The 111748-nt window shown below is 64.6% G+C and carries 115 protein-coding genes and 2 tRNA genes (1 of these 117 running past the window's edge); 89 read left to right on the top strand and 28 right to left on the bottom strand.

What is annotated here, in order from left to right; all coding sequences use genetic code 11:
• Positions 1–22: 22 nt before the first annotated feature.
• A tRNA-Phe gene (locus F9929_RS13830) sits at positions 23–98 on the bottom strand.
• Between the two features lie 207 nt (positions 99–305).
• On the opposite strand from F9929_RS13830, the gene F9929_RS13835 reads away from it, so the two are divergent.
• The 26 genes from F9929_RS13835 (at position 306) to F9929_RS13955 (ending at position 18997) form a co-directional block, all read left to right on the top strand.
• Positions 306–380 (top strand) — tRNA-Thr (locus F9929_RS13835).
• 94 nt (positions 381–474) lie between these two features.
• Positions 475–2100: a site-specific integrase gene (locus tag F9929_RS13840; RefSeq protein WP_152047172.1), complete on the top strand. Its 1626-nt coding sequence runs from the start codon at positions 475–477 to the stop codon at positions 2098–2100.
• A 188-nt stretch (positions 2101–2288) separates the two neighbouring features.
• Positions 2289–3437 carry a phage portal protein gene (locus tag F9929_RS13845; RefSeq protein WP_268915657.1) on the top strand — a complete coding sequence of 383 codons (1149 nt, stop codon included), beginning with the start codon at positions 2289–2291 and terminating at the stop codon, positions 3435–3437.
• Positions 3434–3763 carry a gene transfer agent family protein gene (locus tag F9929_RS13850; protein WP_152047174.1) on the top strand — a complete coding sequence of 110 codons (330 nt, stop codon included), beginning with the start codon at positions 3434–3436 and terminating at the stop codon, positions 3761–3763. The genes F9929_RS13845 and F9929_RS13850 overlap by 4 nt, the downstream gene beginning before the upstream one ends.
• A 125-nt stretch (positions 3764–3888) precedes the next feature.
• Positions 3889–4431: a hypothetical protein gene (locus tag F9929_RS13855; protein WP_152047175.1), complete on the top strand. Its 543-nt coding sequence runs from the start codon at positions 3889–3891 to the stop codon at positions 4429–4431.
• A complete protein-coding gene (locus F9929_RS13860) occupies positions 4431–4943 on the top strand; it encodes an HK97 family phage prohead protease (RefSeq protein WP_152047176.1) in 513 nt (170 codons plus the stop codon). The genes F9929_RS13855 and F9929_RS13860 overlap by 1 nt, the downstream gene beginning before the upstream one ends.
• Before the next feature lie 17 nt (positions 4944–4960).
• A complete protein-coding gene (locus tag F9929_RS13865; protein ID WP_152047177.1) occupies positions 4961–6115 on the top strand; it encodes a phage major capsid protein in 1155 nt (384 codons plus the stop codon).
• 14 nt (positions 6116–6129) lie between these two features.
• Entirely contained in the window at positions 6130–6609 is a 480-nt protein-coding gene (locus F9929_RS13870; protein ID WP_152047178.1) for a phage tail tube protein, read from the top strand.
• Between the two features lie 81 nt (positions 6610–6690).
• Complete coding sequence (locus F9929_RS13875) at positions 6691–7191, top strand: hypothetical protein (protein ID WP_152047179.1); 501 nt, start codon at positions 6691–6693, stop codon at positions 7189–7191.
• Between the two features lie 187 nt (positions 7192–7378).
• Positions 7379–7525, top strand: coding sequence for an HNH endonuclease signature motif containing protein (locus F9929_RS24805; protein WP_328595995.1), 147 nt, complete (start codon positions 7379–7381; stop codon positions 7523–7525).
• Complete coding sequence (locus tag F9929_RS24040) at positions 7522–7686, top strand: hypothetical protein (RefSeq protein ID WP_193227761.1); 165 nt, start codon at positions 7522–7524, stop codon at positions 7684–7686. Before F9929_RS24805 ends, F9929_RS24040 begins: the two co-directional genes overlap by 4 nt.
• On the top strand, positions 7683–8039 hold the full coding sequence (locus F9929_RS13885) for a phage tail protein (RefSeq protein WP_152047181.1): 357 nt from the start codon (positions 7683–7685) through the stop codon (positions 8037–8039). Before F9929_RS24040 ends, F9929_RS13885 begins: the two co-directional genes overlap by 4 nt.
• A gap of 2 nt (positions 8040–8041) precedes the next feature.
• Positions 8042–8584: a hypothetical protein gene (locus F9929_RS13890; protein WP_152047182.1), complete on the top strand. Its 543-nt coding sequence runs from the start codon at positions 8042–8044 to the stop codon at positions 8582–8584.
• A gap of 53 nt (positions 8585–8637) precedes the next feature.
• Complete coding sequence (locus tag F9929_RS13895; protein WP_152047183.1) at positions 8638–8913, top strand: head-tail connector protein; 276 nt, start codon at positions 8638–8640, stop codon at positions 8911–8913.
• A gap of 1 nt (position 8914) precedes the next feature.
• The gene (locus F9929_RS13900) at positions 8915–9292 is read left to right on the top strand and encodes an HK97-gp10 family putative phage morphogenesis protein (protein WP_268915667.1); all 378 of its coding nucleotides are present in this window, start codon (positions 8915–8917) and stop codon (positions 9290–9292) included.
• Complete coding sequence (locus F9929_RS13905; protein WP_152047185.1) at positions 9289–9699, top strand: DUF3168 domain-containing protein; 411 nt, start codon at positions 9289–9291, stop codon at positions 9697–9699. Before F9929_RS13900 ends, F9929_RS13905 begins: the two co-directional genes overlap by 4 nt.
• Positions 9696–10013: a phage head closure protein gene (locus tag F9929_RS13910; RefSeq protein WP_152047186.1), complete on the top strand. Its 318-nt coding sequence runs from the start codon at positions 9696–9698 to the stop codon at positions 10011–10013. Before F9929_RS13905 ends, F9929_RS13910 begins: the two co-directional genes overlap by 4 nt.
• Positions 10010–10411 (top strand): phage terminase small subunit P27 family, encoded by a 402-nt coding sequence (locus F9929_RS13915; RefSeq protein WP_152047187.1) that lies wholly within the window; start codon positions 10010–10012, stop codon positions 10409–10411. Before F9929_RS13910 ends, F9929_RS13915 begins: the two co-directional genes overlap by 4 nt.
• Positions 10383–12032 (top strand): terminase large subunit, encoded by a 1650-nt coding sequence (locus F9929_RS13920; protein WP_152047188.1) that lies wholly within the window; start codon positions 10383–10385, stop codon positions 12030–12032. Before F9929_RS13915 ends, F9929_RS13920 begins: the two co-directional genes overlap by 29 nt.
• Positions 12033–12041: 9 nt before the next feature.
• Complete coding sequence (locus F9929_RS13925; protein ID WP_152047189.1) at positions 12042–14633, top strand: phage tail tape measure protein; 2592 nt, start codon at positions 12042–12044, stop codon at positions 14631–14633.
• A 39-nt stretch (positions 14634–14672) separates the two neighbouring features.
• Positions 14673–14921, top strand: coding sequence for a hypothetical protein (locus F9929_RS13930; protein ID WP_152047190.1), 249 nt, complete (start codon positions 14673–14675; stop codon positions 14919–14921).
• A gap of 796 nt (positions 14922–15717) precedes the next feature.
• Positions 15718–16062: a hypothetical protein gene (locus F9929_RS13935; RefSeq protein ID WP_152047191.1), complete on the top strand. Its 345-nt coding sequence runs from the start codon at positions 15718–15720 to the stop codon at positions 16060–16062.
• A gap of 201 nt (positions 16063–16263) precedes the next feature.
• The gene (locus tag F9929_RS13940) at positions 16264–16443 is read left to right on the top strand and encodes a hypothetical protein (RefSeq protein WP_152047192.1); all 180 of its coding nucleotides are present in this window, start codon (positions 16264–16266) and stop codon (positions 16441–16443) included.
• Entirely contained in the window at positions 16440–16913 is a 474-nt protein-coding gene (locus tag F9929_RS13945; protein ID WP_152047193.1) for a hypothetical protein, read from the top strand. Before F9929_RS13940 ends, F9929_RS13945 begins: the two co-directional genes overlap by 4 nt.
• A 111-nt stretch (positions 16914–17024) precedes the next feature.
• The gene (locus F9929_RS13950) at positions 17025–18125 is read left to right on the top strand and encodes a M48 family metalloprotease (RefSeq protein ID WP_152047194.1); all 1101 of its coding nucleotides are present in this window, start codon (positions 17025–17027) and stop codon (positions 18123–18125) included.
• 572 nt (positions 18126–18697) lie between these two features.
• A complete protein-coding gene (locus F9929_RS13955; RefSeq protein WP_152047195.1) occupies positions 18698–18997 on the top strand; it encodes a hypothetical protein in 300 nt (99 codons plus the stop codon).
• Between the two features lie 444 nt (positions 18998–19441).
• On the opposite strand, the gene F9929_RS13960 is transcribed toward F9929_RS13955, so the two are convergent.
• Positions 19442–20317: an alpha/beta hydrolase family protein gene (locus tag F9929_RS13960; protein ID WP_152047196.1), complete on the bottom strand. Its 876-nt coding sequence runs from the start codon at positions 20315–20317 to the stop codon at positions 19442–19444.
• 221 nt (positions 20318–20538) lie between these two features.
• Between F9929_RS13960 and F9929_RS13965 the strand changes: the two genes are divergently transcribed.
• The 3 genes from F9929_RS13965 to F9929_RS13975 are packed head-to-tail and all read left to right on the top strand — an operon-like array spanning position 20539 to position 23376.
• On the top strand, positions 20539–21669 hold the full coding sequence (locus tag F9929_RS13965; RefSeq protein WP_152047197.1) for a GGDEF domain-containing protein: 1131 nt from the start codon (positions 20539–20541) through the stop codon (positions 21667–21669).
• Positions 21670–21720: 51 nt separating this feature from the next.
• Positions 21721–21942 (top strand): BrnA antitoxin family protein, encoded by a 222-nt coding sequence (locus tag F9929_RS13970; protein ID WP_152047198.1) that lies wholly within the window; start codon positions 21721–21723, stop codon positions 21940–21942.
• 51 nt (positions 21943–21993) lie between these two features.
• Positions 21994–23376, top strand: a complete 1383-nt coding sequence (locus F9929_RS13975) for an ABC1 kinase family protein (protein ID WP_152047199.1) — start codon at positions 21994–21996, stop codon at positions 23374–23376.
• A gap of 18 nt (positions 23377–23394) precedes the next feature.
• Here the strand turns inward: F9929_RS13975 and F9929_RS13980 are convergent, their stop codons facing one another.
• Complete coding sequence (locus tag F9929_RS13980; protein WP_152047200.1) at positions 23395–23583, bottom strand: hypothetical protein; 189 nt, start codon at positions 23581–23583, stop codon at positions 23395–23397.
• Positions 23584–23690: 107 nt separating this feature from the next.
• Positions 23691–24326: a hypothetical protein gene (locus tag F9929_RS13985; RefSeq protein ID WP_152047201.1), complete on the bottom strand. Its 636-nt coding sequence runs from the start codon at positions 24324–24326 to the stop codon at positions 23691–23693.
• Between the two features lie 346 nt (positions 24327–24672).
• Here F9929_RS13985 and F9929_RS13990 point away from each other — a divergent pair, with 346 nt between their 5' ends.
• The 3 genes from F9929_RS13990 (at position 24673) to F9929_RS14000 (ending at position 27574) form a co-directional block, all read left to right on the top strand.
• The gene (locus tag F9929_RS13990; RefSeq protein ID WP_152047202.1) at positions 24673–25335 is read left to right on the top strand and encodes an HAD-IA family hydrolase; all 663 of its coding nucleotides are present in this window, start codon (positions 24673–24675) and stop codon (positions 25333–25335) included.
• Positions 25336–25446: 111 nt separating this feature from the next.
• Positions 25447–25851: an FxLYD domain-containing protein gene (locus F9929_RS13995; RefSeq protein WP_152047203.1), complete on the top strand. Its 405-nt coding sequence runs from the start codon at positions 25447–25449 to the stop codon at positions 25849–25851.
• Positions 25852–25969: 118 nt separating this feature from the next.
• Complete coding sequence (locus F9929_RS14000) at positions 25970–27574, top strand: adenylate/guanylate cyclase domain-containing protein (protein WP_152047204.1); 1605 nt, start codon at positions 25970–25972, stop codon at positions 27572–27574.
• A gap of 28 nt (positions 27575–27602) precedes the next feature.
• On the opposite strand, the gene F9929_RS24045 is transcribed toward F9929_RS14000, so the two are convergent.
• The gene (locus F9929_RS24045) at positions 27603–27761 is read right to left on the bottom strand and encodes a hypothetical protein (RefSeq protein ID WP_193227763.1); all 159 of its coding nucleotides are present in this window, start codon (positions 27759–27761) and stop codon (positions 27603–27605) included.
• Between the two features lie 184 nt (positions 27762–27945).
• On the opposite strand from F9929_RS24045, the gene F9929_RS14005 reads away from it, so the two are divergent.
• From F9929_RS14005 to F9929_RS14015, 3 genes are all read left to right on the top strand, one after another.
• On the top strand, positions 27946–28503 hold the full coding sequence (locus F9929_RS14005; protein ID WP_152047205.1) for a sigma-70 family RNA polymerase sigma factor: 558 nt from the start codon (positions 27946–27948) through the stop codon (positions 28501–28503).
• The gene (locus tag F9929_RS14010; RefSeq protein ID WP_152047206.1) at positions 28500–29231 is read left to right on the top strand and encodes an anti-sigma factor; all 732 of its coding nucleotides are present in this window, start codon (positions 28500–28502) and stop codon (positions 29229–29231) included. Before F9929_RS14005 ends, F9929_RS14010 begins: the two co-directional genes overlap by 4 nt.
• Before the next feature lie 115 nt (positions 29232–29346).
• Positions 29347–29889 (top strand): fasciclin domain-containing protein, encoded by a 543-nt coding sequence (locus tag F9929_RS14015; protein WP_152047207.1) that lies wholly within the window; start codon positions 29347–29349, stop codon positions 29887–29889.
• Positions 29890–29968: 79 nt separating this feature from the next.
• On the opposite strand, the gene F9929_RS14020 is transcribed toward F9929_RS14015, so the two are convergent.
• Positions 29969–30373, bottom strand: coding sequence for a host attachment family protein (locus tag F9929_RS14020; RefSeq protein ID WP_152047208.1), 405 nt, complete (start codon positions 30371–30373; stop codon positions 29969–29971).
• Positions 30374–30563: 190 nt separating this feature from the next.
• On the opposite strand from F9929_RS14020, the gene F9929_RS14025 reads away from it, so the two are divergent.
• A complete protein-coding gene (locus tag F9929_RS14025) occupies positions 30564–30812 on the top strand; it encodes a hypothetical protein (RefSeq protein ID WP_152047209.1) in 249 nt (82 codons plus the stop codon).
• Here F9929_RS14025 and F9929_RS14030 read toward each other — a convergent pair.
• Together F9929_RS14030 and F9929_RS14035 are read right to left on the bottom strand one after the other, a co-directional pair.
• Entirely contained in the window at positions 30794–31555 is a 762-nt protein-coding gene (locus tag F9929_RS14030) for an SDR family NAD(P)-dependent oxidoreductase (RefSeq protein ID WP_152047210.1), read from the bottom strand. The genes F9929_RS14025 and F9929_RS14030 overlap by 19 nt on opposite strands.
• A gap of 94 nt (positions 31556–31649) precedes the next feature.
• The gene (locus F9929_RS14035) at positions 31650–31841 is read right to left on the bottom strand and encodes a helix-turn-helix domain-containing protein (protein ID WP_193227764.1); all 192 of its coding nucleotides are present in this window, start codon (positions 31839–31841) and stop codon (positions 31650–31652) included.
• Between the two features lie 252 nt (positions 31842–32093).
• Here F9929_RS14035 and F9929_RS14040 point away from each other — a divergent pair, with 252 nt between their 5' ends.
• The 6 genes from F9929_RS14040 (at position 32094) to F9929_RS14060 (ending at position 36910) form a co-directional block, all read left to right on the top strand.
• A complete protein-coding gene (locus tag F9929_RS14040; protein ID WP_152047212.1) occupies positions 32094–33989 on the top strand; it encodes a methyl-accepting chemotaxis protein in 1896 nt (631 codons plus the stop codon).
• 171 nt (positions 33990–34160) lie between these two features.
• Positions 34161–34304: a hypothetical protein gene (locus F9929_RS24050; RefSeq protein WP_193227775.1), complete on the top strand. Its 144-nt coding sequence runs from the start codon at positions 34161–34163 to the stop codon at positions 34302–34304.
• 11 nt (positions 34305–34315) lie between these two features.
• On the top strand, positions 34316–35110 hold the full coding sequence (locus tag F9929_RS14045) for a hypothetical protein (RefSeq protein ID WP_152047213.1): 795 nt from the start codon (positions 34316–34318) through the stop codon (positions 35108–35110).
• Positions 35100–35507, top strand: a complete 408-nt coding sequence (locus F9929_RS14050) for a phage holin family protein (RefSeq protein ID WP_152047214.1) — start codon at positions 35100–35102, stop codon at positions 35505–35507. The genes F9929_RS14045 and F9929_RS14050 overlap by 11 nt, the downstream gene beginning before the upstream one ends.
• Positions 35504–36433 carry a DUF3618 domain-containing protein gene (locus tag F9929_RS14055; RefSeq protein ID WP_152047215.1) on the top strand — a complete coding sequence of 310 codons (930 nt, stop codon included), beginning with the start codon at positions 35504–35506 and terminating at the stop codon, positions 36431–36433. Before F9929_RS14050 ends, F9929_RS14055 begins: the two co-directional genes overlap by 4 nt.
• A gap of 141 nt (positions 36434–36574) precedes the next feature.
• The gene (locus F9929_RS14060; RefSeq protein WP_152047216.1) at positions 36575–36910 is read left to right on the top strand and encodes a hypothetical protein; all 336 of its coding nucleotides are present in this window, start codon (positions 36575–36577) and stop codon (positions 36908–36910) included.
• Positions 36911–36991: 81 nt separating this feature from the next.
• Here the strand turns inward: F9929_RS14060 and F9929_RS14065 are convergent, their stop codons facing one another.
• On the bottom strand, positions 36992–37351 hold the full coding sequence (locus F9929_RS14065) for a PepSY domain-containing protein (protein ID WP_152047217.1): 360 nt from the start codon (positions 37349–37351) through the stop codon (positions 36992–36994).
• A 219-nt stretch (positions 37352–37570) separates the two neighbouring features.
• On the opposite strand from F9929_RS14065, the gene F9929_RS14070 reads away from it, so the two are divergent.
• Both F9929_RS14070 and F9929_RS14075 read left to right on the top strand, forming a co-directional pair.
• Positions 37571–38875: a nicotinate phosphoribosyltransferase gene (locus F9929_RS14070; protein WP_152047218.1), complete on the top strand. Its 1305-nt coding sequence runs from the start codon at positions 37571–37573 to the stop codon at positions 38873–38875.
• Between the two features lie 123 nt (positions 38876–38998).
• A complete protein-coding gene (locus F9929_RS14075; protein WP_152047219.1) occupies positions 38999–39823 on the top strand; it encodes a ferredoxin--NADP reductase in 825 nt (274 codons plus the stop codon).
• A gap of 8 nt (positions 39824–39831) precedes the next feature.
• Here the strand turns inward: F9929_RS14075 and F9929_RS14080 are convergent, their stop codons facing one another.
• On the bottom strand, positions 39832–40080 hold the full coding sequence (locus tag F9929_RS14080) for an Lrp/AsnC ligand binding domain-containing protein (protein ID WP_152047220.1): 249 nt from the start codon (positions 40078–40080) through the stop codon (positions 39832–39834).
• Between the two features lie 47 nt (positions 40081–40127).
• Positions 40128–41885, bottom strand: coding sequence for a gamma-glutamyltransferase (gene ggt, locus F9929_RS14085; RefSeq protein ID WP_152047221.1), 1758 nt, complete (start codon positions 41883–41885; stop codon positions 40128–40130).
• 45 nt (positions 41886–41930) lie between these two features.
• Here ggt and F9929_RS14090 point away from each other — a divergent pair, with 45 nt between their 5' ends.
• From F9929_RS14090 to F9929_RS14125, 8 genes are all read left to right on the top strand, one after another.
• Entirely contained in the window at positions 41931–42959 is a 1029-nt protein-coding gene (locus F9929_RS14090; RefSeq protein WP_152047222.1) for a dihydroneopterin aldolase, read from the top strand.
• A gap of 199 nt (positions 42960–43158) precedes the next feature.
• Positions 43159–43797 (top strand): amino acid kinase family protein, encoded by a 639-nt coding sequence (locus F9929_RS14095; RefSeq protein ID WP_152047223.1) that lies wholly within the window; start codon positions 43159–43161, stop codon positions 43795–43797.
• A 95-nt stretch (positions 43798–43892) separates the two neighbouring features.
• Positions 43893–44432: an MOSC domain-containing protein gene (locus F9929_RS14100; protein ID WP_152047357.1), complete on the top strand. Its 540-nt coding sequence runs from the start codon at positions 43893–43895 to the stop codon at positions 44430–44432.
• Positions 44429–45265: an urease accessory protein UreD gene (locus F9929_RS14105; protein WP_235919307.1), complete on the top strand. Its 837-nt coding sequence runs from the start codon at positions 44429–44431 to the stop codon at positions 45263–45265. The genes F9929_RS14100 and F9929_RS14105 overlap by 4 nt, the downstream gene beginning before the upstream one ends.
• A 20-nt stretch (positions 45266–45285) precedes the next feature.
• Positions 45286–45588: an urease subunit gamma gene (locus F9929_RS14110; RefSeq protein WP_152047224.1), complete on the top strand. Its 303-nt coding sequence runs from the start codon at positions 45286–45288 to the stop codon at positions 45586–45588.
• Between the two features lie 22 nt (positions 45589–45610).
• Positions 45611–46621: a small ribosomal subunit Rsm22 family protein gene (locus F9929_RS14115; protein ID WP_152047225.1), complete on the top strand. Its 1011-nt coding sequence runs from the start codon at positions 45611–45613 to the stop codon at positions 46619–46621.
• A gap of 81 nt (positions 46622–46702) precedes the next feature.
• Entirely contained in the window at positions 46703–47284 is a 582-nt protein-coding gene (locus F9929_RS14120) for a HupE/UreJ family protein (RefSeq protein ID WP_152047226.1), read from the top strand.
• A gap of 6 nt (positions 47285–47290) precedes the next feature.
• Entirely contained in the window at positions 47291–47596 is a 306-nt protein-coding gene (locus tag F9929_RS14125) for an urease subunit beta (RefSeq protein ID WP_152047227.1), read from the top strand.
• 23 nt (positions 47597–47619) lie between these two features.
• Here F9929_RS14125 and F9929_RS14130 read toward each other — a convergent pair whose 3' ends face one another.
• Positions 47620–48291 carry a hypothetical protein gene (locus F9929_RS14130; protein WP_193227765.1) on the bottom strand — a complete coding sequence of 224 codons (672 nt, stop codon included), beginning with the start codon at positions 48289–48291 and terminating at the stop codon, positions 47620–47622.
• A 114-nt stretch (positions 48292–48405) separates the two neighbouring features.
• The gene (locus tag F9929_RS14140) at positions 48406–48828 is read right to left on the bottom strand and encodes a hypothetical protein (RefSeq protein WP_152047229.1); all 423 of its coding nucleotides are present in this window, start codon (positions 48826–48828) and stop codon (positions 48406–48408) included.
• Between the two features lie 160 nt (positions 48829–48988).
• Here F9929_RS14140 and ureC point away from each other — a divergent pair, with 160 nt between their 5' ends.
• The 6 genes from ureC to ureG are packed head-to-tail and all read left to right on the top strand — an operon-like array spanning position 48989 to position 53510.
• Positions 48989–50701: an urease subunit alpha gene (ureC, locus tag F9929_RS14145; protein ID WP_152047230.1), complete on the top strand. Its 1713-nt coding sequence runs from the start codon at positions 48989–48991 to the stop codon at positions 50699–50701.
• A gap of 16 nt (positions 50702–50717) precedes the next feature.
• A complete protein-coding gene (locus tag F9929_RS14150) occupies positions 50718–51272 on the top strand; it encodes a DUF29 domain-containing protein (RefSeq protein WP_235919309.1) in 555 nt (184 codons plus the stop codon).
• Positions 51273–51276: 4 nt separating this feature from the next.
• The gene (locus F9929_RS14155; RefSeq protein ID WP_152047231.1) at positions 51277–51744 is read left to right on the top strand and encodes a DUF29 domain-containing protein; all 468 of its coding nucleotides are present in this window, start codon (positions 51277–51279) and stop codon (positions 51742–51744) included.
• The gene (locus tag F9929_RS14160) at positions 51741–52223 is read left to right on the top strand and encodes an urease accessory protein UreE (protein WP_152047232.1); all 483 of its coding nucleotides are present in this window, start codon (positions 51741–51743) and stop codon (positions 52221–52223) included. Before F9929_RS14155 ends, F9929_RS14160 begins: the two co-directional genes overlap by 4 nt.
• Positions 52216–52881 (top strand): urease accessory protein UreF, encoded by a 666-nt coding sequence (locus F9929_RS14165; protein WP_152047233.1) that lies wholly within the window; start codon positions 52216–52218, stop codon positions 52879–52881. Before F9929_RS14160 ends, F9929_RS14165 begins: the two co-directional genes overlap by 8 nt.
• Complete coding sequence (gene ureG, locus F9929_RS14170) at positions 52878–53510, top strand: urease accessory protein UreG (RefSeq protein WP_152047234.1); 633 nt, start codon at positions 52878–52880, stop codon at positions 53508–53510. The genes F9929_RS14165 and ureG overlap by 4 nt, the downstream gene beginning before the upstream one ends.
• Before the next feature lie 111 nt (positions 53511–53621).
• On the opposite strand, the gene F9929_RS14175 is transcribed toward ureG, so the two are convergent.
• The 6 genes from F9929_RS14175 to F9929_RS14200 all read right to left on the bottom strand — a co-directional run bounded on the left by F9929_RS14175 (position 53622) and on the right by F9929_RS14200 (position 57516).
• On the bottom strand, positions 53622–53924 hold the full coding sequence (locus tag F9929_RS14175; RefSeq protein ID WP_152047235.1) for a PilZ domain-containing protein: 303 nt from the start codon (positions 53922–53924) through the stop codon (positions 53622–53624).
• Positions 53925–54003: 79 nt separating this feature from the next.
• Positions 54004–54510 carry an ureidoglycolate lyase gene (locus tag F9929_RS14180; protein ID WP_152047236.1) on the bottom strand — a complete coding sequence of 169 codons (507 nt, stop codon included), beginning with the start codon at positions 54508–54510 and terminating at the stop codon, positions 54004–54006.
• Complete coding sequence (gene alc / locus F9929_RS14185; RefSeq protein ID WP_152047237.1) at positions 54507–55529, bottom strand: allantoicase; 1023 nt, start codon at positions 55527–55529, stop codon at positions 54507–54509. The genes F9929_RS14180 and alc overlap by 4 nt, the downstream gene beginning before the upstream one ends.
• A 4-nt stretch (positions 55530–55533) precedes the next feature.
• Positions 55534–56970, bottom strand: coding sequence for an allantoinase PuuE (gene puuE / locus F9929_RS14190; RefSeq protein WP_152047238.1), 1437 nt, complete (start codon positions 56968–56970; stop codon positions 55534–55536).
• 5 nt (positions 56971–56975) lie between these two features.
• Positions 56976–57335, bottom strand: a complete 360-nt coding sequence (locus F9929_RS14195; protein WP_152047239.1) for a type II toxin-antitoxin system PemK/MazF family toxin — start codon at positions 57333–57335, stop codon at positions 56976–56978.
• Positions 57322–57516: a hypothetical protein gene (locus tag F9929_RS14200; RefSeq protein WP_152047240.1), complete on the bottom strand. Its 195-nt coding sequence runs from the start codon at positions 57514–57516 to the stop codon at positions 57322–57324. The genes F9929_RS14195 and F9929_RS14200 overlap by 14 nt, the downstream gene beginning before the upstream one ends.
• A gap of 156 nt (positions 57517–57672) precedes the next feature.
• Between F9929_RS14200 and uraH the strand changes: the two genes are divergently transcribed.
• From uraH to glgB, 14 genes are all read left to right on the top strand, one after another.
• Entirely contained in the window at positions 57673–58038 is a 366-nt protein-coding gene (gene uraH / locus F9929_RS14205; RefSeq protein ID WP_152047241.1) for a hydroxyisourate hydrolase, read from the top strand.
• A gap of 5 nt (positions 58039–58043) precedes the next feature.
• The gene (gene xdhA, locus F9929_RS14210) at positions 58044–59489 is read left to right on the top strand and encodes a xanthine dehydrogenase small subunit (RefSeq protein WP_152047242.1); all 1446 of its coding nucleotides are present in this window, start codon (positions 58044–58046) and stop codon (positions 59487–59489) included.
• Positions 59489–61900 (top strand): xanthine dehydrogenase molybdopterin binding subunit, encoded by a 2412-nt coding sequence (xdhB, locus tag F9929_RS14215; RefSeq protein ID WP_152047243.1) that lies wholly within the window; start codon positions 59489–59491, stop codon positions 61898–61900. Before xdhA ends, xdhB begins: the two co-directional genes overlap by 1 nt.
• Complete coding sequence (gene xdhC / locus F9929_RS14220; RefSeq protein ID WP_152047244.1) at positions 61897–62763, top strand: xanthine dehydrogenase accessory protein XdhC; 867 nt, start codon at positions 61897–61899, stop codon at positions 62761–62763. The genes xdhB and xdhC overlap by 4 nt, the downstream gene beginning before the upstream one ends.
• A gap of 15 nt (positions 62764–62778) precedes the next feature.
• Positions 62779–64335, top strand: coding sequence for an ABC transporter ATP-binding protein (locus F9929_RS14225; RefSeq protein WP_152047245.1), 1557 nt, complete (start codon positions 62779–62781; stop codon positions 64333–64335).
• Positions 64335–65450 carry an ABC transporter permease gene (locus tag F9929_RS14230; protein WP_152047246.1) on the top strand — a complete coding sequence of 372 codons (1116 nt, stop codon included), beginning with the start codon at positions 64335–64337 and terminating at the stop codon, positions 65448–65450. The genes F9929_RS14225 and F9929_RS14230 overlap by 1 nt, the downstream gene beginning before the upstream one ends.
• Positions 65447–66373: an ABC transporter permease gene (locus tag F9929_RS14235; protein ID WP_152047247.1), complete on the top strand. Its 927-nt coding sequence runs from the start codon at positions 65447–65449 to the stop codon at positions 66371–66373. The genes F9929_RS14230 and F9929_RS14235 overlap by 4 nt, the downstream gene beginning before the upstream one ends.
• Positions 66374–66409: 36 nt before the next feature.
• Positions 66410–67495 carry a BMP family ABC transporter substrate-binding protein gene (locus F9929_RS14240; protein ID WP_152047248.1) on the top strand — a complete coding sequence of 362 codons (1086 nt, stop codon included), beginning with the start codon at positions 66410–66412 and terminating at the stop codon, positions 67493–67495.
• A 175-nt stretch (positions 67496–67670) separates the two neighbouring features.
• Positions 67671–68918, top strand: a complete 1248-nt coding sequence (locus tag F9929_RS14245) for a urate hydroxylase PuuD (protein WP_152047249.1) — start codon at positions 67671–67673, stop codon at positions 68916–68918.
• On the top strand, positions 68915–70294 hold the full coding sequence (guaD, locus tag F9929_RS14250; RefSeq protein WP_152047250.1) for a guanine deaminase: 1380 nt from the start codon (positions 68915–68917) through the stop codon (positions 70292–70294). Before F9929_RS14245 ends, guaD begins: the two co-directional genes overlap by 4 nt.
• 99 nt (positions 70295–70393) lie before the next feature.
• Positions 70394–71242 (top strand): fumarylacetoacetate hydrolase family protein, encoded by an 849-nt coding sequence (locus F9929_RS14255; RefSeq protein WP_152047251.1) that lies wholly within the window; start codon positions 70394–70396, stop codon positions 71240–71242.
• Between the two features lie 133 nt (positions 71243–71375).
• Positions 71376–73418: an alpha-1,4-glucan--maltose-1-phosphate maltosyltransferase gene (locus F9929_RS14260; protein ID WP_456236795.1), complete on the top strand. Its 2043-nt coding sequence runs from the start codon at positions 71376–71378 to the stop codon at positions 73416–73418.
• A 121-nt stretch (positions 73419–73539) separates the two neighbouring features.
• Positions 73540–76878, top strand: coding sequence for a maltose alpha-D-glucosyltransferase (gene treS / locus F9929_RS14265; protein WP_152047253.1), 3339 nt, complete (start codon positions 73540–73542; stop codon positions 76876–76878).
• Positions 76875–79127 carry a 1,4-alpha-glucan branching protein GlgB gene (gene glgB, locus F9929_RS14270; RefSeq protein ID WP_152047254.1) on the top strand — a complete coding sequence of 751 codons (2253 nt, stop codon included), beginning with the start codon at positions 76875–76877 and terminating at the stop codon, positions 79125–79127. Before treS ends, glgB begins: the two co-directional genes overlap by 4 nt.
• Here glgB and F9929_RS14275 read toward each other — a convergent pair.
• From F9929_RS14275 to F9929_RS14290, 4 genes are all read right to left on the bottom strand, one after another.
• On the bottom strand, positions 79096–80286 hold the full coding sequence (locus tag F9929_RS14275) for a GGDEF domain-containing protein (RefSeq protein ID WP_152047255.1): 1191 nt from the start codon (positions 80284–80286) through the stop codon (positions 79096–79098). The two genes, glgB and F9929_RS14275, sit on opposite strands and share 32 nt — an antisense overlap.
• A gap of 117 nt (positions 80287–80403) precedes the next feature.
• Positions 80404–81321 carry a transglutaminase family protein gene (locus F9929_RS14280; protein ID WP_235919310.1) on the bottom strand — a complete coding sequence of 306 codons (918 nt, stop codon included), beginning with the start codon at positions 81319–81321 and terminating at the stop codon, positions 80404–80406.
• Complete coding sequence (locus F9929_RS14285; RefSeq protein WP_152047256.1) at positions 81318–83690, bottom strand: circularly permuted type 2 ATP-grasp protein; 2373 nt, start codon at positions 83688–83690, stop codon at positions 81318–81320. Before F9929_RS14285 ends, F9929_RS14280 begins: the two co-directional genes overlap by 4 nt.
• Complete coding sequence (locus F9929_RS14290; protein ID WP_152047257.1) at positions 83690–87049, bottom strand: transglutaminase family protein; 3360 nt, start codon at positions 87047–87049, stop codon at positions 83690–83692. The genes F9929_RS14285 and F9929_RS14290 overlap by 1 nt, the downstream gene beginning before the upstream one ends.
• A 234-nt stretch (positions 87050–87283) precedes the next feature.
• On the opposite strand from F9929_RS14290, the gene F9929_RS14295 reads away from it, so the two are divergent.
• The 10 genes from F9929_RS14295 to F9929_RS14340 all read left to right on the top strand — a co-directional run bounded on the left by F9929_RS14295 (position 87284) and on the right by F9929_RS14340 (position 103100).
• Positions 87284–88399, top strand: a complete 1116-nt coding sequence (locus tag F9929_RS14295; RefSeq protein WP_152047258.1) for a zinc-binding metallopeptidase family protein — start codon at positions 87284–87286, stop codon at positions 88397–88399.
• A 216-nt stretch (positions 88400–88615) separates the two neighbouring features.
• On the top strand, positions 88616–90517 hold the full coding sequence (gene treZ / locus F9929_RS14300) for a malto-oligosyltrehalose trehalohydrolase (protein WP_152047259.1): 1902 nt from the start codon (positions 88616–88618) through the stop codon (positions 90515–90517).
• On the top strand, positions 90510–92348 hold the full coding sequence (gene malQ / locus F9929_RS14305) for a 4-alpha-glucanotransferase (protein WP_152047260.1): 1839 nt from the start codon (positions 90510–90512) through the stop codon (positions 92346–92348). Before treZ ends, malQ begins: the two co-directional genes overlap by 8 nt.
• On the top strand, positions 92345–95041 hold the full coding sequence (treY, locus tag F9929_RS14310) for a malto-oligosyltrehalose synthase (protein WP_152047261.1): 2697 nt from the start codon (positions 92345–92347) through the stop codon (positions 95039–95041). Before malQ ends, treY begins: the two co-directional genes overlap by 4 nt.
• Before the next feature lie 43 nt (positions 95042–95084).
• On the top strand, positions 95085–95870 hold the full coding sequence (locus F9929_RS14315) for a ThuA domain-containing protein (protein ID WP_152047262.1): 786 nt from the start codon (positions 95085–95087) through the stop codon (positions 95868–95870).
• Entirely contained in the window at positions 95867–96922 is a 1056-nt protein-coding gene (locus tag F9929_RS14320) for a Gfo/Idh/MocA family protein (RefSeq protein WP_235919312.1), read from the top strand. Before F9929_RS14315 ends, F9929_RS14320 begins: the two co-directional genes overlap by 4 nt.
• Before the next feature lie 6 nt (positions 96923–96928).
• A complete protein-coding gene (locus tag F9929_RS14325; protein ID WP_152047264.1) occupies positions 96929–97324 on the top strand; it encodes a VOC family protein in 396 nt (131 codons plus the stop codon).
• A gap of 130 nt (positions 97325–97454) precedes the next feature.
• Complete coding sequence (pyc, locus tag F9929_RS14330) at positions 97455–100913, top strand: pyruvate carboxylase (protein WP_152047265.1); 3459 nt, start codon at positions 97455–97457, stop codon at positions 100911–100913.
• A 118-nt stretch (positions 100914–101031) separates the two neighbouring features.
• Positions 101032–101859 carry a DeoR/GlpR family DNA-binding transcription regulator gene (locus tag F9929_RS14335; RefSeq protein WP_235919313.1) on the top strand — a complete coding sequence of 276 codons (828 nt, stop codon included), beginning with the start codon at positions 101032–101034 and terminating at the stop codon, positions 101857–101859.
• The gene (locus F9929_RS14340; RefSeq protein ID WP_152047267.1) at positions 101856–103100 is read left to right on the top strand and encodes an MFS transporter; all 1245 of its coding nucleotides are present in this window, start codon (positions 101856–101858) and stop codon (positions 103098–103100) included. The genes F9929_RS14335 and F9929_RS14340 overlap by 4 nt, the downstream gene beginning before the upstream one ends.
• A gap of 6 nt (positions 103101–103106) precedes the next feature.
• On the opposite strand, the gene F9929_RS14345 is transcribed toward F9929_RS14340, so the two are convergent.
• A complete protein-coding gene (locus F9929_RS14345) occupies positions 103107–103265 on the bottom strand; it encodes a DUF3309 family protein (RefSeq protein WP_152047268.1) in 159 nt (52 codons plus the stop codon).
• A gap of 87 nt (positions 103266–103352) precedes the next feature.
• Positions 103353–103550 carry a DUF3309 family protein gene (locus tag F9929_RS14350; protein ID WP_152047269.1) on the bottom strand — a complete coding sequence of 66 codons (198 nt, stop codon included), beginning with the start codon at positions 103548–103550 and terminating at the stop codon, positions 103353–103355.
• Between the two features lie 78 nt (positions 103551–103628).
• Here F9929_RS14350 and ispG point away from each other — a divergent pair, with 78 nt between their 5' ends.
• Together ispG and F9929_RS14360 are read left to right on the top strand one after the other, a co-directional pair.
• The gene (gene ispG, locus F9929_RS14355) at positions 103629–104906 is read left to right on the top strand and encodes a flavodoxin-dependent (E)-4-hydroxy-3-methylbut-2-enyl-diphosphate synthase (RefSeq protein WP_152047270.1); all 1278 of its coding nucleotides are present in this window, start codon (positions 103629–103631) and stop codon (positions 104904–104906) included.
• The gene (locus tag F9929_RS14360) at positions 104903–105766 is read left to right on the top strand and encodes a lytic transglycosylase domain-containing protein (RefSeq protein WP_152047271.1); all 864 of its coding nucleotides are present in this window, start codon (positions 104903–104905) and stop codon (positions 105764–105766) included. Before ispG ends, F9929_RS14360 begins: the two co-directional genes overlap by 4 nt.
• Here the strand turns inward: F9929_RS14360 and F9929_RS14365 are convergent.
• Positions 105763–106479 (bottom strand): polysaccharide deacetylase family protein, encoded by a 717-nt coding sequence (locus F9929_RS14365; protein ID WP_152047272.1) that lies wholly within the window; start codon positions 106477–106479, stop codon positions 105763–105765. The two genes, F9929_RS14360 and F9929_RS14365, sit on opposite strands and share 4 nt — an antisense overlap.
• 41 nt (positions 106480–106520) lie before the next feature.
• Complete coding sequence (locus F9929_RS14370; protein ID WP_152047273.1) at positions 106521–107429, bottom strand: polyprenyl synthetase family protein; 909 nt, start codon at positions 107427–107429, stop codon at positions 106521–106523.
• A 134-nt stretch (positions 107430–107563) separates the two neighbouring features.
• Here F9929_RS14370 and F9929_RS14375 point away from each other — a divergent pair, with 134 nt between their 5' ends.
• Positions 107564–108274: a biosynthetic peptidoglycan transglycosylase gene (locus tag F9929_RS14375; RefSeq protein WP_152047274.1), complete on the top strand. Its 711-nt coding sequence runs from the start codon at positions 107564–107566 to the stop codon at positions 108272–108274.
• A 190-nt stretch (positions 108275–108464) separates the two neighbouring features.
• Entirely contained in the window at positions 108465–108650 is a 186-nt protein-coding gene (rpmF, locus tag F9929_RS14380; RefSeq protein WP_152047275.1) for a 50S ribosomal protein L32, read from the top strand.
• Positions 108651–108736: 86 nt separating this feature from the next.
• Here the strand turns inward: rpmF and phaR are convergent, their stop codons facing one another.
• Complete coding sequence (phaR, locus tag F9929_RS14385) at positions 108737–109381, bottom strand: polyhydroxyalkanoate synthesis repressor PhaR (protein WP_152047276.1); 645 nt, start codon at positions 109379–109381, stop codon at positions 108737–108739.
• Positions 109382–109603: 222 nt separating this feature from the next.
• On the opposite strand from phaR, the gene F9929_RS14390 reads away from it, so the two are divergent.
• The 3 genes in view from F9929_RS14390 to phbB are tightly spaced (at most 57 nt apart) and all read left to right on the top strand, a layout consistent with a single transcriptional unit that may run on beyond the window.
• On the top strand, positions 109604–110788 hold the full coding sequence (locus tag F9929_RS14390) for an acetyl-CoA C-acetyltransferase (RefSeq protein WP_152047277.1): 1185 nt from the start codon (positions 109604–109606) through the stop codon (positions 110786–110788).
• Complete coding sequence (locus tag F9929_RS14395; RefSeq protein WP_152047278.1) at positions 110788–111156, top strand: hypothetical protein; 369 nt, start codon at positions 110788–110790, stop codon at positions 111154–111156. The genes F9929_RS14390 and F9929_RS14395 overlap by 1 nt, the downstream gene beginning before the upstream one ends.
• 57 nt (positions 111157–111213) lie before the next feature.
• A protein-coding gene (gene phbB / locus F9929_RS14400; RefSeq protein ID WP_152047279.1) for a beta-ketoacyl-ACP reductase crosses the window boundary here: on the top strand, positions 111214–111748 show its 5' portion. The gene runs 191 nt beyond the window's last position; 535 of the gene's 726 nt are visible here — the first part of the coding sequence; the start codon lies at positions 111214–111216; its stop codon lies beyond the right edge, outside the window.

Here is a 111748-nt window from a genome sequence, read left to right on the forward strand (position 1 = left end):
TTCACAGCACGAACCGGAAGGGTGGTGCCCAGGGACGGAGTCGAACCGCCGACACTGCGATTTTCAGTCGCATGCTCTACCAACTGAGCTACCTGGGCCCGGCGGCACCCCTTTTGTCGGGGAGCGTCGCAAGGTGGGTGCCTTATATGAAGAAGCTTTTTGGCTGTCCAGCCCCTTTTCGGGCGATGGAACGACATTGAGCGGTTGGGCGGCTCGAGGATGTCGCAGGCTTGAGCGGACCTTGCGCAATCGTCGCGCGCCGCCTTGCGTTGGCCGTTGTCCTATGCAAAAAGGCCGCCACGAAAGCTGCGGTAGCTCAGTGGTAGAGCACTCCATTGGTAATGGAGAGGTCGAGAGTTCAATCCTCTCTCGCAGCACCATCGTATCCCGCTGAAATTGCTGGAAGCCCTTGTGTAGCAGGGGATTTGCTACCAGAATCCCTACCAATCGCACTACCAAAGCGGCGGCAGGGAAATGGCGAACAGGCTTCCATACGAGAAGACGATAGGCGGCGCGATCTACGTCCGGCTTGTGATCCCGCCCGCGCTTCAGCCCTTCGCCAACAATCAGAAAAATATCTATCGTCCGATCGGCGCCACGCGGCAGGAAGCCAAGCGCAACCATGCCCGCGCCCTGGCGTCGGCTCAAGACGAGATGGACGCAATCAAGCGCCGGAAGGCGGAAGCCGAAGGCGCCCAAATCATGCGCGTCTCGCGGCGCTATGCTGAAATGACGCCCGACCAGATGGCGCGCGAACACTACTGCTCCCGGCTGGCGTTTGATGACGAACTTCGCAACGATCCGCGCTATGCGGCAAGTCCGATCGATGACGAGCTTGTTGAGATCGTCCGCGACATCAAAGCGGGACGCGGCACGGATGCCGAGATCGCGCAGGCGCTAGGCGGCGCTCTCGCTCGCTTCCGGGCGCGTGGCAATACCGATGCCGAGCCGCAAACTGCCAAATGGCGCGAGATCGCGAGAACCGTCGCTTTCGCTGAATATGAAGCACTCTCGCGCGTTGCCGAGCGCGACGAAGGGGATTTCAGTGGTAAGCCGGAAATGCCGGCTCTTCTCGTTGACGAGTCGGACCCGGTTCCGGCCGTTCCGCTTATGAAACTCTTCGATAGCTACTTCCTTGAGCTTGCCGCATCCGGCCGTGGCGCCGAAGCCAAACGGCGCTGGAAGCCTGTCATGGAGCATCTGATTAAGTTCCTTCAGCATGACGACGCGCGTCGCGTGACGCGGGCTGACGTGCTTCGGTGGAAGGACGATCTCTTGACGCGGCTCGCGCCGAAGACCGTTCGGGACTCAAACCTCGCGGCGCTTAAGGCCGTCCTGCAATGGGCGAAGGATAACGATCGGATCGCCGACAACCCGGCCGCTGACGTGAAGGTTCGCGTGACTGAAAAGCCGCAGGAACGTGAGAAGGGTTTCACGGATGCCGAGGCCGTTGCGATCCTCACAGCCGTTGATGCCTACCAGCCCAAGCATTCCGATAATCCGCAGACTCGCGAAGGCGCCGAACTCACAGCGGCGAAACGTTGGATGCCTTGGCTCTCGGCTTTCACAGGCGCCCGACCCGCTGAACTGGCACAGCTTCGCGGGCAAGACGTTCAAGAACGCGACGGCATTTCGTTCCTTCGCCTGACGCCCGCCGCTGGCTCCGTGAAGAGCGGCCAATACCGGGACGTTCCCCTTCACCCACAACTCATTGAGCGCGGCTTTTTGGAATTTGCCAAGGCGGCAGGGGAGGGGCCTTTGTTCTTCAAGATCAGAACGAAGAAGGATGCTTCCGGGGCGCGTTCGATCACTAATCCATTCACCGCGAGCAAGACCGTTTCCGGCCGCGTATCGGAATGGCTCCGCACCTTGCCGGCTATGCCTTCCGAGATGGAGCCGCAATATGCTTGGCGTCACCGCTTCAAGACGCTTGGCGACGATCTCGACATCAAAGCGCGCGTCGTGGATGCCATCCAGGGCCACGCGCCCCGCACGGCTGGCGAAACCTATGGCGACGTTTCGTTGAAGGCTCGCAAAGCCGCGATCGATCGCATTCCCCGCATAGAGATCGGGAACGCCTCGCAAGACAACGAAAAATAAATCTCGACGCACGTCGATTTTTGTTGCAGCCGTCGAATCGCATATGAGACAATAATCTCAAGTCAACGATTTGAGAACTAGAGTTGTCGTCTCGCCATCGAAAAGCAAAACAGCGAAAGATTGCCTCGTCTACCGAGGTTAAGAGCGATGTCGCGCCTTTTGATAATTGGGGTCTTGGTGACTTTCTCTTGAAGAACACTGGCGCGGGCGTTGCAATCACGCCCGAAAGCGCCATGCGCGTTCCTGCCGTCAACGCTGCCGTCTCGCTAATCTCTACGACGCTCGGCACCCTGCCGCCGAAACTCTATCGTCGCGTCGATAGCCATAAGGAGATTGCGGACGATCACCCGGCGCACGGCCTTATCCATCGTCGTGCGAACTCCTGGACGAGTGCCGGCAAGCTTCGGGCGCAATTGACGCTCGACGCCTTGCTTCACGGCAACGGATACGCCGTCGCCAACCGGACGAGCGAAGGCCGCGTTGCCGAGTTCTTTCACGTTCCCCCCACGGCAATGTCCGTCGAGATCGATGCTTATGGGGAGCCGACCTACAAGCTGTCGCAAACGGGCGGCGTTCGCCGTCTCTCTTATCGCGACGTTCTGCATATCCCGGCACTTACGTCCTTCGACGGCATCGCCGGCCGCGCGCCGATCACGCTTGCCCGCGAAGCCATCGCCCTGGCGCTCGTCATGGAAGAGCATGGTTCCAAGCTCTTCAAGGATGGCGCCCGCCCTTCAACGGTTATCAGCTACCCGGCTGAAGCCTCGAAGGCGGATGGACAGGATAAGACGGGCAACACCGCTCGGCGCAAGCTTATTGAAGCGGCGCGGGCCGGCATGGCTGGCGTCGATAATTCCGGCAAGCTCGCCATCATCTTCGACGGCGCCACGGTAACGCCCTTCGCCTTCTCTTCGGTTGACGCGCAGTTCCTGGAACTTCGCCGCTTCGCGATTGACGAGATCGCCCGCGCCTTCCGCGTTCCGCCGACCATGCTCTTCGAGCTTGGGCGCGGCACCTGGGGCAACACCGAACAAATGGGCGCGCAGTTCGTCAGCTACACCCTTCTGCCGTGGATCGAAGCTTGGACCGACGCTTACAGCCGCGTTCTCTTTGACGAGAACGACGACGATCTCTCGATTGAGTTCGTCGTGGACGATCTTCTCCGGGCGGATACGGCAACCCGGTTCGAAGCCTACAGCAAGGCGATTGCCTCGCGCGTTCTGAATCCGAATGAAGTCCGCGCCCTCGAAAACCGCCCGCCCTACGAAGGCGGGGAACATTTCGTGAACCCCAACACTACGACCGCCGCGACCGTGCCGGCGAAGGAAGCCGCATGATCGTCCATAAGCAATTCCTGGGAGACGCCGAACGAGAGTTCGCACTTCCCCATTTCCTCATCGAAGAGCTTCAGCGTCAGTGCGGCGCCGGCATTGCGCTTATTGCCGGCCGCGTTCTCGGCAACGCCTATTCGCTCTCCGATCTCCACCAAACGATTCGCCTGGCGCTCATCGGCGGCGGCACCGACCCGGAAGAGGCCGTCGCCCTCATGAAGGCCTACGTCCTTCCCCGGCCGATCAACGAAGCCTGGGCGCTTGCCGTCGAGATCATCAACGCCGTCTTCTACGGCGTCGAGCCGGCCGCAACCGAAGAGGTTGCGGCGTGAAAACCTCTCGCGAACGCCAACTGCATTTCGTCCATTGCTTCACCACGGAAGTCTCAAAGACGAGCCTTGCGACCCCCTACGTTTCCCGCGCCTTCGACTCTGACGGGCCGGCAGCGCTGGACGTTGTGTCGGGCCAGCCTGGGCTTGTTGTTCAGATTCAGCGGAGCGCGGTTGATCCCGATCGCGCTGAAGAACCGAACTGGTGGGTTGTAGACGAGTTCCGGTTTACCGAAGCGACCGACCTTCGCTCCGAACGCTACACCGTTTGCTCGCAAGGATGGTGGCGCGTCGTCGCGTTCCTCGATGGAGATTCGACCGACTTCACGAAAACCGCCGGCATTCAGATTTGCGCCGGAAGGGTCACGGATGAAACCGACGACTATCAAAAGCGGCGTCGTCAAACCACCGTGCTGGAAACGACGATCAAGCTCGCTGACGGGCAATATTCGCTTCGCCGTAGTCTGCCATATGAAGAGTTCGATCATTTCGAGTTCGACCCGCCCCCTGGCTCTGGCTTCAAATTCAACGCCCGCGAACTGGCACGCAATCAGTTCGGCGCGGAAGCCCTGAACGCCTCCGGCGGCAAGCCTGTCGCCATTTCCGAATTCCGATCCTACAATTTCACGTCTCGGCCTCCGACGACCTACGTTTTTGGAGCGTCCGCGTAATGGATCGTCTGGAAACCAAAGCCGCCTTCAGCATCGGCGAAGCTGGCGAGATCACCGCGACCGCATGGCCGTTCGGCACGGCCGATAGCTATGGCGACATCATCACGAAGGGCGCCTTTGCTGGGGCGTCCCTGCCGCTGCCAATGCTCTTCGCGCATCGCCCCGACGATCCCGTTGGCGTTTGGGAAGCCGTCGAGGAAACCGACGCAGGACTTATCGCCAAGGGCCGGCTTCTGTTGGGCAAGGTTGCCCGTGCGGATGAAATGGCAGCGCTGATTGGCGCGGGCGCACTATCGGGCGTGTCCATCGGCTTCAACGGCACGAAGGCGACGTTCCGCAAGTCAGCCGGCCGCACGATCGGCCGCACCATTTCCAGCCTGAACCTTATGGAAATCTCGCTCGTGACCTTCCCGGCCCATCCCGGCGCCCGGATCACTGGCGCGAAGAATGCCGCCCGCGCCATTGCGCTTGCGGAAGCTATCAACCGGGCCGCAGCCCGCTTCACGATCTAAGGACAATCGAACAAAACATGAATCTCGATCACTCGACGTTCTCGAACGTCTACGAAACCAAGAGCGCGGACGACGCAGCCGATACCGACGCAATCATCACGAAGGCGCTGGAAGACTTCCAGTCGGCTTTCGAAGCGAAGATGGCCGCTGCCGAGAAGAAGGCCGCTGATCGTCTCGACAAGCTCGAAACCAAGCTGAACCGTCCGGCGGTCCATACCGATACCGACAAGCCGGAAGCGACCATTGAGACGAAGGCGTTCAATCGCTTCCTTCGCCGTGGTGAAGCTGGCATGTCGCCCGACGAACAGAAGGCAATGACCGTCGCGAACGACGCTTCGGGCGGCTATCTCGCGCCGGAAGCTCTCGCTTCCCAGATCATCACGAAGCTTGTCGAGTTCTCCCCGATCCGCGCTTACGCTAGCGTCATCACGATTGGCGCCGAATCCATCAAGCTGCCGGTTCAGACCGGCAACGTTTCCGCCTTCTGGGTGGACGAGACGGCCGAACGCACCGCTACTCAGCCCGCTTTCGGCCAACTCAGCCTGAAGCCTTGGGAGCTTGCGGCTTACACGGATATTTCCGTCCAGCTTCTCGAAGACAACGCCTATAACCTCGAAGGCTTCCTTGTGAACGACTTCGCGGAACAGTTCGGTAAGACCGAAAGTCTGGCGTTCGTGAAGGGAACCGGCCTGGGCCAGCCGACCGGCCTGATGAATTCCCTTGGTATCAACGAGGTGAAGACCGGCGCCGCTACTGGCTTCAAAACCTCGAACCAGATCGACACGCTCACCGACATGGTGACGGCACTTCCGGCCGCTTATTTCAACAGCGCCGTATGGGTCATGAACGCCAAGACCCTTGGCGAAATCCGAAAGTGGAAGGACGGAAACGGCTATCCGTTCGTGTTGAACCCGGTTTCGGGCGGCTTCTCGCAGCTTCTCGGCCGTCCGATCGTAATCGCGCCGGACATGGAAGACATTGGCGCCGGCAAGGCTCCGATCGTCCTGGGCGATCTCTCTGGCTATCAGATCGTGGACCGCGTTGGCTTCTCGACGCTTCGCGATCCCTACACGCTCGCCACGAAGGGGCAGGTTCGTATCAACGCCCGCAAGCGCGTGGGTGGCGACGTAACGCGCCCTGACCGCTTCGTGAAGCTCCGTATCGGATCGTAAGGGAGGGCGCGACCATGGCCAACGAGAACGTTACGACCTCCACCGATATTAAGGTCTTCATCGCGGGCGAATCCACCGCGAAGACCAAAGCCGAGTTCGAAGCCCTGACCTGGGTGGAAGTCGGCAGCATCGCTGATATCAGCCCCTTCGGCGACAAGCGCGAACAAGTTTCGCTGGAACTCTACGGCGCCGGACGCCGCATCAAGCGCCCCGGCGTTCGTGATGCTGGCAACCTTACCCTCAAGGTGGCGCGCGATAGCTTCGACGCCGGCCAAAACCTCGCCCGTGCGGGTTATGAGGGCGGTAAGCCGAACGCCTTGAAGGTTGTTCTTCCCGATCGTCCGACCGGCACGAACGGCAAGCCGACGACGATCTACGCGCTTGGCGTCATTCTCTCGAAGGAGCTTGAACCGGGCGGGCCGAACAACATCCTCATGCAAAATTTCGACGTGGCGTTGACCGACGCGCCGCTCGAAATTCTCGCGACCGTCTAAGGCCGGTTCGTGGCGCGGCTCGCGAATCCTATCCTGATAGGGACGGAAGAACTCCGGCCGTCCCTGCGAGCCGCGTTACGTATGGTGCGCGACTACGATGGCTTCTCGGCAGTCCTGAAGGGCATTGCCGAGGGGAACACCATCGTTCTTTCGCGCCTCTTTGGCGAGTGCGGGCTTAATGACCCCGCACTCGCCAGCCTCTTCCATGTTCCCGGCCGAAACCTCGCGTCCCGCGTTGCCGAGCTTCAGCCGATCGCATTCGATCTCGCCTTTGACCTTCTCCGCTTCGATCCCGACGCCAAGGAAGAGCGCAAACCAGCCGATCCGAACGCCAAACCGCGCGACGTTCTGAAGGAATGCGAAGCGCTCTTTGGCTTCGCAACAGGCATTCTGAAATGGACGCCGGAAGTTGCGTGGAACGCAACCCCTGGCGAGATCGTGGCAGCTTGGAACTACCGCGACGAAGCCTTCACGTCGCCTGAAGACCGGAAGAAGAAGGAAATCGCTTCCCTTCCGCTTGCCGAGCGCACCCGTCTCACCTTCGCCAGCATCGGCACCCGGAAGGAAGGCGATGCCGAGTAAGCCGGCCCGCCTCTGCGGTTGCGGCCGGAAGGTTCCGGGCGGCGAACGCTGCCAATGCCAAGTCGCCAACGATCGCGCACGCAAGGCTCGATACGACGCCAAACGCCCTTCGGCCTCCGCTCGTGGATACGGCTCGAAATGGCGCGAAGCCCGCGTCGTGTTCCTCACGGCCAATCCCATCTGCCGCATGTGCGGCGCCCCTTCAACTGTCGTGGATCACATCATCCCGCACCGCATGGACCTCAAGTTGTTTTGGAGAAGGTCGAACTGGCAGCCGCTATGTCAGCCTTGCCATAGCTCGCAAAAGCAAGCCGAAGAGAAAACATCCTCATGATTACCGTTGAACAAAACTCCATTCTCATCCTTCAAGCGGATGACTCTTTCCATCCGCAGCTAATCCGTGCGGCTGGCGATGCTATTCGCACACGCTTGGAAGGACGTGCGGACGTTTTGATTCTTCCGGCTGGCTTGAAGTTGGTTGCTGTCGCCAAATGACGCTTCCCACCTTCAACCCGCCCCTCGCACCTTCTGTTGGCGGCTCCGATACGCCGGAAGTCAAGTTGCTGACGGTTCAGTTCGGCGGCGGTTACACGCAAACGACCGGCGACGGGATCAACCATATCCGCAAGGTTCGCGAACTCACCTGGGAAGCGCTCTATCCCGAAGAACATGCTGAGATCATCGCGTTTCTCGAAGAGCGCGCCGGCTATAAGACCTTCTATTTCCAGCTTCAGCATGACGCCAAGCCGGTCAAGTGGACCTGCGAGAAGTGGTCCAGCACGACCGTTTCGGGTGACTACTTCCGCCTGAATGCAACCTTCCGTCAGTCCTTCACGATGGAGGCATGACGATGACGGAAGCCGATCGTCTCTACGTCGAAGAGTTCGCAACTGAAAGCGCGGACCTGATGCGCCGCGCTCTCGCCTATGCCGCACAGAAGCGGGCGGAAGAGCGGGCGAAGGCACTTGGCATTCCGCTCAAGGATGGTGCCTTCAACAGCCGCACCCGATCAGATTGCACGCGTAAGCAACGCCAATACGAGATCAACGGCGAAACTAAGAAACTAAAAGAATGGTGCGCTCACTACGGAATTAAACAGGCCACCGTAATCGGACGGATGCAAAAAGGCGCGTCCTTATTCGACGCCCTAACGATGCCACTTAAGAAAGTTGGCGGTAAAGGACGAGGACGCAAACCATCTCTTCACACCATGAATGGTGAATCGAAGACGCTGACCGAATGGGCGAAGTATCTTGGTATCAATAAAGCAACGCTTGATCATCGTATATGGCGCGGGATGACCTTTATACAAGCCGTTGCTATGGGTAGCAAAGGCCGTGGTCAGCATCTCCGTAAGACCGGGGGTGGGTCCGAACTTTCGCCAGTTGACTGAAGACCGGCCCTCCTCCCCCCGCACAAACTCGCCCGCAAATAGGATTTTTTTGAATGGCCGTGACGGTCGAAGGCCTCAAGGCCCATTTGAACATCGAAGATGACTACGACGATACGCTTCTCGCCCTTCTGTTGACCGAGGCGAAATCCTGGATTTCCGGGCATATCGATGCCCCGTTCCCCGAGACGAAGACGCCGGCCGCGCTCGATGGCGCCGCCCGTCAGCTAGCCGCGCATTGGTATCTCAACCGTCGCGGTGACGAAGAAAACGGCGCAATTCCGGGCTCCGTTCGGGCACTTTGCGCACCGTTTATCGTGTGGTCCTTCTGATATGGCGCGTTCGAACGAACAACTTCGGCGCCTTCAAGCTCGCCTGGAAGGGATGCCGGCCGCGATCAAGCTCGCCATTCAGCCTGCTTTGGACAAGAGTGCGGCCGAACTCGTAGCACTCGCGAAGGCTCTGGCGCCCGTAGATCAAGGCGACCTGAAGGATTCTATCCACTTCACCGCTGGCGAACATGAACTCGCGCGGAAGATCGTCGCTGGCGATGCGGAGGCGCACTATGCCCGTTGGGTGGAGTTCGGAACCGTGGACACGCCCCAACAGGCCTTCCTTTTCCCGGCCTATCGGACGCTTCGCGATAAGATCAAGCGCCGCCTTCAGCGCGAGGCTAACAAGGCCATTAAGGCCTACTGGGCCGCGCGATGATCGAACCGACCCTTGCCCTTCAGGACGCTATCGGCGCGCGTCTAGCTGGCACGAAAGCCGTAACCGATCTCGTTCCGGCCGCCTCTATCGTGGACGGGCCGCGCACCCCTGCGGCGTTCCCTTCGATCATCATCGGCGAAGGGCAGACCGCCTATGAGGAAGTCACCTACGAGCGGAAGCACGTTCGCGTCTTCATGGACCTGCATATCTGGACTGACGAGGAATCCCTTGCCGGCGCCAAAATCATCACCGGCGCCGTGCTTGGCGCCTTGGATCAACCTCTCACCCCGGAAGGCATAGCCCTTGTGGACCTCTATATTGCGGGCACTCGCTTCCTTCGCGATCCTTCTCGCAACTACGGCCGCGCCATCGTCAGCGTCGAGGCTATCGTCGGACGGCTCGCATGATCGATCCGGCCAAGCTCAATCGCTCCATCATCATTGAGCGCGAGACGACGACGCTCGACAGGCATCGCCGGCCGCTGAAGGCCTGGACGAAGCTCGCCAGCCGTAGGGCGGAACTCGTCACGCTTTCGACGGAAGAGTTTATCGCCGCGTATGGCGAGAACGCCAAGCGGACGCTCGTCTTCCGCATCCGCTTCCTTCGCGATCTCACGACGAAGGACCGGCTCACCTACGAAGGCGCTGCCTTCAACATCGTGGACATTCAGGAACTCGGCTTCCGCGAAGGCTTGGAAATCCGTGCCGAGGCTGTCGAATGAGGGGCCGGAAGCCGAACGAGATCGCGCCTGGCTCTTCCGTCTTGATGGAAGCACCGAAGCCGCCCGCGCACCTGGCACCCGACGCCAAGCGGGAATGGAAGCGCATTGCGCCCATTCTCGTTGAGCGCGGCGTTCTGACAGGCGCCGATCTCGGCATCCTCGAAAGCTATTGCACGGCCTTCGCTCGGATGCGCGAAGCCGAGCGCACGATCGCGCGCGAAGGCGTCACCTTCCTGAACGCGAGGGGCGAACACAAACGCCATCCGGCATCCGGCATCCAAAACGAAAGCATCAAGACGATGCGGCTTTGCGCGAACGAGCTTGGGCTAACGCCCGTCAGCCGCTCGCGATCGAACTTCAAGACCGACGATGGCGACGATTCCAGCCTGGATTTTTGACGGCTCCCCGATCCCCGATCCGTTCGGCCATGGCGAGCGCGCCATTCAGTTTCTCCGGGCGATGAAGCACCCGAAGAACAGCGCGCCCGGCCATCCGTTCGAACTGTCGCTTTTCCAAGAGCGGGTTATCCGCCGTTTGGAAGGCGACCGACATACCGTAGACGATCCCGATCTCGGCATCCGAGCTGGCGATCGGAAGTTTCGTCGCGCGTTCCTGGGCCTGCCGAGGGGCAACCGGAAGACCGCCCTTTGCGGCGCACTGGCGTTGCTCGCGCTTCGCGGGCCGAACCGCACTCCCGGCAGCGTCGTGGTTTCTGCCGCTGGCGCCGTCGAGCAAGCGCGCGAACTCTTCAACGAAGTGAAGCTCATTGTCGAACACGACCCGCGCCTCGGCCGGCATATGCGCGTCAAGACGACGAACGCTTCGATCACCTATCCCAAGGCCAGCACGACCTATCGCGCCGTTTCCGCGAACGGTCGCGTTCAGCACGGCAAGACGCCAAGCCTCATCATCGCGGACGAACTGCATATCTGGAAGGGAACGGCCGGCCGTGAGCTTTGGGACTCACTCCGCTCGGCAACCTCGAAGATCAAGAACACGGTTTTCGTCGTCGCCACGACTGCCGGCGCCGGCCAAGAGAACCTTGCCTATGAGCAATGGGACTACGCCCTGAAGGTTCAGCGCGGGGAGATCATCGACCCGTCATTTCTGCCGATCATCTTCGCGGCCGATAAGGACGACGACTGGCGCGATCCCGAACTTTGGAAGCTCGTCAATCCGGGGATGCGGGACGGTTATCCCGACATTGGCGGTTTCCATGCCGACCTTGCCCTTGCCGAACGCTCTGCGTCCGACCGCACCCGTTTCCAGCAATACAACCTCAATATGTGGCAGGAAGAATCCACTTCGCCGTTCGTGGATATGAAGGTCTACGACGAGGGCGCCGCCGCGTTCGATGCCGAGTTGCTGGAACGGCTGAAGGGCGAACCCTGCTACGTTGGCGTTGATCTTTCCATCTCCGACGACCTGACGGCGATCGTTGCCGCGTGGCGCGATCCCGATGACGAAGAAGGTTTCATCGTCCGACCGTGGTTCTTTCTGCCGGAAGAGACGATCGAAAAGCACGATAAGTCTGACGGCGTTCCCTATGGCGCATGGGTGAAGGATGGGCTTGTCGAAGCCATCCCCGGTCCCGTTGTGGACCAGAAGCGGATTGCGGAAGTCCTTCGCGAGCTTTGCGAGACCTACGCCGTTCAGGAAATCGCATACGATCCCGCGCGCGCCAGCTTGCTCATGACGGCGCTTGGCGAGGAAGGCCTTCCCGTCCTTCGCTTCGATCAAAGCTGGCGCTTGATGGCGCCCGCTGCCGACGCCCTCAAGCGTGCAATCGTCGGGCGACACTTCCGCCATGGCGGCAACGCCGTGCTTCGCTGGAACTTCGAAAACGTCGTCGTCGTCCGCGACCGGAATGACAACATCGCCATGCACAAGGGCAAGTCGAAGAAGCGCATTGACGGCGCTGTCGCTGCCGCCATGGCCGTTGCCCGCGCTGCCGCGAACGAAGTTACTTCCAATCCCCTCAATAGTCCCGACTGCGATCCCGCGTCGTGGTTCGCATAAGGAACCCCCATGGCCCGCTCGAAAGAGAACGACCTTTCCGTTGGTTTAGAACTCCGTATCGACAAGCTCGAAAAGAGCCTCGCCCGCGCAAACCAACTTGCCGAGCGCGGCCTGGGCCAGATGGAAAAGCGCAGTCGCGAAGCCGCCGCCCGCATGGAAAAGGACATGGCTAAAGCCGCTGACGGCATCGGCGCCAAGTTCGCCAATCTCGGCAAAGGGGCCTTCGCTGGCCTTGCCGGCAGTCTTGCGGCGTTCAGCGTTGGCGGAACCGTTCAGGCCTTCCGGCAGGTGGCATCCTCTGTCGCCATGATCGGGAACGAAGCCAAGCGCGCCGGCCTGTCGACAAAGGCGTTTCAGGAACTCTCCTACGTCGCCACGCAAACGCGCGTTCCAGTAGACGCCCTTATCGACGGCATGAAGGAGCTTGGCCTTCGCGCGGACGAATACATCATCACCGGATCGGGCTCCGCTGCCGAGTCCTTCAAGCGCCTAGGCTACACTGCTGACGACTTGAAGAAGAAGCTTGCCGATCCCACGGCGCTCTTCACCGAGATCATCGACAAGGTTCAGGGCCTCAATGAAGCGGCCCGAAACCGCGTCTTTGACGAACTTTTCGGCGGCACAGGTGGCGAACGCTTTGTCGAGATCATCGACAAGGGCGGCGAAGGTATCCGCCGGATGATCAAGGAAGCGAACGACCTGGGAATCATCATGGACGATAAGATGATTGCCAAGGCTGACGAGGTGGACCGGAAGTTTAACCTCATCGCCACGGTTGTCGGATCGAAGCTCAAAGGCGCGATTGTCGAGGCGACCGAAGCTCTCAGCGAGTTCCTGGACCAGTTCCGTTCGGTTCAGGATCAGGGCGCGAACACACTGCGGCGCAACATCGCCGTGAACTTTCAGGATCAGGCCGCGAAGCGCTACGAGATTGACGACCTTCGCGAGCAACAGCGCAACTTCCCGCCGAACATGCAGCAAGCGAATGAATCGGAAATCCGCGTTCGCGAAGCCGAACTGGCGAAGCTCGAAGGGGAGTATCGGGACCTTCAGGCGGCGTTGGACAAATATACCGGCATGACCTCTTCCGCCGCGAACAGCGTCAGCCGGCTTGGGGGCGCTGCCGATGCCGCTGCCGTCGAGCTTCACCCGCGCCAGCCCGAGAAGGGCAACCTTGAGCCCCTCAATCGCTACAACGACGCCGTTGCGAGGGAAGTCGCCAAGAAGGGAATGCTTGATCTCATCGGCCACACCGAAGGGACCGATAAGGGGCGCGGCTATAACGAAACGCTCGGCTATGGGAAGTTCACGGGCGGCGACGTGAACCTCACGGCCATGACGCTGAAAGAGGTTCAGGCGCTTCAGCGTCAGATGCTTGCGCACCCGGATAACAAGTTCAATTCGTCGGCAGTCGGGCGCTACCAGATCGTCGGCAAGACGATGAAGGGCCTTATGGGAGAGATGGGCCTATCGGGCGACGAACTCTTCAGCCCCGCCCTTCAGGACCGTATGGCGCAGCAACTTCTTCGGCGCCGTGGAAGCGATCTCGCTGGCCTTCGCTCCGAATGGACCAGCCTTCAGAACGTGCCGGACGGCGCCATTCAAACCGGACTTGGCGTCTCGCAACAGACTATGCCCGGACGTGACGAAGGCGTTCAAACGGCGATCGACAAGCGCAAGGAACTCTCGGCAGCGTATCAAGAGATCGTCGGAAGCTCCGTCGAGTTCATCGCGCAACAAAACCTTGAAGGCTCCACGCTCGGCATGACGGCACAACAGGCCGCGAAGCTGCGATACGAGCAAGGGCTTCTGAACGAGGCTTACCGGGCTGGCATCACGTTGACGCCGGAACAGCGCGCCGAACTTTCGCAGCTGGCGGCCGGCATGGCGGAAGTTGAGGTTGCAACGGCCAAAGCTGCCGAGACGCAAGAGCATATGCGCGAGGTTCAAAGCTTCCTGGCGGAAGGCGCGTCCGGGTTCTTCTCTTCGATCATCACCGGCAGCGCTTCGGCGCAACAGGCCTTGCAACGCCTTCTGTCTTCGCTTGCGGACGCGGCGCTTCAGGCGGCGTTCCTGGGACAGGGGCCGCTCGGCAAGCTCTTCGGAGGCGGGGCCGGCATCTTCGGCACCCTCGTTGGCGGGCTCTTCGGCGGCGCTTCGATCTCAGCTGGCACAACGGCGGCAATCTCAGCCGGGGCCGTTGGCGCTTTCGCCAGCGGCGGGCATGTGCGCGGACCTGGGACCGGAACGAGTGATAGCGTCCTGGCGCGTCTCTCAAATGGCGAATTCGTCGTCAACGCTCAATCGACCGCAAAGCACCGGGCGCTTTTGGAAGCGGTCAACAGCGGCAACATTCCCGCTTTCGCGACCGGCGGGCTTGTCGGCAGGGCGGCAAGCGGCGGCAGTTCCAGCATGGCAAGCCAAACCGTCAACATCGCACCCGTCATCACCGTGAACGCGGCGCAGGGTGGCGACTCGAAAGCGAACGACGAAGCGGCACGGAAGACCGCTGCAGCGATCGACGCTCAAATGCGGGCGACGATTCAACAGGAGTTGCAACGCGCCATGCGACCGGGGGGCGTATTTAGGAATGGCCGATAGCTGATAAATCGCTGACCTTCGCCAATACTGATAAAGGAAATGGCCGGCCATTTCCGGCATGACATCGCTTTGAACGAGGATTCAGGTATGCCCGACTATAAATCTCAAATCGGGGATGCAGTGCGAGAGATCATCGATGCTGCCCCGGATATTCTGACGCAAGTCGAAGACTGTGATTTTGATGAATACGACCATATGGAAGTTGTGACGAAACCACTGTTCGATCAGGTTGACGAGATCAGGCGATTGATCTCGAACTTGCGGCACTCCGTTATTACCGGGAAATAAGCATCATACCGGCTGGAAGAGTGAAACAAATTGTGATTGTTTCTCCTCTGTTGCGTTTCGCTCTTTCTTCGAAACATTTCCCGTAATCCACGCTATACTATCATCAGCGCGTTAGATGGGCGCATACGAAGCAAGACCAGGGGCCGGTGCTGACCGGCCCCTGCCTATATCGGCCCCATGAAATCGCAGTGTCGGGAACATGACCGACCGCTTGAGACACGCCGAAGTCGCCCGGACATCGATACGCCCGCTCCCCGATAGAGAATATCGGACGCCCGTCATCGGTAAGCGCCGCAACGCTCGCCAGCGTTGGAAAGACTGCCATAAAAGACGGCGCCCTGTCCTTTCATCATTTCGAACGACAACGCCGGCTATGGTCCGGTGGAGACAGTTGCCGGCCGTAGTGCTTCGCTTTCGGGCGATAACCGCGATGATCGAAAGATCGGGTTTCGGAGGACATGACCGGGCAAGGATCGCCGCCCGGTCGGCATCAGCAACCAATCCTCTTACGCTCCTGCCGACGCAGGATATTACCTCTTACCAGATACGGGCAAACGGTAAGCCATGTGCTTTCTCGTCTGTAGTATCTGGTAGGGGTAAGCCTATCTCTGCAGGATGTTATGAAAGAAAGAAATTAAAAACAGAAAACATGCGGGCGAGCGAAGCGAGCCTTTGTCCGAGCGATAGCGAGGACGTTAGGAGTATATGTTCAATCAATATTGATTTACACGCGAAAATAGTCCGTTTGATTTAAATAATAGTCTTGCGCGCGGAATCGCACTGACTCATAAAGCGCGTGTTCACCGTGCTTCAGGGGTTGGAAGTGCTCGAAATTCCGAATCTTTACAATGACGGTTCCGGCTGGAACGTCGCGCTCTATGGCGAAAGCTGGCACAAGCTTTCGCGCGATCTCTTGGAAGCGTTCTCGCGTCCGATCGTCCTGGCGACCGACCGCGAAGCCTTCATCGCGGAAGCGCTCGCAGAGAACGGGATCGTCTCTGATACCGTCGCGGCCGATCTCCACGCCGAACGCCAGCAAACCCTTCCGGCCGCTCTGAAGCCCGCCGCAGTGGCAGCTTCGATCGCGCCGGTTCCCGCGGACGTGTTGGATGGCTTTGCGGCGGCCGCCGCAGTCGCCTAATCTGCTAAAACGTCGGATCGCCTAATCGGCTAAAATCCGCGCGACAACTCTCTTGATATCCATCCGAAAGGATGGCTCCGTCCTTCTCGTAGCAAGCACGAACTACCGAGAAACCAGCCGAGACGCGCCAACGTCCCGGTCGGATGAATGCGCCATGTCTTCAGCATGGCGAAGTGCATTAGAGCGAATGAGGAATAGCACATGCAGATCGATGACGAGAAGTCACACGCTGAACGGCTGAACATGATCGCGGCTGGCGTCGCCAAGGAACGTGCAAAAGGCGATCCGAAGGAGGGACGAGGAAAAGCGTTCGGTGCCGGCAAACTGGATGGAGTTGAATTCGTTGGCAACGGCAATGAAGGCAAGGAGGAACGGCATTGAGCGCTCTGGCCTTCAATCCCTCACGCGGCGGTCGCGCCCCACCCGATATTCGACGGCGGTTCGCGGAACTCGTTGACCGTTATGTCATCGATCAGAGGATGACGCCTAATGAGGATCGGGAACTCAATTCCCTTGCTGGCAAGCTTTGGAATTGCACCGATCGCATTCCAGGTTTGCTTCGCTCCGATATCGAAGAGTTGAGCCAAACATTCGACAAGCCGGCGCGCAACTATGCGCAAGCAGCAAGAATCGTCCGGGCGCATATTAGAAAGGCAACTGCCGAACCGAAGTCGCTGGAAGCCATCCTCGCTGAAGTGCCGCGCTACAAACCCAACGTGATCGATGGCGAGTTCGTTATGGTTGAAGTGCCGTGCGATCCATACGACGAGGTTATCGCGTTGCTCGACCGCTTGATGGCACCGAAGCCGCGTGTTCGTGTGAAGGCGATATCGCGTCTTCTTACGGTCTGATCCCCGTAGACTTTGTAGACCCATTCAGGCGCCGCCGGGCGCCTGTTTCGGCCATTGATGTTGAAGGTGGTTGTGCGATGTTAGCTTCGAAATCAGTTTGAAGGTCGCTCAATGTCGAACCAATCCAACACCATTACCATCAAAGCAGAAGGACCGAATGCCGTTCGGAACTCCCGCGTCTTACACATTTTCAATCAAATGAACTGGTCTGTAAAAAATACGTATGAGGAAGATTACGAGATTACGCTCCTCATCAATGAGGAGGAATCTAGCGTTCAAGCATCAGTAACACTTGCGGAAAACCCAGTTGTTGAAATCTCGCAAGGGTTGATAGACTCCCTTGCTGCTTATTTTCAGGTAGACATGAATACCAAGCAAGAAATATTAGGTGAGACCATTGCTGATGGCGCGCCTATCAAGGGATCTTTCAATTCAGCGTCTGCAAACTTCCTAGAAGCCTTTCTTGGTCTAAATCTTGGCGAAATACTTAGTAGGGAGCAAACAGAAATAATCAAGAAGAGATGTTCGTTAGGAAATTTGTTATTCGACAACGCAATCTTCTTTGTCCTAGCGCATGAAGTTGCGCACGTAATACAGGGCCATACGGCATACCTTCGAAACCAACACAACTTCGCCCTTCTCAAAATGACGGACGTCTTTCATTCTGAGAACGATATAACTCGCATCATACAGGCTTTAGAGCTTGATGCAGATATAGTCGCCTTCAAGAACATGCTAAACCGGAAAGTAGCTGTAGATTTTCCGATTGTCTTGAACAATTGGAATGGGTATTTCAAAGCAGACGTTACAGACCTTGCTTTTGAGTCATATGCTGTGTATACTGCTTTCCGAATGCTTTATCAGTATTCTCCAGATGACTTAGTCGACTCGAATTTGCTCGATCATCCCCCGCTGCTTTTCAGAATGTTCACCAGCGCGGGCGCCGCAATGTTCTTCCAGTTGCCTGTCAAATACGGCGCATTCTCTTGTAACCTCGAACATCAGATGGAACTTTGCCGAAGAATTCTGCAATCTGCAGAGGATTCATTTTGTGGAATCACTTTCCTTGATCGTGACCTGAGTCTTCTTCCTAAGTTCAACGATGAATTCTTAGTAACAAGCCAACGATTCGTTCAAGAAACGCTACGGAATTTGGAGCATCTTGACAGCGAATTGAAGCAATACCGTTGGAAACCAAAACTCAATGAGTGACCATGCTGTCCTTCATAGAGGGGATTCGTATGTGACCTCAGACGGCGAAATACGTTTCGTTCTCACTGTCGCTGGGGATAAGGTCGCTTTTCGTGTGCGGGGGAAAATGTCTCTTGCACCGTTCTGGCAAGATGAGTGCGACTTCCTACGCGATTGCGTGCGTTTGCGAACGCATAAGAGTTAATAAATTGTTACCTCAATCAGATAGAAATGTTGGGGCTGTAGCTAATCGGTAATCGCTCTGTCGAATATCGGCGTTGAACTGACTGCAACCTACCAAAAAGCATACCCTACCACCTACCAAAAAGGCATTTTCCAAAAGCTATTTATACAACAAAAGCAATCACCTATCGGAAAGACATCAGAGTTCAATCCTCTCTCGCAGCACCATTTATTTCCCGCCAACATGGCATATCCGCATCGCCTCGGTCGCGATTGGCGGCGGTGGTTTGCGGATTGTCCGCATCCGGAATATCGCACATCCATTCGGTCGGTGAGGGTCCTCGGGCGATGCCTTTGGATGTCTGCTGCCCGGCCGTGACGGGCGGGTATCGCCCGCGGAAAGGCATGGAATGAGCGAGATCAACAATGTCCTGAAAGCCCTGGCCGGCGCGGCTCAGGATCTTCACGCCAAGACGCAGGCCTTGGATATCCTGGTTCGTGCTCTTTATGTCGAGCGCGCCGTCGCCAAGGGCCTGTTCCCGGCCGAAGCGGAGGACGAGGTCCTCTCGCTCGTGGACAGCGTGTCGGCGTCCGAGGGCGACGATCCCGACGTGGCCGAGCAGTTTCTTTCCGGGGTGCAGCGGGCATTGGCGGATTTCGGGCAGGCGCTGCGCGAGCAACTCGACGAAACGCAGCACCCTCCGGAATAGGAGCGCCGAACAATACCTCCGGGCGGAGAATGGACAAGGGATTATTGTCCGATACCGAGGAGCGAAGCGCAGTCGATGCGAGGGCGCATCGGCGAGCATTCGCGATGGTCCGGAGGACGGGCGAAACAGGCGGCTCGCCCGGAGCGGCAAAAGAACCGGCCAGCCGACCCCGCGAGGTTTTATCAGGCGCTTCAAAGCCGGCCGCGACCCGCGTTAAGCAAGCCTTAACCTTATGGGCCGAGCCTTATGGGTGGCGCCAACGAATGCAAAGGAGATCCAATGCAATCGCTCAAACGCTCTCCGTCCCTTGGTATCTGCGTCGGGACGCTTGTCGGAATGGCGATGGTCGCGGCGCCGCTCGCCATCGTCGCATTCGCTTAAAATATCCTCAGCCGTTGGGGAGGGCGTATTCTTCTCCAACGGCGTCTCGGGCCGTTCTTCCTTTCAGCGCCCTTCCTCGAAGAAGCGCAGGCTTTGCGCGGTTTCTTCCGGGATCGACGATGTATGATCGCCGGGCACGATGCCATGGCGGACATCCAAGCCTTTCGCCTTTGCCCGATCGGCGGTCAGCCGGATCGCGTCCTCGCTGCGCGTTTCGGCCGAGCCGTGCAGCATCAGGACCGGGCATTTGAAGCTTTGCGCGAAGCATAGAGCCGAGCGCAGTTCGAACTCCTGCGGGTCGCTCGCATCGAACCGGATGTCTTCGGGAAAATGTCGGAAGAAGGCCCTGGCGTCGGGATTGGGCGAGAAGGCGGCCGCGGCGCGAAACAAGGGCGAGGCCAGCGCGCCGAGCAAGGTCAGCGTGCCGCCGACGCTGTGGCCGGCAAGAAAAACCCTGGCCGGGTCGACGCCAGGAAGCCTCGCCAAGACGTTTGCGGCGGCGATCACGTCGTCGGTCTCCTCATAAAAGCCGGAAAAGAAGCCGGGCTGGCCGTTTTCGGCCCGAAGCGCCGGCATCATCGCGATATAGCCGGCGTCCCGATAGGGTCGCGTCAGATCCCAATGTCCGTGCCAGAGCGCGTTGCCGCCGTGCAGGAACAGAACGGCCGGCCGGTCGGCTCGTCCACGCTCGGCTTCCTCGGAAACCCAGGCCGCAAGTTCCAGATCGCCCGAGCGGTAGTCGATCCGCCGCGCATCCCCCGGCGGCGTCAGGTTGTCGCCCTTGTCCGGCGCCGGTCCCTGACGAAGAAGCTTCGTTCGAAACGCGGACCGCGCGACGGCATAATCCTCGGCGATCAACGGCGGATCGGTCGCCGCGCCGGATGCGGTGCCGGACATCACTGCGCAGGCGGAGGCGGCAAGAAAGGTGCGACGGTTCATGCCCCATCATTGGCGCGGCGTTATGGCGGCAAAAAGGGCGGGCGCTTGGATGAATGGGTGTGGGTTTTTCCCCTCTTTTCTCGATGGCTTCCGATGGGACTGCGAAAGACTAACCGCCTACGGAATATGCTTGGCCGTCTCAACAGTCCTTAAAGCCACTGAGCTTACTCCCTGTCGGCACGAGCGACGGGTTCGCGTTCCTACCGAAAGGCCACGACACGATGGGCGAGAGTTTCGCCTGGACGATTCCCTTGATCCATTTCGGATTCGGGGTGCTATTCCTGGCAGCGAACCGCGCGGGAGCCGCTCGGGAAGCGCGGCTCTGGGGCATCGGTTTCCTTCTCAGCGGCGCTGCCTTCGCGTTGCCGATGGCCGAGGCCTTGGTTCCCGTCGAAGCCGTCGCCGTCAGCGCCGATATTCTCTTCGCCCTTTCGTTCTACTTCTTCAGCGGCGCGCTTCTGGCGCGTTACGTCAAGCCCCGCCTGATCGGGCCGCGCCTTGCGCTCCTCGGTTTTGCCGTTGCCGCGTCGCTCGCGGCGGTTCTGGTGATCGGCAGCCTGGCGGTGGAACTCGTCCTGTCGGACGTCACCTGCGCGGCGCAACTCATCCTCGCTTTGGTTGTCGCGCGTTGGCCCAGACCATGGCTCGATCGGGTCTTGGTCCTTCTGTCCTGGCTGGTGGTCATCGAGAATCTCGTGCGGACCGCGAGCATCCCCGTCACGGCTGCAGGCGCGACTTTCTCGACCTTTTCCCAGACGGTCTACGGCTATGTGATGCTCGCCTCCGGCATCGTCGGCGGCATCGCGTTCGCGTCATGCGCGCTGATCGCCGTCATGACCGACGTCATCGCGAACCATCGCCGCGACGCGCTGATCGATCCCCTGACGGGCCTGTTCAATCGCCGCGGCCTCGATGCCGTTGCGGCGCAAGGGCGCGCGGAGCGCACGGACGGGATCGTGATCTGCGATCTCGACCGTTTCAAGCGGGTGAACGACACCTGGGGTCATGCGGTCGGCGACCGGGTGCTGGTCGCCTTGTCGGACCTCATCCGCGCGGCGCTGCCGCCGGGCAGCGTCGCCGCGCGCACCGGCGGGGAGGAGTTCGTGTTGTATCTGCCGGGATACGATCTCGCTCGCACCAGAATGGTCGCCGAACGCCTTCGCGACGCCATGTCGGTCTTCGAATGGTCGCGAACGGGCATCGAGGGCCGCCAAACCGCGAGCTTCGGGCTGGCCGTCCGCACCAGCCGGCAGAGCGACGAGTTCGAGAGCGCGTTGCGCCGGGCCGACATTCACCTTTACGAAGCCAAGCGACGCGGACGCGACCAGATTCAAGGATTCGCGCCGGTATAGGTTTTCGCGCGCCGCCCGGCAGCGAGTGATACGAAAAGGAGGATCGAAACGATGCGCCGACCCACGAACCCGCGCGATGCCGCCGAAGCCGCCTTCCGCAAGGCGACCGTCCCTCAACGCACGCCCGATCCGCAGCCGGCTGCCGTGCCGGGCGTCAAGGAGATGGTGTCGCTCAGGATCGACCAGGACGTTCTGCACCACTTCCAGGAGGACGGTCCCGGCTGGCAGGACAGGATCAACGCTGCGCTTCGCAAGGCCGCCGGCCTTTCCTGAACTCGTCCGGCGCGCGATTGGTCGCGCCGCCGGCAGGGATCGCCGCGCTAGATGCTGCTCCTCGCATATGAGGAGCGTCACGTGCCGAGCCGTCCACCTTTTCCGCCTCGCGGCCTTCCCGTCCCGAGCGGCCGCTTGTCGCGTTTGGCGCGCTTCGGCGGCATGGCGGGAGGCGTCGCGGGCGGCGTTCTCATGGAAGGCGCGCGGCGGCTTGCACAAGGGAAACGTCCGCGCCTCGGCGATCTTCTTTTGACGCCCGGCAACGTGTCGAAGGTCACCAATCGCCTTGCCGAAATGCGCGGCGCGGCGATGAAGGTCGGCCAGCTTCTGTCCATGGATGCCGGCGATGTGCTGCCGGCGGAACTTGCCGAGATCTTGGGGCGTCTGCGCGCCGATGCCGAACCCATGCCGAAAGCGCAGGTTCAGGCCGTTCTCGACCGGCAGTGGGGTAGGGGCTGGGAAAAGCGCTTCGACTATTTCTCCTTCCGGCCGCTCGCCGCCGCCTCCATCGGGCAGGTGCACCGCGCCCAGACAACCGACGGCCGCGATCTTGCGGTGAAGGTGCAGTATCCCGGCGTGCGGCAGAGCATCGACAGCGACGTCGACAACGTCGCGACGCTTCTGCGCATCGTGAACATCGTGCCGCCCGGCCTCGACGTGGCCCCGCTTCTGGCGGAGGGCAAACGGCAGTTGCACGAGGAAGCGGACTACGAGCGGGAAGGCCGATACCTGCGCCGGTTCGGCGAACTCCTAGTGGAGGACCCCGCCTTCATCGTTCCGGCGATGCACGACGATCTGACGACGCCGGACGTCCTCGCCATGAGTTTCGTGAAGAGCCGGCCGATCGAGGAACTGGGGCAAGCGCCGCAGGAAGAGCGCGACCGTATCGCCACGAGGCTCATCGATCTGGCCTTCCGCGAACTCTTCCGCTTTCACCTGATGCAGACCGATCCCAATCTCGCGAACTACCGCTATGAGCCGGAAAGCGGCAAGATCGTGCTTCTCGACTTCGGGGCGACACGCGCCTTCTCGCCGGAGCTCGGCCAGCTTTATCGCCGTTTGACGGAGGCTGCCATTCGGGGCGATGCCGCCGGGGCCGAGGCCGAAATGACCGCCATCGGCTATTTCGATGGAGCGACCGCGCCCGATATCCGCGAGGCCGTGATCTCGATGTTCATGATGGGGACGGAGGGATTGCGCACCGGCGGCATCTACGATTTCACTGATACAGCGATGCTGGACGAGTTGCGGACGCGCGCGGAGACGCTGGCGGCGGACCGCGCCGTCCTGCCGCTTCCGCCGATCGACGCTTTGTTTCTTCAGCGCAAGTTCGGCGGGCTCTACCTCCTCGCGCGCCGTTTGCGCGCCAGGGTCGATGTCGGGACGCTGATCGCGGGTCTCGACGAGAATGCCCCCGGCGGCATCCGCCGCTGAGGGCTTGTTTGAAGCGGATCAGGCGAAGTCGTTGGCGACCGCGTCGTTCGGTTCGACATCGCTCGGCAGCGGATCGCCGGAGGGTTCGGGCAGATCGGATCCGATCCCATCGTCTTCCATGGGCTCGCCGACGAGATCGTCGTCGAACTCCTCGTCGGGGATCGGCTCCTGTGCGTCGGCATCGGGCAGTGTCGGCAGGTTCGACATGAAATCCTCCACATCTCGATAGAGGCTTAAGCGGTCGCGCGTGGCCCGGTTCCTTGTTGTTTCGTCGCCCTGCCACTTGGCCGCACCGGCAGGCAAGCTTGCCGCGCCTATTCGGCTTCGGGAGTTGCCGTCGGACCGGTGCGAAGGGCGGCGCGGATCGAAACGAGATCCACGCCGATGATCGGCTTCGGTATCTTGAAATCTTCCGGCCGGCCCGCGCCCGCGATGCTGGTGGTGCCGGCGCCGGCGGTTGAGGAGCCGCCGCCGATGGAGGATGCGCCGGTGCCCGACAGCGTGTTGGGGCTTCCCGATGTCGCGATGGTGCCGGCATTCACCGAATTGACGTTGGTTTGACCGGCGGTGGCTTCGGCCTGCGTGGTGGAGGATGTGTCGCCGCCTTCGCGCCCTCCGGCGGTGTTGGGACCGAGGTCCCAGGTGTTTTCCTGGGCAAGGCCCGCTTCCCCAGGGTTCGCACTGCCGCCACCCGTCAGTGCGCGCGCGCCGGACGTCACGGGCGCTTCCACGGGCGACGCCGTTGTTTGAACGCCGCCGGCTGCACCGCCAACCGCGGCTGCGCCGCCGGAAGCCGCGCCACCTGCGGACGCCCCTCCCGCGGACGAGCCGCCGGCCGCCGATTGAGCGGAGGCGGGTCCGACGGCGAGGGGCGTAACGCAAAGGCCCGCTGCGACCAGCGCGCTGGCGACGAAGCAATTCGACGCAATGAATCTACGGCGATATTCCATGGAGCCTCCCAAATTTCTTGGTTTCTATTGGAGGCAGATACGGAGATCGGTCCGTTTCAGCTTCATTCTTGGATGAGTAAAGATGATTAGCTAGCGGATGGGCGGTGAATCATTATCGGAAACTCGAGAAGATGCGCCGAAAGAGCTAGATCAACCGATGAGTTCTCGACTAGATTCTTGCCGAGAGCGCTGGATCAGCCGTCAATCCATGATCTTGTCGGCGCCGATCGCTTCTTTCCTTCTTCGACGGAAGTTTCGGACGAACCTCTCACGGGAGGGTCACATATGGCGGATAAGAGCGGAAACGGATAAGCCGCCCCGAACCCTTCTTCGCGAGTTTCTTTGAATGACAAGCCATCACGGTCGAACCTTCGGCGCCTTTCTGTTCGACATGGACGGAACGGTGGTCAATTCGCTGGCGGTGGTGAACCGCGTATGGGCGGAATGGGCGGTGAAGCACGGCGTCGAGGTGGAGTGGTTCCTGCGCACCATGCATGGCATGCGCGCGGTGGAGAACATCCGTCGCCTCGCGCTGCCGGGGATCGACATCGAGCGGGAAGTGGAAGACGTCACGATCGCCGAGCTTGCGGATGTGAACGGCATTCTCGCAATCGAAGGCGCGCTCGATTTCCTGTCCGCGCTTCCGCCCGAGCGTTGGGCGATCGTGACGTCCGCCACGCGTGAACTCGCGACCCGCCGCCTTCGGGCCGCCGGCCTGCCGCTGCCGGCGGTGCTGGTCACGGCGGACGACGTGGAGCGCGGCAAGCCGGCCCCCGACTGCTTCCTCCTCGCCGCCGAACGTCTCGGCGTCCCGATCGCCGAATGCCTCGTCTTCGAGGACGCGCCGGCGGGCATCGAGGCCGCCGAAGCGGCCGGCGCGGCGGTCATGGTCGTGACCGCCGCCCACGCGCACCCGTTCGAGACGGCGCATCCGAGCATTCCCGATTATGCGCTTCTTCTTCCCTCGCATGACGGCGAAGCGGGCCTCAGGATCGCCGACGCCGCCTGAGGCGGCGGGCCTCAGCCGTCGTCCGGTTCGAGGCGGAAAAAAGGCATTCGAAAAGCCGCGGGCAAGGCAGTGGCGTTAGGGTCGGCCCAACATCCCGCGAGGTTTTTTCCCATGCGCCATCCTCCGATGTCCGCCGTCACGGCGCGACGCCTGCTGACCGTTGCGAGCGTGTCGATGCTTGCTCTGGCGCTCAGCGCCCCGGTTCGCGCCGAAGGGGATGCCGACCTCGATCTGAAGCCGGCGGACTTCTCGCCCGACGAGACCGTGGCGATCCGCGTCGACGACCTGCATCCGGGCGAAACGGGAACCGAGATCGCGGTGACGGTCGCCAACCGCACCGACCATGCCGTGACGGCTTCGGTGGAATGCAGCCTCTTCGATGCGGAGCGCGAAAGCTTAGGCACCGCGACGGGGAGAACGGCTGCGATAGGGGCCGGCGAAAGCGCTTCGCTCGTCGTGATCGCCGAGGCCGACGGGGCCAAACGCGCTTACTGCCAGGTCCACCGGACCCCCTGATCGAAGGCTCAGGAAGGCGCGGAAAACGAGGCGGCGGAACGAAGCGCCTGTTTCTCCGGTTTGGTGCGGGATCACGTGCAGTTTCGCGCGCGGGTTCCTGCACCACCATGAGCCGCCAATGCTATCGGTAAAAGTCGGGCAGGGCGCTCTTGCGCCCTTGTCTTATGCGAAGGGAAGCGCGGGCACCGAGGGCCTCGCGGATTTCGTGCGAAGCGAGCTGAAGCAGGCGGTCGGCGAACTGGAGGCTCTGGTGGACGTCGTCTGCGACGACCCCGGCGACCGGGCCGTACCTTTCGCATCGGATCTGGCGCGGATGCGGTCGGCCTCCGCGCATCTTGCCGGCAGCACCGCCGATCTGGAAACGCGCCTGGCGGACGACCCCGCCGCGGAAGGCGCGCTCGACATCCGCAAGCTGCGCCACGATCTTCGAACGCCCATCACCTCCATTCTCGGCTATGGCGAACTCGTCGCCGAGGAAGCCGCCGACGACGGGCAGGCCGCGCTCGCCGGCCGGCTCGAAGAGGTCATCGCTTCCGCCCAGCGCCTCCTCCAGACACTCGACAGGCTGTCCGCCTTTCTTCCCTCGAACACGACCTCCTTGCCGGAGGCCCACCCGGCCTGCGAGGCCGGCGATGTGGTCGGCATCATTCCCGCGCCGTCCCGCAACGCCGCCCCCAACGCGATCCACGGTCGCATCCTCGTGGTGGACGACAATCCGGCGATGCGCGACCTGATCGAGCGGCGTTTGACGCGCGAAGGGCACGAGGTGACCGTCTGCGGCAGCGGGGAGGAAGCGCTGGCGCGGGCGAGCGAGGGCGGCGTCGATCTCATCATGCTCGATCTTCTGATGCCGGGCATCGACGGCCTTGAAGTCCTGCGCCGCTTGAAGGCGGAGGCCGGCGCGACGCCCATGCCGGTGATCGTCATGTCGGCGCTGAACGAGGCGGAAGCGGCGGTGCGCTGCATCGAGGCCGGCGCCGACGACTACCTGTCGAAGCCCTTGGACGAAACGCTGCTTCGCGCCCGCATCGGCTCGTCCCTGGAGCGCAAGTTCCTGCGCGACCGCGAGCGGCAGACGCTCGAACTCCTGCGCCACGAGCAGGAGCGTTCCGAAATGCTTCTGCGCAACATCCTGCCGGGGAGCGTCGTGGAACGTCTGCGGGCGGGCGAAACCATCATCGCCGACCAGTTCGACGACGTGACGGTGATGTTCTGCGACCTCGTCGGCTTCACGTCGCTGGCGTCGCGCCTCAAGACCGCCGAAACGCTGCAACTTCTGGAAGACATCTTCTCGCGCTTCGACGCGCTTGCCGACCGATACGGCCTTGAGAAGATCAAGACGATCGGCGACGCCTATATGGTGGTCGGCGGTATTCCGGACCCGCTCGCCGACAGCGCGGGCCGCGTTCTCGGCATGGCGAGCGAGATGGCGAGGGAGGTGCATTCCACCCTCCATGGACCCGCCCTCGACATCAGGATCGGCGTGCATACCGGGCCGGCGGCCGGCGGCATCATCGGCACGAAGAAGTTCTTCTACGATGTCTGGGGCGACACGGTGAATACCGCGAGCCGCCTGGAAGCGGCCTGCGAGCCGGGCCGGGTCCATGTTTCCCGCCAAACGGCCGAAGCCGCTTCGCCGGCATTCTCGTTCGAAACGCGTGCCCCCATCGATCTCCCCGGAAAGGGGCTGATGCAGACTTTCTATCTCCGCGGGGCCTCGTGAAGACGGGAGGCCGGGCCTGCCTTGCCGGTCAGTCGATCTCGCCGCCGAGATCCTCCACCGGCTTCTCGGTTCGGTGGCTGTCCACGATCTTTTCTGCCTCCGCGGGCGAAATTTTTTCGGGCCCGTTCTCGTCCCGTTGTTCCGCGCCTTTCTGCTTGTCCTCGGGCCGTGTCGGAATGTTGCTCATGGTTCCTCCTGCCTTCCGTCGGGTGCTGGAGAAAGCGCGCGCCCCAGCGAACGTTCCCGCCTTGTGTCCCCATGAAAATGGCGTAACTCACGAGAATCGCTCCATCCTTCGATCAGTGGTCGTTGACTTTCCCTGCGTCACATTGTTCGCCTGTCGAACCAGCGAAGCTTGAGAGCGAGCCATCGTGACGCCTGATGAGGGACGAGAGCATCTGACCGAGCAGCTCCAGGCGGTGGCGCGCGGGGACCGGACCGCACTCGCGCAAATTTATCATCTGACTTCAGCGAAGCTTTACGGACTTGTCCTGCGTATCTTGTCCAACAGGGACGAGGCGGAAGACGTTTTGCAGGAAGTGTATCTGACGGTTTGGAACAAGGCGGATCGCTTCGATCCGACGCGCGCGAGCCCGATCAGTTGGCTCGCCGCCATCGCCCGCAACCGGGCGATCGACCGCCTGCGCGCGCTTCGCTCGCGCTCCGGCCACGATTCGGCCGAGGCCGCCAATGATCTGCCGGACGAAGCGCCGGGGCCTTTGCACCTTCTGGAAACGGGGGACGAGGCGCGGCGGCTCGTCACATGCCTTGAAACGATCGATGAGCGTACTCGTGGCGCCATCGTTTCCGCCTTTTTCGGAGGCAGGACCTATGAGGAACTGGCGACCAGCGCGGGAATGCCGCTCGGAACGATGAAAAGCGCCATTCGACGCGCATTGATCCGGCTGCGAGGGTGCCTCGAACCATGAGCGACACCATCGATCCGCCCGAAGACGACGACGACCTGATCGCGGCGGAATATGCGCTCGGCCTTTTGGGCGAGCGCGAGCGTCTGGTTCTGGAACGGCGCATGCGCACCGACGAGACCCTTCGCCGACGCGTCGAGGAATGGGAAGAGCGCGTGTCTCCGCTCCTGATCGGCGTTCAGCCGGTGGAGCCGCCGGCCGGCGTTCTGGCTTCGGTGGAAGCCAAGCTCGACGGGGCAGGCTATATCCCGACCCTTCCGCCTCCGGCCATCGCGACCGCCGCGAACGACAACCGCGTGTCGCGCGGCTGGAAATGGCTGGCGCTCGGCACCTCGGCGTCTCTGGTCGCCAGTCTCGCGATGCTGTTCGTGGTGACGAGCATGCCGGAAGCGGCGCGCGACGCGCCCTTGACCACGGTGATCGCGGCGAGCGGAGGGGGCGGCGCCCTTTATGCCGCCGTGATCGATCCGGAAACGGCACGCGCGACCTTGGTGCCCGTCGTGACCACCGCCGATCCGCGCTATGCGCGCCAGCTTTGGGCGATCGCGCCGAACGCGCAGCCGCGCTCGCTCGGGCTTCTGCCCCTGGCGGGGTCGGCGGAAATCGGCATCGCGCCCGAACTCCTTGCCGGCGGCGTCGTGCTCGCGATCTCGCAGGAACCGCCGGGCGGTTCGCCCACCGGCCAGCCGACCGGCCCGGTCGTGGGAACCGGGCAGTTGCAGCGCATCTGACATGCCGAAAGGAGCGGCGAGAAAAAATCTTTCCGCTCCCTGCATCCGAGCCTGCACCTCGATCCGTATCTTCCGCGCCTCTCAAGTTGGAACGAGGCGACGGGAGACAGAACTCATGAAACGCTTCACCATCGCCGGTGCCGTTCTTGCCGCTTCGCTCGGCCTCACCGCGCCGACTTTCGCGCAGGTCATGGTCGGCGGCGCGCCGATGTATGCGTCCAAGACCATTGCGGAAAACGCGCCGAACGCGCCGAACCTCACGACCCTGGTCGCCGCCGTGAAGGCCGCCGGCCTCGTCGAGACGCTGGCGGGCAAGGGACCCTTCACCGTCTTCGCGCCCACCAACGCGGCTTTCGAGAAGCTGCCGGCCGGCACGGTCGATACCTTGGTGAAGCCGGAGAACAAGGCCAAGCTCACCCAGATCCTGACCTATCACGTCGTATCCGGCGACTATACCGCCAAGGAACTGATGACCGGCGCCAAGAAGAAGGGCGGCATGAAGCTCACCACCGTGGAGGGCGAGCCGCTGACCGTGAAGATGTCGAAGGGCAAGCTCGTGGTGGTGGATGCCAAGGGCGGCATGAGCCAGGTGCAGACCGCCGACGTCAAGCAGAAGAACGGCGTCGTCCACGTCGTCAACTCGGTTCTGATGCCCTGATCGACGATAAAATTTCTTGTTTCATGGAGGCGGCGCCACCCGGCGCCGCTTTTTCTTTTTCGCGCCGGGGAAGGCGCGCTCAGGCGGCCGCGATGGCCTTTTCGATGTCGCCGCTGGTTTGCCCGGTGAGATCCTTGGAAATCTCGCCGACGAGCGCTTCCTGAAGTTTGGCGTGGTAATGCTTGCGCAACTCGCCGAGCGCTTTGGGCGCCGCGATCACCACGAGCTTCGTCAGCTTGCCGGACACGGCCTGCGCGTTCAAGAGCGACGCGACGCCGGCGACGAAGCCGTCCTCGTCCTGCGTGCTGTCGTCGGGATTGGCCGAACTGCTGGCGTGACCCTGGCCGCCGCTCTTGTTGTCGGTGTCGACCTTGGGCGTCGGCAGGGCGTTCAGCGAGGGATTGTTGTCGTCGCCGCCGTTCTGGAACAGGCTGAGTTTCTGGCCGTCCAACACCGCGACCGTCGCGCCCTTCGGAATTTGCATCACCGTCTCCATGTTCGTGCCGCGAGCTTCGGATCGAGTCGCGGTCGGACCCGGCTAACGCGTCGGAACGCCGATGGCTCCGACGAACCGCGCCGGGCTGCGACAATCGCCGGCATTGCGGTTGGCGCGGCAGCGCGCGATGGAAGCGCCCGCCGGACGCTCCCACCGGCCATGATTGCCAGAACCCTCGATGTTTCTTCGCCTTTCCGACCTTTCGCCGGCCCAGACCGCACTTCTCGTTCGTCTCGACGACGGTTATCCGCACGACGACAGCGTCGGCACGATGGTCGGCGACAACCGCGTTTCCTGGCTGGAAACCGCCGACAGCCTTCAAACCCTCGGGCTGGTGGAATTGTCCTTCGGTTGGCGGCGCAGCTTCTGGCTGCGTCTGACCACGAATGGCCGGCGGCTTCTGTCCGGTCAGCTCAACGGCGGCTGACCGTTCGAGGCGGACAGGCCGCCATCCACCGGCAGGTTGACGCCGGTGATGTAATGGGCGTCCTCGCTGGCCAGAAAGGCGATCGCCCCCGAAATGTCTTCGGGCTGCGCGCCGCGCCCCATCGGAATGCGCTCCTCGAACTTGGCGACGAGCTCCGGCTGCTCCTTCATGCCTTCGGTGAAGGGCGTATAGGTGAGGGACGGGTTCACCGCGTTGACCCGGACGCCCGCCTTGGCCTCGTCCATCGCGAGGGCACGCGTGAAGTTCGTCACCGCACCCTTGGCGGCGCAATAGAAGCTGTGGTTCCAGTCGCCGCCGAGGCCCGAAACCGACGAAACGTTGACGATGCAGCCCTTTGAGCGGCGAAGCGCGACGATACACGCCCGGCTCATCTGCACGACGCCGTAGAGGTCCGTTTCGATCAGTTTCGTGAACTCGCTCAAGTCGCCTTCGTCCAGCTTGCCAAGGTGGTCGAGCCCGGCATTGTTCACGAGGACATCGATGCGTCCGAAGCGCTCGACCACGAAATCGGCGAGCGTCCGGCAGGAAGCCATGTCGCTGACATCCACCGGATGGGTCTCGACGCTCGCATCGAAGCTGGCGGCGGTCTGCGCGAGCTTCTCGGCGTTCTTGTCGCTCAGCACCACGCTTGCGCCTTCCTCAGCGAAGCGCCGCGCGGCGGCTTCGCCGATGCCCGAGGCCGAGCCTGTGACAATGACGACCTTGCCTGTGAAACGTCCCATATCCGCTTTTCCCGAATGATTGCCGGTTCGGGGCAGAAGAGGGAAAAGGCGGGCTGGGTTGCGTGGCCCGCGTGGGAAAGTCCCGCACCGGCGCTTAGCGAAGCAGGGCTTCCACGCTGACGCCGAAATAGGAGGCAAGCGCCCGCAGCGCCTTCTGCGGCACGGATCGGCGCCCCTGCTCGATGGAAGCGACAATGGCAGGCGGCACCTTGGCGCCTTCCGCGACCTCCTCGATGGTCTTGCCATCGGTGACGCGCAGGCGAAGAAGATTGTCGGCAAGCGGCATGGGTTTTCCCATAAACGTTGGTTCGTCCCTCGTCCACGTGTCTTGTGAGCTGATAAGTCCACCCGGTTATACAGCAACGGTGCATTGGTTACCGAAAGACAGGAAGGGTTGTTCAGGGAGCGGGCGTTCGGCTTTTCTTGGGCCTCGCAACATTGGTGCGCCCAGTCGCCGAATCTTAATCGATCGAACGTAGGAGAAGGAAAATTCCAGAATTCGGCGCGAGGCATGAACTTGCGCGAACAGGAGCAGTCGATGTCTCGATTGAAGATATCCCATAAGCTCGCCGGCGCGTTCCTCGCCATCGTGTCCATCACGCTTCTGGCCTATGGCCTTCTTTGGTCGAGCATGTCCGATGCCACGAAAGCCGGCGCTGCGCGCGCCGACAACTTCATGGCATCGCTTCAGGGCGAACGGATGCGCGCGTCGCTTTATCGCCAGCAGAACGCCATCGGAAACAATCTCCTGACCGGCGAGGAGCGCTTCCTGAAGACCTATGCCGAAGCCAAGAACGGCTTCGGAAAGGCGGCGGACGAATTCGTGCGCCTCTCCGATTCGCCCGCGCAGCGCGAAAAGGTGCAGGCCGCCAAGGCCTTCGTCGAGAACTGGTGGACGGTGGCCGGAGACCAGATGATCGCGCTCGGCCGCGATCCCGCGACGCGCCCGCAAGCGCTGGCTTTGCCCAAGCAGTTCCCGCTGACCAAAGCCTACGACCTTCTGGACGAGACCTTGAAGGTGCAGGGCGAGATGATCGCGGCCAATGCCGCCGCCGCTTCAACCGCCGAGCGCGCTTCGCTTCACACCATTCTCGGCTCCCTGGTGCTCAGCGCTTCGGTCGCCGTCGTGATGTGGCTTCTTCTGTCGCGCGCCATTTCGCGTCCCACCGTCCGGTTGACGGAGGCCATGCTGCGTCTCGCCCAGGGCGACAATTCGCAGGAGGTGCCCGGCACCGCACGTCACGACGAGATCGGCGCCATGGCGGGCGCGGTGCAGATCTTCAAGGATGCGGCGGTGCAGAAGGAGCGGCTGGAAGCGGAGGCCGCATCCACGCGCGCCGCGCAGGCGGCGAGCCGCGACCGGCAGGCGTCGATCGACAACGCCAAGGCCGAGGACTTGCGCGTTCTCGTCCACGGCGTGGAAGCGGCCTTCGAAAGGCTGGCGGCCGGCGATCTGACGGTGCGCATGGAAGACGCGGTCGCGCCCGAATTCGAGCCGATCCGCCAGCGCTTCAATTCCTCCGTGGAGTCGCTCGAAGGCGTCGTCGGCGCGGTGGTCGCGGCCGTCGGCGTCATCCGCTCGGGTCTCGGCGAAATTTCCACCGCTTCATCCGATCTCGCGCATCGCACGGAACAACAGGCCGCCAATCTGGAGGAAACGGTTGCCGCGCTCGCCGAGGTGACACGCGGCATCAACGATACCGCGCAAGGGGCGGGTCAGGCGCAGACCTCCGTAGCCGCCACGCAGAAGAACGCCGAAGCCGGCGGCGGCGTGGTTTCGCAAGCGGTGCGGGCGATGGCCGATATCGAGCGCTCCGCGACCGAAATCGGCAAGATCATCGGGGTGATCGACGAGATCGCGTTCCAAACGAACCTTCTCGCCTTGAACGCAGGCGTGGAAGCGGCGCGCGCCGGGGAAGCGGGACGAGGCTTCGCGGTGGTGGCGCAGGAAGTGCGGGGTCTCGCCCAGCGCTCGGCGGAAGCCGCGAAGGAGATCAAGGAACTGATCTCGACATCCTCTGCCCAGGTCGTGTCGGGTGTCGAACTGGTGTCCGCTTCCGGGCGCTCGCTCCAAGGGATCGTCGGTCAGGTCGCCGACGTCAATCGCATCATCTCCCGGATCGCCCGTTCGGCCAACGAACAGGCGACGGGCCTTCGCGAAGTGTCGACGGCCGCCGACCAGATGGACAAGGTCACGCAGCAGAACGCCGCCATGGTGGAGGAAACCACGGCCGCCGCGCAGTCCCTGTCGGTCGAGACCGAGGCGCTTTCCGCCCTGGTTCAGCACTTCCGTATCGGCGGGCGTCCGGCTGCGCCCGTATCCGTTCCGCAGAAAGCGGTTTCGCGCCCCGTCGCGCAGATGCGCACGCTCGGCGCGGGCGGGGCGGCACGCAGGCCCGCCGCGACGCCGGCGGAGGACTGGGCGGAGTTCTAGACAGCGTCCGTCTCGAGACGAGAAGCCTTCCGAGAATTCTAACGGGGAGGCCGGGAGACCGGTCTCCCCGCTTCGTTTGCGAGCCTTTTCCTTGAAAGGGGAAAAGCGGATTTGCTTTGCCAGTTAGCGTTTTACGTCCCGAAGGTGCTTTCCGATTCTGGAACCCCTCGCGTGACCCGGCTCTTACCAAAGTACCGCAGGAAGAAGAACCTGCGCGTCGAGCACGGAGAGACCGGATCCATGAACAGCATCATCTACCTGATCGGGCTGATCGTCGTCGTTCTTGCCGTTCTGTCCTTTCTGGGACTTCGCTGAGGGAGATCGATATGGCTTCAGACTTCGACGATCGAAACAAAGTCGGCTCGACGAGCACCGATTCGTCCAGCGATACCAGCCGCGCCCGGCTGCATGACGATGGGCACCGCGTCGGCGACGCGTTGAACCGAGAGGCTTCCGACGCCAAGTCGGCCATCGCGGGGGCAAGTGAAGACCTGCGCAAGGGGGCGGCCGATCTCGCCTCCACCGCCAAGCAGCGCCTTGCCGATCAGGCCGAGCAAGGCAAGGAGCAGGCCTCCTCCAGCCTCGGCGATTTCGCCGCCGCCATCCGTAAGGCGTCCGACGAACTCGGGCAACGCGACCAGTCCATGGCGGCCGGACTCGTGCGCGAGCTCGCCACCGGCATCGAGCAGGCGGCCGGCTCGATCAAAGGGCAGAACCTCCAGGATATCAGCCGTTCCGTCACCGATTTCGCCCGCCGCCAGCCGACCACCTTCCTTATCGGCGTAGCGTTGGCGGGCGTGGCCCTCGGCCGTTTCGCCAGGGCCACCGGCGAACATGGCAGCCAGGGCGTGTCGAACCGCAATACCGGTCAAGCCCATCGCGACTATGGCTCGGACCGTGTCTTCTCCGAAGGCCATGCCGAGGACGGGAGCCTGTCCTCCGCCACGCGCGTGACCGGTGCCGGCTCTTCGACGCTGCCGCGCCCAGGCGACGATCTCGCCGACAAGCGCGACGTCGTCGGCACCACCACCGGCGCCGGAAGAACGCCGGAGACACCTTACGACGCTCCGAGCCTCGCCACATCCGCCACGACGTCATTTGGAGATCGCAATGTCCGTTGAGCCTCGCGAGACCCGATCCGTCCCCGATCTTCTCGCCAATCTCCTGCGGGAAGCGACGGAGCTGTTCCGCACCGAGACCCAGCTCCTTCGCTCCGAGATTTCCGACAAGTTCACGCAAATCCAGGTCGCCGGCGGCTCGCTCGTCGCCGGGGCCATCTGCCTTCTCGTCGCGCTCCTGACCTTGACCGCCGCGCTGGTGACCGCGGTATCCAAGATCGGCGAACCCGATATCGGCGTCGGCTGGGCCTCGCTCATCGTCGGCGTGGTGATTGCTGCGGTCGGCGCGGTTCTGCTCGCCAAGGGCAAGAAGGAACTCGAGCCCGTGAGCCTGACGCCGACGCGCACGGCCCATCAGCTCAGCGAAGACGGCAAGGTCGTGAAAGGACAGATCCGATGAGCAGCGACGATACAGACCGCCTGGAGCGCGAAGCGCAGGAACGCCGCTCCTCCGTCAACAACACGATCGACGAGCTTCGCGCGCGCATGTCGCCCGGCCAGATCCTCGACGAGGTGACGGACTACTTCGGCTCCACGCAGACCAACGCCGCCGTGCAGAATCTCGGCCGGCAGGTGCGCGACAACCCGCTGGCCCTCGGCCTCGTCGGGGCGGGGGTGGCTTGGCTTCTTCTCGGCCGGGGCGTGCGCGACGATCATTCGGTCGGCCATGTTCCTTACCGGGGTGAGACCGGCCCTTCGTCCCATAGTGGGACCGGCTCCAGCGGTCCGGGCATCGGCGCACGCGTCGGCTCGGCCGCGTCCGGTGTTCGCGACGGCGTGTCGAGCGGCGCGTCTTCAGCCGCCTCCGGCCTGTCCTCGGCCGCCTCCGCCATCGGCGATACGGCGTCGAGCGTCGGGCAGGCGGCTCGCGACTACGGCTCGGGTGCGGCCGACGCGCTTCGCGGCGGCGGACAAGCGGCGGCGGACGGCCTGCGCTCGGTCGGAAGTGGTGCCTATGGCGTAGGACGGCGTGCCCAGCGCGGCTTTCTCGATACGCTTCAGGAAGAGCCGTTGATCTTCGGGGCCATCGCCTTGGCGGTCGGCGCGGCCATCGGCGCGAGCCTGCCTTCGACCCGCACCGAGGACGAGCTTCTCGGCGACACGCGCGACCGGCTGCGCGACCAAGCCTATGCCTATGGCAAGGACGCCGTGGAAAGCGCCAAAGGCGTTGCCGCCGAGACCTACAAGGCGGCGAGCGAGGAAGCCGACCGCCAGGGCCTGAAGCCGTCAGGCGAGGGCGATACCTTGGCGCAGCGGGTTTCCAACGTCGTGGGAACCGCGACGGAGACTGCCAAGGAACAGGTGCGCAAGGAAGGTCAGGCCTGATCCAAGCTGCCATTCGAGCTTGACGAAGGGCGCGTCGATGCAGGTCGGCGCGCCCTTCTGTTCGCGGCGCACGTGACATAAAAGCAGGAAACGCGTGGTGGCTCCGCCGCCCCGTTGCCCTCTTTTCGGAAAACGCGCCCCGTGATGCTTCGCATTCTGTCCATTCTTGTCCTCGGTCTTCTTGCCGGCTGCATGAGCACCGAGGAGCAGCTTGCCGTGCTTCAGGAAAACAACGCGATCAGCGCGACGCCATCCACGTCGCCCGGCTTCGACTATACGGTTCTCATCCGCAACCTGCGGCCGCTCGGCGTCGACCCCACCCTGCGCGCCGATCGCGAGCGCATCGTTGCGGGCTATCTCGGCGCCAAATGCCCGACGCCGACCATTGTGGACGAAACGGAACTCACCACCAACCAGCCGATGCTGAGCAAAAGCTCCAAGGACTACGCCGTGCGTGTCGCCTGCGCGCGGAGCTGACGGAGTCGCGAGGATATCCGCGCAAAGAAAAAGCCCCGCGCTAGGCGGGGCTTTTCACGGGAAGCCGGTTGGAAGTCCGGTTCAGCGCACCGAGATCACATCGCCGGTGATCCGGTCGATGTCCACGGTGATGTCCCGGCCGCGACGGTCGGCGCCATCGACGCGAAAGGAGCGGCGGCGTTCGGTGACGTTGTCCACGTCGCGCACGCCTTCGGAACGAGCGATGCGAATGGCTTCGCGTTGCGAGATGCCTTGATCGCGCCGGACATCATCGCGCCGGACATCGCGATCGCGCACATCACGGTCGCGGGCGTCGCGATCACGCGGGTCGATCACGCGCACGCCGTTCGGGCCGATCTCGATGCCCTGCGCCATGGCGGGCGCGGTCACGCTGGTCAGGCCCAAGGCGAGAATGCCCGCGATCATCAGTTTGTTCTTCATTCTCGAGTCTCCTCAAGTTCTCGTTCGGCATGGACGCGTGGCCCAATCCGGTTGAAGTTCAAAAGACGATCCGGCGGCATTTGGTTCCCGAAGCTTGGCGCGAGGGCGAGTTCTTCCGGGGTTGGACTTGGCGGCCGGGGGTGCATCGCGTAAGGAGCGCGCGTCCCGGCGGCACGATGTCGCGCAGGATCGCGCCAGCGAAAGGCGAGAGATCGACATATGGTGGCGACCGACATCGCAACACGGGTTTGGAACCACACGTTCAAGCTCGATCCGATCGTGCGCTCGCTCCTCGATACGGACTTCTACAAGCTCCTGATGCTGCAGATGATCTGGGGACTGCACGGCGACACGCAAGTTTCCTTCTCGCTGATCAACCGCAACAAGGCCGTGCGGATCGCCGACGAGATCGACGAGGCGGAGTTGAGAGCCCAGCTCGACCATGCCCGCACGGTGCGCCTGACCAAGCGCGAGATGATCTGGCTCGCCGGCAACAGCTTCTACGGCTCGACGCAGATTTTCCGCCCGGCCTTTCTGGAATGGTTCGAGAACTTCCAGCTCCCCGAATACGAGCTGAAGCGCGTCGACGGGCAGTTCGAACTCTCCTTCCATGGGTCTTGGGCGCATACCACGATGTGGGAGATTCCGGCGCTCGCCGTCATCAACGAGCTTCGCTCGCGCGCGGCCTTGAAGGATTACGGACGATTCGAGCTCGACGTCCTTTACGCCCGCGCCAAGGCCAAGATGTGGGAAAAGGTCGAGCGGCTGCGCGATCTGCCCAACCTTCGCATCTCGGATTTCGGCACGCGCCGCCGTCATTCCTTCCTGTGGCAGCGCTGGTGCGTGGAGGCCCTGAAGGAGGGGCTCGGCGACAATTTCATCGGTTCCTCCAATGTCCTCCTCGCCATGGACAACGACGTCGAAGCCATCGGCACCAACGCGCACGAGCTGCCGATGGTGATGGCCGCGCTTGCCGATGGCGACGAGGCCCTGCGCCAAGCGCCCTACGAAATCCTGAAGGACTGGCAGAGCTACTACGGCGGCAATCTTCTGGTCGTCCTGCCGGACGCCTTCGGCACGGAGTCCTTTCTCAGCGGCGCGCCCGGCTGGCTGACCGACTGGACGGGCTTCCGGCCGGACTCCGCCCCGCCCATCGAAGGGGGCGAGCGCATTCTCGACTGGTGGAAGGCGCACGGCATCGACCCGACCGAGAAGCTTCTGGTCTTTTCCGACGGCATGGATGTCGACGGCATCGAGGAGACCTACCGCCATTTCGAAGGTCGCTCGCGCATGAGCTTCGGTTGGGGCACCAACCTCACCAACGACTTCCGCGATATCGAGCCCCATGGCGGCGACGGGCTGGAAGCGATCTCGCTCGTCTGCAAGGTGGCGACGGTGAACGATCGTCCGGCAGTGAAGCTTTCCGACAATCCGGCGAAGTCCACCGGGATCCCGTCGGAGATCGAGCGTTATCGGCGCGTTTTCGGCACGCCGTCGAATATTTCCCGTCAGGTCCGCGTTTGAGAAAATCCGCCCTCGCAAGGCGATTCATTTGCGGGCAGAGCATCAGGTGACGCGCGGCCTTTCGCAATGCCGCAAAATTCCTATCTTCCGTCCGATCGTTCGAAGAAGAGCCCGACTTTACCCATGACCGCGACTGCGACCGAAGCCTCGTCCGGCACCGCTTCCACCTTTCCGATTCCCGCCGGCGTCTTTGCTGAGACCGTGACGGAGGTGCAGCACTATACCGACCGCCTGTTCCGATTCCGAATGACCCGGCCGGACGGTTTCCGCTTCCGCTCCGGCGAGTTCGTGATGATCGGCCTGCCGAATGCCGAAAAGCCGGTCTACCGCGCTTATTCCATCGCGAGCCCCGCCTGGGACGAGGAGTTGGAATTCTTCTCCATCAAGGTGCCGGGCGGCCCGCTCACCGAACATCTGCAGAAGATCCGCGAAGGCGACACCGTCCTGATGCGCAAGAAGTCGACGGGCACGCTCGTCGCCGACGCGCTTCTGCCGGGCAAGCGGCTTTATCTCTTCTCCACCGGCACCGGCATCGCGCCTTTCGCCTCCGTCGCGCGCGATCCCGACATCTACGAGAAGTTCGAGAAGGTCGTGATCACGCAGACCTGCCGCCAGCTCGATGAACTGACCTATGGCCAGGAACTCGTGGACAAGATCCTGTCGGACGAGCTGATGAGCGAGTTCGCCGGGGGTAAGCTCCTTCTCCATTCCACCGCGACGCGGGAAGGGCCGGACAAGGGCGAGCGCATCACCAACCTGATCGAAAGCGGCAAGCTGTTTTCCGATCTCGGCCTGCCGCCCTTCGACCCCGAAACCGACCGCGCCATGATCTGCGGCTCGATGGAGATGCTGAAGGACACGGCGGCGATGATGGAGCGCTTCGGTCTCGTGGAAGGCTCCAATTCCAGCCCCGGCACCTATGTGGTGGAGCGCGCTTTCGTCGACTGACGGCGGCGTCAGCCCCGCCCGAAGGCCTTGAAGGCGACGGTGGTGAAGGTATCCGCCACTCCGTCGAGCGTTTGAAGACGCTCGGTGACGAAATGGCCGATATCCTGGTCGTCGGGCAGGTAGAACTTGGCGATCAGATCGTAATGGCCCGAGGTGGAATGCACCTCGGACACTTCCTCGATCGCTTCCACCAACGCGTCGGCGACGCCATAGGCCCGGCCGGGCCGGCACTTGAACTGAACGAGGATCGTCTGCATCGCTGCTCTCCTGTGGCGCAACGGGGTGACGCGGGACGGCGGCGAAGTCAATCGCCGAGCGCGAGCCCTTCGCGGCGCGGATCGACGCCGCCTTCCAGCCCTTGCGGCGTGATGCGGATCGCGTGAAGGCCGGAATTGAGGTCCGTGACCTTGGTTTGGAAGCCGAGCGCCTTCAGCGCGGCTTCCTTCGCCTCGGCTTGCGTTCCCTTCTCGATCTCGAAGACCTGCCCGCGATGGAGAAGATGCGGCATGGCGAGGGCGTCCGCGACGTTCATGTCCCAGTCGAGAACCGCGACGAGCGCCTGCGCCACGAAGCCGATGATGGAGGAGCCGCCGGGCGAGCCGATGGCGAGAACGGGCTCGCCGTTCTCGATCACGATCGTCGGGGCCATGGAAGAGCGCGGCCGCTTGCCGGGCTCCACGCGGTTGGCGATGGCCAAGCCGTTCTCGTGCGTCGCGAAGGAGAAGTCCGTCAGCTCGTTGTTGAGAAGATAGCCGTTCACCATCAACCGCGAGCCGAAGCCGTTCTCGATTGTTGTCGTCATGGACACTACGTTGCCCGCTTTGTCGCGAATGACGAAATGGCTGGTGGAGGGCAGTTCCAGGCTTTGGTCGTCGGCCCGGTCCAGAAGAGCATGGTCGAAGGCCGGCATCCCGGCTTCCGCCTTCTCGATGGCGCGGGGGCTTTCGAGAAGCTTGGCGCGGGATGCCAGATAACCGGGATCAAGAAGGCCCTTCACCGGGACGGCCACGAAGTCCTCGTCGGCGAGGTAGCGGTTGCGGTCGGCGAAGGCGAGGCGGGAAGCGTCGCCGATCAGTCGCCAGGACTGGATGTCGTCGCTTCCGAGCGCGCGCATGTCGGTCGGCTGGAGAAGGCCGAGGATCTGGGCGACCGCGACCCCGCCGGAAGAAGGCGGTCCCATGCCGCAGATCTCGTAGACCCGATAAGGTGCGCAGACGGGCGGGCGCTCCTTCACCTCGTAGTCTTCCAGATCGTTCAAGGACAGCGTGCCGGGATTGGGCTTGCCGTCGAGGCCTGTCGCATCCCGCACCGCCGCCACGAGCTTTTCCGCGTTCGGCCCGGAATAGAACCCGTCCAGCCCTTGCCGGGCGATCCGCTCCAGCGTGTCGGCATAGGCCGGGTTCTTCAAGGTCGCGCCGGCTTCGAGCGGCTGGCCGTTCGGGAAGAAGTAATCGCGCATGGTCACGGACTGCGCGAGATCGGGATCGGCGGCGAGCAGCGAATGCAAACGCTCCGACACCGGAAAGCCGTTTCGCGCCAGCCTGATCGCCGGCTCCACGACGCGCCGCCACGACAGAAGGCCGTGGCGGGCATGGACGTTGGCCAGAAGCTTCACCGTGCCGGGCGTTCCGACCGAGCGCCCGCCGACAACTGCCGGCAGGAACTTCAAGGGCTGCCCATTCTCGTCCAGGAAGAGCTTCGGCGTCGCGGCGGCCGGCGCGGTTTCGCGACCGTCGAAGGTGGTCAGGCGCTTTTCTTGCCCATCCCAGAAAAGCAGGAATGCGCCGCCGCCGATGCCGGAGGATTGCGGCTCCACCAGCCCCAGGACGAGCTGCACCGCGACCAGCGCATCCGCCGCATTGCCGCCTTCGCGCAGTATGGAGCGCCCGGCCTCCGCCGCCAGCGGATGGGCGGCGACCACCATCTGCTCCCAGGCCTTCACGAGGGGCTTTGCCGCCGTTCCGGTCGCGGCTTCCGGCATCGGCCGGTCCACGAACTGCTGCGCGCCCGCTGGGTTGGCGAGAAGAACGAGAAGGCTCGCGGCGATCAACAGGTTCTTCATGAGCCACGCTCCGGTTTGACGGAGCCGCGACCTTAGGAGAAGACGATGCCCGGTGAAAGCGCCGTTCGCGCCATCGCAAGGACCCGCAAAGCCATGGCCCCCGTCCTGATCGTCCATGTCCGCAACGGTGCGGAAGCCGAGGAGGCGATCCTCGGCGGCGCGTCCATCCTGTCGGTGGACGTGGAGGCGGCTGAAGAAATTGCGGCAAGGGCGGGCGGAAGAGCGGCGATCATGCTTCGCCTGGATGCCGATTTTGGTCGGGAAGCGGCACGGGCTATCGCAGTCGCCGACAAGCTGGCCGTGGTTGTTCACGGGAAAGTCGCGATACCGTTGGAGGAAGCGAGCTCGCGCCTCGACGCGATGGCGCAGCGGCCGGAGCGCATCGCCGTGATCTTCGCCAATGACGGGCTGGAAGACGCCCCAGCGCCTGCGGTTCTGGCGAAAGCTGGCTTCGCAGACGTTCTCATCGACCTGGCCGACGAAAGCGCCGGCGGGCTTCCAGCACGGTTGGGTTTGCCAAAACTGCGCCGGCTTATCGACGCGATGCGCGCGGAAGGCTTGCCGGTTCTTCTTGGCGGCGCGTTGGAAGCGCCCGACGTGCCGCGCCTTCGTGTTCTTTCTCCCGAGGCTCTCCTATTCGACACTGGTCTTCGACGAAACGGCGCGCTGACGAGCGACGCCGTGCGCGACATCGCGTCACTGATTTCGGTTGAGCCCGCGGGCATTGCCGGATCCACCGACCGCATCTTCCTGCGCGATCATGTGGTGGAAATGGAGATCGGCGCCTACGGCCACGAGCGGGGCCGTCGCCAACGCGTGCGCTTCAGCGTGGAAGTCGATGTTCCTTGCGCCGGTGCTTGTGCCGGCATGGGAGGCGTTTATTCCTACGACCTCATCGCCGATGCCATCGCGCTTCTCACCGACGGCGCGCATGTCGATTTCGTGGAAACGCTTGCCGAGGACCTGTCCGCCATGATTCTGGCCGATCCGCGTGTTGTCTCGGTTCGCATTCGCGTGGAAAAGCTGGATCTGGGTTCAGGAAGCTTCGGTATCGAAATTCTCCGCAACCGTTGATAATGCCACGAGGATTTGCCGCAGCGCAGCGACGATTGTCCGCAATTTTGCTGGAACCGATCGAAGCTGTTGCGGCTTGCCCCATTATCGCCATACGATGAAAGGCGAGGGGCGGATTGCCGCCTTCGGTTGTGCGGACTGGTAGTGCCGCGCCTGTGATGCGTGAAAGGCGCCGCCTTGGCGGCGCGAAGGGTTGCTCATGGATAATGTCGTCGTCGTCAAGCTGGGAGGTAGTTCGGCCAGTTCGCCCGATTTCGCGCGATGGATCGAGGCCGTCGAGAAGGCGACCGGCAATGTGGTGATCATTCCCGGTGGCGGTCCCTTCGCCAATACGGTTCGCCGCTATCAATCTCGCATCGGCTACGACGAGACCGCCGCCCATGCCATGACCATTCTGGCGATGGAGCAGTTCGGCTATGCGTTGAAAAGCCTCGGCACGCGCATGGTGACGGCATCCAGCATCGAAGAGATCGAGGCTGCTTTCACTGACGGCAAGATTCCGGTCTGGATGCCGGCGGGCGCCTCGCTGCAGCACGCGGAACTGCGCGACAATCACGAAGTGACGTCCGATTCCATCGCCGCGTGGTTTGCCGGACGCCACCGCCGCTCCACCCTGCTTCTCGTGAAGCAGCTCGACGTGCCGGCCAACGCCACCGTGGAAACGCTGGTTCATGCCGAAATGGTCGACCCCGTCTTCCTGGACTTCCTGTTGCCCCAGACCCGCATCTTCCTGGCAGGTCCCGGCGACATCGCGCTGGCGGGCAAGCGTTTCGCCGAAGGCGGCGTGCCGGGGCGCGAACTTCGCAAGGCCACCGACATGCTGGACGCGGCCGAGTAGGCGACCTTCCGTAAGGCGCTTTTCGCAGGCCCTTGCCCTCTTCCCGAACGATGGTCCACAAGACCGGGGCGAACGGCACGGAAGGGGCATGGGCAATGGGCAGGGTGACGGCGCTCAGCGTCGATGGCACGCATCGCTTCAGCAAGATCCGCGCGCCGCGCCTGCGCCTCCTGGCGGGGCTCGGCGTCGAGGGCGATGCCCATGCCGGCCGCACCGTCCAGCATCTGTCGCGCGTTCGCCGCGATCCTTCGCAGCCGAACCTGCGTCAGGTCCATCTGATCCACGAAGAACTCTTCGCGGAACTCGCCGACAAGGGCTTTGCCGTCGGCGCCGGCGATCTCGGCGAGAACGTCACGACGCAGGGCCTCGACCTTCTGTCCCTGCCGCGCGGGACGCGGCTTCACTTAGGGGCCGAGGCCGTCGTGGAATTGACGGGCCTGCGCAATCCTTGCGTTCAGATCGACCGCTTCCAATCGGGTCTGATGCACGCCGTTCTCGACAAGGATGCGGCGGGCAATCTCATCCGCAAGGCCGGCGTCATGAGCGTGGTTCTCGCCGGCGGCGAGGTTCGCGAAGGCGATCGCGTCGCGGTGGAACTGCCGGAAGGTCCTGCCCAGCCGCTGGAGCCGGTATGAGTCTCGCGCCGGGCTCGGTGCACGCTCCGGTTCCGATGCAGCGCGCCTTCGGGCGCGTCGCCGCCCGCGTGGCGGTCGACGACGGCGCGCCGCCGGTCACGCGGCTGAAGCGTCTCCATCAGGCCGGTTGCTTGAAGCTGCGCTTTCCGCGGCTGCCGGACGGGCGGCTGGAGGGCGTTCTCATCAACACATCCGGCGGATTGACCGGTGGCGACCGCATCGAGCAAAGCTTCGAGGCGGCGGATGGCGCGGCTCTCACCGTCACCACGCAGGCCGCCGAGCGGATCTATCGGGCAAGCTCCGGCGACGCGCGCGTTGCAACCAGCCTTCGCGTGGGGGAGGGCGGGCACCTCGCCTTCCTGCCCCAGGAAACCATTCTCTTCGACGGCGGCCGCCTTCGGCGCAATCTTGACATCGAGCTGGCGCCGGGGGCCGGTCTTCTCATCAGTGAAAGCGTCATTCTCGGCCGCGCGCTGATGGGCGAGGTGGTGCGCGAGGGGCTCTTTCGCGACTCCTGGCGCGTGCGCCGCAACGGCCGTCTCGTTTTTGCCGAAGAAGCGCGGATCGAGGGCAGTGTGGAAGCGCTCGCTTCGCGGCGTGCCGCGCTCGGCGAGATGCGGGCCTTCGCCACGATTCTCGCGACGATCCCCGAGGGCGGCGCGGATCTGGAAGCGGCCCGTGATCTCGTCGGAGACACCGGCGGCGCGAGTGTCGTGGACGGGTTTCTCGTGGTGCGGCTGGCGGCCCCGAGCGGCTTTACCTTGCGCAAGCGCTTGATGCCGCTTCTCGCGGCCCTCGCCAAGGGCCCGCTTCCGCGCGTATGGTCGCTTTGAGAGGTTGAAGGGTTCGATTCATGCAGTTGACGCCGAGGGAAAAGGACAAGCTCATCGTCGCCATGGCGGCGGAGGTGGCGCGCAAGCGCTTGTCGCGCGGCGTGAAGCTGAACCATCCCGAAGCCATCGCCCTCATCACCGACTTCGTGGTGGAAGGCGCGCGCGACGGGCGCTCCGTCGCCGACCTGATGGAAGCCGGCGCCCATGTGGTGACGCGCGCGCAAGTCATGGAAGGCATCGCCGAGATGATCCACGACGTCCAGGTGGAGGCGACCTTTCCGGATGGCACCAAGCTCGTGACCGTCCACCACCCGATCCGCTGAACGAAAGCAAACCCGAAGCAGCATGACTGAAATGCCGTCATGGCTGGTGGAAGCGCTCGACCGCCGTCTCGAAGGGCGCGGACGGGGCGACCTTCACGAGCGCTCCGCCCGCATCAGCACGGCCTACCGTGCCGGCCGTGCGTCGAGCGGCGTGGTCAAGGGCGAGGGCGATGCGCTCGCCTATGCCACGGCGCGGATGCCCGCGACTTTCGCGGCGGCAACCGCCGTTTTCACTGAAGTGGAAGCGCTTCTGCCGGGCTTCCACCCAAGCCGCATCTGCGATGCGGGGGCCGGCCCCGGCACGGCGGGCTTTGCCGCTCTTCATCTCTGGCCGGATGCCGACGCCCTCGTGCAGGTCGATCACAATCCCGCCTTTCTGGCGATAGGACGGGATTTCGCATCGCCTCTCGCGGTCGAGCTTTCGCAACGCCAGGCCGAGCTTTCCGCCCTGCCGTTCGATCTCGGCCGCTTCGACCTGACCATTCTCGGCTACGTCCTCGCCGAATTCGATCGGGCGGGGGCAGGCGAACTGGCGGCGCGCCTTTTTGCGGCGACGGACGGGCTCCTCGTCATCATCGAGCCGGGCACGCCTGAGGGCTATGCCCGTATTCTGGCGGCTCGAGGCCGGCTCGTCGCGGATGGGGCCCATATCCTCGCGCCCTGTCCGCACGAGAAGAATTGTCCGCTGGTGGCGCCCGACTGGTGCCATTTCTCCGAGCGGTTGCCGCGCCGCCGCGCCCATATGGCCGTGAAGGGCGCGGCGCTGCCCTTCGAGGACGAGCGCTTTTCCTATCTCGTCGCCGCACGGCAAGGCTTTGCCGAAACGGCGCGCCTGCCGCGAATCATCGCGCCGCCAGAGGCCGGCAAGGCCGCCATCGCCTTCAAGCTCTGCCGCCCGGAGGGGACATCGGTCATGACAAGCGTCGCCCGGCGCGACAAGGCAGCCTTCGCCGCGGCGCGAAGGCTGAGATGGGGCGACAGGTTTGCAACTCCGTCCGCGGTCGACGGGAAGGGCGAGTCCGAGACGCTTTGACAGGCGGTTGAAACCCGCCCATCATCATGATGTGAACGGCGCGACCCAAACCGGGGTGCCGATAGTTCTCAAGAGGATTCGATGCTGAAACGCCTTGCCGTCGCCGCTGCCGCCCTTGTTGCCGGCGCCGCTCCCGCCTTCGCCCATCTCAACCCGGCGGAACACGGCTCGGTCATGGCGGGCATTTCGCATCCGCTGACGGGCCTCGACCATATTCTGGCGATGGTCGCGGTCGGCCTTTGGGCCGCGCAGATCGGCGGGCGCGCCGTTTATCTCGTGCCTGCCGCCTTTGTCGGCACCATGCTTCTCGGCTTCGTGCTCGGCCTTGCCGGCGTTTCGCTGCCCTTCGTGGAGCCGATGATCGCGGCATCCGTTCTGGCGCTCGGCCTTTTCGTCGCCGCGTCCGCCCGTTTGCCGCTGGCGGCGAGCATCGGGGTGGTCGGCGTCTTCGCGCTGTTCCACGGCATCGCCCATGCGGCGGAACTCGGCGGGGCGGGCGCTCTCGACTTCGGCATCGGCTTCGTCGCCTCCACCGCGCTGCTTCACGGCGCTGGCATCGGTCTTGGTTTCGTCCTGGCGCGCGGCGGCAAGCTCGGCACCTCGCTCGCCCGCGCTCTCGGCGCCGGCACGGCCGTGGCCGGCATCGCCCTGATGGTCGGCTGATCGGGCATGATTCCCGGCGAAATCATCACCGCGCCCGGCGACCTCGTGTTGAACGAAGGTGCGCCGACCCTGTTGATCGAGGTGTCGAACACGGGAGACCGGCCCGTGCAGGTCGGCTCGCATTATCATTTCGCCGAAACCAACCCGTCGCTCGCCTTCGATCGCGTGGCGGCACACGGCCACCGCCTCGACATCGCGGCCGGCACGGCGGTGCGTTTCGAGCCCGGGCAAACGCGCGAAGTCACGCTGGTGCCCTTGGGCGGGCGCCGACATGTCTACGGCTTCAACGCGAAGGTGATGGGCGCCCTGTAACGGGCGCCCTTGTTCGCTGAAGATCAGGGCGTCGCGCTTGGCTGCGAGTCCAGCGCGCCCCGGATGCTGCCGAGATCGACGCCGATGGGCGGCGTCGGAATGCGGAAGTCCTCCGGTCGTCCCGCGCCCGCCACGCTGCCGTTGCTGCCCGTCTGACCGCTTCCGATCGTCGTGCCGCTCGCGCCGCCGATGGAGGTCGCGCCGGTGGCGGAAGCCGTGCTCGGATTGCCGGACTGCGCCACCGCACTCGCATTCACCGAATTGAGATTGGTCTGGCCGGCCGTGGCGGTGGACTGCGTGCTGGTCGCCGTGCTGCCGCCGGAATTGGCGTTGTCGCCGCTGATCGCGCCGCCCGTGGTGTCGCCCGCGCCGGCGGTGCCCGAAACTCCGCCTCCTGCGCTGCTGGTGCCGACGCCTGCGCTCGCCGCGCCGGAACCGGTGGTTGCCCCCGCGCCAGTGGACAAAGCGCCCGCCCCGCTGGTCACGTTCGGAGAAACGGGTGAAGGCGTGGCGATGCCACTCGTGCCGCCACCGCCACCGCCGACGCCCCCAGCCGAGCCGCCACCGACCGATCCCCCACCGACCGACCCACCGCCACCTCCGCCGCCGACGCCGCCCGAAAGCTGGGCCGCCGCCGGCAGTGCCGTTGCCGCGAAAAGGGCGGCCGCCATCAGGATGCTCCGTCCGCTTGCCATGGTGATCTCCTTGAAGCGCCCATCGGCGCTTTCGAGTTTGTTTGAACTGACGAACCACCGAGCGGCGCATCGGTTGCCGTTGGGCGAAAGGTGAACGGGTTTCGGCGCGTCTGTCTAGCGATTCGGCGCGATCCGCGCCCGACCGCCCCGGCTGAAGCTCGACCCGCGCGTGACGGAGGACGAGCCGATGGCGTTCGGGCCTCCTGTCGCGAACTCTCCCGAATTCACGATGTTGAGGTCTGATCGCCCTTCGGTGGTCACCGCTTCGTTGGAACGCTCGGGCGCGAGGCGCGGCACTTTCGGGCGCAGGTAGCTGTCGTCGAACTCTCGCCCGTAATAGCGCTCGGCCGCCGTGTCGCCGAAGATCGGCGCGTTGGGGATGGCCGGCGTCGTTCGCGTGCGCGGCGCGCCGTCGATGCGCGCGCCGGACATGGAGGAGCCGGGCACGATGAAGCCGGGTCCGGGATCGAAGGCCTGGGACGAGGCGTAGGAAGCGGGCAGGACGAGAAACCCTGCGAGAAGAAGAACGGCTTTCATGCGAAGCGGCCTTTCGACCAATGAGGGATCGCGGCGGCGTCCATTCGATATAGGAAGCCGGGGCGGCTTTGACAAAGGCGCGGCGATGCGCTCCGATCGTTTATCGCGCCGCAAACCGGCACGCCGCACTGCACCGCTCGAACCCGGACGAAGAACCGCCATGCCCGCCAGGATCGCCCGCTCCGCCTATGCCGCGATGTTCGGCCCGACCACCGGCGATAAGGTGCGCCTCGCCGATACCGAAATCTTCATCGAGGTCGAGAAGGACCTCACCACCTATGGCGAGGAGGTGAAGTTCGGCGGCGGTAAGGTGATACGCGACGGCATGGGCCAGTCGCAGCTTTCACGCGCGCAAGGGGCGGTGGACACCGTCATCACCAACGCGCTGATCCTCGACCATACGGGCATCTACAAGGCCGATGTCGGGCTTCTCGGCGGGCGCATCCACGCCATCGGCAAGGCCGGCAATCCCGACACGCAGCCGGGCGTCACCATCATCGTCGGGCCTGGTACGGAGGCGATCGCAGGCGAGGGCAAGATCCTCACCGCCGGCGGCTTCGACAGCCACATCCACTTCATCTGCCCGCAGCAGGTGGAGGAAGCCTTGTTTTCCGGCGTCACGACGATGCTCGGCGGCGGCACCGGGCCGGCGCACGGCACGCTCGCCACCACCTGCACGCCCGGCCCCTGGCACCTCGCCCGCATGATCCAGGCGGTGGACGGGTTGCCGATGAATATCGGCTTCTCGGGCAAGGGCAACGCGTCTTTGCCGGGCGCGATCGAGGAGATGGTGCGGGCCGGCGCCTGCGCCCTGAAGCTCCACGAGGACTGGGGCACGACGCCCGCCGCCATCGACTGCTGCCTTTCCGTCGCCGATGCCTTCGACGTGCAGGTGATGATCCATACCGACACGCTGAACGAATCCGGTTTCGTCGAGAACACGGTGGAGGCCTTCAAAGGGCGCACGATCCACGCCTTCCACACGGAAGGGGCGGGCGGGGGACACGCGCCGGACATCATCAAGGTCTGCGGGCTGCCGAACGTCCTGCCATCCTCCACCAATCCGACGCGCCCCTACACGGTGAACACGCTGGAAGAGCATCTCGACATGCTCATGGTCTGCCATCACCTCGACAGCGCGATCCCCGAGGACATCGCCTTCGCCGAATCGCGCATCCGCAAGGAAACCATCGCCGCCGAGGACATCCTCCACGATCTCGGGGCCTTTTCCATCATCGCCTCCGACTCACAGGCCATGGGCCGCGTCGGCGAGGTGGTGATCCGCACCTGGCAGACGGCCGATAAGATGAAGCGCCAGCGCGGCCGGCTGCCGGAAGAAACGGGCGACAACGACAATTTCCGCGCCCGCCGCTATGTCGCGAAATACACGATCAACCCGGCCATCGCCCAAGGCATGTCGAAGGAGATCGGCTCGGTGGAAGTCGGCAAGCGCGCCGATCTCGTGCTTTGGGACCCGGCCTTCTTCGGGGTGAAGCCCATGATGGTGCTTCTCGGCGGCATGATCGCGGCAGCTCCCATGGGCGACCCGAACGCCTCCATCCCGACGCCTCAACCCGTTCACTACCGCCCGATGTTCGGCGCCTTCGGCAAGGCGGTCGGCGCGACGGGCGCGACCTTCGTGTCTCAGGCGGCGCTCGGCGATGGTCTGCGCGCGAATCTTGGCTGCGAGAAGGTGTTCCTGCCCGTCGAGAACACGCGCGGCGGCATCTCCAAGGCCTCGATGATCCACAATTTCGCGACGCCGAGGATCGAGGTCGACCCGGAAACCTACGAGGTGCGCGCCGACGGCGAACTCCTGACCTGCGAACCCGCCACCGTCCTGCCGATGGCGCAGCGCTATTTCATGTTCTAGGGTCGAAGGCCTATCTATGAGGCTGTCCGACAAGGAGCCGACGATGGTTCTCAAACTCATCGACGCCGTAGCGGCTGAACTCGAACCCGACTCCCGATTTGGCGGCGCCTCTTCCCGCTCGAAGAGTGAACCGGCCATGCAGGCCGGTTACGACACGGACTTCTACGCCTGGACGCAGGATCAGGCGAAAAGGCTGAGGGAAGGCGACTTCCGGCGCCTGGACATCGACAATCTCGTGGATGAGATCGAAACATTGGGACGTTCCGTCAAACGAGAAATCGAGTCTCGCCTCAACGTTCTGATCGTCCATCTTCTGAAATGGCGTTTCCAAGCCGAAAGACGTTCAAGAAGCTGGAAAGCGACGATCGCCGAGCAGCGAAAGAGACTTGCGCGGGAATTGAACGACAATCCAAGTCTGCGGTCCTATCCGGCAACATTGTTGGCGGAAGAATATCATTCGGCACGTTTGAATGCTTCGGGCGAAACGGACTTGCCGGAGGATACCTTCCCCACTTCCTGCCCCTTCACGGTCGAACAGATTCTCGATCCCGATTTCTTTCCAGAGGCCTGACGACATGGCCGAGCCCCTGAAGAAGCCCGATCTCTACGAGGAAGACTTCTACGCCTGGACCCAGGATCAGGCGGCGAAGCTGCGGGCACGCGCCGCTTTCGATAATCGCGGCGATATCGACTGGCAAAATACGGCGGAGGAAATCGAAAGCGTGGGAGCCAGCGAGAAGCGCGAGATCCGGAGCCGGCTTCGAGTGATCGCCCTTCATCTTCTGAAATGGCGGTATGAGCCGGAAAAACGGAAAAGCGGCTGGCGGTCGACCATCGATACGCAGCGCGAGCGGATGGCAATGGTCATCGAAGACAGTCCGAGTTTGCGTGGCTTTCCGAGCTGCGCGTTGGAAAGCGCCTACGGTCTCGCCCGCATCAAGGCGGCCGACGAAACCGGCCTGCCGGAGAGCGTCTTCCCTGCTTCCTGCCCCTTCAAGATCAAACAGATCCTCGATTCCGACTTCTTTCCGGAGGCCGCATGATCCGCGCCGAGACGATCCGCGACAGGCACGAAGCCTTCGAGGCCGCCGACACGATCACGCTGGACGAAACGCAGCGCCATCGCCGTCGCATGGCCATGGTGTCGGATAACGGCATCGCCTTTCTGCTCGACCTGTCGGGTGCGCGCCTCCTGCGCGAGGGCGATGGCGTCGTTCTGGACGACGGCCGCGTCGTGAAGGTCGTCGCCAAGCCCGAGCCGCTTTACGCTGTGCGCGGCCAGAACGCTGCGCACCTCCTGACCCTCGCCTGGCATCTCGGCAATCGCCACCAAGCAGCGCAGATCCTGTCTGACCATATCCTGATCCGGCGCGAACCCGTGATCCGCGAGATGCTGCAGGGGCTGCGCGCCATCGTGGAGGAGGTCGACGCGCCCTTTGATCCCGAAGGCGGCGCTTACGGACATCATTCTCACGGCGACGAGGCGAGATCGCTTACCGCCGCCCATTCCCACCATGGCTGACGAGGCGGCCCATGCCGATCCGGCAGCGGTTCTGAAGCTCGCCACATGGCTGTCGCCGGCATTTCCGGTCGGCGCCTTCGCGTGGTCGCATGGCTTGGAAGCGTGCATCGCGGAAGGCTGGGTGCGAAACGGCACTGATACCGAAGACTGGATCGCCTTTCTTCTCCAAGCCGGCAGCGGCTGGAACGACCTCGTTCTCTTCGCTGCCGCCTTCCGGGCCTCCGACAACCCGGAGGAACTCGCCGGGATCGCCGAACTCGCCTCCGTTCTCGCCGGATCGTCCGAGCGCCGTCTGGAAACGCTGTCGCTCGGCCAAGCCTTCGCCGAGGCCGTCGCGCCCTGGGAAAACGCCGCGCCCGCCGCGCCCTATCCGGTTGCCGTGGCCTTCACTGCGGCGCGGGGCGATGTTCCCCTCGGTCCCGCCCTCGTCGCCTATGCCCATGCCTTTGCGGGCAGCCTTCTCGGGGCCGCGACGCGCCTCGTGCCGCTCGGCCAGCGCGAAGCCATGCGCATCCTGAACGGCCTGGAGCCGGTGATCCTGCGCGTCGTGACCTTGGCGAAAGCCTCGACGCTCGACGATCTCGGCTCGGCCGCGATCGCCTCCGACATCGCCGCCATGCGGCACGAAACCTTGAGAACGAGGCTCTTTCGCTCATGAGCTCCAAGAACGGCCCCTTGCGCGTCGGCATCGGCGGTCCCGTCGGCTCCGGCAAGACGACGCTGGTGGAAAAGCTCTGCAAGGCCGCGCGCGACACGTGGTCGATCGGCGTCGTCACCAACGACATCTATACGGTGGAGGACGCCGAAGCCCTGATGCGTCGTCAGGCCCTGTCCGCCGACCGCATCATCGGTGTCGAAACGGGCGGATGCCCGCATACGGCCATCCGCGAGGATGCCTCGATCAATCTCGCGGCCATCGCGACCTTGCGCGCCCGGCATGCCGATCTCGACCTGATTCTGGTGGAATCGGGGGGCGACAACCTCGCGGCGACCTTCTCTCCCGACCTCGTGGACCTGTCGATCTACGTGATTTCCGTTTGCCAAGGCGACGACATCCCGCGAAAGGGCGGCCCGGCGATCACGCGCTCGGACCTTCTTCTCGTCAACAAGACCGATCTTGCCCCTTATGTCGGCGCGGATCTGGCGCGGATGGAAGCGGACGCCGCCAAGGGCAGGGGCGCGCTCCCTTGCGTCTTCACCGATCTGTCGCGGGGGGCGGGCCTCTGCGAGGTTCTCGCCTTTCTTTGCGAGAAGGGCGGGCTGCCGGCGCTCCAGGCGGCCGCATGAGCCGGATTTTCATCGAGAACCCGCTCGGCATTCTCGGTCAAGGCACCGGAGGCGCGGTTGACGAGAGCTTCGACCCTTCGCGCCGTGTCGTGCGGCGCTTCGCTTGAGGGATCAGACGATGCGTTTGCGCAGAAGCCGGGAGAACTCGTCGTCGACATTGTCGGCGCTGGCGAACCGGAGGCCGGCGCGCCCGTCCTTCTGCCAGACGACCGTCGCCTCGCGGATATGCCCGCCCTCGCGCTTCAAGGAAAAGGCGATCTGACCGGAAGGGGGAAGGATCTCGTTCAAGACCACTTCGGCCCCGGTTTCGGACAGGTTGCGGATGCGGGCCGGTTTGGAAGGGTGATAAAGGTCGTTGGATACCGCCCCTTCGAGGCACACCCGTCGCCGCTGCTTGGCCCGCCGATCCTGCATCGCGCTTGATTCCTCCAAAGCCGTTAAAGGAAACTTAAGCGCGAATGGGGGTTCGCCCAACCACGGATTGCGCTTGGGGTTAACGCGGCTCGATGGTGTCGATCACGAAGCCCGTCTCGTAGTCGGCTTCTTCCAGATTTCTGCCTTCACCGCCGCGATCCACCACCAAGAAATCGAGCACTCGGCCGAGTGTCAGAAGCGGGTGGTGCCAGACGTTGCGGCCGTAGTTCACACCGCGCCGGTTGTCGCACAGAAAGGCGCGCGGGGTGCCGGGTCGCCCGTTCTCATCCGGGGCGACGACCGCCAGGAACGGCTCGTCGTGAAGGGGCACGAAGGCTTGGGAACCCAACGGATGGCGCTCCATCATCGAAAGGGTGATGGGCAGGCGATGCGGCTTGCCGCGAAAGATCGAGATCAGCGCCCGCCCGCCCTCCGCCCCGACATCCACGTCCGCGAGGTCGTGGAATCTCGTCGTGGTGCCGCCGTTGATGAGCCGGATTTCGCGCGCGGCATCCGGCTCGATCACTTGACCGAAAGGCTCGAACGCCTCGATCGTCAGGGGTTCGACGACGAGAGGGCGCGTCAAACGCGCGCCTTTCGGCCGAAGAGCCGCAAACGCGACACGCCGCCATCGGGAAAGATGTCGAGCCGCACATGGCTGACGGGCCCGAGCGCTTGGGGGCCGTCGAACTCGGCGATGGCATCGGCGGAAAGTTTGGTTTCGGGCAGAAGCAGCGGCCATGCGGCGCTCGCCGCCTCGATCTCGGCCGGGCCTATGTCCGCGTCGGTGCGCACCGCGCGAAGGGTGAAGCGGTCGGGGAAGTTGCCCTTGAAATGGCGCGTGTCGATATGGATGCGCTCCACCGTTCCGGCCGTGCCGAGCTTCAACACGCACCAGTCGTTGCCGGGCCGGCGGCGGCGGGCCGTTTCCCAGCCGTCCGCCATGACGGCTGCGCGACCCGGCGCCAGCATGTTGGCCGGATGGCCGTAATGCGCGTCGTTCCAGGCGATGGCGGTCGCGCCGTTCTCGATCGCGGAAAGGTTCACCACCTTGTCCTCGCCGACGAGAGACCAGTCCTTGGCGACCGTGCCGTAGACGCGCAGCCGCGCGACGCCGCCATCGGGGTGGATGTGAAGGCGCAGCCAGCGCCAGGGCAGGGACGCGTCCGTTTCGAAGATGTTGTGCGAGTTGCCTTGGAGCGGCGACCGGGGAACGAGCGTGGTCCATTCCCCATCCTGCGGCTCCTCGACCGAATCGGAGGCTTCCAGCATGGCCTCGGGCGGGAAGTTGCCGGTGAAGAAGGCGGTGTCGATATCGACGGCCGCGATGCGCCCGCGCTGGCCGAGTTTCACCACCGCGAAGTCGTGGCCGGGCACGCGCTTTCTACGGGATTCCCATCCGTCCATCCATTTGCCGTGGTCGTCGAAGCGGTCGGGAAAGAAGACCGGCGCTTCGGGTTGGATCATCCGGCTCTTGTCGGCGAAGAAGTCATCGGTGGCGTAGGTGACTTCCGTGCCGAGGCGCGGATGGGCGAGGTCGATGAAGCGCTTGAGCAGGTCCTCGGCTTCCGGCGCAGGCGCAGCGGTAATGAAACGTTCGCTCAAGGGGTCATTCTCCGAAGATCGAGGCGATGCGAAGCCGCGCGATCTTTTCGACCTCGCGGGCCGCCGTGGCAAGTTCCGCCTCGCGGGTGTTCTCCACGCGCTTCTCGAAGCTCGCCAGAATGTCGGCTTTCGTCAGACCCCGCACGGCGATGATGAAGGGAAAGCCGAAACGTTCCGTATAGCGCCCGTTGAGGGCGGTGAAGCGGGCAAGCTCGTCCTCGTTCAAGCTGTCGAGGCCGGCGGACGCCTGTTCGGATGTCGATTCCGCCGTCAGCCCCTTCGCCAAGGCGAGGCGGCCGGCAAGATCGGGATGGGCCTGGAGGACGCCGAGCCGCTCGGTCGGCGAAGCGCGCCGGAAGGCGGCGGCCATCGCGAGGGCAAGGCCGCTCGCGCCGTCATGCGCGTCGTGGAGGCCGGCATCGAAGGAACGCTCCGCGACAAAGGGCGAATGCTCGAAGACGGAGCCGAACCGGGCGACGAACGCCTCGCGGTTCATGCGCGACGGTTTGAGGCGATCCGGGTCATGGGGAAAATGCGTCATCCAATGGCGCGCGATGTCGATCCGCCGCGCCACCCAGACATCGGGCTTGGAGCGCACATAGTCGAGAAAACGGGCCAGCGCCTGCGCCCGGCCGGGACGCCCGACGAGGCGGCAATGAAGGCCGATATTCAGTATCTTGGCTTGGCCCCGCTCGCCCTCCTCGTAGAGGCAGTCGAAAGCGTCCTTCAGATAGTCGTAGAAATGGTCGCCCGTGTTGAAGCCTTGGGGCGTGGCGAACCGCATGTCGTTGGAATCCAGCGTATAGGGCAGGATCAGGAGGGGTCCGTGGGCGGTTTCTTGCCAATAAGGCAGGTCGTCGGCATAGGCGTCGGAGGAATAAAGGAAGCCGCCTTCCTCCGCCACGAGATCGATCGAATGGGCGCCCGAGCGGCCCGTATACCAACCGAGCGGGCGTGATCCCGTCATCGCCGTGTGGATCTCGACCGCACGCGCCATATGCTCGCGCTCGGCATCCTTCGTGTATTCGCGGTAGTCGATCCATTTGAGGCCGTGGGAAGCAATCTCCCAATCGGCCTCCACCATCGCGGCGACTGCTTCAGGGTTCCGCTCCATGGCGGTCGCGACCGCATAAACGGTGACCGGCATCTCCCGCTCGGTGAACATGCGGTGGAGCCGCCAGAAGCCCGCGCGGGAGCCGTATTCGTAGATCGATTCCATATTCATGTGCCGGAGGCCCGGCCAGGGCGCCGCGCCGACGATCTCCGACAGAAAGGCTTCCGAAGCCGCGTCGCCGTGGAGGATCGAGTTCTCGCCGCCTTCCTCGTAGTTGATCACGAACTGGACGCAGATCTTCGCGGGGCCTTGCCCACCGGGATTGGGCCATTGCGGGTCGGGAGCGTGGCGGCCGTAGCCGCGCATGTCGCGAGGATAGGAAGGCATGGGGGCTAACCGTTCGTATCGCCGGCCAGACCGAGGTGCGAGCCGATCTCGGTCATGACCTCGCTGAGAATGAAGGATGGCACGGAGCCGAGGCGCAGCGCATCTCCAAGCTCGACGCTGGAGACTTTCGCGGTGCGGATCACGGACGGGTTCTTCAGCCCTGCCGCCTCGTAGTGAGCGCCGAAATCGACGTCGCCCGGCCAGCGCGAATTATCCGCGCCGGTGATCATGAGGACCCAGGCTATCGGCTGCGCGTCATTAAAGGCGGCTGTCGAAACAACAAGGACCGGCCGTCGATAACGGACGTTGCGGTCCGAATAAGGAAACTGGCAGACGACGACATCGCCTTTTCTAAAGCTTGTCATAAGCCTTGTGGTCCGCCTCGCTGTCCCATTCCGTGAAGTTCGCGAAGGGATTCTCGAAAGGATCGTTCGGGTCTGCGGGAAGCCAGATGCCCTTACCCTTGTCGTCGACGACCCACGCCATGCCGGAGCGATCGGGCAGGAGGTCGAGCCGTTCCTTTGCTTTGAGAGGCCGATTGATCATGGTTCGAATGCTTTCGCGGATAGGTGCAACCTAGGCGACGCGCCCATCCCCCGCAAGGCGAAGGGCGGGGCCCGGTGCGCGCCGTTGCCCCCTTTACCTTTGCCGCGCGCTGGGTGCACAATCATTCTCCGGTTCTTCAAAGGGATATGCCCGTTCATGGCGATCGAAGCGGCCGGAAGGCTGACGACTCACGTTCTCGACACGGCGCTCGGAAAACCCGCCGCCGGACTGGCGCTGACCTTGTTCCGGCTGGACGGGGATAAGCGGCAGGAGATCGTGCGCGCCACGACCAACGCGGACGGGCGCTGTGACGCGCCGCTCCTGTCGGGCGAGGCTTTCCGTACCGGGCGCTACGAGCTCGTCTTCGAGGCCGGGACCTATCTTCGCAACACGCAAGGGCCGCTCGCCGAGCCCTTGTTTCTGGACGATGTGGTGATCCGCTTCGGCATCGCCGAGAGCGCGCATTACCACGTGCCGCTTCTTCTTTCGCCCTTCGGCTATTCCACCTATCGCGGGAGCTAAAGCCCATGGCAGAGCCGATCCGCTTCATCCTGAACGGCACCGAGCGCGAAGTCTCCGGCCCGAAGGCGACCACCACCATTCTGGAATGGCTGCGCCAGGACGCGCGTCTGACCGGCACCAAGGAAGGCTGCGCCGAGGGCGATTGCGGCGCCTGCACCGTGGTGATCTGCGAGCCCGACGGCGAGGCAGGGCTCAAGCGCCGCGCGGTGAATGCCTGCATCCAGTTCATGCCGTCCTTGAACGGGCGGGCGGTGGAAACGGTGGAGCATATCGGTCGCGACGGTCTCCACCCGGTGCAGCAGGCCCTGGTGGACCTCCATGGCAGTCAATGCGGCTTCTGCACGCCCGGCTTCGTGATGCAGCTTTATGCCGGCTGGTGGAACGGCCGGCTTTCCGATCGGCAGGAAGTGAAAGATCTCGTATCCGGCAATCTTTGTCGCTGCACGGGTTACGGGCCGATCATCGAAGCGGGCCTTCGGGCGGGAAGTGTGGCCGTTCCCGATACGAAGGCCGCCGATGCCGAACTTGGCCAAAGGCTGGACGCGCTTCGCGGCGGCGAGGTCTTCGCTTACGAGGGTGCTGACGGCAGCCGCTGGTTCTCCCCGCGCGACGTCGACGCGCTCGCCGATCTCTACGCCGCCCATCCCGATGCGCTTCTCGTGGCGGGTGCCACCGATATCGGGCTTTGGGTGACGAAGCAGCATCGCGACCTGCCGCTTCTGATCGACGTTTCCCGCGTCGAGGACCTGCGGATGATCGAGGAAGGGCCGGGCGCGCTTTTCGTCGGCGCGGCGGTGACGCATCGCGAGGCGACCGACCGCCTCGCCGACATCCACCCCTCGCTCGGCGAGTTGATGCGCCGCTTCGCCGGCTACCAGATCCGCAATGCCGGCACGGTCGGCGGCAATGTCGCCAACGGCTCGCCCATCGGCGACCTGCTGCCGGCCTTGATCGCGCTCGGCGCCGGCCTGCACCTTCGCCAGGGCGACAAGATGCGGCGGCTCCCTATCGAGGACTTCTTCATCGAATACGGCCGTCAGGATCGGGGAACAGGCGAGTTCGTCGCCGCGCTGGAAGTGCCGGTCTTGTTTCCGAACCAGCGCTTTTTCTGCCACAAGCTGTCGAAGCGCTTCGACTCCGACATCTCGGCCGTGATGGCGGCGATGCGCCTGACGTTTGAGGATGACGTGGTGACCGAAGCGCGCATTGCCTTCGGCGGCATGGCGGGAACGCCGAAGCGCGCGAGCGCGGCGGAAGCCGCTCTCCTCGGCCGGCCGTTCGACATCGGCGCGGCCAAGGCTGCCGCCGAGGCCTTGGCAGAAGATTTCACACCCTTGAGCGACATGCGGGCGAGCGCCGATTACCGTCTGAAAGCCGCGCAGAACATCCTCAAGCGCTTCGCCCTGGAACATGCGGGCGCGGCGGCGACGCGCGTTCTGGAGGTGGCCTGATGGAAGAGGGCATCCACGAAACGCGCATCCAGGATCGCGGCGTCGCCGAAACGATCGATCCGGCTTCGCTGGGTGGCGAGACGCCGGCGAAGGATCGCACGAGCCGGGGCGGCGTGTCGGCGAGCCTGCCGCATGACAGCGGCACCAAGCACGTCACCGGCGCGGCGCGCTATATCGATGACGAGCCCGAACTGCCGGGAACGCTGCAGGTCTTTCTCGCCATGTCGCCGCGCGCCCATGCGCGCATCCTTTCGGTCGATCTGTCGAAGGTTCGCGACGCTCCCGGTGTCGTCACCGTCCTGACCGCCGACGATATTCCGGGGCAGAACGATTATTCGCCGGTCTTCGGCGACGACCCGATCTTTGCGGTGGACGAGGTGCACTATGTCGGCCAGCCGCTTTTCGCGGTGGCCGGCGAAACGCTGGACGCCGCGCGCAATGCCGCGAAACTCGCCGCTATGGAATACGAGGATCTTCCCGCCGCGATCACGGTGGACGAGGCCGTTGCCATGGCGGATGCGGCGGGCCGCGACCTGATGCCGGCCTACGAGATGCGGAAGGGCGAGGTCGCGGCAGCGCTCCGATCCGCGCCGCATCGCGTTTCCGGCCGGCTGGAGATCGGCGGGCAGGACCATTTCTATCTGGAAGGCCAGATCGCCGTCGCCGTGCCCGGCGAGGACGGCGACATCCTGGTGAAGTCCTCCACCCAGCATCCGTCCGAAGTCCAGCACAATGTCGCCAAAGCCCTGGGGCTGTCGGACAATCAGGTGGTGGTCGAGGTGCGGCGCATGGGCGGCGGCTTCGGCGGCAAGGAATCGCAGCCCGCCCTTTTCGCCAGCGTCTGCGCGCTCGTGGCGCGGGCGACGGGGCGGCCGGCGAAATGCCGGCTCGACCGCGACGACGACATGGAGATGACAGGCAAGCGGCACGAGGCGCGCGTCGACTACGAGTTCGGCGTGGACGGCGAAGGGCGGATTCTCGGCGCCGACATCCGCCATTTCATCCGCTGTGGTTATTCCTGCGATCTCAGCGGCGCCATCGCCGACCGGGCGATGTTCCATGCCGACAACGCCTACCATCTGCCGGCCGCCCGCATCCATTCGCGGCGCCTGAAGACGCACACCGTTTCCAACACCGCCTTTCGCGGCTTCGGCGGGCCGCAGGGCATGCTCGGCACCGAGCGGGCGATGGACCGGATCGCCTTCTCCCTTGGGCTCGACCCCTTGGATGTGAGGAAGCGCAACTTCTACTTAGGCCAGGGCGGCGGCACGACGCCCTATGGCATGGAGGTGACGGACTCGATCGCCGGCGAACTCGTGGAGGAACTGGAGCAAAGTTCCGATTACCGCGCGCGGCGCGAAGCGGTGAAGGCCTTCAACGCGGCGAACCCGATCCTGAAGAAGGGCTTGGCGCTGACCCCGGTAAAGTTCGGCATCTCCTTCACCACAACCCATCTCAACCAGGCCGGGGCGCTGGTCCATGTCTACAAGGACGGCTCGGTCGCGCTCAACCACGGCGGCACGGAGATGGGGCAGGGGCTCTTCACCAAGGTCGCGCAGGTGGTGGCCGAAGAGTTCCGCATCGACGTCGATCATGTGAGGATCACCGCCACCACGACGGGCAAGGTGCCGAACACCTCGGCGACGGCCGCTTCGTCCGGCACCGACCTCAACGGCATGGCCGCTTTGAACGCCGCGCGGACCATCAAGGAGCGCTTGGTCGATTACGCCTGCAAGCGCTATGGCGTTGCGCGGGGCGAGGTCCAGTTCCTGCCGAACCGGGTGCGGATCGGGGCTGAGGAAAAGCGCTTCCGCGATCTCGTCGGCGAGGCCTATCTCGCCCGCGTTTCGCTCTCCGCGACCGGCTTCTATGCGACGCCCGAGATCAGTTTCGACCGCGAAACGGCCACCGGCCGGCCCTTCTTCTATTTCGCCTATGGCGCGGCCTGTTCGGAAGTCGTGATCGATACGCTGACGGGCGAGAACCGCCTGCTTCGCGCCGACATTCTCCACGATGTCGGGCGCTCCTTGAACCCGGCGCTCGACCGGGGGCAGATCGAGGGCGGCTTCATTCAAGGCATGGGCTGGCTGACGACGGAGGAACTCTGGTGGGACAAGGCCGGGCGCTTACGCACCCACGCGCCCTCCACCTACAAGATCCCGACCGCCAACGACCGGCCCGACGATCTTCGCTTGGCGCTCTGGGAAAAGGGCGAGAACCGGAGCGAAACCGTTTATCGCTCCAAGGCGGTCGGCGAGCCGCCCTTCATGCTGGCGATCTCGGTGTTTTCGGCTCTCACCGACGCCGTTCTGGCGGCCGGCGACGGTCGCGCCTTCCCCGATCTCGATGCGCCGGCGACCCCTGAACGCATTCTGGCCGCCGTGGAAAGCGTTAGGGGCAACACCGCATGACGAGCCTCGTTCCCCTGATGCGGGAATGCCTGGAGGCTGGAACCCCGAGCGTTCTCGTGCGCGTCGGCACGGCCAAGGGCTCGACGCCCCGCGAGGAGGGGGCGGCCATGCTGGTGACGCCGACGCGCGTCACGGGCACGGTCGGCGGCGGCCGATTGGAACTCTCCGGCATCGAAGCGGCGCGCGGCCTGATCGAGAGCCGCAGCAAGGAAACCCGGCTCGCGGTGCCGCTCGGACCCCGGATCGGGCAATGCTGCGGCGGTCATGTCACGCTGCATCTCCGGCGCGTCGATGCAGCCGCGATCGCGGCGGAAGAAGCGCGGGAGCGAGATGAGCGGGAAGCGCGACCGCTGGCCCTCGTGTTCGGGGCCGGCCATACCGGCACCGCGCTGGCGAAGGCGCTGGCGCTTCTGCCGATCCGGCTGCGCGTCGTCGATCCCCGGCCTGATAGCCTCGCCAACCTGCCTCCCGAGGTGGAGGCGCGAGCTTCCGCGCTTCCCGAAGCCGAGGTTGAAAGCGCGCCGCCCGGCACAGCCTTCGTTGTCATGACGCACGACCACCCGCTCGACTTCCTGATCGCGGCAGCGGCGCTCCGGCGCGGCGATGCTTGTTATGTCGGGATGATCGGCTCGGCCACCAAGCGCGAGAAGTTCCGGCGGCATCTGGCCGAAACCGGCGAGGACCGGCTGATCGCCGGGCTGACCCTGCCGATCGGCGGCAAGGCGTTGCGCGACAAACGGCCGGCGGTGATCGCCGCGCTGACCGCGGCGGAAGTCCTCACATGCCTTCTTTCGGATCACGATAATTCGCTGATCAATCTCTTGGCAGAGCCGGCCTTGAAATGCCATGGTGCCGCTGTATGAGCATCGGAATCGGGCATGGCGCCACGCCTTCAGCTTAGCGGCATCACCAAGCGCTTTCCGGGCGTCGTCGCCAACGAGAACGTGTCCTTTTCCGTCGAACCCGGAGAAATCCACGCGCTTCTGGGCGAGAACGGCGCCGGCAAGTCGACGCTGGTGAAGATCATCTACGGCGTGCAGCGCGCCGACGAGGGCACGATCCATTGGGACGGTCGTTCCATCGAGATCGCGTCTCCCCGCGAAGCGCGCCGGCTCGGGATCGGCATGGTGTTCCAGCACTTCTCCCTTTTCGAGGCGATGACGGTTCTGGAGAATATCGCGCTCGGTCTCGACGATCCGCCGCCGCGTCGCGAGCTGGAAAAGGCGGTGCGCGGGGTGCTCGAAACCTATGGCCTTGCGCTCGATCCCCATCGCTTCGTCCACACGCTTTCCGTCGGCGAGCGCCAGCGCATCGAGATCGTGCGCGCGCTCCTGACGAAGCCGAAGCTCCTGATCATGGACGAGCCGACCTCGGTTCTCACGCCGCAAGAGGTGGAGAAGCTGTTCGAAACGCTGCGCCAACTGGCCGGCCAAGGTTGCTCGATCCTCTACATCTCCCACAAGCTCGCCGAGATCAAAGCGCTCTGCTCGGGCGCGACGATCCTGCGCGGCGGCAAGGTGGTCGGCACCTGCGACCCGGCGATGGAGACGCCGCGCCGCATGGCCGAGCTGATGATCGGCGGCAGCTTGAAGGACCTGTCCGCCAAGCCCGCCGCGACTCATGGCGAGGACCGCTTCGCCGTGTCCGATCTTTCCGCGCCCGGCGAAGCGCCCTTCGGCACGAGCCTGAAGAACGTCGCCTTTCGCGTGCGATCGGGCGAAATCCTCGGCATCGCGGGCGTTGCCGGCAACGGGCAGAACGAGTTGGTGGAAGTGCTGTCGGGCGAGCGGCGCGCTTCGGGCCGCATCGCGCTGAACGGGCGCGACATCGCCAGCCTTTCCGTCGGGGCGCGGCGGCGGCTCGGGCTTTGCACCGTGCCCGAAGAGCGCAACGGCCATGCCGCCGTGCCGGGTATGACGCTGGCCGAGAACGCCGTTCTGTCGGCGCGCTCCCGCAAGGGCCTGTCGGGCGGCGGGCTTCTGCGCCCGGGCGCGGCGCGCGACTATGCGGCGGGCGTCATCCGGTCCTTTTCCGTCAAGGCGACCGGCCCGCAGGCGCTGGCCGGCAGCCTGTCCGGCGGCAACCTTCAAAAGTTCATCATGGGCCGCGAGATCGGGCAGGAGCCGAGCGTCCTCGTCGTCTCGCAGCCGACCTGGGGCGTCGATGCGGGCGCGGCGGGCTTCATCCGTCAGGCGATGATCGATTTGGCCGCGCGGGGCGCTGGCATCGTCGTGGTCAGCCAGGACCTCGACGAGCTTCTGGAGCTTGCCGACCGCATCTGCGTCCTGAACGAGGGCCGTTTGTCCCATGCGGTGGACGTGAAGGGCGTGTCGATCGAGGAGATCGGCCTTTTGATGGGCGGTGTCCACGGGGCCGCGCCCGGCGAAGCGCCGCCGCCCGTGCCGACCGCTCCCCATTTCGCGGGAGCGGCATGATGGGTTTGCGTCTCGAAAAGCGCTTGGTGCCGAGCCGTGCGATGGTGGTCGCCGCGCCGCTTCTGGCCGTTGGGCTCACCCTTCTCGTGGGGGCCGTTGCCTTCACGCTGTCGGGCTTCGACGGTTTTGGGGCGATCCGTGAAATCTTCCTGGAACCCTTGTTCGACGCTTATCGCTGGCAGGACCTTCTGGTGAAGGCGGCGCCGCTTGCCCTCATCGCCACCGGCCTGTCGATCGGCTTCCGGGCCAATGTCTGGAACATCGGCGGCGAAGGGCAGTATGTCCTCGGTGGCCTTGCCGGCACGGGAATCGCGCTTGCGACCATGGGCAGCGAAGGCCCCTGGATTCTGCCGGCCATGATCCTTTGCGGCATCATCGGCGGCATGGCGTGGGCGGCTTTTCCGGCCTTGCTTCGCACGAAGCTCGGCGTGTCCGAAATCCTGTCCAGCCTGATGCTGAACTACGTTTCGATCCAGCTTCTTTATTACCTGATGCGCGGCCCCTGGAAGGACCCGGAAGGGTTCAACTTTCCCCAGACCGCGCTGTTCACCGAATGGCAGATCCTGCCGATGGCTGTGCCCGACACGCTGATCCATGTCGGCGTGCCGATCGCCTTCGTCCTGGCGCTCGCCGCGTGGTTCGCGCTCGCGCGCACCGTCGCAGGCTTCCAGATCCGCGTCGTGGGCCTCAGCCCGCAGGCCGCGCGCTATGGCGGCTTTCGCGAAAGTCGCACCGTCTGGCTGGCGCTTCTTCTCGGCGGCGGCTTCGCCGGGCTTGCCGGCGTTCTGGAAGCAGCCGGACCTTTCGGGCAGATGGTGCCGGCCTTTCCGACGGGCTACGGTTATACCGCGATTATCGTCGCCTTTCTCGGCCGCCTCCATCCGGTCGGCATCCTTCTCGCCAGCCTTGTTCTGGCGCTGACCTATGTCGGGGGCGAGTCCGCGCAGACCTCCATCGGACTGCCGGCCGCCGCCATCGGCGTCTTCCAGGCGATGATGTTGTTCTTTCTGCTCGGCGTCGACATCCTCGTGCGCTATCGGCTCGTGTCCGGGTCCAGGACCCCGAAGCTTGCTGCGCCCGTTGCTTCGACGCGAAGCACGGAGGCTCCGGCATGAGCGCGGTCTTCCTTGTTTCCGTCCTGATGACGATCGCCGCCACCGCGACGCCGATCCTGATCGCGGCGCTCGGCGAACTCGTCGCGGAAAAGTCCGGCACGCTCAATCTCGGCGTCGAAGGCATGATGCTGATCGGCGCCGTCACCGGCTTCGGCGTCGCGGTGACGACCGGCAGCCCTTGGGCCGGCGTTCTCGCCTCCATGCTGGCGGCGGGTCTCGCTTCGATGATCTTCGCCTTTCTCACCCTGACGCTGACCGCCAATCAGGTCGCGACGGGCCTCGCGCTGACCATCTTCGGCACCGGCGTTTCGGCCCTTGCCGGCGCGCCTTATGTCGGCATCACGACGCAGACATTGCCGCTGCTTTTCCCCCAGAGCCTTGCGGCCGACCCGATATGGCGCATCCTCTTCGGCCACTCGCCGATCGTTTATCTCGGCCTGATCCTGACGGGCGGGGTCTGGTGGTTCCTCCGTCACAGCCGCGCCGGGCTGATCCTGCGCGCCGTCGGCGAGTCGGATAGCGCCGCCCATTCCATCGGCTATCCGGTGTTGAAGGTGCGCTATCTCGCCGTTCTCTTCGGTGGGGCGATGGCGGGGCTCGCAGGCTCCTTTTATTCGCTGGTGCTGACGCCGATGTGGGCCGAGCGACTGACGGCGGGGCGGGGCTGGATCGCCATAGCGCTCGTCGTCTTCGCCTCCTGGAAGCCCGCCCGGCTGCTGCTCGGCGCTTATCTCTTCGGCCTCGTCATCACGCTGGAGTTGCAGGCGAAGGCCGCCGGCGTTTCGTTTCTGGCGCCCGAGTTCCTGTCCAGCCTGCCTTATCTTGCGACGATCCTCGTTCTTGCCCTGATTTCCGCCGGCAAGGGGCGCCGCGACGCTTCCGCGCCGGCCTGTTTGGGCAAGCCCTTCCGCGCCAGCGCCTGATCCTTTATCCGCCTTGTTCCAAAGGGAGTTTCATCCATGATCCAGTTCACCCGCCGCCGGCTTCTCGGCACCGGCGCCGCCCTCGGCCTGACCACCGTCCTGCCGGGTCTGGCGGGCGCGCAGGAGAAGAAGGAGAAGGTCAAGGCGGCCTTCGTGTATGTCGGCCCGGTCGGCGATTTCGGCTATTCCTTCGCCCACGACCAAGGCCGCAAGTTCCTGGCTGAGAAGCTCGGAAACAAGGTCGAAACGAGCTTCGTCGAGAACGTCGCCGAGGGCCCGGACGCCGAGCGCGTCATCCGCCGCCTCGCGCAGGAAGGCAACGATATCGTCTTCGCCACCTCCTTCGGCTTCATGGAGCCGACGGTGAAGGTGGCGCGGGCGTTCCCCAAAGTCGCTTTCGAGCATGCCACGGGCTTCAAGACGGGGAAGAATCTCGGCATCTACAATTCGCGCTTCTATGAAGGCCGCGCCGTTCTCGGCACCATCGCTGGCATGATGTCGAAGTCGAACAAGGGCGGCTATGTCGCGTCCTTCCCGATCCCCGAAGTGGTGATGGGCATCAACGCCTTCACGCTCGCCGCCCGCAAGGTGAAGCCGGACTTCCAAACGAGCGTCGTGTGGGTCAATTCCTGGTACGACCCGGCAAAGGAATCCGACGCCGCCAAGGCGCTGATGGACCAGGGCGCCGACGTGATCACGCAGCACACCGATTCGCCCGGCCCGCTTCAGGCCGCCGAACAGCGCGGCGCCATCGCCTTCGGTCAGGCCTGGGACATGACGAGCTTCGCGCCCAACGCCCACATGACCGCGATCGTCGATCATTGGGGGCCGCATTACGTGTCGGCCGTCCAGGCCCTTCTCGACGGCACCTGGAAGGCGGGCGACGTGTGGGGCGGCATGAAGGAGGACTTCGTGGAGATGTCCCCCTGGAACCCGAAGATGCCGAAGGAAGTGCAGGACGCCGCGCAGAAGATCGTCGACGGCACCAAGGACCGCTCCTACAAGGTCTTCACCGGCCCCATCAAGGACCAGTCGGGCGCCGAGAAGATCGCCGCCGGTCAGGTGGTTCCGGACGCGGATCTGCTCAAGATGGACTGGTACGTTGAGGGTGTCCGTTCCTGACGGGACGGGTTTCCATCACGACCTTTGCCGCCGCGACATCGCGGCGGTGACCTGAAATCAACGAACGGGCGCTTCCTCGAAAGACGAGGGCGCCCGGTTTGACGAGATCCAACGGATCGCTTGCGTTTCGCGCGGTCGCCTGTCGCTCGTCCTTCAAGGAACGGCAAGGCATCTCATGTGGACCTATTTCTATGATTGGCTGAGCTTCGCGGTGCGATGGCTCCATGTCGTCACCGCCATCGCCTGGATCGGCTCGTCCTTTTATTTCATCGCCCTCGATCTCGGGCTCCGCAAGCCGCGCGGGCTGCCTGAAGGCGTCGGCGGCGAGGCGTGGCAGGTCCATGGCGGCGGCTTCTACCATATCCAGAAATACATGGTCGCCCCGCCGCACATGCCGGAGGACCTGACCTGGTTCAAATGGGAAAGCTACGCCACCTGGCTTTCCGGCGCGGCGCTCCTGTTTCTCGTTTATTATGTCGGCGCCGAGCTTTTCCTGATCGATCCGACGATCGCCGACCTGCCGGTCTGGGGCGCGAGCCTCATCGGCATCTCCGGCATCGCTCTCGGCTGGGTCGTCTACAACGCGCTCTGCAAGTCGCCTTTGAAGGCCAACGACACCGGGCTTCTGGCGGTGCTGTTCGTCTACGTGGTTCTGGCGAGCTTCCTGTTCGCGCAAGTCTTCTCGGGGCGCGGCGCGATGCTCCATACGGGCGCGATGATCGCGACCATCATGACGGCGAATGTCGCGATGATCATCATTCCGAACCAGCGGATCGTGGTGGCGGACCTCAAAGCCGGGCGCATGCCGGCCGCGCATCTGGGCGCGGAGGCCAAGCAACGCTCGCTTCACAACAACTACCTGACGCTGCCCGTCGTCTTTCTGATGCTGTCCAACCACTACCCGCTCGCCTTCGCGACGGAGTGGAACTGGGCGATCGCCGGGCTCGTGCTTCTGATGGGCGCGGTGATCCGCCATTACTTCAACACGCACCACAAGACCGGCCGGAACCTTTGGTGGTGCTGGGGCGTGGCGGGCTTGCTCTTCATCCTCGTGATGGCTCTGTCGGGCGCGCCGGGCTGGCGCGAGACACCGCCTGCTGCCGAGGCCGCCGAGGTCGAATGGACAAAGGACCCGCAACTGGCCCTCGCGAAGTCGGCCTTTTTCTCCGAGGCCGAATCCGTCGTGCAGTCGCGCTGTTCCATGTGCCATGCGCGCGCGCCGCTCTGGCCCGGAATCGGTATCGCACCGCGCCACGTTTATCTCGAAACCGCCGCAGACATCGTCCACAACGCGCCCTTGATCGAGCGGCAGGCGGTCAGAAGCCATGCCATGCCGCCCGGCAACATCACCGGTCTGGAGCCGGCCGAGCGCGAGCTTCTCGCCAACTGGATCGCCTCGGGCAGCGGGAGCTACAGACCATGACGGACGCATCGCGCCGTATCGCGATCAAGGGCCGCGTCCTCTCCTTCGACGGCGGCCCGACCGACCGACCGACCCTTCACGAGGAGGGAATCGTCCTGGTCGAGAACGGCGTCGTCGCGGCCGTCGGCGCGGCGAGCGAGATCGCGCCCCATCTCGACCCGGAAGTGCGCGTCGTCGACCACCACCGGCATCTGGTGATGCCGGGCTTCATCGACCCGCATCTCCACATGCCGCAGACCCAGGTGATCGGCTCCTTCGGCACCGAGCTGATGGAATGGCTGTCGAAATACACCTTCCCCGAGGAAAGCCGCTATGGCGACTACGACGTGTCGCGTGCCGCTTCCACCTTTCTCGTGGACGAGCTCCTTCGCAACGGCACCACCACGGCGGGCGTTTATTGCACGTCCCATCCCGGCAGCGTCGAGGCCTTCTTTTCGGAGGCCGAGCGGCGTCAGCTCCGCATGGTCGCCGGCAAGGTGATGATGGACCGCAACGCGCCGCCGCGCCTCCTCGACACGCCGGAGCGCGGCTACGAGGAATCCAAAGCCCTGATCCAGCGCTGGCACGGTGTCGGGCGTCTCGAATACGCGATCACGCCGCGCTTCGCGCCGACCTCGACCGATGCGCAGCTCACCGCCACGGGGCTGCTGGCCGCCGAGCATCCCGATCTTCATATCCAAACGCACCTTTCCGAAAACCATGGCGAAATCGCTTTCGTCGCCGAGCTCTTCCCCTGGGCGTCGGATTACACGGCGGTCTACGAGCGCTTCGGTCTGGTGCGCAGGAAAGCCATGTTCGGCCATGCCATCCACCTCGGCGAACGCGAGATGGCGGCGCTGGGGCAAGCGGAGGCGTCGGCGATCTTCTGCCCGACCTCCAACCTGTTTCTCGGTTCCGGCCTGTTCGATCTGGCGGGCGCGAGGGCTGCCGGCATCAAGGTCGGTCTCGCCACCGATATCGGCGGCGGCACGAGCTATTCCATGCTGCGGACGGCGGCGGAAGCCTACAAGGTGCTGGCCTTGAGGGGGCAGAAGCTCACCGCCTTCGAGGCCTTCCACATGATGACCGCCGGCAATGCCGAGGCCATGGGCCTGTCGGACCGCATCGGCCGTATCCGGCCGGGGATGGAGGCCGATCTCGTGGTTCTCGACACCCATGCCACCGCCGCGCTTTCCTGGCGCATGGAGCGGGTGCAGAGCCTCGACGAGGAGCTTTTCGCGCTGATGACCATGGGCGACGACCGCTCCGTGGTGGCGACCTACGCGCTGGGCAGGCGCGTCCACGATCGCCGCGCTTTTCAGGAAACGCCGCCCCTGCCGCCGAGCGGGGCGCCGGGCCTGAGCTTTTCCGCCGAGGAGATGGAGCAGCCGCAATAGGGCGATAAATCCTCGAGGCCCGCCGCGACAATCGCCGAGCGGTGCCTATGTGCTCCCTTCCTGAGGCCGGCTTCCACCGGCGCGGGCAGGGAGAGCGCGATGCGGCTGGTGCGGTTCGGCGAGGCGGGCAAGGAGAAGCCCGGACTGATCGATGCGGAGAATGTGCTGCGCGATCTGTCCGGCGAGATCGACGATATCGCCGGCTCCCATCTCTCCAGAGCCGGGCTCGACAGGATTCGCGCCCTCGACCCGAAAAGCCTGCCGAAGGCCGATCCTTCCCATCGCCTCGGGCCGCCGGTGGCCGGCACGACGAACTTTCTCGCGGTGGGTCGGAATTATGCCGAGCACGCCGCCGAGACCGGCTCCGACGTGCCGACCGAGCCCTTGATCTTCAACAAGGCGATTTCCTGCATCATTGGCCCGCGCGACGATATCGTCATCCCGAAGGGCTCGAACTCCACCGACTGGGAGGTGGAACTGGCCATCGTGATCGGCGAGCGCGCGCTCAACGTTTCGCAGGCCGATGCTCTCGACCATGTCGCAGGCTTCTGCCTTTGCAACGACGTGTCGGAGCGCGAATGGCAGAAAAATCGCGGCGGCCAATGGGTGAAGGGCAAAAGCGCCCCGACCTTCGGCCCGTTGGGGCCCTGGCTGGTGACGCGCGATGAGATCGAGGACGTCCAGGCGCTCGATCTCTGGCTCGACGTCAACAAGGAGCGCCGGCAAACCGGCACGACCGCCGACATGATCTTCGGCGTCGCGCATCTCGTGTCCTATATCTCCGATTTCCTGGCGCTGCAGCCGGGCGACATCATCACCACCGGCACGCCGCCGGGCGTCGGGGCGGGGATGAAGCCGCCGCTCTTCCTGAAGGCTGGCGACATCGTGGCGCTCGGCGGCTCGCATCTCGGCGAACAGCGGCAGGTCGTGAAAGCTTACTCCGGCTGAGCCGCAGATCGGCGGAGTTTTCCGCGCCGCAGCGCAACCCTCTGGCCGATCGCTCATTGCCCCATCAGTCCAGTCGCGCCGATTCCTCGGCGCGCTATCCATCGAACCGCGAGACGAGGTCTTGATGTCCGACGTGATCGAGAAGGCGAAGACAACGGCTGCCCCGCCGAAGTCGAACCCAAGCGTGGCGAAGGCGGGAGCGGCCGACGAGGTGTTGTCGAAGCTCGCGGCCGACCGTGTCGTGATCGAAGGCGTCGCACCGGAAATCGACGGTGGCCGCTTCGCCGTGAAGCGTTTCGCCGGCGAGGATCTGACGGTGGAAGCCGATATCTTCGCCGACGGCCACGACAAGATCGATGCCGCGCTGCTTTATCGCGAGACCGGCGAGAGCGAGTGGCGCGAAGTGCCGATGGCCTTCGTGGAAAACGACCGCTGGGGCGCGACGGTCGCGTTTTCCAAGAACGGTCCGGCTCATTTCACCATCATCGCTTGGCGCGACCTCAATGCCCTTTGGCGCTACGAGGCCAAGAAGAAGCGCGATGCCGGCCTCGACATCACGCTGGAACTCGTGGAAGGCCTCGGCCTCGTGAAGGATGCGATTTCCTCCGAGCGCGGCACGCCGGAGGAGGTGCAGGCGACGCAAGCGCTTCTGAAGCGTCTCGAAGGGCTGTCCGCTTCCGGCGACAAAGACGGGCAATATGAACTTCTGACGGCCTACGAGACGGTCGATCTTCTTTATTGCACCGGCGTTCGCACCAATCTCAGCCGTTATGAAAGGCAGGTTCCGGTCTGGGTAGATCGCGAGCGGGCCGCGTTCTCCGCGTGGTACGAACTCTTCCCGCGTTCGCAATCGGGTGACGTGAACCGTCACGGCACCTTCGCGGATGTCGAGAAGCGCCTGCCGGACATCAAGGAGATGGGCTTCGACGTCCTTTATCTCCTGCCGATCCATCCGATCGGGGTGACCAACCGCAAGGGCAAGAACAATTCCCTGAAGGCCCTGGAAGGGGATGTCGGCAGCCCCTACGCCATCGGCGGGATCGAGGGCGGGCACGACGCCATCCATCCCGAACTCGGCACGTTTGCGGACTTCGCCCATCTGGTGAAGGCTGCGGAAGCGCACGGGCTGGAAATCGCCATCGACTTCGCCATTCAATGCTCGCCCGACCATCCCTGGATCAAGGAACATCCGGAATGGTTCGACTGGCGTCCCGACGGTACGATCAAGTTCGCCGAGAACCCGCCGAAGAAATACGAGGACATCGTCAACGTCCATTTCTATCGCGGTGCGATCCCGTCCATCTGGTACGCGCTGCGCGACGCCTTCCTGTTCTGGATCGAGAAGGGCGTGAAGATCTTCCGGGTCGACAACCCGCACACCAAGCCCTTCCCCTTCTGGGAATGGGTGATCGAGGAAGTGCGGAAGGTGGAGCCGGGTGCGATCTTCCTGGCCGAAGCCTTCACGCGCCCGAAGATGATGAAGCGCCTCGCCAAGGTCGGCTACAACCAGTCCTATTCCTATTTCACGTGGCGCAATTCCAAGGCGGAACTGACGGAATATCTGGAAGAACTGACGACGGAGGAATGCGCCGACTACATGCGGCCGAACTTCTTCGTCAACACGCCGGACATCAACCCCGTCTTCCTTCAGACGAGCGGGCGGCCGGGCTTCCGCATCCGGCTTGCACTCGCCGCGACGCTCGGCGGCAACTACGGCGTTTATTCCGGCTTCGAGCTTTGCGAATACAAGCCCGTGAAGGGCAAGGAGGAATATCTCGACTCCGAAAAGTACGAGATCCGCGCTTTCGACTGGAAGCGCGAGGGTAATATCCGCGAGGACATCGCCTTCTTCAATCGCGTCCGCAACGAGAACGCGGCGATGAAGTCCTTCACCTCGCTCGCCTTCTTCAAATTCTGGAACGACAACGTCCTTTACTACGCGAAGAGGACGCCGGACCGGTCGAGCTATCTTCTGTTCATCGTTTCTCTCAACCCCTTCGATCCGCAGGGCGGGCATTTCGAGGTGCCGCTTTGGGAGCTTGGGCTGCCGGACAACGGTTCGGTGAAGGTGGAGGCTTTGGCGACCGGGCAGAGCTTCCGCTGGCACGGCAAGATCCAGCATTGGTGGCTGAACCCGCTGGAGCGGCCCTATGCCGTGTTCAGGATCACGCCCTGAAGGCCTTCGAACTTCGTGAGGCGGGAACGAAACACTCATCCCCGCCCTTTCCACCCCCATTCGTGACGCGCGATTTGCCGGTCCGGGCGCTGTCATCTGAACGGACCGAACGGGTTTACCGATGAACGAGCATGTTATCCTGACCGCGAGCGATCCCATTGCCGGACCGGACCCGAAGGCGGACGACTGGTACAAGGACGCGATCATCTACCAGCTTCACGTCAAGACCTTCGCCGATTCCAACGGCGACGGGATCGGCGACTTTGCAGGGCTCCTGTCGCATCTGGATTATATCCAGCAACTCGGCGTCACCGCGATCTGGCTTCTGCCCTTCTACCCCTCGCCGCTGAGGGACGACGGTTACGACATCGGCGACTACCGCTCGGTGAACCCGTCCTACGGCACGATGGAGGATTTCGAGCGCTTCGTGGACGAGGCCCACAAGAGGGGCCTTCGCGTCATCACCGAACTCGTCATCAACCACACCTCGGACCAGCATCCCTGGTTCCAGGCCGCGCGGAAAGCCCCGAAGGGCTCGCCCGAGCGCGACTTCTATGTCTGGGCCGACGACGACAAGGGTTACGACCTCACCCGCATCATCTTCACCGACACCGAAACTTCCAACTGGACCTATGATCCGGTCGCGGGCCAGTATTTCTGGCACCGCTTCTTCTCGCACCAGCCGGACCTTAACTTCGACAATCCAGCGGTGATGAAGGAAGTGCTCGACGTCATGCACTTCTGGCTCGACAAGGGCGTGGACGGTTTGCGCCTCGACGCGATCCCCTATCTCGTGGAGCGCGAAGGCACCAACAACGAGAACCTGCCCGAGACGCACGACGTCCTGAAGGCCATCCGCGCCGATCTCGACGCCCATTATCCCGACCGGATGCTGCTCGCCGAGGCCAATCAATGGCCGGAAGACACGCGCCCCTATTTCGGCGACGGCGACGAATGCCACATGGCGTTCCATTTCCCCCTGATGCCGCGCATGTACATGGCCCTGGCGCAGGAGGACCGGCACCCGATCACCGACATCATGCGGCAAACGCCGGAAATTCCGGCCAACTGCCAATGGGCGATCTTCCTGCGCAACCATGACGAGTTGACGCTCGAAATGGTGACGGCCGAAGAGCGTGACTATCTCTGGACCACCTATGCGGTGGATACGCGCGCCCGCATCAATCTCGGCATCCGCCGCCGCCTCGCCCCGCTGATGGGCAACGACCGGCGCAAGATCGAGCTTCTGAACGCGCTTCTGATGTCCATGCCCGGCACGCCGACGCTTTACTACGGCGACGAGATCGGCATGGGAGACAACTATTATCTCGGCGACCGCGACGGCGTCAGGACGCCCATGCAATGGTCGGCCGACCGCAATGGCGGCTTCAGCCGAGCCGACCCGCAGCGCCTTTATCTGCCGCCGATCCAAGACGCCATGTACGGCTTCCAGTCGATCAACGTGGAAGCCCAGTCCAACAATCCGGCGAGCCTTCTCAACTGGAGCCGCCGCATCGTGCAGGTTCGGCGCACGCGCGAGGCCTTCGGGCGCGGCACGATCTCCTTCATCTACCCGTCGAACCGCAAGGTTCTGGCCTATCTGCGCGAATACGCGAACGAGCGCATCCTGTGCGTGGCCAATCTCTCTTCCACCGCGCAGGCCGTGGAACTCGATCTTTCCGCCTTTGCCGGCGTGCAGCCGATCGAGATGCTCGGCATGTCGCGCTTCCCCACCATCGGCCAGGGCTCCTATGTCCTGACCCTGCCGGCCTTCGGCTTCTTCTGGTTCGATATCTCGGGCATCGACGTGTCGATCCAGCGCAGCCAGGAGCCGCAGCCCTTGCCCGATTTCACCACGATCGTGGTGCGCGGCGACCTGAAGACGACGCTGGATGAGCGCAACCGCCGCGAGGTGGAAGGCGTGATGTCGAACTTCATCGCCGGCCAGCGCTGGTTCGGCGCCAAGAGCGGCAAGGCGGGCGCGACCACGCTCACCGTGCTCGGCACCGCCCCCGGCGGTTCGCGCGGCCATGCCCTGAACGAGGTCTCCATCGAGACGGTGGACGGCGAGCAACGCTACTTCCTGCCGCTCAGCGCGAAATGGGGCGAGGACTATCTCCATCGCGACAGCCCGACGCTGCCCTATACGCTGATGAAGATCCGCCAGGGCCCGATGGTCGGCGTCATCATCGACGGCGCGCGCGACCCCTCGCATGTGAAGATGCTGGTCGCCTTGATGAGCAAGAGCGGCGAGATCGTTCTCAACGAGACGGGAACGCTTCAGGTGGAGGCGTCGACGGCGGCGGCCGAGCTTCTGGCGAGCGCCGAACTGGTGGAGCCGGAACAGATCTCGCCGATCTCGGGCGAGCAGTCCAATACGTCGATCCTCGTCGGACCGGTCGCGATCCTGAAGCTTTATCGACGCCTGCGCGACGGCAAGCAGCCGGAACTGGAAGTCACCCGTTTCCTGACCGAAAAGACGCAGTTCAAGGCCGCGCCCGCGCTTCTGTCTTCCATGGTGCTGAAGCGGGCCGATGGCAGCGAAGCGGCGGTCGGCGCTCTCTTCGAGCGCGTTGAGAACCAGGGCGATGCCTGGACCGTCATGACCGAAGGCTTGTCCAAGTACCTGCGCGAAAACGCCTATGCGACGCCGCCTCTCGATGAGGAGGCTGGCGATGCGGTGGAGTTCGAGGGGAGAGCCCCGCTCGTCACCCGCCTCGACGCAGGGCCGATCGTCGGCCGGCGCACCGGCGAGATGCATGCGGCTCTGGCGACGAAGACGGGCGATGCGGCCTTCGACCCGGAACCCATCGACGCCGCCATGATCGAGCGCTTCGTCGCGGGCGCGCGGCATGAGGCGAAGGAAGCACTCACCGTTCTTTCCCGTGTTCGCTCCAACGTGCCGGAAACTGTTGGCGCCGATATCGACAGGCTGATCAAAGCCGAAGCCGGGATCGACGCCTTCTTCGACACCTTCGCCAAACTGTCGGTTTCGTCGCCGGCGACGCGCATACACGGCGACTATCATCTCGGGCAGTTGCTCGTCGCCAAGAACGACATCTATATCCTCGATTTCGAGGGCGAGCCGGGCGCGAGCCTGGACGAGCGCCGCGCCAAGACCTCGCCGCTGCGCGACGTCGCCGGCATGCTGCGCTCCTTCGACTATGCCGCCTTCGCCGCGCTCGACATGGTGGGGCCGATGGGCGAGGAAGCGCTGGCGCGCCTGCGCGATGTCACCGTCGGCTGGCGTGACGAGATCACCCGCTCCTTCCTTGCTGCCTGGAGCGAAGCGTCGGGCATCGACCTTTCGGAGGAGGGCGCTTCGCGTCTTCTCGACCTCTTCCTTCTCCAGAAGGCCTTCTACGAACTGCGCTACGAGGCGGCCAACCGCCCGACCTGGCTGTCGATCCCGCTGCGCGGCATCACGGCCCTTCTCGAAAAACGACAGGTCCTTGCATGAGCGAGATCCAGACGACGGTTCATCACCATCCCGGCGACGAGGCCGTCTGGGCTCTGGAGCACGGCCGGCAATACGATCCCTTCGCGGTGCTGGGTCCACACGCGGCGGAAGGGGGCATGATCGTGCGCGCCTTCCGGCCGGGGGCGGAGTCGGCCGACGTGATCGATGCTTCCGGCAAGGTTCTGGCGCGGCTGGAAGCGATCGGGCACGGAGACCTGCATTCGGGCTTCGTGCCGGGCCTTGCCCAAGGTGACGCCTACCGTTTGCGCTACCACCACAAGGGCGTGGATTGGGAAGAGGAGGACGTCTACCGCTTCGGCCAGATTCTCGGTGCCCACGACGCCTACTATCTGTCGCAGGGCGTCCATAACCGTCTTTACGAGGCCTTCGGCGCTCATCCCTTCGAGATGGAAGGGGTGAAGGGCGTCAAGTTCGTGGTGCTCGCGCCCGACGCCCAACGCGTGTCCGTGGTCGGCCATTTCAACGGTTGGGACGGCCGGCGCCACGTGATGCGCTTCCGCCACGATTGCGGCGCATGGGAAATCTTCATCCCCGGCATCGCCAAGGGCGAGGTCTACAAGTTCGAGGTGATCGGCATTCGCGGCGACATGCAGCCGACGAAGCAGGACCCGGTCGGCTTCTTTCATGAGCAGGCGCCCTCCACGGCTTCCATCGTCTCCGGCCTCGTCGAGCATGACTGGAAGGACGACGAGTTCCGCGCGCAAGGGCCGGACTGGCAGGACGCCGGCAAGCCCGTTTCCATCTACGAGGTGCATCTGGGTTCCTGGCGGCGCGGCGACTGGAACGCCATGCTGGACTACGACCAGATCGCCGGCCAACTCGTGCCCTATATCAAGGACATGGGCTTTACCCATGTCGAGTTCCTGCCCGTTTCCGAGCATCCCTTCTACGGGTCCTGGGGCTACCAGCCGATCGGCCTTTTCGCGCCGTCCTCGCGCTACGGCACGCCGGAAGGCTTCGCGCGGCTGGTGGATGCGCTGCATCAAGAAGGCATCGGCGTCATCGTGGACTGGGTGCCCGGCCACTTCCCGACCGACGTCCACGGCCTTGCGCGTTTCGACGGCACGGCCCTTTACGAGCACCCGGACCCGCGCCGCGGCTTCCATCAGGACTGGAACACGCTGATCTACGACTACGGTCGCACCGAGATCCGCAACTTCCTGTTCTCCAACGCGCTTTACTGGCTCGACCGCTTCCATATCGATGCCCTGCGCGTCGATGCGGTCGCCTCCATGCTCTACCTCGATTATTCGCGCAAACACGGCGAATGGGAGCCGAACATCTTCGGCGGGCGCGAAAACCTGGAAGCCATCGCCTTCCTGAAGGAAACCAACGAACGGGTCGGCGGGCTGTATCCGGCGGCTTCGACCCATGCGGAGGAATCGACTTCCTTCCCGAACGTGTCGCGCCCGACCTATGCCGGCGGCCTCGGCTTCCATTTCAAATGGAACATGGGCTGGATGCACGACACGCTGCATTTCATGCAAGAAGACCCGATCAACCGGCGCTACCACCTGCACCACATGACCTTCGGCATGGTCTATGCCTATTCGGAGAACTTCATTCTGCCGCTCAGCCACGACGAGGTCGTCTACGGCAAGGGCTCGATCCTCAACAAGATGCCGGGCGACCACTGGCAGAAGTTCGCCAACCTTCGCGCCTACTACGCCTTCATGTGGACCCATCCCGGCAAGAAGCTTCTGTTCATGGGCGGCGAGTTCGGGCAGTCGGCCGAATGGAACCACGACCAGTCGCTCGACTGGCACCTTCTCGAATATCCCGAACACCGGGGCGTTCAGCGGCTGATCCGCGACCTCAACACGATGTATCGCGAGATCCCGGCGCTGCATCAGCTCGATTGCGACCCGGCCGGCTTCGAATGGATCGACACGCAGAACGCCGAGCAGACCGTTCTGTCCTATCTGCGGAAAGACAGGGACGGTCGGTCGGTCGTGGTGGTCTGCAACTTCACGCCGTTGGTGCGCGAGAACTATCGCGTCGGCGTGCCGCACGAGGGATTCTGGGCGGAACGGCTGAACACGGATGCAGAGATCTATGCCGGGTCCAATGTCGGCAATATGGGCGGCGCGGAGGCCGAAGACGTCTCTGCCAACGGACGGGAATGGTCGGTCTCGCTCACGCTCCCGCCGCTCGCTACCGTGGTTCTCGTGGCCGAAGAGAAACCCACCGCAGCCGTCACGCCACTGCCGGCCGCAGTCCTGATGTGACCGGAGCGCCGCAAACCGGCTCGGCGCGTTCGAGCCGGTTTCGGCCATTGAACTTGGCGCGATAAAGCGCGGCATCGGCAAGCGCCACGAGACGGTCGAGGCCGACATCGCAGTCGCCGGAACTTGCGAGCCCGGCGCTGACCGTCACAGGCTCGGCGAAGCCCGGAAAAGCCAGTGTCGCTTCCCGTAATCTCGTCGATACGGCGGCGGCCACCGTTTCGGGCCGCCGGGTTTGGTCGCCGGCCAGAAGCAGCGCGAACTCCTCGCCTCCGAGCCGCGCGACGATGTCCTGCGGCTGCGCTTCCGACTGGAGGATGCGCGCGAAGATCTTCAGCACTTCGTCGCCCGTTTGATGCCCGTTCCGGTCGTTGATCGACTTGAAGTGATCGAGGTCGAACACGAGAAGGTTGCAGCAGGCGCCGCGCTCGGCCGTGTCATCGAGAAGGCTCTGGCCCCGGCGGGAGAAAGCGCGGCGATTGTCGAGCCCCGTCAGGAAGTCGGTCTCGGACGCGGAAAACAAGCGGTGCTCGCTGCGCTCTCGCACGAGGGTCAGAAGCGCGGCCGGGCCGGTGGCGGCCCAAAGAAGACCTTCCACCATGATCGCGATCATGACGACGCCGTTGAACTGCGCGAGCGTCGAGCTGCCGAGAACCACGGCCAGGGCGCGGAAGGCATAGATCGATCCATGGATGGCGAAAAGCGTCTTGGCGAGCTGTTGCGAGGGATAGGGAGGCTGTCCGGGGCGCTCGCGCAACAGAGATGCGGCTCCAAGCGACAGCGCGGCCACAATGATGGAACCATAGGCTGTGCGAATGTCGATGTCCGCCTTCCATATCCATCCGAGCCAGATCACGAGGCTCGCGGCGAGGAGCGGTCCGCACCAGTTCGGCAGCTTGACCGCCATGAAGCGGGCGATGCCGATGAAGATGAAGGCATAACCGAGCATCACGCCGAGATTGGCCAGCGCCAACGAGACGGCAGACGGCAGCGGTTGGATACGCAGGAAGCAGCCGAGGCCGATCACCGCGTAGCCCGAGGCCCACCAGAGGAATTCCGACCCGTTCGAGCCCTTCAGCCGGCGCTCCCAAAGGGTATGGAGCGCCGCGACGAAGGAAACGCCGCAGGTCATGTAGAAAAGTGTGATGACGTCGATGTGCATCGCCGAACCGATCTCCGCAACCTCAGCCTTCGCGGAAAATTCTCGCCATAGAGTTGCCGACGCCGGTGACTTCGAGACGTTGTCAACGAAACGCTAACGGGGCGGTGCCTTCCTCCTTTACGGCAGAGTGGCGCGATGCGCGGCTTCTTCCGCGACCGGAACCACATCCACCGCGTGGCGCGCCGCCTGGCCGCCCGAAGTCGTCACCACGCCGCCCATCGGCGCCACATCGGCATAGTCGCGCCCGAAGGCCGCGACGAGATGGTCGTTGCCGGCCGCGACGCCGTTGGTCGGATCGAACTGGACCCAGCCGAGAGCCTCGCCGAGCCAGACCGCGACCCATGCATGCATGGCGTCGGCACCCGCAAGTCGCGGTCGGCCCGGCGGCGGATCGGTGCGAAGGAAACCGGAAACATAGGCGGCCGGCAGGCCGAGGCCGCGCAGCGCGAGGATCATCAGATGGGCGAAGTCCTGGCAAACGCCGCGCCGGCTTCGCAGCACCTCGTCCACCGGCGTATCGATGCCGGTTTCGCCGGAGGCGTAGGTGAAGCCCTCAAAGATCGCCTTCGTCATGTTGAGGGCGAGCCCGGCAGCATCGTTCAGGCTCGCGAAATCGCGGGCGAAGGCCCTGCTGGCAGCGCTTGGAACGATAAGGCGCGAAGCACCCCGGAAATGGATCGGCGAGGAGCCGCCCGTATCGCGGTAGCCAAGGGCCGAGGCAGCAACCGCTTCCCGCGACGGCGACCCCGACAGGTCGGGAATCTGCCGCGACACGCGGATGCGCGCGGAAAGATCGGCTTCCAGCGTGTCATGCCGGTGGAGAATGGCGATGTGGTCGCAATGATTGCCGAAGAAGTCGGCGGCGCGATGCGTTTCGTCGGGCTTGGGAGAAACGGTGAGATCCTGGCGCAGGACGTCCTGGTCGCGCGACGCGCGCAGCCGCATCCGCAGCATATGGCGCGCTTCCTTCACGCCGACCGGATAATCGGCGGCGATCTGGAGGCGCACGTCGTAGAGCATGGCCTTCCCAGTCATTCGCCTTCCGCCCGCTCGTCGGTCTCGTCCTCGGCCCCGGCGAAATAGCGCTCCGTCAGAAGATCCGAGAGAGCGGTGAAATCGCCGACAATGCGGGTGAGGAAGGCGGCGTCGACTTCGCCGGGAACGCCTGTCGCGAGCCGCACCTGAAGGCGCTTGGCCCGCCGCGACATCTGGCCGGGCGTTTCGCCGGCGCGCATGCCGGGCAGGCCGGCGAGCGTGTCGCCAAGGCCGTTCACCTGAAACGCCACCGAGCGCGGGTTCAACGGGTCGAGCACGGCGAGGTCCAAGACGGTCTCGCGCGAGGGGGCGACGGAATGGCGCCGGCGATAGGTCACGCGGCTGTCGGTGAAATCGAGAAGGGCTTCCAGCGCGCCTTCCGGCAGATCGTCTCCGACCAGGGCGGAGCCGACGAAAGCGGTCGTCAGGCCGCGTTCCAGAAAGCGACCGCAGCGCAGGAAGCGCCAGCCCGTGAACTGGTACATATTCTCGCCGACGAGACCGGCGAAGCTCGAAAGCCGCGTGAGAAGAGCGCTCGTCAGGCGCACCCGGTCGCCGTCCTCGGGATCGCTCAGGAGTTCCACGACTTCGCCGAGGACCCGCCAGCCGTCCGGCGAGAAGCGGTCGCGGATGCGCGATGCGGTGTGGAAGGCCGAGGACGCCAGATGGGCGAGATCGCGCCGCGCCCCTTCGTTCGGATCGACGCCGCAGCGCCGCAGCGCCGCTTCGAGCCGCAATGCCAAGCTGTCGTCCCGCGCGCCCTCGGCTAGCCGCAGGGCGTGGAGCCGAAGAAGCCGCGCGGCGACCTCGACGCGCTCGACATAGCGCCCGAGCCAAAAGAGATTGTCGGCGGCGCGCGAGGGCAAGGTGCCGGGAACGCGGCGCAGGAAGCGCTGCGATGTCGGCGCGATCAGCGAAACCGGCGCGACCTCGCTCTCAGTGGCGATCCAGACATCGGCGGAAAAGCCGCCGCTTTGCAGCGAAACGGACCGCGCCCCGCCTTCGCTCGCGATCCGGGCGAAACCGCCCGGCATGACATGCCAATCCTCGCCGTCGCGGGCCAGAAAAACGCGAAGGACGAAGGCGCGGGGCTCCAACCGGTCGTTGATGAGAACCGGCGCGGTTGAAAGGGCAGGTATCTCCTGGCCGACGAAAGCCTCGCCATCCGCGTCCATCGCCGCGAAAAGGTCGTTGCCGCCCGGCGAGAGGGTGCCGAAGCGCGGCGGAAAGGCGGGAAGAACAGCGAGGCGCTCCCGGTTCGCCGACACGAAGGCACGGTCCTTTGCCCTGCCGCACCACCATGTCCGCGACGTTTCGAGGGCAAGCTCCTCGCCAATAAGGCGGGTCGCGAGCGCTTGTTGAAAGGCGAATAAGCCGGGGCTTTCCAGAAGCCCGGAGCCGAGCGCGTTGACCATGCGCAGATGGCCGGCGCGAACCGCCGAAACAAGCCCCGGCGTGCCGATGCGCGAGCCGCCGAAGAGTTCGATCGGGTCGGCGAAGTCGCCGTCGAGGCGCCGCCAAAGGACGCTCATCGGTGCCAGACCCTCGACGGTGCGCACGAACAGACGACTTCCCCGCACCGCCAGATCGCCGCCCTCCAGAAGCTGGAGGCCGAGATAGCGTGCGAGATAGGCGTGCTCGAAATAGGTCTCGTTCAACGGACCGGGCGTCAGAACGCCGATGCGCCCGCCGCCGCTTCGGTTCATGGCGAGAAGCTGCTCGCGGAACCGGACGAAGAAGCCGGCAAGGCGCTCCACCCGCATGGCGGCGTTGAGTTCGGGAAAGGCGCGTGCGGTCGCGACCCGGTTTTCCAGCGCAAAGCCCGCGCCGGAGGGGGCCTGTGCGCGGTCGCCGAGAACGCGCCACCGGCCATCGGCCCCGCGCGCCAGATCCACCGCGATGAAATGGATCAGCGGCTCGCCCGTTCGCCCTTGCTCGCTGAGGGGATGGAGGAACTCGGGATTGCGGCCGAGAAGCGCGCTCGGCAGGAGACCTTCGGCGATCACCGAGCGCTCGCCGTAGAGATCGGCGAGAAGGAGTTCGAGAAAACGTGCTCTTTGCCGCAGGCCCGCTTCCAGGGCCTCCCATTCGCGCCGTTCCAGAAGAAGAGGCGGAAAGGCGAGCGGCCATGTGCGCTCGCCTTCCTCCGGGCCGCCCGCGCCCCCCTGGACACGGTAGAAGACGCCCGCCTCGCGTAAATATTGCCGGGCCGTGTCGGCGCGCCGCGTCCGCTCTTCCCCTGTCATCGCCGACAAGGCTTCGATCAGCGGGCGATAATGGGGGCGCGGTTTCCTGTCCGGCCCCATCATCTCGTCATGCGCTTCGCCCGGCCGGTAATGCTGGAGAAGGTCGCTGGCCTTTGCCGCCATCAGCGCGCCGCGCCCGGCGGACGCCGCAGGTCGAGCACCGTCGGAAAGGCGGGATGGGGCACTTCGCGCACCGGCTCGAAGGCGCCGGGCGTATGGCCGATGGGCTCGAAGCGGGCGAGGCGGCGCGCTTCGGCCTCGTAGGCGTTCACCGGATAGGTGTCGTAGTTGCGCCCGCCGGGATGGGCGACATGGTAGCGGCAGCCGCCGAGCGAGCGGCGCGACCAGCGATCGAAGATGTCGAAGGTCAGCGGCGCATGAACGGGGATCGTCGGGTGAAGGCCGGACGCCGGCTGCCAAGCCTTGAAGCGGACCCCGGCGATGCCGTCGCCGTTGTTCGGCCCGGCGGCCAAGGGCACCTCGCGCCCGTTGCAGGTGACGACGTGGCGCGAAGGATCGAAGTTCGAGAGCTTCACCTGAAGCCGCTCGACGGAGGAATCGACGAAGCGCACAGTGCCGCCGATCGCGCCCGTTTCGCCCATCACGTGCCACGGCTCCAGCGCCTGACGCAGTTCCAGCGAGACGCCTTCGCGCTCGATCCGGCCGCAGAACGGGAAGCGGAACTCGGCCTGCGCCTCGAACCATTCGGCCCGCAAGGGGTAGCCGGCGCGACCGAGATCGGCGAGCACGTCCTCGAAATCGGCCCACACGAAAGCCGGCAGGGTGAAGCGGTCGGCGAGCTGCGTGCCCCAGCGCGCGAAGCCGCCCTCCTGCGGCTCCTTCCAGAATCTGGCGATCAGGGCGCGGATCAGAAGCTGCTGGGCCAGACTCATGCGCGCATCCGGCGGCATCTCGAAGCCGCGGAACTCCACGAGGCCGAGACGCCCGGTCGGACCGTCCGGGGAATAAAGCTTGTCGATGCAGATCTCGGACCGGTGCGTGTTGCCGGTAACGTCCACGAGGAGGTTGCGGAACAGGCGATCCACCAGCCAGGGCGGCACGGAACTGGAATCGGCGAAGGGCGGCACCTGCGCCATCGCGATTTCCAACTCGTAGAGCGCGTCGTGGCGGGCCTCGTCGACGCGCGGCGCCTGGCTCGTCGGGCCGATGAAGAGGCCGGAAAAGAGGTAGCTGAGCGAAGGATGGCGCTGCCAATGGAGCACCAGCGACTTCAGGAGGTCCGGCCGGCGCAGGAACGGCGAGTCCATCGGATGCGCGCCGCCGACCACCACGTGGTTGCCGCCGCCGGTGCCGACATGCTTGCCGTCGATCATGAACTTGTCGGCCCCGAGTCGCGACTGGCGCGCTTCCTCATAGACCGCCGTGGTGATCGCAACCGCCTCGTCCCAGCTCGCCGCCGGATGCACGTTCACCTCGATGACGCCGGGATCGGGCGCGACGCGGATGACGTTGAGGCGCGGATCGACCGGGGGCGGATAGCCCTCGATCAGGATCGGCAGGTCCTCGTCGCGCGCGATGTCTTCCACGGCCGACAGAAGATCGAGATAGGCCTCGGCGGATTCGAGTGGCGGCATGAAGACGCAGAGCCTGCCGTCGCGCGGCTCCACCGCGATGGCGGTGCGCACATGGCCGTCGATTTCCGTCTGGTCGGGCAGGGAAGACGAGGACGCTCCCGCCGGCGAGGGCACGGGCTGCATCGGCTCGCCATCCTGGCGCACGAGGCGCGCGGCGTCGGTGCCGGCCGGCGCGGCGACACGGCCGGTCGGGGGAAGGGCGGCAAGCTCCTGCGTTGGGTCCTGCGGATGGGTGAAGGGATGGGCGCTTTCAGGCAGATGGGGCAGCGAGGCGAGCGGCAGGCGGTAGCCGAGCGCCGAGTCGCCCGGCGTCAGGAACAAGCGCTTGCGGCGCGTGCGCCAGCGCTCCGAAATCCATTGGACCTTGGCTGAGCGCGCCTGCCATGCCTGGACGGGCAGAACGAAGCCGGTTGGCCGGTCGAGGCCGCGATCGAACACTGCGGCGATGCGGGCCCGTTCCTCGCGGTCCGCGATCTTGGAATCGGCGGGATCGACGTTCACGGGCAGTTGCGCTTCGCGGGCGATCCAATAAGCGGCGTCCTCGAAGGCGGGGATGACGTTGCCGGCATCGAGGCCGAGCGTGTCGGCAAGCCGCACCGTCAGCCGCTCGGCCTCGGCGTCCGTGGTTTCACGGGACGACTTCTCGCGCCCGACGAGATCGGTGCCGCGCCAGATCGGCTCGCCGTCGCGCCGCCAGTAGAGCGAAAAGGTCCAGCGCGGCAGGGTTTCGCCCGGATACCATTTGCCCTGGCCGTAATGAAGGAAGCCGCCCGGCGCGAAGCGCTGCGCCAAACGCCGGATGAGGTCGTCGGCCAGCGCCCGCTTGGCGGGGCCGGTCGCATCGGCGTTCCATTCGGCTGCCTCGAAATCGTCGATCGACACGAATGTCGGTTCGCCCCCCATGGTGAGGCGCACGTCGTTCGCCTGCAACTCGGCATCGACTTCGCGGCCCAAAGCGTCGAGCGCCTGCCAGCTTTCCTCCGAGAAGGGATAGGACACGCGCGGGCGCTCGGAAACGCGCGTCACGCTCATGTCGAAGTCGAACTGGACTTCGGCGAAGTCGACGCCGCCGGTGATCGGCGCGGCGGAGCGGTAATGGGGCGCGGCGGCGAGCGGAACGTGGCTTTCGCCGGTCATCAGGCCGGAGGTCGGGTCGAAGCCGATCCAACCGGCGCCCGGCAGATAGACCTCGGCCCAGGCGTGAAGATCGGTGAAGTCGTGATCCGTGCCGGCCGGGCCGTCCAGCGCCACGATGTCGGGCTTCAACTGGATCAGGTAGCCGGACACGAAGCGGGCGGCGAGCCCTAAGCGCCGCAGGAGGTTGACGAGAAGCCAGGACGTGTCGCGGCAGGAGCCGGAGGCGAGGGCGAGAGTCTCGTCCGGGGTCTGGACGCCGGGCTCCATGCGGATGAGATAGCGAATCTCGTGCGACAAGCGCTGGTTGAGACCGACGAGAAAATCCACCACGCGCTCCTTCTCGCGCGGCACGGTGGCGAGGAAGGCTTCCGCCTTTTCGCCCATGGGCTCGGGCACGAGATAGGATGCCAAATCGACCGCCAGCGCTTCCTCGTAGGCGAAGGGCCATTCTTCCGCATATTCCTCCACAAAGAAGTCGAACGGATTGTAGACCGTCATGTCGGCCAGAAGGTCGACTTCGATGCGGAACTCGGTGGCCGGGTCGGGAAACACGAAGCGGGCGAGCCAGTTGCCGAAGGCATCCTGCTGCCAGTTCACGAAATGCTTCTCGGGCCGAACCTTCAGCGAATAGGACGGCACCTTGGTGCGCGAATGGGGCGCGGGGCGCAGGCGGATCGTCTGGGGGCCGAGGCGCACCGGCCTGTCGTAGCGATAATGCGTGACGTGATGCAGTGCGGCGAGAATCGACATCGAGCAACCGGCTGAGTGAACTCAACCTGCGACCATAAGGTCTTGCGCCCGCGCCGCAAGCGTTTCCCGGTATCGAATCCCATTACGCACGTGCGAAAAGATGCTCACTGACGCCCCTTAGTCGGGAACCGGCCGGCGATCCCGCCATTAAGCCCCCGCATGCTACCCATGGATGCCGCTTGAGCGTGGCGCACGGGTGGCCTTTCGTTTTTCAGCTCGCCCGTAGGGTTCGCAATGAAGCTCTTTTCTTGCCCGTCCTGCCAACAGGTCGTTTTCTTTTCCAATGTGGTCTGCGAGCGCTGCAACCATGCGCTCGGCTACGAGCCCGCATCCAACCGCATCCTTGCCTTGGAGCCGGCCGAGGATGGCTTCTGGGTGTCGGTCGGGCAGGGCAGCGACGGCAAGGGTTGGAAATACGACGCCAACTATGCGCATGGCGTTTGCAACTGGGTGCTGCCTTCCGACAGCCCGGACACGTTGAGCCTTGCCTCACGTTTCAACATGACCATCCCCAACCTCGACAATCCCGACAACCTGCCGCTCTGGCAGAAGATGGAACTGGCCAAGCAGCGGCTGTTCTATACGCTTCTGCGGCTCGACCTGCCGCTCGTCACCCGCGCCGAGCACAAGGAAGGGCTCGGCTTCCAGTTCCTGTCGGACGAGGGCGGGCAGAACGTCATGACGGGCCATGACGAGGGCATCATCACCATCGCTCTGGCCGAAGCCGACGACGCCGAGCGCGAAAAGCGCCGCTCCGCCATGGGCGAGCCCTATCGCACGCTGCTCGGGCATTTCCGCCACGAGATCGGCCATTGGTACTGGGACCTTCTGGTGCGCGACGGCGGCGCGCTCGAGGAGTGCCGCGCGATCTTCGGCGACGACACGCTCGACTACGGGCAGGCACTCCAAACGCATTACGCCAATGGACCGAAGCCCAACTGGCAGGAGGAATACGTGTCCTCCTATGCCGCATCCCATGCCTGGGAAGACTTCGCCGAAACCTGGGCGCACTACCTCCACATCGTGGACACGCTGGAAGTCGGCGGTTCCTACGGCATCGCCGTTCATCCGAAGGCCGACCGGGAGGGCATCCTTTCCACCAATCTCGACTTCAAGGTCTTCGGCAAGGAGACCACGATCGAGGAGATCATGGAGGCGTGGCTGGCTTTGTCGGCGGCGCTCAACTCCTTCAACCGCGCCATGGGGCATCAGGACCTTTATCCCTTCGTCCTGTCGCCGGCCGTGGTCGCCAAGCTCGGCTTCATCCACGATCTCGTCCATGGCCGGATCGGCCGCGGGCGCGAGGCGGTGGAGGAAGCGGTTCGCGAGCAGGCGAAGCTCGCCGCCTGAGCGTCGGCGACGCGTTGTCTCGTCGCGTCGTAGCAAAAAGGCGGCGTGTCGCGCTGGAACCCGGCGCGCACGCCTTAGATTGCAGCCGGGGACGGTCTGGCATGAACGGGTGGCATCGCGCCACGACCCGGACATGCCATGCGCTCGTCCCGATACTTGGAGGCGCGCCGGCCGCCTTCTTGTTACCTTTGTCTTCAGTCGGGGGCGGCTAAAAACATGGATGGAAACGGCTTGCGGATTGGATCGGGCGCATCGCAATTCGCGCGGGAAACGGACTGGGGTCCGAATGTCGTTGAAGGCGGGGTTCGCTTTCGCATCTGGTCTCCCACGAAATCGCGGGTGGAACTCGCCTACGGCAGCTCGGAAGCGCCCGAGTTTCTGGACCTCCAGCGGCAGGACGGGGGGTGGTGGCAGGTCGTCACCGACAAGGTTTCGTTCGGCGAGCCCTACGCCTTCCGCATCGATGGGGACGCCATCGTGCCGGACCCCGCCGCGCGGGCCCAGGTTCAGGACGTCCATTCCTTTTCCCGCCTGATCGACCCGCTCGCCTTCGAATGGAAGACCGGCGACTGGAAGGGGCGTCCCCTGCAGGATTGCGTCTTCTACGAGTTGCATACCGGCACCTTCACGCCGGAGGGCACCTTCGACGCGGTGATCGCCAAGCTCGATTATCTCAAGGAAACCGGGATCACGGCGATCGAGCTTCTGCCGGTCGCCGAGTTCGGCGGCAAGCGCGGCTGGGGCTACGACGGCACGCTCCTTTACTGCCCGCACGGCGCCTATGGCGGGGTAGATGGGCTGAAGCGCCTCGTGGACGCTGCCCATCAGCGCGGCCTGATGGTGTTTCTCGACGTCGTCTACAACCATTTCGGGCCGGACGGGAACTATCTCAACGCCTATGCGCCGGAGTTCTTCCATCCGGAAATCCACACGCCCTGGGGCCCGGCCATCGCCTATGACGAGCGCCCCGTGCGCGAGTTCATGATCGACAACGCGCTTTACTGGATCGGCGAGTTCCAGATCGACGGGCTGCGCCTCGACGCCATCGACTCCATCAAGGACAAGAGCGAAGTCGACATCATCGCCGAACTCGCGGCGCGCGTGCGCCAGACCTTCCCCGACCGCCACGTCCATCTGACATCCGAAGACGCGCGCAACATCACCTGGCATATCGAGCGCAACGCGGACGGCACGCCGCGCCTCGTTTCGGCCGAGTGGAACGACGACTTCCACCATTGCTGCCACGTGCTGACGACCGGCGAAAATGAAGGCTACTACGCCGATTATTCCCCCGGCAGCGCCCGCCAGCTCGCGCGGTGTCTGGCGGAAGGCTTCGTGTATCAAGGCCAATATTCGGGCGAGCGTGAGGACCATGTCGGCCATCCGTCCGCCCATCTGCCGCCGACTGCCTTCGTCAACTTCATCCAGAACCACGACCAGATCGGCAACCGGGCTTTCGGCGACCGCCTGACCACGCTGACGACGCAGGGGCAGATGCGCTGCCTCCAGGCGATCCTTCTCCTGTCGCCGCAGCTTCCGTTGATCTTCATGGGCGAGGAATATGGGGAAACGCAGCCCTTCTGTTTCTTCACCGACTTCCATGGCGAACTCGGAGAGGCGGTCTCGAAGGGCCGCAAGGAAGAGTTCAAGCGCTTCGCCGCGTATGAGCGCGAGGGCAAGTCCGTGGTGCCGGACCCGAACGAGGCTTCGACCTTCGAGCATTCCAAGCTGCGTTGGGAGCGCCTGAGCGAGGACGGCTATGCCGAGCACTACGCCACCGTGAAGGAAATCCTGGCGATCCGGGCGCGCGAGGTCGTGCCGCATCTGGCCGGCATCCCGCTGAATGCCGGGTCCTTCCACGCTTCGGACGACTCGCGCGCCTTCGAGGTGTGCTGGTCGCTCGGCGGCGGCGCGGCCATGCACCTCTTCGGCAATCTCGATGACGAGCCCTGGGACCTGCCGGCGGGGCTGACGCCCGCCGAGCGCACGGAAGGGCGCACGATCTATGCCACCAGCCCGGAAGCCGAAGAAGGCCTTCGTCACGGCGTTCTGCCCGGCACCTCCGTCGTGGTGCGCATGACCGGACGCCTCAAGCTCGGAGCCTCTGCCGATGTCTGATCTCGACAGCCTCGCCGAAAGCCACGGCATCCAGATCGGCTATATTTCGGAAATGGGCGACCGGAAGGTCATTTCCGACAAGGCCAAGGTCTCGCTCCTCCAGGTGCTCGGCGTCGATCCCGAAAACGGCGAACGCGGGACCTTCGACGAGAAGGACGATCACCCGCACAAGTGCTGCGCCCTGCCGGAGGATCTGTTCTCCCGCAAGGTCTGGGGCACGACCTGCCAGCTTTATTCCCTGCGCTCGAAGCGCTCGCTCGGTCTCGGCGATTTCGAGGATCTCGCCCGCTTCGCCGAAGTGGCTGGCGAGGCGGGCGCGGCCTTTGTCGGCGTCAATCCGCTCCACGCGCTGTTCTTCTCGGACGGAGGGCGCTTCGGCCCTTATTCGCCCTCGACCCGGCGCTTCCTCAACCCCGTTTATATCGCCGTCGATCGCCTGAAAGGCGGATCGGAGGCGATCGAAAAGGCCAAGGGAGAGAGTGCGCTCGAAGCTCTGGGCGGCGAACTCGTGGACTATCCGACTGCCACGCGGTTGAAGCATCGTCTGCTTCACGGCCTCTTCGATGCCCGCAAGGAAGAGATTCGCGGCGAATCTTCCTTCGAGCGTTTCGTTGCCGGAAACGGCGACCCGCTCCACGACTTTGCGCTGTTCGAGGCGATCTCGGCCAAGATGGTGGCGGAGGGGCATCATGCCGGTTGGCATTCCTGGCCAAGGGATTGGCAGGACCGCCACTCGGCGACCGTGACGGCCTTCGAGGAAGAAGCGGCCGACGAGGTCCTGTTCCATCTCTGGTTGCAATATATCGCCGACGCGCAACTCGCCGAAGCGCAGAAGCGCGCCAAGGGCGCGGGCATGCGCATCGGTCTTTATCTGGACCTTGCCGTCGGCGTGTCGCCGGACGGTGCGGAAACCTGGGCCGACCCGGAACTGACGGTGGCGAGCGCCCGCGTCGGCTCCCCGCCCGATATGTTCAATTCCAACGGCCAGGACTGGGGCCTCGCGCCCTTGTCGCCCGCCGCTCTCGCCAAGCGCGACTACCAGCCGCTCGGCGCGTCCTTCGACGCCCTGACGCGCAATGCCGGCGCGGTTCGCATCGACCACGCGATGGGGCTGGCCCGTCTCTGGTGGATCGCCGAAGGCCATCCCTCGTCGGAAGGCGGCTATGTGCGCTATCCGCTCGGGCGCATGGTGGATACGATCGCCGCGGTTTCGAACGACAATGGCTGCATCGTCATCGGCGAGGATCTCGGCACCGTGCCGCCGGGCTTCCGCCACACGATGTCGGAAGCCGGCGTCCTGTCCTACCGCGTCCTTTACTTCGAGCGGCGCAGCGGCGAGTTCCTAGAGCCCGCCGCCTATCCCGATCTGTCGCTCGCCTGCGTATCGACGCACGACCTGCCGACGCTGAAGGGCTGGTGGGACGGCGCCGATATCGAGCTTCGGGAAGAGATGGGCACGCAAAGCGCCGAGCGCTCGGCGGAGGGCCGCGCGGAGCGGGCGCGAGACCGTCGCGCGCTCGTGATGGCGCTGAAGGAAGCCACGGTTCTACCCGAGCGCTACGAGCGCGTGGCCTCCGGCGAGGACCCGCTGCCGGACCGCTTCGACCAGGACCTTGCCGATGCCGTGCATCGCTTCGTCGCGCGCACGTCCAGCGTCCTCGTCGCGATCCAGATCGAGGACATGATCGGTTCGGAACGCCAGCCGAACCTTCCCGGCACCACCGACCAATATCCGAACTGGCGTATCCGACTGCCCGTTTCCCTGGAGGATCTCGCCTCCCATCCGGGCTTCCAATCGGCCGCCGCCGCCATGCGGAGTGAAAGACCTTGAGCAGACCGCTCGTCGCGACCTATCGCCTCCAGTTCCGCGAAGGAACGGACTTCGCCTCCGCCGCGGAACTCGCGCCCTACCTGAAGAAGCTCGGCATCAGCCACTTCTACGCCTCTCCCATCTTCGCCGCTTCGCCGGGCTCGACCCACGGCTACGACGTCGTGGATTACAACCGCTTCGAGGCCGATCTCGGCGGCGACGAGGGCTTCGGGGCCTTGTCGGACGCGATGAACGCCGCCGATCTCGGCGTGATTCTCGACTTCGTGCCGAACCATATGGGCGTGTCGCCCGAAAACGGCTGGTGGGAGGACGTTCTCGCCTGGGGCCGGGAAAGCCGCTACGCCTCGACCTTCGACATCGCCTGGGACGCCGAGAAGATCCTCGTGCCCGTTCTCGGCAAGCCCTATGGCGACGCGCTTGGCGACGGCGACCTGAAGGTGATCGTCGAGCCGGACCGCGCCCGTCTTCGCTTCGACGCCAGCGGCTACGGTCTGCCGATCGATCCGCGCAGCCTCGGCCATGTCTTCGGCTTCCTCGACCATCCCGAAAGGGACCGTCTCGTCCGACGCTTCGCCGTGTCCACCCCGATCGACGGGGATGAACTGACCGAGCGCCTGCGCGAGCATCTGGACGATGCCGGCTTCTCGGCGGCGCTGGCGAAAGCGGTGGAGGCGATCAATGCCGACCGGACCGCGCTCCATGCCATGCACGAGGCGCAGAACTGGCGCCTCGCCTGGTGGCGCACGGCGCGCGAGAAGCTGACCTATCGCCGCTTCTTCGAGATCGCCGACCTCATCGGCGTGCGCCAGGAAATCCGCCACGTCTTCCGCGACTCGCACCGCACCATCATGAAGCTCGCCCGCGAGCGCCGGCTGGACGGCATCCGCATCGACCATGTGGATGGCGTCGCCGATCCGAAGAACTACCTTCTCGACCTGAAACAGGCCTTCCAGTCCAACCGGCGCGAACTCGGCATCTGGGTGGAGAAGATCCTGACCGGCGAGGAGCGCCTGCGCACCTCCTGGGAGATTCAGGGAACCACGGGCTACGAGTTCATCACCGCCTTGTCGGGCCTTTACGTCGATGCTTCCAAGGAAGACGAGATGTCGGAGGCCTATGCCGACTTCCTCGGCGAGGTCGAGGATCTGCGCGGCATGATCAAGCGCCAGAAGCGCTCGATCTTCGCGAGGAACCTTGCGGGCGAACTCGCCTATCTCACCGGCGAGGCTTTGTCGGTGGCTTCGCGCGGCCTTTCCACCCGCGATCTCGGACCCGACACGATCCAGCGCTCGATCATCGAGGTCGCCGCCGCGCTTCCCGTTTACCGCACCTATGTCGGCGTCGACGGCGTGCCGGAAAAGGATGTCGCGATCATCGACGCGGCGGTGGCGCAAGCCAAGTCCGGCCGCGAGGTCGAGGCCGACGAGCCGATCGAGTTCATCGGCCGCCTCCTGAAGCTCGACTTCACCGAAGGCGAGGACGTGGCCGGCGCCTTGAACTTCACCCGGCGCTTCCAGCAGACCACGGGCGCGGTGATGGCCAAGGCCGTGGAGGACACGGTCTTCTACCGCTACAACCGCCTGATCGCCTTGAACGAGGTCGGCGGCGAGCCGGACCATTACGGCACGGACCTTTCCACCTTCCACGAGGCGATGAAGATCCGCGTCGAAGACCAGCCGGACGGATTGCTCGCGACCTCCACCCACGATACCAAGCGCGGTGAGGATGCGCGGGCGCGTCTCTACACCCTGAGCGAGGACCCGGAGCGCTGGGAAGGCATCGTCGCGGCCGCCGCCGAAACCCTGTCGCCCTTCCGCAAGGACGTCGCGCCGCTTCTCGTTTCCCCCGATCCCGCCACCGAATGGGGCTTCTATCAAAGCCTTCTCGGTGTGCTGCCGGCCGATTTCGACCCGAGCGACAAGGAGCTTGCGACAAGCATCGAGAAGCGCCTCATCGCCTTCATGGAAAAGGCGGTGCGCGAGGCCAAGCGCTTCACGAGCTGGACCGCGCCGGCGGAAGGCTACGAGGACGCCCTGCGCGGCTTCGTGTCCGCCGCGCTCGATCCGAAGGGCGACTTCCTCAAGAAGTTCTGGGACGAGGTTCAGCCCTTCGTCGCGGCGGGCGCGCTGAACTCGCTGTCCCAGGTCATCGTCAAGCTCGCCGCCCCCGGCGTGCCCGACATCTACCAGGGCACGGAGTTCTACGACCTGTCGCTGGTCGACCCCGACAATCGCCGTTCCATCGACTTCCCCGCCCGCGTCAAGGCGATGGACGAGGCAATGGCGATGCCGGATGCGCTGAAGAACTGGCGCGACGGGCGAATCAAGGCGAAGATCACGGCGGCCGGCCTGAAGGCCCGCCAAGCCGCGCCGGAACTCTTCACCCACGGCCGATATATCCCGCTGAAGGTCGAAGGGGCGCTCGCCGATCACATCATCGCCTTCGCCCGTCTCAACGAGGACGAGGCGGCGATCGCGGTTGCGCCGCGCATGACCTACCGCCTCCTCGAGGATTGCGGAAACATCATGCCGGGCGAGGGATGCTGGAAGGACACGGCCATCGTCTTGTCCGGCGACCTGATCGGCCGGGAATGGCGCGACGTTCTCGACAACGGCACGATCTCGCTCGACGATCGTCTTCTCGTCAGTGAATTGCCGGGCAATCTTCCCTTCGCCTTCCTTCTCTCCAGATGATCCGTCGATAGGAAGTCGGCCAAGCATCGAGGGAGGACCAACCATGCCCATTCGCGCCGTCGTTTGGAACGAGTTCATCCACGAACGCGAGAACGAAACCGTCCGGAAGATCTATCCGGATGGTATCCACGAGACGATCGCGACAGCGCTTCGGCAGGACCCCAACATCGAGGCCTCCACGGCCGCGCTCGACCAGCCCGAGCATGGGCTGCCGGCGGAGCGGCTGGCCGAAACGGACGTGCTCCTGTGGTGGGGGCACAAGGCGCATGGCGCGGTGGATGATGCCGTGGTGGAGCGCGTCGCCGAGCGCGTGTTCCAGGGCATGGGGCTGATCGTTCTCCATTCCGGCCATTTCTCGAAGATCTTCAAGCGCCTCATGGGCTCGCCCTGTTCGCTTCGCTGGCGGGAAGCCGGCGAGCGCGAGCATGTCTGGACGATCAACCGCTCGCATCCGATCGCGGCCGGGGTCGGAGACCGGATCACCATCGAGAATACCGAGATGTACGGCGAGCCCTTCCTTGTTCCCGAGCCCATGGAAACGGTGTTCGTGTCCTGGTACCAGGGCGGCGAAGTGTTCCGTTCGGGGCTCACCTATCAGCGCGGCGCGGGGCGCATCTTCTATTTCGCGCCCGGCCACGAGACCTACCCGATCTATCACGGGGAAGCGGTGCAGCAGGTTCTGCGCAACGCCGTGAACTGGGCCTTCAACCCGGCCAAGCCATGGGCGGATGTTTCGGCGGCGCCGAACGCGCCGATCGATCAGGCGCCGGAAAAGATCGAGCGCCGTGGCGGCTCGCTCCATGCGGCCGGCGAGGAGGGCTATCGTTGAGCGAACAGCGCATCCTCATTCTCGGCACGGGTTCCATCGCCCACAAGCATGCCGAGCATTTCTCCGGCATCCCCGGCTGCCGGTTGGTCGCGGCGGTCGACAGCAATCTCGAACGCGCCAAGATATTCGCCGAGATGCACGGCATTCCCAAAGCCTTCGGCGACTTGGACGAGGCGATCGCTTGGGGGCAGTTCGATGCGGCGGTGAACTCGACGCCCGACGGCGTTCATTACGCCACCACGATGAAGCTGATCGAGGCCCGCAAGGCCATCTTCTGCGAGAAGCCTCTGGCGGTGAACTTCGCCGACGCGATCGCGATGACGGAAGCCGCCGAAAAGGCCGGCCTGATCGCCATGGTCAACCTCACCTATCGCAACGCCCACGCCATCCAGATGGCGCGGCGCATGGTGGACGCGGGCGAAATCGGCGCGATCCGGCATGTGGAGGCCAGCTATCTGCAAAGCTGGCTCACCGGCCGCCATTGGGGAGACTGGCGCACCGACGAGCGCTGGCTCTGGCGCCTGTCCTCGGCGCACGGGTCCAAGGGCGTCGTCGGCGATATCGGCGTTCATATCCTCGACTTCGTGACCTTCGGCACCAATCTCGACATCACCGCGATGTCGGCCAAGCTCCGGACCTTCGACAAGGCGGAGAACAACGCGATCGGCGCTTATAATCTCGACGTCAACGACTCCTGCGCGATGACGATCGAACTCTCCAACGGCGCGCTCGGCGTCGTTCATATGTCGCGGTTCGCGACCGGCCGGGGCAACGATCTCGATCTCGTCATCCACGGCGAGAAGGGCGCGCTCAAGGTCTGGTCCGATCACGAGACTTCCCGGCTGGAAGCGTGTCTCGGGCCCGATATCGATACGCATACCTGGAAGGCCGTGGACTGTTCCCCGACCCCCAAGAACGCCGAGCGCTTCGTGATCGCGCTGTTGTCCGGCGAGAACGGCGAGCCGACCTTCCGCCGGGCGGCCGAGGTGCAGAAGCTTCTCGACCTTTGCTTCGTCGCCGATGCCGAAGGTCGCATGCTGAAGGTGGAGTAGAAGGGCATGGCCAAGCTCATTCATTCGATGATCCGGGTGCGCGAGGAACGGCGCTCGCTCGACTTCTATCGCACCGCCTTCGGGCTCGAAGTCGCCGAGCGGCTCGATTTCGACGGCTTCACCCTGATCTATCTGTCGAACTCGGAATCGGGCTTCGAGCTGGAACTGACGGTCAACAAGGACCGCGAGGCGCCCTACGATCTCGGCGATGGCTACGGCCATCTCGCGGTTTCGGTGGCCGATCTTGCCGCCGAGCACGAGCGTTTGAATAAGGCGGGCCTTGCGCCGAAGGACCTGAAGGAACTCGCCCATTCCAGCGGGAACAAGGCGCGGTTCTTCTTTATCGAGGACCCGGACGGCTACAAGATCGAGGTCGTTCAGCGCGGTTGGCGCTTCCAATAAGCCGAAGGATCGTTTCCCGCGCAAAGAATGCTGCCGGTGAGGCAGCACCGGGCCTCGTGCTGCATTGCAACACGGTGCGTCTTGGCGTTACTTGTCCCCATAGACTGACGACCGGCGAGGGGAGCCGCCTGTGACCATAGCCAAGATTCTTGTTGCCAATCGTTCGGAGATTGCGATCCGGGTTTTTCGGGCGGCCAATGAGCTGGGTCTGAAGACGGTGGCGATCTGGGCGGAGGAGGACAAGCTCGCGCTGCATCGCTTCAAGGCGGACGAGAGTTATCAGGTGGGACGCGGGTCACATCTGTCGCGCGATCTTGGGCCGATCGAGTCCTATCTGTCGGTCGAGGAGGTGATCCGCGTCGCCAAATTGTCGGGGGCGGACGCGATCCATCCGGGCTACGGCCTCCTGTCGGAGTCGCCTGAGTTCGTGGATGCCTGCGACGCGGCCGGCATCACCTTCATCGGTCCGTCCGGGGACACGATGCGCCGGCTCGGCAACAAGGTCGCCGCGCGCAATCTCGCCATCGAAATCGGCGTGCCGGTGGTGCCTGCCACCGATCCCTTGCCCGACGACATGGAAGAGGTGGCCCGCATGGCGGAGGTCATCGGCTATCCGGTGATGCTGAAGGCCTCTTGGGGCGGCGGCGGTCGCGGGATGCGCGCCATCCGCGAGGCGAAGGACCTCGCCCGCGAGGTGACGGAAGCCAAGCGCGAGGCCAAAGCCGCCTTCGGCAAGGACGAGGTCTACCTGGAAAAGCTGGTGGAGCGCGCCCGCCATGTCGAGGTGCAGATCCTCGGCGACCGGCACGGCAACGTGGTGGATCTCTTTGAGCGCGACTGCTCGATCCAGCGCCGCAACCAGAAGGTCGTGGAGCGCGCCCCCGCGCCTTACTTGAACGATGCGCAGCGCCGCGAACTGGCGGGTTACGCGCGAAGGCTGGCCGAGGCGACGAACTATGTCGGCGCGGGCACGGTCGAGTTCCTGATGGATGCCGACACGGGCGCCTTCTACTTCATCGAGGTCAATCCGCGCATTCAGGTCGAGCACACCGTCACCGAGCAGGTGACGGGCATCGACATCGTCAAGGCGCAGATCCACATCCTCGACGGCCACGCCATCGGCACGCCGGCATCGGGCGTGCCTGCGCAAGAGGACATCAAGCTCAACGGCCACGCCCTCCAGTGCCGCATCACCACGGAGGACCCGGAACAGAACTTCATTCCTGACTACGGCCGCATCACCGCTTATCGCGGCGCAACGGGCTTCGGCATCCGGCTCGACGGCGGCACGGCCTATTCGGGCGCCTACATCACGCGCTTCTACGACCCGCTTCTGGAAAAGGTGACGGCCTGGGCGCCGAGCCCCGAAGAAGCCATCGCGCGCATGGACCGCGCTTTGCGCGAGTTCCGCATCCGGGGCGTCGCGACGAACCTTACGTTCCTTGAAGCGATCATCACGCACCCAGCCTTCCGAGACAACTCGTACACGACACGCTTCATCGACACGACGCCGGAACTCTTCGCGAGCGTGAAGCGGCGCGACCGCGCGACGAAGCTCCTGACCTATCTGGCCGATGTCACCGTCAACGGCCATCCCGAAACGCGGGCCCGGCCCCGGCCGTCCAAGGACATCGCGCCCCCCGTCGTGCCGGTCTTCGACGCCCCGGTGCCGGCGGGCTCGCGCCAGCGCCTCGAAGCGCTGGGGGCCAAAGGCTTCGCCGACTGGATGCTGGCGCAAAAACAGGTGCTCGTCACCGACACGACGATGCGCGACGGCCACCAGTCCCTGCTTGCGACCCGCATGAGGACGCACGACATCGCCGGCATCGCCGAGGCCTATGCGCGGGGCCTGCCGCAGCTTCTCTCACTCGAATGCTGGGGCGGGGCGACCTTCGACGTGTCCATGCGCTTTCTCACTGAAAGCCCGTGGGAGCGCTTGAGCGCCATCCGGGAGAAGGCGCCCAACATCCTTCTCCAGATGCTGCTGCGCGGCTCCAACGGCGTCGGCTACGCCAACTATCCCGACAACGTGGTGCGGTTCTTCGTCCATGAGGCGGCCAAGGGCGGGGTGGATCTCTTTCGCGTCTTCGACTGCCTGAACTGGGTGGAGAACATGCGCGTGTCGATCGACGCGGTGGCCGAGTCGGGCAAGCTGTGCGAGGGCGCGATCTGCTACACGGCCGACGTCCTGTCGTCGGCGCGGCCCAAATACGACCTCAAATACTACGTCGCCCTTGCCAAGGAGATGGAGGCGGCGGGCGCGCACATTCTCGGCGTCAAGGACATGGCCGGGCTGATGAAGCCGGCGGCCGCGCGGCTTCTGTTCAAGGCGCTGAAGGAAGAGGTCGGGCTGCCGATCCACTTCCACACGCACGACACGTCCGGCATCGCGGGCGCGACCGTTCTGGCGGCGGTGGATGCCGGGGTCGACGCGGTGGACGCGGCGATGGACGCTTTGTCCGGCAACACCTCGCAGGCCTGCCTCGGCTCGCTCAACGCCGCGCTTGTCGGCCACGAGCGCGATCCGGGTCTGTCCTCCGAGGCGATCCGGCGCATCTCGTTTTATTGGGAAGCGGTGCGCAACCAGTATGCCGCCTTCGAAAGCGACCTCAAGGGACCGGCCTCGGAAGTCTATCTTCACGAGATGCCGGGCGGGCAGTTCACCAACCTGAAAGAACAGGCGCGCTCGCTGGGGCTGGAATCACGCTGGCACGCGGTGGCCCAGACCTATGCCGACGTGAACCTGATGTTCGGCGACATCGTGAAGGTGACGCCGTCCTCCAAGGTGGTCGGCGACATGGCCTTGATGATGGTGGCGCAGGATCTCTCCGTCGCCGAGGTGGAGGACCCCAAACGCGACGTCGCCTTCCCGGACTCGGTGGTGTCCATGATGCGCGGCGATCTCGGCCAGCCCGCCGGCGGCTGGCCGGAAGGCTTGCAGCGGAAGGTGCTGAAGGGCGAGCAGCCGATCACGGTGCGGCCCGGCTCGCTTCTGGCCCCCGCCGACCTGGCGGGCGAGCGTGCCAAGGCGGAAGAGAAGCTGGGCGCCAAGATCAGCGACCAGGACTTTGCCTCCTATCTGATGTACCCGAAGGTCTTCGCCGACTTTGCCGTCGCGCAGGAAACCTACGGTCCGGTCTCGACCCTGCCCACCCCGAACTACTTCTATGGCCTCGGCCTTCAGGACGAGGTTCTGGTGGAGATCGAGCGCGGCAAGACACTGGTTGTCCGCTGCCTCGGCCTTGGGGAAACCGACGATCGGGGCATGCGCACCGTGTTCTTCGAACTGAACGGCCAACCGCGCCGGGTCAAGGTGCCGGACCGCTCCAAGGGCGGCGGGGCGAAGGTCAAGCCCAAGGTCGAGCCCGGCAATGCCGCCCATGTCGGCGCGCCGATGCCGGGCGTGGTCTCGACGCTCGCCGTTCAGGCCGGCCAAAGTGTCAAGGCCGGCGATGTTCTTCTGTCCATCGAGGCGATGAAGATGGAAACGGCTCTCCACGCCGAGCGCGACGGCACGATCGAGGCGGTGCATGTGCGGACCGGCGACCAGATCGACGCCAAGGATTTGCTGATCGTCTTCGCGGCCTAACCGAAGTTTCCCGATAAAGCGGTCAAGGCCGGCATAGCCCCTTATGCCGGCCTTTTCGTTTGACATTCGATGCACGATTGTTCACGTTAAATCCGATTTCATCGTGTTAGAGCGTGATTTGAGCGAACTTCTCACATTGCAGCGGCGCGCGGCGATTGCCGACCGCCTGAAACGTGACGGGCGCGTGCTCGCCGCTGCGCTCGCCGAAAGTTTCAACGTGTCGGAAGACACGGTGCGGCGCGATCTGCGCGAGATGGCGTCGGACGGGTTGTGCCGGCGTGTCTATGGCGGTGCGCTGCCCGTCGCCCCGGACGGCGGTTCGCTCGCCAAGCGGCAGGCGGAACGGCCATCGGCGAAGGCTTTGCTCGGCCGTGCGCTCGCCAATGCCGTGCCGTCGGGCGCGCTTCTGTTCATCGATGCCGGTTCCACCAATCTGGCCGTGGCCGAAGCGCTGCCGGAAGGGGCTTCGCTCACCGTGGTCACCAACGCGCCGGCGGTGGCCGCCATTCTGGCCGAGAAGCCGGGCGTCGAATGCTTCATGCTCGGCGGGCGGCTCGATCCGCGCACCGGCGCATGCCTCGGCGCGCAGGCCCTGCGCGAGGCCGAACGCTTCCGCCCGGCGGTCGCCGTGCTCGGCGCCTGCGGCATCGACGCGGAAGCGGGGATCACCGCCCATAATTTCGAGGAAGCCGAGTTGAAGGCGGCGGTCGCGGCGCGCAGCCGCCGGATCATGGTCGCCGCCACGAGCGACAAGATCGGCACGGCAGCGCCCTTCGCCGTCGCGCCCGCCGGCTGGGTCGGCACGCTCGTTGTGGAAGCGGATTGCGAGGCCGAAAGCTTGCGACCCTTCGAGGAGCAGGGCATCGAGATCCTCCGCGCCGCCGGCGACGAACCCCTGCCGCATGCCGCCCGGCCCAAAGCCCGAGCCATCGAGGAGCAGCGATGACCAGCACCGAATTTCGCCTGCGCGAAGGCGTGGAAGGGCAAGGCGGCACGCAAGCCGCCCGCCACCGCGCCGCTGTGTCGCTCGCCTTTCTTCTCAACGGCATCTTCATGGGAAGCTGGGCGCCCCAGATCCCGATCTTCGCCGAGCGTCTCGACCTGTCGGCCTCGCAGATGGGGCTGATGATCTTGTGCTTCGGCATCGGCGCGGTCAGCGTCATGCCGATCGCCGGGCAGATCATCGGGCGGCGCGGCTCGCGCCTGCCGATGCTCGTTCTCAACGTCGCGCTGGCTTTCGCACTGCCGTTCCTGGTGCTCGCGCCGAACGTTCCCTTGGCGGTCGCGGCGATCCTTTTCGCCGGCTTCTCCACCGGCGGCATGGATGTGGCGATGAACGCCAATGCGGTGGCTGTCGAAAAGCGACGCGAAAACGCGATCATGTCGTCCTGCCACGGCTTCTGGAGCGTCGGCGGCTTTCTCGGCGCGGCCTTCGGCGGCTTCGCCATCGCCGGGCTCGGGCCGGTGGCGCACGGTCTTCTGGCCGGTCTTGCGATCCTCGCGGGCTTCTTCGTGGTCGTACGCTTCGCGCTCCACGACGCGCCGGGCGAGGAAGCCGGCGCAACAGCGAGCGCCCATGCGGCGGAGGAAGCCTCGCCGACGTCCGAACAAGGGGAGGGCGGCGTCCTGTCGGGCTATCGCGGCGCGGTGCTGGTCGGCCTTTTCGCGCTCTTCGCCATGATTCCGGAAGGCGCGGCCATCGACTGGAGCGCTTATTACCTGCGCGGCGAGCTCGGCGTGGAACCGGCGTCTTCCGGTTTCGCCTTCGCGGCCTTTTCGATCACCATGGCGGTGTTCCGCTTCGCCGGCGACGCGGTGCGCGATCGCCTCGGCGCGGTGCGCACCATGCGCTGGTGCTCGGCGGCGGCCGGCGCCGGCCTCATCGTGGTGGGTCTTGCCCCGAATGTCTGGGTTGCGGTCGCGGGCTTCGCACTCATGGGCGTCGGGATCGGCAACATGGTGCCGATCGCCTTTTCCGCCGCCGGAAACCTGAAAGGCCTGAAGCCGGGGGCGGGGCTCTCCGTCGTCACCGCCCTCGGTTATTCGGGCATTCTCGTCGCGCCGTCCGTGATCGGCTTTCTGGGCGAGCATCTCGGCTTCGCGACGGTGTTTCTCGGCCTGTCCGGCTTTCTCGTCGTCACGCTTCTGGCCGCGCCCATGGTGCGCGTCGCCGATCGGCGCGGATAGGGCGGGTTATATCCGCCCGAGCAGCAGGAGAACGAGCACCACCACGAGGATCACGCCGAGGATGCCGCTCGGGCCATATCCCCAACCACGGGAATAGCCCCAACCGGGAAAGGCGCCGATCAGCAGAAGGATGAGGATGATAAGAAGAATGGTCCCGAGCGACATCCGAAACTCCTTTACCGGGCGTGATCAAGTCTGCTTCACAAACTCGCGAGCACGTCCAAGGTTCCGCCGTCTTTCCGCCGCAATCGGTCAGACCGTCCAGACGGCGGAGAGCACGTAGACGAGAAGGCAGACAGCCGAAACGATCATCGGCCTGCCGCCGAGACGTCTCGACCATGGCCAGATCGGCGCGGCGGCCACGGTCAGAACGAGAAGCACGGCGAAGGCGAAGGCGGCGAAGGTGAAGTCCACGGATGTCCTCTTGTCGCAAGTTCCGAGTTCCTTCATGACCTTGACACCTTTGGGCTGCAACAGGACAAGCAGGACGCGGACGATCCTTCCTTCTTGTTCGCGCGGACGGAACCGATGAACATCGAAGCATCGATCGAATCTTTCGAAGCCGAGCCTTTGCCGCGGCGGCAGACCGTTGCCGTGGATGTCGGCTCCGTCACCGTCGGCGGCGCGGCCCCGGTCGTCGTGCAGTCCATGACGAACACCGATACGGCGGACGCGGACGCCACGGTGGCGCAGGTGGCCGCTCTGGCGCGCGCCGGCTCCGAGATCGTGCGCATCACGGTGGACCGCAACGAATCCGCCGCCGCGGTTCCCCATATCCGCGACCGGCTGGCCAGACTCGGCATCGACGTGCCGCTCGTCGGCGACTTCCATTATATCGGCCACAAGCTGCTCGCCGATCACCCGGCCTGCGCCGAGGCCTTGGCGAAGTACCGCATCAATCCGGGCAATGTCGGCTTCAAGGACAAGAAGGACCGGCAGTTCGTCGAGATCATCGAAACGGCCATCCGCTTCGACAAGCCGGTGCGCATCGGCGTCAACTGGGGCTCGCTCGACCAGGAACTCCTGACGCGGCTGATGGACGAGAATTCCAACGCCGCTCGGCCCGTTTCGGCCAGAACCGTGATGCGCGAGGCGATCATTCAGTCCGCGCTGCATTCGGCCGCGCTTGCCGAGGAAACGGGCCTCAAGCGCGACCGCATCATCCTGTCCGCCAAGGTTTCCAACGTGCAGGACCTCATTGCGGTTTATCGCGACCTGTCGCGCCGCACGCCCCATGCGCTTCATCTCGGCCTGACGGAAGCCGGTATGGGCTCGAAGGGCATCGTCGCGTCCTCGGCCGCCCTCGGCATCCTTCTTCAGGAAGGCATCGGCGACACGATCCGCGTGTCCTTGACGCCCGAGCCCGGCGGCGACCGTACCCGCGAGGTGCAGGTCGCGCAGGAAATCCTCCAGACCATGGGCTTCCGCCAGTTCATGCCGGTGGTGGCCGCCTGCCCTGGTTGCGGGCGCACCACCTCCACTGTGTTCCAGGAACTTGCCGAAACCATCGAAGGCGATCTTCGCCGCAACATGCCGGTCTGGCGCGAGCGTTATCCGGGCGTCGAGGCGCTGAAGGTCGCCGTGATGGGCTGCATCGTCAACGGGCCGGGCGAGTCGAAGCATGCCGATATCGGCATCTCGCTGCCGGGCACGGGCGAGATCCCGTCCGCCCCGGTCTATATCGACGGGCGCAAGGCCGCGACCTTGCGCGGCACCAACATCGCGGCCGACTTCCAGGTGATGGTGCAGGACTATATCGAGCGCCGCTTCGCCGTCGCGTCCACGCCCTCCGCCGCCGCCGAATGAGAAGAACGCGGCGGCTTGGCGGCCTTCTCGCCGCAGCCGGCATCGCCTTTGCCCTTTTCGCCGGCCCGGCCTTGGCCGAAGACAAGACGGGCGAGAAAAACGATCCGCGCGTGTCCGAGATCTGCGACCTCATCGCCGAGAACGCCACGCTCGTCGGCATGGCGCCGGACTTCTTCGCGCGCCTCATCTGGAAGGAGTCGCGCTTCGATGAATCGGCGCGCTCGCCGGTCGGCGCGCAGGGCATCGCCCAGTTCATGCCCTATACGGCCAAGGAACGCGGCCTCGCCAACCCCTATGACAAGCGTGAAGCGCTGAAGCATTCGGCGACATACCTGCGCGATCTTCGCTCCGAACTCGGCTCCTGGGGCCTGGCGGCGGCGGCCTATAATGGCGGCATCAACCGCGTGAAGCGCTGGATGCAGTCCGGCGGCCGTCTTCCCTACGAGACGGAGGACTACGTCCTGTCGATTACGGCGCAGCCGGCTTCCTGGTTCCGCGAGGAGAAGCGGGAAGCGGATGTGCGCCCGCTCGACGCCAAGCTCGAATTCGCGGTTGCCTGCCGCCGCCTGCCGATCACGCCGACGCGCGCCGTGTTCGCCGTCGCCGAAAGCGCGGCCATGCGGCCCTGGGGCGCGCAGATCGCCGGCAATGCCAACGAAGCGATCGCGGTGCGCGTGTTCCACAAGCTGCAGGACCGCTACCCGGATGTTCTCGGCGGTGTGAAGCCGATCGTCATGCGCGTGCGCCCCTTGTCCGGCCCGCGCCGCATCACCGCGATCCGCATCGGCGCCGATTCCCGGAAGGAGGCCAACGCCTTCTGCGCCCGTTATTCCGGCGACTGCGTGGTGTTGCGCAACTAGAACTCGTCCGTTTGCGCGGAAAGAAGGTGGGAAACCGGCACTGGTTCGAGCCCCTTGGCGCGCAACGCGTCGATGATGCGCGGCAGGGCCTGACGCGAGGCTTCGCGGTTGTCGTGCATGACGTGCATCAGGATGATCGAGCCTCGTCTCGCCGGCTCGACCGCGAGCCGCACCAGCGCGTCGGCATCCGTTCTGGTCGCCGGATCGGTTTCGGGCGCGAGGGTCCACATGATCGTCGGGCGATCGTGCTTCGAGACATACCAGGGCAGGGTGAAGAGCTTTCGCCCGAAAGGCGGGCGGAAAAGCACGTCACCTTCGAAACCCGCCGCGCGGATCGCGGCATCCGTGCGCTCGATCTCTGTGCCGATGGTCGAAAGGCTCGCCAGCGTCAGGTCGGAATGGGAATAGGTGTGGTTGCCGATCTCGTGGCCGGCCTCGACGATGGCGCGCGTCGCGTCCGGGTTCTTCTCCATGTCGCTGCCGACCAGGAAGAAGGTCGCCTTCACCCCCTTTTCCTTCAGGATGGCGAGAACCCGTCCCGTATGCTCGGGCGTCGGGCCGTCGTCGAGCGTCAGCGCGACAACGGGAGAGTTGGTCTCGACCTGCGAAACGATTTCGCCGAAGAGCTGGAAGTTGCGGGCTCCGGCAAGTCGATGAAGCCCGAGAGCGAGGCCAAGAACGGCGAGCGCCAGAAGGAGCGAGGGAAGCAGCATCTTTCGTCTGGAAAACCGCAACGTCACTCGCGCTCGCTCGGCTATTTCGTGCGCTCTGCGATGAAGCGCGCGGCTTCGATGAGAACGGCGGCTTTCTCGCCTTCCGGCTGAAGCAGGGCGCTGGCTTCCGCGACGAGTTCGGCGAGGCGCTGGCGCGTCCAGTCATGGCCGTGCAGGGCGGGAAGGGTCTTCTTGCCGCGCGCCCGGTCCTTGCCGGCCGCCTTGCCGAGTTGTGCGGCATCAGCCGTCTCGTCCAGAAGATCGTCGGCGAGCTGGAAGGCGAGGCCCACGACCTCGCCGAAGCGGCGAAGGCGCTCCCGCTGCTCAATCGGTGCACCGGCCAGAAGCGGCCCCGCCTCGCAAGCGAAGGCGATCAGCGCGCCCGTCTTCATGGACTGCATGCGCGAGATCTCGTCCTGGCTGAGCGTTTCGGTGTCTTCCGCGTCGAGGTCGAGCGCCTGCCCGCCGACCATGCCGGCCGCGCCGGCTTCGCGCGATAAAGCGTGGATGAGATGGAGCCGCGCAGTCGGGTCCGCCGAATGGCTTTGCGCGACGAGGCCGAAGGCGAGCGTCAGGAGCGCGTCGCCGGCGAGAATCGCCGTCGCCTCGTCGAAGGCGATGTGGACGGTCGGCTGGCCGCGCCTCAGATCGTCGTCGTCCATCGCCGGCAGGTCGTCATGGACGAGCGAATAGGAATGAACGCATTCGAGCGCCGCCGCCACATCGAGCGCGGCATCCGCCGGCGCGCCGCAAAGCCGCGCTGTTTCGGTGACGAGGAAGGGCCGCAGCCGCTTGCCGCCGTTGAGAAGCCCGTGCCGCATCGCAGCCACGAGCCGCTCCGGCGATCCCGTCATCAGGGCCTCGGTCGGCTCCAAGGCCGCGACGAGGCGTGCCTCCACCGCCTTGGCGGTCGCGCCGAGCCGTTCCGTGAAATCGCCGTTCGCCACCATCGCCCGCGCCTTTCGATCCAGTCCCGCCGGACTTCGCCGAAGCGGAGGAAAGCGTCAAGCATGGGCACGCTCATCCGTTGCGACGGGACGAGCCGGCCGCTATGGATAGAACACGGTTTTCCCGAAAGCTTTCGATGCTCCGACGCGCCCTCGGCCTCCTGATCGTGACTTTGGCGGTGATGGTCGCCCTGCCGATCGCGCTGGTGCCGGTTTATGCGCTGCCTTTCGTGCGTCCGGTCTCGACCCTCATGCTCTACGATTGGGCGAGGCTGCAGCCTGTCTCGCGCGACTGGGTGCCGCTGGAGGACATCGCGCCCGTTCTGGTGCGCACCGTGATGCTGTCGGAAGACGGGCAATATTGCTCCCATCGCGGCGTCGACTGGCGCGAGCTGAACGGGGTGATCGACGACGCGATGGACGGCGAATCGACGCGCGGCGCTTCCACGATCCCGATGCAGACGGCCAAGAACCTGTTTCTCTGGACCAGCCGATCCTTTATCCGCAAAGGGCTGGAAGTGCCGCTGGCGCTCTACACCGATCTCGTTCTGACCAAACCCCGGCTGATGGAGATCTATCTCAACGTCGCCGAGTTCGGCCCCGGCATCTATGGGGTGGAAGCGGCTTCCTGGCATTATTTCGGGAAGCCTGCCTTCGCGCTGAGCCCGCGCGAGGCGGCGCTTCTGGCCAAGACTCTGCCCGCGCCCGCCTCGCGCAATCCGGGCAAGCCCTCGCGCCAGCTCGCCGCCATGGCGAACCGCATGGAAACGCGCACCCGAGCGGCCGGCGGATTTTCGGCCTGCGTGGTCCCGGCCGCCGGGACGACGGAGGCCAAGGCGGGCGCCTGAGGAGCCGAAGGCTTGTCGCCGCGCTCTTGGCAGCGCGCGCCGCTTTTGCTATGGGCACCGCAATTCCCGTCATGGCGCGGTTGGAAACAAGGTCGGGCTCGCCCGCCTGCCTGCCCACGCTTCGACCCGATTGCAATCCGAGCGAAGGGCCTCCCGGCTTCTATCGCCGCCGTTATCTAGGAGAGCCCCGATGGCCGTTCCGAAGCGAAAGACTTCCCCCTCCAAGCGCGGCATGCGCCGTTCCGCCGATGCGCTGAAGGCCCCGACCTATATCGAGGACAAGAACTCGGGCGAGCTGCGCCGTCCGCACCATGTCGACCTGAAGACCGGCATGTATCGCGGCAAGCAGATCCTCGCCGTCAAGGAAGAGGCGTAAGCCTCAAGGCGGGGCTTCGGTCCCGCTCAGGGTTTCTTGCATCAGATCGAAGGCCGGGCCGAAAGGCGCCGGCCTTTTTCTTGGCCTTATCCCTTTTCCCCGGCGCGCTGGGGGATCTTGGGCTGTTCTTCCGGCTCCGGGGAAGCCTGTCTCGCGCCGCCCCCGTCCAGCGCCTCGATGCGCCGCTGCATCTCGGCGAGCTGGCGCCGCATGTCCGACAGGTCGGCATCGTCCTTGCGCGGGGCTTCGTCTTCGCCCGTCTTCGGCATGATGGCATTGGCCATGAAGGGGTTGAACACGGCCATGGCCTGCCGGAACATTTCCGTGTTCCGCCGGACCTGCTCCTCCATCAGCTTCATGGTTTCGCGCCCCGAGGGCCCCATCACCTTATCGCGAATCTGTTCCTGCTCGCGGGAAAAGGCCGCCATGGAATGTTCCAGGAATGTCGGCACCACCATCTGCATCTGGTCGCCGTAGAAGCGGATCAACTGGCGCAGAAAGGCGATGGGCATCATGTTCTGCCCGACCTTGTTTTCCTGCTCGAAGATGATCTGCGTCAGGACCGAATGGGTGATGTCCTCCCCGGTCTTGGCGTCCTGCACCACGAATTCCTCGTTGGTCTTCACCATCGCGGCGAGATTCTCCAGCGTGACGTAGGTGCTGGTGCCGGTATTGTAGAGACGCCGGTTGGCGTACTTCTTGATGATCGTGGTTTCCGCGGGCTTCGACATCGCCGCCTTCTTTCCGCTGCGGCCGATTCATCCCGGCCGCTTTGTGGGCATGGTTGAAACCATAGGATGGTTTTGAGCGAAGGCCAAACCATCACAATTGATAAAACAGTGAAAAACGTTTCCCTCTGGCCTATTTGAAATCGAAAGGCGACAAATGGGCGGGCGCCGACGATTCTCGCGATGCGGGCATCGGAAAAGCTCGGGAACGGGAGGATACTCGAAATGTCGAATGCTTCATCCGTCGTGATCGTTGGGGCGGCTCGCACGCCGGTCGGCGCGTTCAACGGCGCTTTTGCCGATGTTCCCGCACACCAGTTGGGCGCGGCGGCCGTGCGCGAAGCGCTGGCGCGCGCCGGGATCGAGGGCGCGGAAGTGGACGAGCTGATCCTCGGCCAAGTGCTGCAAGCGGGCGAAGGGCAGAATCCGGCCCGCCAGGCGGCCATGGCGGCGGGCCTGCCGAAGGAAGCCAGCGCCTGGAGCCTCAACCAGCTTTGCGGCTCGGGCCTTCGCGCCGTGGCGCTCGGTTTTCAGCAGATCGCGGGCGGCGACGCGCGGGTGGTCGTCGCGGGCGGCCAGGAGTCCATGTCCATGGCCCCGCACACGGCCCATCTTCGCGCCGGCACCAAGATGGGCGATCTGAAGATGATCGACACCATGCTGAAGGACGGCCTGATGGACGCCTTCCACGGCTACCACATGGGCAACACGGCCGAGAACGTGGCGCGCCAATGGCAGATCACCCGCGACGAGCAGGACGAGTTCGCCGTGCGCTCCCAGAACAAGGCCGAGGCCGCGCGCAATGCCGGGCGCTTCAAGGACGAGATCGTCGCGTTCACCGTGAAGACCCGCAAGGGCGAGACGGTGGTGGATGCCGACGAATACATCAAGGACGGGGTGACGCTCGATAAGGTGCAGAAGTTGCGCCCCGCCTTCGACAAGGAAGGCACGGTCACGGCCGCCAATGCTTCCGGCATCAACGACGGCGCGGCCGCCGTGGTGCTGATGAGCGAGGCGGAAGCGTCGCGCCGCGGGCTGCAGCCGCTGGTGAGAATCGCGTCCTGGTCCACCGTCGGCGTCGATCCTGCCGTGATGGGCACCGGCCCGATCCCGGCCTCGCGCAAGGCGCTGGAAAAGGCGGGCTGGCGTTTGGAGGATCTCGACCTCGTGGAAGCCAACGAGGCCTTCGCGGCGCAGGCCTGCGCGGTGAACAAGGATCTCGGCTGGAACCCGGACATCGTCAACGTCAACGGCGGGGCCATCGCCATCGGCCATCCGATCGGCGCTTCCGGCGCGCGCTGCCTCAACACGCTGATCTTCGAGATGGCGCGGCGCGATGCCAAGAAGGGTCTCGCCACGCTCTGCGTCGGCGGCGGCATGGGCGTCGCGCTGTGCGTGGAGCGCTTGTGATGCGCCGCGCGGCGACGCTCCTCGCGGCGCTGTCGCTGTTCGCCTTCGGTCCCCTGCCGCTCGGTGGGGGAGGGACGGCGGAGGCGGCCTGCCAGGGCAGAAGGGACGCGGCCGGAAACGTGCGCGTGCGCTGCGACGACGGCACCACCGGAACCCTGCGCGACAACGGCACCGGGGGTTTGAGCGGCCGCGTCGGCAACCGGCAGATTCGCGGCGTCGATGGCGGGACGGTGCGCCGGCAGAGCGAAGACAGCGTGCGCGGCGCCGCCCGCAGCGGCTCGCGCGGCGATGGGGGCTTGCGCAACAATTCGCGCTCTTCCGGCTCGAACTGCATGTCCGGCGGGCTGCGCGTGAACGACTGCAACTGACTGAAACCAACAACAACGGGCGGTTTGGAAGCCGTCGACTCTGGGAGGAGATAAGGCATGGCGAGAGTGGCGGTGGTGACGGGTGGCACGCGCGGGATCGGCGCGGCGATCTCGAAGGCGCTGAAGGAGGCAGGACATAAGGTCGCCGCGAATTACGCTGGCAACGACGAGGCGGCGGCGGCCTTTCGCGACCAGACCGGCATCGCGGTCTTCAAGTGGGATGTCGGCAGCTACGAGTCCTGCAAAGAAGGTCTCGCCAAGGTCGAGGCCGAGCTCGGGCCGGTGGACATCCTCGTGAACAATGCCGGTATCACGCGCGATGCCATGTTCCATAAGATGACGCCGGACCAGTGGAACGCGGTGATCAATACGAACCTCAATGGCCTCTTCAACATGACGCACCCCGTTTGGGGCGGCATGCGCGACAGGAAGTTCGGCCGCATCGTCAACATCTCCTCCATCAACGGCCAGAAGGGTCAGGCGGGGCAGGCGAATTATTCCGCAGCCAAGGCCGGCGATATCGGCTTCACCAAGGCCCTGGCGCAGGAAGGCGCGCGCGCCGGCATCACGGTGAACGTCATCGCGCCCGGTT

Source organism: Aureimonas psammosilenae, assembly GCF_009176975.1.
GTDB lineage: Bacteria > Pseudomonadota > Alphaproteobacteria > Rhizobiales > Rhizobiaceae > Plantimonas > Plantimonas psammosilenae.

Excerpts from the sequence above, each read along its gene's own strand:
- F9929_RS13840 (WP_152047172.1), top strand. The coding sequence starts at position 475 with ATGGCGAACAGGCTTCCATACGAGAAGACGATAGGCGGCGCGATCTAC.
- F9929_RS13850 (WP_152047174.1), top strand. The coding sequence starts at position 3,434 with ATGATCGTCCATAAGCAATTCCTGGGAGACGCCGAACGAGAGTTCGCA.
- F9929_RS13860 (WP_152047176.1), top strand. The coding sequence starts at position 4,431 with ATGGATCGTCTGGAAACCAAAGCCGCCTTCAGCATCGGCGAAGCTGGC.
- F9929_RS13865 (WP_152047177.1), top strand. The coding sequence starts at position 4,961 with ATGAATCTCGATCACTCGACGTTCTCGAACGTCTACGAAACCAAGAGC.
- F9929_RS13870 (WP_152047178.1), top strand. The coding sequence starts at position 6,130 with ATGGCCAACGAGAACGTTACGACCTCCACCGATATTAAGGTCTTCATC.
- F9929_RS13875 (WP_152047179.1), top strand. The coding sequence starts at position 6,691 with ATGGTGCGCGACTACGATGGCTTCTCGGCAGTCCTGAAGGGCATTGCC.
- F9929_RS24805 (WP_328595995.1), top strand. The coding sequence starts at position 7,379 with ATGTGCGGCGCCCCTTCAACTGTCGTGGATCACATCATCCCGCACCGC.
- F9929_RS24040 (WP_193227761.1), top strand. The coding sequence starts at position 7,522 with ATGATTACCGTTGAACAAAACTCCATTCTCATCCTTCAAGCGGATGAC.
- F9929_RS13885 (WP_152047181.1), top strand. The coding sequence starts at position 7,683 with ATGACGCTTCCCACCTTCAACCCGCCCCTCGCACCTTCTGTTGGCGGC.
- F9929_RS13890 (WP_152047182.1), top strand. The coding sequence starts at position 8,042 with ATGACGGAAGCCGATCGTCTCTACGTCGAAGAGTTCGCAACTGAAAGC.
- F9929_RS13895 (WP_152047183.1), top strand. The coding sequence starts at position 8,638 with ATGGCCGTGACGGTCGAAGGCCTCAAGGCCCATTTGAACATCGAAGAT.
- F9929_RS13900 (WP_268915667.1), top strand. The coding sequence starts at position 8,915 with ATGGCGCGTTCGAACGAACAACTTCGGCGCCTTCAAGCTCGCCTGGAA.
- F9929_RS13905 (WP_152047185.1), top strand. The coding sequence starts at position 9,289 with ATGATCGAACCGACCCTTGCCCTTCAGGACGCTATCGGCGCGCGTCTA.
- F9929_RS13910 (WP_152047186.1), top strand. The coding sequence starts at position 9,696 with ATGATCGATCCGGCCAAGCTCAATCGCTCCATCATCATTGAGCGCGAG.
- F9929_RS13915 (WP_152047187.1), top strand. The coding sequence starts at position 10,010 with ATGAGGGGCCGGAAGCCGAACGAGATCGCGCCTGGCTCTTCCGTCTTG.
- F9929_RS13920 (WP_152047188.1), top strand. The coding sequence starts at position 10,383 with ATGGCGACGATTCCAGCCTGGATTTTTGACGGCTCCCCGATCCCCGAT.
- F9929_RS13925 (WP_152047189.1), top strand. The coding sequence starts at position 12,042 with ATGGCCCGCTCGAAAGAGAACGACCTTTCCGTTGGTTTAGAACTCCGT.
- F9929_RS13930 (WP_152047190.1), top strand. The coding sequence starts at position 14,673 with ATGGCCGGCCATTTCCGGCATGACATCGCTTTGAACGAGGATTCAGGT.
- F9929_RS13940 (WP_152047192.1), top strand. The coding sequence starts at position 16,264 with ATGCAGATCGATGACGAGAAGTCACACGCTGAACGGCTGAACATGATC.
- F9929_RS13950 (WP_152047194.1), top strand. The coding sequence starts at position 17,025 with ATGTCGAACCAATCCAACACCATTACCATCAAAGCAGAAGGACCGAAT.
- F9929_RS13955 (WP_152047195.1), top strand. The coding sequence starts at position 18,698 with ATGAGCGAGATCAACAATGTCCTGAAAGCCCTGGCCGGCGCGGCTCAG.
- F9929_RS13960 (WP_152047196.1), bottom strand. The coding sequence starts at position 20,317 with ATGAACCGTCGCACCTTTCTTGCCGCCTCCGCCTGCGCAGTGATGTCC.
- F9929_RS13965 (WP_152047197.1), top strand. The coding sequence starts at position 20,539 with ATGGGCGAGAGTTTCGCCTGGACGATTCCCTTGATCCATTTCGGATTC.
- F9929_RS13970 (WP_152047198.1), top strand. The coding sequence starts at position 21,721 with ATGCGCCGACCCACGAACCCGCGCGATGCCGCCGAAGCCGCCTTCCGC.
- F9929_RS13975 (WP_152047199.1), top strand. The coding sequence starts at position 21,994 with ATGCTGCTCCTCGCATATGAGGAGCGTCACGTGCCGAGCCGTCCACCT.
- F9929_RS13980 (WP_152047200.1), bottom strand. The coding sequence starts at position 23,583 with ATGTCGAACCTGCCGACACTGCCCGATGCCGACGCACAGGAGCCGATC.
- F9929_RS13985 (WP_152047201.1), bottom strand. The coding sequence starts at position 24,326 with ATGGAATATCGCCGTAGATTCATTGCGTCGAATTGCTTCGTCGCCAGC.
- F9929_RS13990 (WP_152047202.1), top strand. The coding sequence starts at position 24,673 with ATGACAAGCCATCACGGTCGAACCTTCGGCGCCTTTCTGTTCGACATG.
- F9929_RS13995 (WP_152047203.1), top strand. The coding sequence starts at position 25,447 with ATGCGCCATCCTCCGATGTCCGCCGTCACGGCGCGACGCCTGCTGACC.
- F9929_RS14000 (WP_152047204.1), top strand. The coding sequence starts at position 25,970 with ATGCTATCGGTAAAAGTCGGGCAGGGCGCTCTTGCGCCCTTGTCTTAT.
- F9929_RS24045 (WP_193227763.1), bottom strand. The coding sequence starts at position 27,761 with ATGAGCAACATTCCGACACGGCCCGAGGACAAGCAGAAAGGCGCGGAA.
- F9929_RS14010 (WP_152047206.1), top strand. The coding sequence starts at position 28,500 with ATGAGCGACACCATCGATCCGCCCGAAGACGACGACGACCTGATCGCG.
- F9929_RS14015 (WP_152047207.1), top strand. The coding sequence starts at position 29,347 with ATGAAACGCTTCACCATCGCCGGTGCCGTTCTTGCCGCTTCGCTCGGC.
- F9929_RS14020 (WP_152047208.1), bottom strand. The coding sequence starts at position 30,373 with ATGCAAATTCCGAAGGGCGCGACGGTCGCGGTGTTGGACGGCCAGAAA.
- F9929_RS14025 (WP_152047209.1), top strand. The coding sequence starts at position 30,564 with ATGTTTCTTCGCCTTTCCGACCTTTCGCCGGCCCAGACCGCACTTCTC.
- F9929_RS14030 (WP_152047210.1), bottom strand. The coding sequence starts at position 31,555 with ATGGGACGTTTCACAGGCAAGGTCGTCATTGTCACAGGCTCGGCCTCG.
- F9929_RS14035 (WP_193227764.1), bottom strand. The coding sequence starts at position 31,841 with ATGCCGCTTGCCGACAATCTTCTTCGCCTGCGCGTCACCGATGGCAAG.
- F9929_RS14040 (WP_152047212.1), top strand. The coding sequence starts at position 32,094 with ATGTCTCGATTGAAGATATCCCATAAGCTCGCCGGCGCGTTCCTCGCC.
- F9929_RS14045 (WP_152047213.1), top strand. The coding sequence starts at position 34,316 with ATGGCTTCAGACTTCGACGATCGAAACAAAGTCGGCTCGACGAGCACC.
- F9929_RS14050 (WP_152047214.1), top strand. The coding sequence starts at position 35,100 with ATGTCCGTTGAGCCTCGCGAGACCCGATCCGTCCCCGATCTTCTCGCC.
- F9929_RS14055 (WP_152047215.1), top strand. The coding sequence starts at position 35,504 with ATGAGCAGCGACGATACAGACCGCCTGGAGCGCGAAGCGCAGGAACGC.
- F9929_RS14065 (WP_152047217.1), bottom strand. The coding sequence starts at position 37,351 with ATGAAGAACAAACTGATGATCGCGGGCATTCTCGCCTTGGGCCTGACC.
- F9929_RS14070 (WP_152047218.1), top strand. The coding sequence starts at position 37,571 with ATGGTGGCGACCGACATCGCAACACGGGTTTGGAACCACACGTTCAAG.
- F9929_RS14075 (WP_152047219.1), top strand. The coding sequence starts at position 38,999 with ATGACCGCGACTGCGACCGAAGCCTCGTCCGGCACCGCTTCCACCTTT.
- F9929_RS14080 (WP_152047220.1), bottom strand. The coding sequence starts at position 40,080 with ATGCAGACGATCCTCGTTCAGTTCAAGTGCCGGCCCGGCCGGGCCTAT.
- ggt (WP_152047221.1), bottom strand. The coding sequence starts at position 41,885 with ATGAAGAACCTGTTGATCGCCGCGAGCCTTCTCGTTCTTCTCGCCAAC.
- F9929_RS14090 (WP_152047222.1), top strand. The coding sequence starts at position 41,931 with ATGCCCGGTGAAAGCGCCGTTCGCGCCATCGCAAGGACCCGCAAAGCC.
- F9929_RS14095 (WP_152047223.1), top strand. The coding sequence starts at position 43,159 with ATGGATAATGTCGTCGTCGTCAAGCTGGGAGGTAGTTCGGCCAGTTCG.
- F9929_RS14100 (WP_152047357.1), top strand. The coding sequence starts at position 43,893 with ATGGGCAGGGTGACGGCGCTCAGCGTCGATGGCACGCATCGCTTCAGC.
- F9929_RS14105 (WP_235919307.1), top strand. The coding sequence starts at position 44,429 with ATGAGTCTCGCGCCGGGCTCGGTGCACGCTCCGGTTCCGATGCAGCGC.
- F9929_RS14110 (WP_152047224.1), top strand. The coding sequence starts at position 45,286 with ATGCAGTTGACGCCGAGGGAAAAGGACAAGCTCATCGTCGCCATGGCG.
- F9929_RS14115 (WP_152047225.1), top strand. The coding sequence starts at position 45,611 with ATGACTGAAATGCCGTCATGGCTGGTGGAAGCGCTCGACCGCCGTCTC.
- F9929_RS14120 (WP_152047226.1), top strand. The coding sequence starts at position 46,703 with ATGCTGAAACGCCTTGCCGTCGCCGCTGCCGCCCTTGTTGCCGGCGCC.
- F9929_RS14125 (WP_152047227.1), top strand. The coding sequence starts at position 47,291 with ATGATTCCCGGCGAAATCATCACCGCGCCCGGCGACCTCGTGTTGAAC.
- F9929_RS14130 (WP_193227765.1), bottom strand. The coding sequence starts at position 48,291 with ATGGCAAGCGGACGGAGCATCCTGATGGCGGCCGCCCTTTTCGCGGCA.
- F9929_RS14140 (WP_152047229.1), bottom strand. The coding sequence starts at position 48,828 with ATGAAAGCCGTTCTTCTTCTCGCAGGGTTTCTCGTCCTGCCCGCTTCC.
- ureC (WP_152047230.1), top strand. The coding sequence starts at position 48,989 with ATGCCCGCCAGGATCGCCCGCTCCGCCTATGCCGCGATGTTCGGCCCG.
- F9929_RS14150 (WP_235919309.1), top strand. The coding sequence starts at position 50,718 with ATGAGGCTGTCCGACAAGGAGCCGACGATGGTTCTCAAACTCATCGAC.
- F9929_RS14155 (WP_152047231.1), top strand. The coding sequence starts at position 51,277 with ATGGCCGAGCCCCTGAAGAAGCCCGATCTCTACGAGGAAGACTTCTAC.
- F9929_RS14160 (WP_152047232.1), top strand. The coding sequence starts at position 51,741 with ATGATCCGCGCCGAGACGATCCGCGACAGGCACGAAGCCTTCGAGGCC.
- F9929_RS14165 (WP_152047233.1), top strand. The coding sequence starts at position 52,216 with ATGGCTGACGAGGCGGCCCATGCCGATCCGGCAGCGGTTCTGAAGCTC.
- ureG (WP_152047234.1), top strand. The coding sequence starts at position 52,878 with ATGAGCTCCAAGAACGGCCCCTTGCGCGTCGGCATCGGCGGTCCCGTC.
- F9929_RS14175 (WP_152047235.1), bottom strand. The coding sequence starts at position 53,924 with ATGCAGGATCGGCGGGCCAAGCAGCGGCGACGGGTGTGCCTCGAAGGG.
- puuE (WP_152047238.1), bottom strand. The coding sequence starts at position 56,970 with ATGCCTTCCTATCCTCGCGACATGCGCGGCTACGGCCGCCACGCTCCC.
- F9929_RS14195 (WP_152047239.1), bottom strand. The coding sequence starts at position 57,335 with ATGACAAGCTTTAGAAAAGGCGATGTCGTCGTCTGCCAGTTTCCTTAT.
- F9929_RS14200 (WP_152047240.1), bottom strand. The coding sequence starts at position 57,516 with ATGATCAATCGGCCTCTCAAAGCAAAGGAACGGCTCGACCTCCTGCCC.
- uraH (WP_152047241.1), top strand. The coding sequence starts at position 57,673 with ATGGCGATCGAAGCGGCCGGAAGGCTGACGACTCACGTTCTCGACACG.
- xdhA (WP_152047242.1), top strand. The coding sequence starts at position 58,044 with ATGGCAGAGCCGATCCGCTTCATCCTGAACGGCACCGAGCGCGAAGTC.
- xdhB (WP_152047243.1), top strand. The coding sequence starts at position 59,489 with ATGGAAGAGGGCATCCACGAAACGCGCATCCAGGATCGCGGCGTCGCC.
- xdhC (WP_152047244.1), top strand. The coding sequence starts at position 61,897 with ATGACGAGCCTCGTTCCCCTGATGCGGGAATGCCTGGAGGCTGGAACC.
- F9929_RS14225 (WP_152047245.1), top strand. The coding sequence starts at position 62,779 with ATGGCGCCACGCCTTCAGCTTAGCGGCATCACCAAGCGCTTTCCGGGC.
- F9929_RS14230 (WP_152047246.1), top strand. The coding sequence starts at position 64,335 with ATGGGTTTGCGTCTCGAAAAGCGCTTGGTGCCGAGCCGTGCGATGGTG.
- F9929_RS14235 (WP_152047247.1), top strand. The coding sequence starts at position 65,447 with ATGAGCGCGGTCTTCCTTGTTTCCGTCCTGATGACGATCGCCGCCACC.
- F9929_RS14240 (WP_152047248.1), top strand. The coding sequence starts at position 66,410 with ATGATCCAGTTCACCCGCCGCCGGCTTCTCGGCACCGGCGCCGCCCTC.
- F9929_RS14245 (WP_152047249.1), top strand. The coding sequence starts at position 67,671 with ATGTGGACCTATTTCTATGATTGGCTGAGCTTCGCGGTGCGATGGCTC.
- guaD (WP_152047250.1), top strand. The coding sequence starts at position 68,915 with ATGACGGACGCATCGCGCCGTATCGCGATCAAGGGCCGCGTCCTCTCC.
- F9929_RS14255 (WP_152047251.1), top strand. The coding sequence starts at position 70,394 with ATGCGGCTGGTGCGGTTCGGCGAGGCGGGCAAGGAGAAGCCCGGACTG.
- treS (WP_152047253.1), top strand. The coding sequence starts at position 73,540 with ATGAACGAGCATGTTATCCTGACCGCGAGCGATCCCATTGCCGGACCG.
- glgB (WP_152047254.1), top strand. The coding sequence starts at position 76,875 with ATGAGCGAGATCCAGACGACGGTTCATCACCATCCCGGCGACGAGGCC.
- F9929_RS14275 (WP_152047255.1), bottom strand. The coding sequence starts at position 80,286 with ATGCACATCGACGTCATCACACTTTTCTACATGACCTGCGGCGTTTCC.
- F9929_RS14280 (WP_235919310.1), bottom strand. The coding sequence starts at position 81,321 with ATGACTGGGAAGGCCATGCTCTACGACGTGCGCCTCCAGATCGCCGCC.
- F9929_RS14285 (WP_152047256.1), bottom strand. The coding sequence starts at position 83,690 with ATGGCGGCAAAGGCCAGCGACCTTCTCCAGCATTACCGGCCGGGCGAA.
- F9929_RS14290 (WP_152047257.1), bottom strand. The coding sequence starts at position 87,049 with ATGTCGATTCTCGCCGCACTGCATCACGTCACGCATTATCGCTACGAC.
- F9929_RS14295 (WP_152047258.1), top strand. The coding sequence starts at position 87,284 with ATGAAGCTCTTTTCTTGCCCGTCCTGCCAACAGGTCGTTTTCTTTTCC.
- treZ (WP_152047259.1), top strand. The coding sequence starts at position 88,616 with ATGGATGGAAACGGCTTGCGGATTGGATCGGGCGCATCGCAATTCGCG.
- malQ (WP_152047260.1), top strand. The coding sequence starts at position 90,510 with ATGTCTGATCTCGACAGCCTCGCCGAAAGCCACGGCATCCAGATCGGC.
- F9929_RS14315 (WP_152047262.1), top strand. The coding sequence starts at position 95,085 with ATGCCCATTCGCGCCGTCGTTTGGAACGAGTTCATCCACGAACGCGAG.
- F9929_RS14325 (WP_152047264.1), top strand. The coding sequence starts at position 96,929 with ATGGCCAAGCTCATTCATTCGATGATCCGGGTGCGCGAGGAACGGCGC.
- F9929_RS14340 (WP_152047267.1), top strand. The coding sequence starts at position 101,856 with ATGACCAGCACCGAATTTCGCCTGCGCGAAGGCGTGGAAGGGCAAGGC.
- F9929_RS14345 (WP_152047268.1), bottom strand. The coding sequence starts at position 103,265 with ATGTCGCTCGGGACCATTCTTCTTATCATCCTCATCCTTCTGCTGATC.
- F9929_RS14350 (WP_152047269.1), bottom strand. The coding sequence starts at position 103,550 with ATGAAGGAACTCGGAACTTGCGACAAGAGGACATCCGTGGACTTCACC.
- ispG (WP_152047270.1), top strand. The coding sequence starts at position 103,629 with ATGAACATCGAAGCATCGATCGAATCTTTCGAAGCCGAGCCTTTGCCG.
- F9929_RS14360 (WP_152047271.1), top strand. The coding sequence starts at position 104,903 with ATGAGAAGAACGCGGCGGCTTGGCGGCCTTCTCGCCGCAGCCGGCATC.
- F9929_RS14365 (WP_152047272.1), bottom strand. The coding sequence starts at position 106,479 with ATGCTGCTTCCCTCGCTCCTTCTGGCGCTCGCCGTTCTTGGCCTCGCT.
- F9929_RS14370 (WP_152047273.1), bottom strand. The coding sequence starts at position 107,429 with ATGGTGGCGAACGGCGATTTCACGGAACGGCTCGGCGCGACCGCCAAG.
- F9929_RS14375 (WP_152047274.1), top strand. The coding sequence starts at position 107,564 with ATGCTCCGACGCGCCCTCGGCCTCCTGATCGTGACTTTGGCGGTGATG.
- rpmF (WP_152047275.1), top strand. The coding sequence starts at position 108,465 with ATGGCCGTTCCGAAGCGAAAGACTTCCCCCTCCAAGCGCGGCATGCGC.
- phaR (WP_152047276.1), bottom strand. The coding sequence starts at position 109,381 with ATGTCGAAGCCCGCGGAAACCACGATCATCAAGAAGTACGCCAACCGG.
- F9929_RS14390 (WP_152047277.1), top strand. The coding sequence starts at position 109,604 with ATGTCGAATGCTTCATCCGTCGTGATCGTTGGGGCGGCTCGCACGCCG.
- F9929_RS14395 (WP_152047278.1), top strand. The coding sequence starts at position 110,788 with ATGCGCCGCGCGGCGACGCTCCTCGCGGCGCTGTCGCTGTTCGCCTTC.